The 111,881-nt window shown below is 61.0% G+C and carries 107 protein-coding genes and 1 pseudogene; 45 read left to right on the top strand and 63 right to left on the bottom strand.

The genetic code is table 11. The features are described from left to right. Positions 1 to 12 precede the first annotated feature (12 nt). The 5 genes from AC53L6_RS18360 to lgt all read right to left on the bottom strand — a co-directional run bounded on the left by AC53L6_RS18360 (position 13) and on the right by lgt (position 4,069). Complete coding sequence (locus tag AC53L6_RS18360) at positions 13 to 702, bottom strand: Hint domain-containing protein (protein ID WP_496908887.1); 690 nt, start codon at positions 700 to 702, stop codon at positions 13 to 15. 284 nt (positions 703 to 986) lie between these two features. Continuing rightward, the gene (locus tag AC53L6_RS18355; RefSeq protein WP_299604270.1) at positions 987 to 1,127 is read right to left on the bottom strand and encodes a hypothetical protein; all 141 of its coding nucleotides are present in this window, start codon (positions 1,125 to 1,127) and stop codon (positions 987 to 989) included. 235 nt (positions 1,128 to 1,362) lie between these two features. Then, positions 1,363 to 2,118, bottom strand: a complete 756-nt coding sequence (gene pgeF, locus AC53L6_RS18350; RefSeq protein ID WP_496908886.1) for a peptidoglycan editing factor PgeF — start codon at positions 2,116 to 2,118, stop codon at positions 1,363 to 1,365. Continuing rightward, entirely contained in the window at positions 2,115 to 3,176 is a 1,062-nt protein-coding gene (locus tag AC53L6_RS18345; protein ID WP_496908885.1) for a class I SAM-dependent methyltransferase, read from the bottom strand. The genes pgeF and AC53L6_RS18345 overlap by 4 nt, the downstream gene beginning before the upstream one ends. Further along, positions 3,173 to 4,069, bottom strand: a complete 897-nt coding sequence (gene lgt / locus AC53L6_RS18340) for a prolipoprotein diacylglyceryl transferase (protein ID WP_496908884.1) — start codon at positions 4,067 to 4,069, stop codon at positions 3,173 to 3,175. The genes AC53L6_RS18345 and lgt overlap by 4 nt, the downstream gene beginning before the upstream one ends. 96 nt (positions 4,070 to 4,165) lie before the next feature. On the opposite strand from lgt, the gene AC53L6_RS18335 reads away from it, so the two are divergent. Further along, positions 4,166 to 4,405 carry an accessory factor UbiK family protein gene (locus tag AC53L6_RS18335; RefSeq protein ID WP_189369483.1) on the top strand — a complete coding sequence of 80 codons (240 nt, stop codon included), beginning with the start codon at positions 4,166 to 4,168 and terminating at the stop codon, positions 4,403 to 4,405. Positions 4,406 to 4,493: 88 nt separating this feature from the next. Here the strand turns inward: AC53L6_RS18335 and AC53L6_RS18330 are convergent, their stop codons facing one another. Beyond that, positions 4,494 to 5,390 carry a hypothetical protein gene (locus AC53L6_RS18330; protein WP_496908883.1) on the bottom strand — a complete coding sequence of 299 codons (897 nt, stop codon included), beginning with the start codon at positions 5,388 to 5,390 and terminating at the stop codon, positions 4,494 to 4,496. A 430-nt stretch (positions 5,391 to 5,820) separates the two neighbouring features. On the opposite strand from AC53L6_RS18330, the gene AC53L6_RS18325 reads away from it, so the two are divergent. The 5 genes from AC53L6_RS18325 (at position 5,821) to AC53L6_RS18305 (ending at position 9,847) form a co-directional block, all read left to right on the top strand. Continuing rightward, entirely contained in the window at positions 5,821 to 6,321 is a 501-nt protein-coding gene (locus tag AC53L6_RS18325; protein WP_299210205.1) for a type III secretion system chaperone family protein, read from the top strand. Positions 6,322 to 6,350: 29 nt separating this feature from the next. Beyond that, positions 6,351 to 7,163, top strand: a complete 813-nt coding sequence (proC, locus tag AC53L6_RS18320; protein ID WP_496908882.1) for a pyrroline-5-carboxylate reductase — start codon at positions 6,351 to 6,353, stop codon at positions 7,161 to 7,163. Then, complete coding sequence (locus tag AC53L6_RS18315; protein ID WP_472727341.1) at positions 7,156 to 7,494, top strand: tRNA-binding protein; 339 nt, start codon at positions 7,156 to 7,158, stop codon at positions 7,492 to 7,494. Before proC ends, AC53L6_RS18315 begins: the two co-directional genes overlap by 8 nt. After that, entirely contained in the window at positions 7,494 to 8,444 is a 951-nt protein-coding gene (locus AC53L6_RS18310; protein WP_496908881.1) for a 2-hydroxyacid dehydrogenase, read from the top strand. Before AC53L6_RS18315 ends, AC53L6_RS18310 begins: the two co-directional genes overlap by 1 nt. A gap of 425 nt (positions 8,445 to 8,869) precedes the next feature. Then, positions 8,870 to 9,847, top strand: coding sequence for a glycerophosphodiester phosphodiesterase family protein (locus AC53L6_RS18305; protein WP_496908880.1), 978 nt, complete (start codon positions 8,870 to 8,872; stop codon positions 9,845 to 9,847). Between the two features lie 57 nt (positions 9,848 to 9,904). Here the strand turns inward: AC53L6_RS18305 and arsH are convergent, their stop codons facing one another. Then, entirely contained in the window at positions 9,905 to 10,624 is a 720-nt protein-coding gene (gene arsH / locus AC53L6_RS18300; protein ID WP_496908879.1) for an arsenical resistance protein ArsH, read from the bottom strand. Further along, the gene (locus AC53L6_RS18295) at positions 10,611 to 11,066 is read right to left on the bottom strand and encodes a hypothetical protein (protein ID WP_189369492.1); all 456 of its coding nucleotides are present in this window, start codon (positions 11,064 to 11,066) and stop codon (positions 10,611 to 10,613) included. Before AC53L6_RS18295 ends, arsH begins: the two co-directional genes overlap by 14 nt. 426 nt (positions 11,067 to 11,492) lie before the next feature. Between AC53L6_RS18295 and AC53L6_RS18290 the strand changes: the two genes are divergently transcribed. Beyond that, complete coding sequence (locus tag AC53L6_RS18290) at positions 11,493 to 12,074, top strand: thymidine kinase (RefSeq protein WP_496908878.1); 582 nt, start codon at positions 11,493 to 11,495, stop codon at positions 12,072 to 12,074. 22 nt (positions 12,075 to 12,096) lie between these two features. Here AC53L6_RS18290 and AC53L6_RS18285 read toward each other — a convergent pair whose 3' ends face one another. Then, entirely contained in the window at positions 12,097 to 12,816 is a 720-nt protein-coding gene (locus AC53L6_RS18285) for a helix-turn-helix transcriptional regulator (RefSeq protein WP_496908877.1), read from the bottom strand. An 87-nt stretch (positions 12,817 to 12,903) separates the two neighbouring features. Here AC53L6_RS18285 and AC53L6_RS18280 point away from each other — a divergent pair, with 87 nt between their 5' ends. Continuing rightward, on the top strand, positions 12,904 to 13,299 hold the full coding sequence (locus tag AC53L6_RS18280; protein ID WP_496908876.1) for a RidA family protein: 396 nt from the start codon (positions 12,904 to 12,906) through the stop codon (positions 13,297 to 13,299). A 77-nt stretch (positions 13,300 to 13,376) separates the two neighbouring features. On the opposite strand, the gene AC53L6_RS18275 is transcribed toward AC53L6_RS18280, so the two are convergent. Beyond that, complete coding sequence (locus AC53L6_RS18275) at positions 13,377 to 14,504, bottom strand: beta-ketoacyl-ACP synthase III (protein ID WP_496908875.1); 1,128 nt, start codon at positions 14,502 to 14,504, stop codon at positions 13,377 to 13,379. Positions 14,505 to 14,686: 182 nt separating this feature from the next. Here AC53L6_RS18275 and otnK point away from each other — a divergent pair, with 182 nt between their 5' ends. Together otnK and otnC are read left to right on the top strand one after the other, a co-directional pair. Further along, positions 14,687 to 15,919: a 3-oxo-tetronate kinase gene (gene otnK / locus AC53L6_RS18270; protein WP_496908874.1), complete on the top strand. Its 1,233-nt coding sequence runs from the start codon at positions 14,687 to 14,689 to the stop codon at positions 15,917 to 15,919. After that, entirely contained in the window at positions 15,916 to 16,566 is a 651-nt protein-coding gene (otnC, locus tag AC53L6_RS18265) for a 3-oxo-tetronate 4-phosphate decarboxylase (RefSeq protein WP_496908873.1), read from the top strand. Before otnK ends, otnC begins: the two co-directional genes overlap by 4 nt. A 19-nt stretch (positions 16,567 to 16,585) precedes the next feature. Here the strand turns inward: otnC and AC53L6_RS18260 are convergent, their stop codons facing one another. From AC53L6_RS18260 to AC53L6_RS18240, 5 genes are all read right to left on the bottom strand, one after another. Then, positions 16,586 to 17,638: an ABC transporter ATP-binding protein gene (locus AC53L6_RS18260; RefSeq protein WP_496908872.1), complete on the bottom strand. Its 1,053-nt coding sequence runs from the start codon at positions 17,636 to 17,638 to the stop codon at positions 16,586 to 16,588. Between the two features lie 2 nt (positions 17,639 to 17,640). Next, complete coding sequence (locus AC53L6_RS18255; RefSeq protein WP_496908871.1) at positions 17,641 to 18,894, bottom strand: MGH1-like glycoside hydrolase domain-containing protein; 1,254 nt, start codon at positions 18,892 to 18,894, stop codon at positions 17,641 to 17,643. A gap of 8 nt (positions 18,895 to 18,902) precedes the next feature. Next, on the bottom strand, positions 18,903 to 20,117 hold the full coding sequence (locus AC53L6_RS18250; protein WP_496908870.1) for a carbohydrate ABC transporter permease: 1,215 nt from the start codon (positions 20,115 to 20,117) through the stop codon (positions 18,903 to 18,905). 130 nt (positions 20,118 to 20,247) lie between these two features. Continuing rightward, on the bottom strand, positions 20,248 to 21,480 hold the full coding sequence (locus AC53L6_RS18245; RefSeq protein ID WP_496908869.1) for a carbohydrate ABC transporter permease: 1,233 nt from the start codon (positions 21,478 to 21,480) through the stop codon (positions 20,248 to 20,250). A gap of 72 nt (positions 21,481 to 21,552) precedes the next feature. Further along, entirely contained in the window at positions 21,553 to 22,911 is a 1,359-nt protein-coding gene (locus AC53L6_RS18240) for an ABC transporter substrate-binding protein (RefSeq protein ID WP_496908868.1), read from the bottom strand. Between the two features lie 275 nt (positions 22,912 to 23,186). Between AC53L6_RS18240 and AC53L6_RS18235 the strand changes: the two genes are divergently transcribed. Then, entirely contained in the window at positions 23,187 to 24,200 is a 1,014-nt protein-coding gene (locus AC53L6_RS18235) for a LacI family transcriptional regulator (RefSeq protein WP_299604218.1), read from the top strand. On the opposite strand, the gene AC53L6_RS18230 is transcribed toward AC53L6_RS18235, so the two are convergent. After that, the gene (locus tag AC53L6_RS18230) at positions 24,197 to 25,792 is read right to left on the bottom strand and encodes a GMC family oxidoreductase (protein ID WP_496908867.1); all 1,596 of its coding nucleotides are present in this window, start codon (positions 25,790 to 25,792) and stop codon (positions 24,197 to 24,199) included. The genes AC53L6_RS18235 and AC53L6_RS18230 overlap by 4 nt on opposite strands. A 109-nt stretch (positions 25,793 to 25,901) precedes the next feature. On the opposite strand from AC53L6_RS18230, the gene AC53L6_RS18225 reads away from it, so the two are divergent. The 4 genes from AC53L6_RS18225 (at position 25,902) to AC53L6_RS18210 (ending at position 30,099) form a co-directional block, all read left to right on the top strand. Next, positions 25,902 to 27,134 (top strand): TRAP transporter substrate-binding protein, encoded by a 1,233-nt coding sequence (locus tag AC53L6_RS18225; protein ID WP_299210166.1) that lies wholly within the window; start codon positions 25,902 to 25,904, stop codon positions 27,132 to 27,134. Positions 27,135 to 27,280: 146 nt separating this feature from the next. After that, positions 27,281 to 27,952 (top strand): TRAP transporter small permease, encoded by a 672-nt coding sequence (locus tag AC53L6_RS18220; RefSeq protein ID WP_299604212.1) that lies wholly within the window; start codon positions 27,281 to 27,283, stop codon positions 27,950 to 27,952. After that, positions 27,949 to 29,307, top strand: coding sequence for a TRAP transporter large permease (locus AC53L6_RS18215; RefSeq protein ID WP_299210162.1), 1,359 nt, complete (start codon positions 27,949 to 27,951; stop codon positions 29,305 to 29,307). Before AC53L6_RS18220 ends, AC53L6_RS18215 begins: the two co-directional genes overlap by 4 nt. Before the next feature lie 12 nt (positions 29,308 to 29,319). Continuing rightward, positions 29,320 to 30,099, top strand: coding sequence for an IclR family transcriptional regulator (locus AC53L6_RS18210; protein ID WP_496908866.1), 780 nt, complete (start codon positions 29,320 to 29,322; stop codon positions 30,097 to 30,099). 1 nt (position 30,100) lies between these two features. On the opposite strand, the gene AC53L6_RS18205 is transcribed toward AC53L6_RS18210, so the two are convergent. Genes AC53L6_RS18205 through AC53L6_RS18195 form a run of 3 tightly spaced genes read right to left on the bottom strand, consistent with a single transcriptional unit; the run spans position 30,101 to position 32,852 of the window. Further along, positions 30,101 to 30,763, bottom strand: a complete 663-nt coding sequence (locus AC53L6_RS18205; protein WP_299772940.1) for a GntR family transcriptional regulator — start codon at positions 30,761 to 30,763, stop codon at positions 30,101 to 30,103. Continuing rightward, a complete protein-coding gene (locus tag AC53L6_RS18200; RefSeq protein WP_496908865.1) occupies positions 30,763 to 31,779 on the bottom strand; it encodes a Gfo/Idh/MocA family protein in 1,017 nt (338 codons plus the stop codon). The genes AC53L6_RS18205 and AC53L6_RS18200 overlap by 1 nt, the downstream gene beginning before the upstream one ends. Further along, entirely contained in the window at positions 31,776 to 32,852 is a 1,077-nt protein-coding gene (locus AC53L6_RS18195) for an isocitrate/isopropylmalate dehydrogenase family protein (RefSeq protein ID WP_496908864.1), read from the bottom strand. The genes AC53L6_RS18200 and AC53L6_RS18195 overlap by 4 nt, the downstream gene beginning before the upstream one ends. A gap of 132 nt (positions 32,853 to 32,984) precedes the next feature. On the opposite strand from AC53L6_RS18195, the gene AC53L6_RS18190 reads away from it, so the two are divergent. The 6 genes from AC53L6_RS18190 (at position 32,985) to AC53L6_RS18165 (ending at position 38,394) form a co-directional block, all read left to right on the top strand. After that, positions 32,985 to 33,278, top strand: a complete 294-nt coding sequence (locus AC53L6_RS18190) for a putative quinol monooxygenase (protein WP_299772946.1) — start codon at positions 32,985 to 32,987, stop codon at positions 33,276 to 33,278. Then, complete coding sequence (locus AC53L6_RS18185; protein WP_496908863.1) at positions 33,275 to 34,069, top strand: N-acyl homoserine lactonase family protein; 795 nt, start codon at positions 33,275 to 33,277, stop codon at positions 34,067 to 34,069. The genes AC53L6_RS18190 and AC53L6_RS18185 overlap by 4 nt, the downstream gene beginning before the upstream one ends. A gap of 190 nt (positions 34,070 to 34,259) precedes the next feature. Next, positions 34,260 to 35,036 carry a 3-hydroxybutyrate dehydrogenase gene (locus tag AC53L6_RS18180; protein ID WP_496908862.1) on the top strand — a complete coding sequence of 259 codons (777 nt, stop codon included), beginning with the start codon at positions 34,260 to 34,262 and terminating at the stop codon, positions 35,034 to 35,036. Between the two features lie 11 nt (positions 35,037 to 35,047). Continuing rightward, a complete protein-coding gene (locus AC53L6_RS18175; protein ID WP_496908861.1) occupies positions 35,048 to 36,142 on the top strand; it encodes a patatin-like phospholipase family protein in 1,095 nt (364 codons plus the stop codon). A gap of 4 nt (positions 36,143 to 36,146) precedes the next feature. Further along, on the top strand, positions 36,147 to 37,022 hold the full coding sequence (locus tag AC53L6_RS18170; protein WP_496908860.1) for a cupin domain-containing protein: 876 nt from the start codon (positions 36,147 to 36,149) through the stop codon (positions 37,020 to 37,022). A 157-nt stretch (positions 37,023 to 37,179) separates the two neighbouring features. Then, positions 37,180 to 38,394 carry an MFS transporter gene (locus tag AC53L6_RS18165; protein WP_496908859.1) on the top strand — a complete coding sequence of 405 codons (1,215 nt, stop codon included), beginning with the start codon at positions 37,180 to 37,182 and terminating at the stop codon, positions 38,392 to 38,394. Positions 38,395 to 38,494: 100 nt separating this feature from the next. Here the strand turns inward: AC53L6_RS18165 and AC53L6_RS18160 are convergent, their stop codons facing one another. From AC53L6_RS18160 to AC53L6_RS18150, 3 genes are read right to left on the bottom strand one after another with little or no spacing between them, the layout of a single operon-like run. Continuing rightward, a complete protein-coding gene (locus AC53L6_RS18160) occupies positions 38,495 to 40,591 on the bottom strand; it encodes a dipeptide ABC transporter ATP-binding protein (protein WP_496908858.1) in 2,097 nt (698 codons plus the stop codon). Further along, entirely contained in the window at positions 40,591 to 41,538 is a 948-nt protein-coding gene (locus AC53L6_RS18155; protein WP_299747435.1) for an ABC transporter permease, read from the bottom strand. Before AC53L6_RS18155 ends, AC53L6_RS18160 begins: the two co-directional genes overlap by 1 nt. Before the next feature lies 1 nt (position 41,539). Further along, complete coding sequence (locus AC53L6_RS18150; protein ID WP_299705331.1) at positions 41,540 to 42,520, bottom strand: ABC transporter permease; 981 nt, start codon at positions 42,518 to 42,520, stop codon at positions 41,540 to 41,542. 218 nt (positions 42,521 to 42,738) lie between these two features. On the opposite strand from AC53L6_RS18150, the gene AC53L6_RS18145 reads away from it, so the two are divergent. Continuing rightward, positions 42,739 to 43,254, top strand: a complete 516-nt coding sequence (locus AC53L6_RS18145; protein WP_299604184.1) for a hypothetical protein — start codon at positions 42,739 to 42,741, stop codon at positions 43,252 to 43,254. A 64-nt stretch (positions 43,255 to 43,318) separates the two neighbouring features. On the opposite strand, the gene AC53L6_RS18140 is transcribed toward AC53L6_RS18145, so the two are convergent. Together AC53L6_RS18140 and AC53L6_RS18135 are read right to left on the bottom strand one after the other, a co-directional pair. Further along, positions 43,319 to 44,878, bottom strand: coding sequence for an ABC transporter substrate-binding protein (locus AC53L6_RS18140; RefSeq protein WP_496908857.1), 1,560 nt, complete (start codon positions 44,876 to 44,878; stop codon positions 43,319 to 43,321). A 115-nt stretch (positions 44,879 to 44,993) separates the two neighbouring features. Further along, the gene (locus AC53L6_RS18135) at positions 44,994 to 46,571 is read right to left on the bottom strand and encodes an ABC transporter substrate-binding protein (protein ID WP_299545996.1); all 1,578 of its coding nucleotides are present in this window, start codon (positions 46,569 to 46,571) and stop codon (positions 44,994 to 44,996) included. A gap of 300 nt (positions 46,572 to 46,871) precedes the next feature. Here AC53L6_RS18135 and AC53L6_RS18130 point away from each other — a divergent pair, with 300 nt between their 5' ends. Further along, entirely contained in the window at positions 46,872 to 47,354 is a 483-nt protein-coding gene (locus AC53L6_RS18130) for a hypothetical protein (RefSeq protein WP_496908856.1), read from the top strand. 341 nt (positions 47,355 to 47,695) lie between these two features. Here AC53L6_RS18130 and AC53L6_RS18125 read toward each other — a convergent pair whose 3' ends face one another. Beyond that, positions 47,696 to 50,839, bottom strand: coding sequence for an efflux RND transporter permease subunit (locus AC53L6_RS18125; protein WP_496908855.1), 3,144 nt, complete (start codon positions 50,837 to 50,839; stop codon positions 47,696 to 47,698). Next, positions 50,839 to 52,005 carry an efflux RND transporter periplasmic adaptor subunit gene (locus tag AC53L6_RS18120; protein ID WP_496908854.1) on the bottom strand — a complete coding sequence of 389 codons (1,167 nt, stop codon included), beginning with the start codon at positions 52,003 to 52,005 and terminating at the stop codon, positions 50,839 to 50,841. The genes AC53L6_RS18125 and AC53L6_RS18120 overlap by 1 nt, the downstream gene beginning before the upstream one ends. Before the next feature lie 96 nt (positions 52,006 to 52,101). On the opposite strand from AC53L6_RS18120, the gene AC53L6_RS18115 reads away from it, so the two are divergent. Then, positions 52,102 to 52,713 carry a TetR/AcrR family transcriptional regulator gene (locus tag AC53L6_RS18115; protein WP_299555054.1) on the top strand — a complete coding sequence of 204 codons (612 nt, stop codon included), beginning with the start codon at positions 52,102 to 52,104 and terminating at the stop codon, positions 52,711 to 52,713. Here AC53L6_RS18115 and AC53L6_RS18110 read toward each other — a convergent pair. From AC53L6_RS18110 to AC53L6_RS18090, 5 genes are all read right to left on the bottom strand, one after another. Beyond that, the gene (locus AC53L6_RS18110; protein ID WP_496909084.1) at positions 52,710 to 53,708 is read right to left on the bottom strand and encodes an AbrB family transcriptional regulator; all 999 of its coding nucleotides are present in this window, start codon (positions 53,706 to 53,708) and stop codon (positions 52,710 to 52,712) included. The genes AC53L6_RS18115 and AC53L6_RS18110 overlap by 4 nt on opposite strands. 11 nt (positions 53,709 to 53,719) lie before the next feature. Beyond that, entirely contained in the window at positions 53,720 to 54,355 is a 636-nt protein-coding gene (locus tag AC53L6_RS18105) for a GntR family transcriptional regulator (protein WP_299772964.1), read from the bottom strand. A 72-nt stretch (positions 54,356 to 54,427) separates the two neighbouring features. Then, on the bottom strand, positions 54,428 to 58,354 hold the full coding sequence (locus AC53L6_RS18100; protein ID WP_496908853.1) for a translocation/assembly module TamB domain-containing protein: 3,927 nt from the start codon (positions 58,352 to 58,354) through the stop codon (positions 54,428 to 54,430). Further along, a complete protein-coding gene (locus AC53L6_RS18095) occupies positions 58,354 to 60,138 on the bottom strand; it encodes an autotransporter assembly complex protein TamA (RefSeq protein WP_496908852.1) in 1,785 nt (594 codons plus the stop codon). The genes AC53L6_RS18100 and AC53L6_RS18095 overlap by 1 nt, the downstream gene beginning before the upstream one ends. A 91-nt stretch (positions 60,139 to 60,229) precedes the next feature. Next, positions 60,230 to 63,169: an ABC transporter transmembrane domain-containing protein gene (locus AC53L6_RS18090; protein WP_496909083.1), complete on the bottom strand. Its 2,940-nt coding sequence runs from the start codon at positions 63,167 to 63,169 to the stop codon at positions 60,230 to 60,232. 222 nt (positions 63,170 to 63,391) lie between these two features. On the opposite strand from AC53L6_RS18090, the gene AC53L6_RS18085 reads away from it, so the two are divergent. Next, the gene (locus AC53L6_RS18085) at positions 63,392 to 63,772 is read left to right on the top strand and encodes a DUF3307 domain-containing protein (protein WP_496908851.1); all 381 of its coding nucleotides are present in this window, start codon (positions 63,392 to 63,394) and stop codon (positions 63,770 to 63,772) included. A gap of 162 nt (positions 63,773 to 63,934) precedes the next feature. Here the strand turns inward: AC53L6_RS18085 and AC53L6_RS18080 are convergent, their stop codons facing one another. After that, positions 63,935 to 64,780, bottom strand: coding sequence for an ion transporter (locus AC53L6_RS18080; RefSeq protein WP_496908850.1), 846 nt, complete (start codon positions 64,778 to 64,780; stop codon positions 63,935 to 63,937). 554 nt (positions 64,781 to 65,334) lie between these two features. On the opposite strand from AC53L6_RS18080, the gene AC53L6_RS18075 reads away from it, so the two are divergent. Next, positions 65,335 to 66,117 (top strand): lysophospholipid acyltransferase family protein, encoded by a 783-nt coding sequence (locus AC53L6_RS18075; protein WP_496908849.1) that lies wholly within the window; start codon positions 65,335 to 65,337, stop codon positions 66,115 to 66,117. A gap of 112 nt (positions 66,118 to 66,229) precedes the next feature. On the opposite strand, the gene AC53L6_RS18070 is transcribed toward AC53L6_RS18075, so the two are convergent. From AC53L6_RS18070 to secG, 19 genes are all read right to left on the bottom strand, one after another. Further along, positions 66,230 to 67,135, bottom strand: coding sequence for an aminotransferase class IV (locus AC53L6_RS18070; RefSeq protein WP_496908848.1), 906 nt, complete (start codon positions 67,133 to 67,135; stop codon positions 66,230 to 66,232). Between the two features lie 98 nt (positions 67,136 to 67,233). Further along, on the bottom strand, positions 67,234 to 68,412 hold the full coding sequence (locus AC53L6_RS18065; protein ID WP_496908847.1) for a DegT/DnrJ/EryC1/StrS family aminotransferase: 1,179 nt from the start codon (positions 68,410 to 68,412) through the stop codon (positions 67,234 to 67,236). 94 nt (positions 68,413 to 68,506) lie between these two features. Continuing rightward, on the bottom strand, positions 68,507 to 69,805 hold the full coding sequence (locus tag AC53L6_RS18060; RefSeq protein WP_496908846.1) for an NAD(P)/FAD-dependent oxidoreductase: 1,299 nt from the start codon (positions 69,803 to 69,805) through the stop codon (positions 68,507 to 68,509). A 45-nt stretch (positions 69,806 to 69,850) separates the two neighbouring features. Next, complete coding sequence (locus tag AC53L6_RS18055) at positions 69,851 to 71,212, bottom strand: glutamine synthetase family protein (protein ID WP_496908845.1); 1,362 nt, start codon at positions 71,210 to 71,212, stop codon at positions 69,851 to 69,853. Continuing rightward, complete coding sequence (locus tag AC53L6_RS18050; protein ID WP_496908844.1) at positions 71,205 to 71,894, bottom strand: type 1 glutamine amidotransferase; 690 nt, start codon at positions 71,892 to 71,894, stop codon at positions 71,205 to 71,207. Before AC53L6_RS18050 ends, AC53L6_RS18055 begins: the two co-directional genes overlap by 8 nt. Before the next feature lie 39 nt (positions 71,895 to 71,933). Further along, positions 71,934 to 73,268 carry a glutamine synthetase family protein gene (locus tag AC53L6_RS18045; RefSeq protein ID WP_496908843.1) on the bottom strand — a complete coding sequence of 445 codons (1,335 nt, stop codon included), beginning with the start codon at positions 73,266 to 73,268 and terminating at the stop codon, positions 71,934 to 71,936. A 48-nt stretch (positions 73,269 to 73,316) separates the two neighbouring features. Beyond that, positions 73,317 to 74,123 (bottom strand): ABC transporter permease, encoded by an 807-nt coding sequence (locus AC53L6_RS18040; RefSeq protein WP_496908842.1) that lies wholly within the window; start codon positions 74,121 to 74,123, stop codon positions 73,317 to 73,319. A gap of 46 nt (positions 74,124 to 74,169) precedes the next feature. After that, entirely contained in the window at positions 74,170 to 75,057 is an 888-nt protein-coding gene (locus AC53L6_RS18035; RefSeq protein ID WP_299210780.1) for an ABC transporter permease, read from the bottom strand. Positions 75,058 to 75,144: 87 nt separating this feature from the next. Next, a complete protein-coding gene (locus AC53L6_RS18030) occupies positions 75,145 to 75,870 on the bottom strand; it encodes a transporter substrate-binding domain-containing protein (protein ID WP_299604109.1) in 726 nt (241 codons plus the stop codon). A gap of 25 nt (positions 75,871 to 75,895) precedes the next feature. Beyond that, positions 75,896 to 76,669, bottom strand: a complete 774-nt coding sequence (locus AC53L6_RS18025; RefSeq protein WP_299705238.1) for an ABC transporter ATP-binding protein — start codon at positions 76,667 to 76,669, stop codon at positions 75,896 to 75,898. Between the two features lie 124 nt (positions 76,670 to 76,793). After that, the gene (locus AC53L6_RS18020) at positions 76,794 to 77,531 is read right to left on the bottom strand and encodes a phosphate/phosphite/phosphonate ABC transporter substrate-binding protein (RefSeq protein WP_496908841.1); all 738 of its coding nucleotides are present in this window, start codon (positions 77,529 to 77,531) and stop codon (positions 76,794 to 76,796) included. Further along, positions 77,528 to 77,962, bottom strand: a complete 435-nt coding sequence (locus tag AC53L6_RS18015) for a tellurite resistance TerB family protein (RefSeq protein ID WP_496908840.1) — start codon at positions 77,960 to 77,962, stop codon at positions 77,528 to 77,530. Before AC53L6_RS18015 ends, AC53L6_RS18020 begins: the two co-directional genes overlap by 4 nt. A 25-nt stretch (positions 77,963 to 77,987) precedes the next feature. Beyond that, complete coding sequence (locus tag AC53L6_RS18010) at positions 77,988 to 78,422, bottom strand: tellurite resistance TerB family protein (RefSeq protein ID WP_299210727.1); 435 nt, start codon at positions 78,420 to 78,422, stop codon at positions 77,988 to 77,990. Positions 78,423 to 78,428: 6 nt separating this feature from the next. After that, the gene (gene rlmJ, locus AC53L6_RS18005; protein ID WP_496908839.1) at positions 78,429 to 79,202 is read right to left on the bottom strand and encodes a 23S rRNA (adenine(2030)-N(6))-methyltransferase RlmJ; all 774 of its coding nucleotides are present in this window, start codon (positions 79,200 to 79,202) and stop codon (positions 78,429 to 78,431) included. Between the two features lie 203 nt (positions 79,203 to 79,405). Continuing rightward, a complete protein-coding gene (locus tag AC53L6_RS18000) occupies positions 79,406 to 79,990 on the bottom strand; it encodes a ferric reductase-like transmembrane domain-containing protein (protein WP_496908838.1) in 585 nt (194 codons plus the stop codon). Between the two features lie 8 nt (positions 79,991 to 79,998). After that, positions 79,999 to 80,490, bottom strand: a complete 492-nt coding sequence (locus tag AC53L6_RS17995; RefSeq protein WP_472727400.1) for a peptidase associated/transthyretin-like domain-containing protein — start codon at positions 80,488 to 80,490, stop codon at positions 79,999 to 80,001. A 93-nt stretch (positions 80,491 to 80,583) separates the two neighbouring features. Further along, complete coding sequence (locus AC53L6_RS17990) at positions 80,584 to 81,414, bottom strand: hypothetical protein (protein ID WP_496908837.1); 831 nt, start codon at positions 81,412 to 81,414, stop codon at positions 80,584 to 80,586. Between the two features lie 96 nt (positions 81,415 to 81,510). After that, on the bottom strand, positions 81,511 to 83,154 hold the full coding sequence (gene pyrG / locus AC53L6_RS17985; protein WP_472727402.1) for a CTP synthase: 1,644 nt from the start codon (positions 83,152 to 83,154) through the stop codon (positions 81,511 to 81,513). A 159-nt stretch (positions 83,155 to 83,313) separates the two neighbouring features. Next, on the bottom strand, positions 83,314 to 83,679 hold the full coding sequence (gene secG, locus AC53L6_RS17980) for a preprotein translocase subunit SecG (protein WP_299210715.1): 366 nt from the start codon (positions 83,677 to 83,679) through the stop codon (positions 83,314 to 83,316). A gap of 116 nt (positions 83,680 to 83,795) precedes the next feature. Between secG and nthA the strand changes: the two genes are divergently transcribed. Genes nthA through AC53L6_RS17965 form a run of 3 tightly spaced genes read left to right on the top strand, consistent with a single transcriptional unit; the run spans position 83,796 to position 85,389 of the window. Next, on the top strand, positions 83,796 to 84,413 hold the full coding sequence (gene nthA / locus AC53L6_RS17975; RefSeq protein ID WP_299705216.1) for a nitrile hydratase subunit alpha: 618 nt from the start codon (positions 83,796 to 83,798) through the stop codon (positions 84,411 to 84,413). Then, entirely contained in the window at positions 84,410 to 85,084 is a 675-nt protein-coding gene (gene nthB, locus AC53L6_RS17970) for a nitrile hydratase subunit beta (RefSeq protein WP_496908836.1), read from the top strand. Before nthA ends, nthB begins: the two co-directional genes overlap by 4 nt. Further along, positions 85,081 to 85,389: a nitrile hydratase accessory protein gene (locus tag AC53L6_RS17965; RefSeq protein ID WP_496908835.1), complete on the top strand. Its 309-nt coding sequence runs from the start codon at positions 85,081 to 85,083 to the stop codon at positions 85,387 to 85,389. The genes nthB and AC53L6_RS17965 overlap by 4 nt, the downstream gene beginning before the upstream one ends. A gap of 86 nt (positions 85,390 to 85,475) precedes the next feature. Here AC53L6_RS17965 and AC53L6_RS17960 read toward each other — a convergent pair whose 3' ends face one another. Next, positions 85,476 to 85,871 (bottom strand): DUF6524 family protein, encoded by a 396-nt coding sequence (locus AC53L6_RS17960; RefSeq protein WP_496908834.1) that lies wholly within the window; start codon positions 85,869 to 85,871, stop codon positions 85,476 to 85,478. Positions 85,872 to 86,045: 174 nt separating this feature from the next. Between AC53L6_RS17960 and AC53L6_RS17955 the strand changes: the two genes are divergently transcribed. Together AC53L6_RS17955 and AC53L6_RS17950 are read left to right on the top strand one after the other, a co-directional pair. After that, positions 86,046 to 87,338: an adenylosuccinate synthase gene (locus AC53L6_RS17955; RefSeq protein ID WP_496908833.1), complete on the top strand. Its 1,293-nt coding sequence runs from the start codon at positions 86,046 to 86,048 to the stop codon at positions 87,336 to 87,338. Positions 87,339 to 87,348: 10 nt separating this feature from the next. Then, on the top strand, positions 87,349 to 87,564 hold the full coding sequence (locus AC53L6_RS17950) for a DUF2842 domain-containing protein (protein WP_299210703.1): 216 nt from the start codon (positions 87,349 to 87,351) through the stop codon (positions 87,562 to 87,564). Here AC53L6_RS17950 and AC53L6_RS17945 read toward each other — a convergent pair. After that, complete coding sequence (locus AC53L6_RS17945) at positions 87,543 to 88,091, bottom strand: GNAT family N-acetyltransferase (protein WP_496908832.1); 549 nt, start codon at positions 88,089 to 88,091, stop codon at positions 87,543 to 87,545. The genes AC53L6_RS17950 and AC53L6_RS17945 overlap by 22 nt on opposite strands. A 65-nt stretch (positions 88,092 to 88,156) precedes the next feature. Next, positions 88,157 to 90,229 (bottom strand): hypothetical protein, encoded by a 2,073-nt coding sequence (locus AC53L6_RS17940; RefSeq protein WP_496908831.1) that lies wholly within the window; start codon positions 90,227 to 90,229, stop codon positions 88,157 to 88,159. A gap of 137 nt (positions 90,230 to 90,366) precedes the next feature. Between AC53L6_RS17940 and AC53L6_RS17935 the strand changes: the two genes are divergently transcribed. Next, positions 90,367 to 91,086 (top strand): thiamine diphosphokinase, encoded by a 720-nt coding sequence (locus AC53L6_RS17935; protein WP_496908830.1) that lies wholly within the window; start codon positions 90,367 to 90,369, stop codon positions 91,084 to 91,086. Here AC53L6_RS17935 and AC53L6_RS17930 read toward each other — a convergent pair. From AC53L6_RS17930 to AC53L6_RS17920, 3 genes are all read right to left on the bottom strand, one after another. Further along, positions 91,004 to 91,921, bottom strand: a complete 918-nt coding sequence (locus AC53L6_RS17930) for a DMT family transporter (RefSeq protein WP_299751510.1) — start codon at positions 91,919 to 91,921, stop codon at positions 91,004 to 91,006. The two genes, AC53L6_RS17935 and AC53L6_RS17930, sit on opposite strands and share 83 nt — an antisense overlap. A gap of 191 nt (positions 91,922 to 92,112) precedes the next feature. After that, positions 92,113 to 93,486 (bottom strand): L-serine ammonia-lyase, encoded by a 1,374-nt coding sequence (locus tag AC53L6_RS17925; RefSeq protein WP_496908829.1) that lies wholly within the window; start codon positions 93,484 to 93,486, stop codon positions 92,113 to 92,115. A 1-nt stretch (position 93,487) separates the two neighbouring features. Then, complete coding sequence (locus AC53L6_RS17920) at positions 93,488 to 94,177, bottom strand: glutathione S-transferase family protein (RefSeq protein ID WP_496908828.1); 690 nt, start codon at positions 94,175 to 94,177, stop codon at positions 93,488 to 93,490. 124 nt (positions 94,178 to 94,301) lie between these two features. Between AC53L6_RS17920 and AC53L6_RS17915 the strand changes: the two genes are divergently transcribed. The 7 genes from AC53L6_RS17915 to AC53L6_RS17885 all read left to right on the top strand — a co-directional run bounded on the left by AC53L6_RS17915 (position 94,302) and on the right by AC53L6_RS17885 (position 101,277). After that, a complete protein-coding gene (locus AC53L6_RS17915) occupies positions 94,302 to 94,889 on the top strand; it encodes an EF-hand domain-containing protein (protein WP_496908827.1) in 588 nt (195 codons plus the stop codon). 101 nt (positions 94,890 to 94,990) lie between these two features. Further along, entirely contained in the window at positions 94,991 to 95,779 is a 789-nt protein-coding gene (gene rpiA, locus AC53L6_RS17910; RefSeq protein WP_299211879.1) for a ribose-5-phosphate isomerase RpiA, read from the top strand. Between the two features lie 11 nt (positions 95,780 to 95,790). After that, positions 95,791 to 97,272, top strand: a complete 1,482-nt coding sequence (locus tag AC53L6_RS17905) for an FAD-dependent oxidoreductase (protein WP_299773020.1) — start codon at positions 95,791 to 95,793, stop codon at positions 97,270 to 97,272. A gap of 73 nt (positions 97,273 to 97,345) precedes the next feature. Next, positions 97,346 to 98,512, top strand: coding sequence for an FtsH protease activity modulator HflK (hflK, locus tag AC53L6_RS17900; RefSeq protein ID WP_299211873.1), 1,167 nt, complete (start codon positions 97,346 to 97,348; stop codon positions 98,510 to 98,512). Then, complete coding sequence (hflC, locus tag AC53L6_RS17895; protein ID WP_299211870.1) at positions 98,512 to 99,438, top strand: protease modulator HflC; 927 nt, start codon at positions 98,512 to 98,514, stop codon at positions 99,436 to 99,438. The genes hflK and hflC overlap by 1 nt, the downstream gene beginning before the upstream one ends. Then, positions 99,438 to 99,632 carry a DUF2065 domain-containing protein gene (locus AC53L6_RS17890; protein ID WP_189369560.1) on the top strand — a complete coding sequence of 65 codons (195 nt, stop codon included), beginning with the start codon at positions 99,438 to 99,440 and terminating at the stop codon, positions 99,630 to 99,632. Before hflC ends, AC53L6_RS17890 begins: the two co-directional genes overlap by 1 nt. A gap of 172 nt (positions 99,633 to 99,804) precedes the next feature. Continuing rightward, positions 99,805 to 101,277 carry a Do family serine endopeptidase gene (locus AC53L6_RS17885; RefSeq protein WP_299211866.1) on the top strand — a complete coding sequence of 491 codons (1,473 nt, stop codon included), beginning with the start codon at positions 99,805 to 99,807 and terminating at the stop codon, positions 101,275 to 101,277. A 111-nt stretch (positions 101,278 to 101,388) separates the two neighbouring features. On the opposite strand, the gene AC53L6_RS17880 is transcribed toward AC53L6_RS17885, so the two are convergent. Together AC53L6_RS17880 and AC53L6_RS17875 are read right to left on the bottom strand one after the other, a co-directional pair. Further along, entirely contained in the window at positions 101,389 to 101,919 is a 531-nt protein-coding gene (locus tag AC53L6_RS17880; protein WP_496908826.1) for a peptidoglycan-binding domain-containing protein, read from the bottom strand. 70 nt (positions 101,920 to 101,989) lie between these two features. After that, the gene (locus AC53L6_RS17875) at positions 101,990 to 102,418 is read right to left on the bottom strand and encodes an OB-fold nucleic acid binding domain-containing protein (protein WP_496908825.1); all 429 of its coding nucleotides are present in this window, start codon (positions 102,416 to 102,418) and stop codon (positions 101,990 to 101,992) included. Positions 102,419 to 102,543: 125 nt separating this feature from the next. Here AC53L6_RS17875 and AC53L6_RS17870 point away from each other — a divergent pair, with 125 nt between their 5' ends. The 3 genes from AC53L6_RS17870 to AC53L6_RS17860 are packed head-to-tail and all read left to right on the top strand — an operon-like array spanning position 102,544 to position 104,029. Next, on the top strand, positions 102,544 to 102,867 hold the full coding sequence (locus AC53L6_RS17870) for a 2Fe-2S iron-sulfur cluster-binding protein (RefSeq protein ID WP_299211857.1): 324 nt from the start codon (positions 102,544 to 102,546) through the stop codon (positions 102,865 to 102,867). After that, complete coding sequence (locus tag AC53L6_RS17865; protein WP_496908824.1) at positions 102,867 to 103,634, top strand: FG-GAP repeat domain-containing protein; 768 nt, start codon at positions 102,867 to 102,869, stop codon at positions 103,632 to 103,634. The genes AC53L6_RS17870 and AC53L6_RS17865 overlap by 1 nt, the downstream gene beginning before the upstream one ends. Further along, positions 103,631 to 104,029, top strand: a complete 399-nt coding sequence (locus AC53L6_RS17860; protein ID WP_496908823.1) for a hypothetical protein — start codon at positions 103,631 to 103,633, stop codon at positions 104,027 to 104,029. Before AC53L6_RS17865 ends, AC53L6_RS17860 begins: the two co-directional genes overlap by 4 nt. A gap of 93 nt (positions 104,030 to 104,122) precedes the next feature. On the opposite strand, the gene purD is transcribed toward AC53L6_RS17860, so the two are convergent. Beyond that, the gene (gene purD / locus AC53L6_RS17855; protein ID WP_496908822.1) at positions 104,123 to 105,388 is read right to left on the bottom strand and encodes a phosphoribosylamine--glycine ligase; all 1,266 of its coding nucleotides are present in this window, start codon (positions 105,386 to 105,388) and stop codon (positions 104,123 to 104,125) included. Positions 105,389 to 105,455: 67 nt separating this feature from the next. Here purD and xseA point away from each other — a divergent pair, with 67 nt between their 5' ends. Further along, positions 105,456 to 107,000, top strand: coding sequence for an exodeoxyribonuclease VII large subunit (gene xseA / locus AC53L6_RS17850; protein ID WP_496908821.1), 1,545 nt, complete (start codon positions 105,456 to 105,458; stop codon positions 106,998 to 107,000). A gap of 138 nt (positions 107,001 to 107,138) precedes the next feature. Here the strand turns inward: xseA and AC53L6_RS17845 are convergent, their stop codons facing one another. Together AC53L6_RS17845 and AC53L6_RS17840 are read right to left on the bottom strand one after the other, a co-directional pair. Next, complete coding sequence (locus AC53L6_RS17845; protein ID WP_299773029.1) at positions 107,139 to 107,534, bottom strand: hypothetical protein; 396 nt, start codon at positions 107,532 to 107,534, stop codon at positions 107,139 to 107,141. A gap of 49 nt (positions 107,535 to 107,583) precedes the next feature. Continuing rightward, positions 107,584 to 108,615, bottom strand: a complete 1,032-nt coding sequence (locus AC53L6_RS17840; protein WP_496908820.1) for an alkane 1-monooxygenase — start codon at positions 108,613 to 108,615, stop codon at positions 107,584 to 107,586. A gap of 211 nt (positions 108,616 to 108,826) precedes the next feature. Between AC53L6_RS17840 and AC53L6_RS17835 the strand changes: the two genes are divergently transcribed. Further along, positions 108,827 to 110,521, top strand: coding sequence for an NAD(P)H-dependent oxidoreductase subunit E (locus AC53L6_RS17835; RefSeq protein WP_496908819.1), 1,695 nt, complete (start codon positions 108,827 to 108,829; stop codon positions 110,519 to 110,521). On the opposite strand, the gene AC53L6_RS17830 is transcribed toward AC53L6_RS17835, so the two are convergent. Next, a complete protein-coding gene (locus AC53L6_RS17830; RefSeq protein WP_496908818.1) occupies positions 110,522 to 111,424 on the bottom strand; it encodes a lytic transglycosylase domain-containing protein in 903 nt (300 codons plus the stop codon). It lies immediately after the preceding gene. Positions 111,425 to 111,473: 49 nt separating this feature from the next. Between AC53L6_RS17830 and AC53L6_RS17825 the strand changes: the two are divergent. After that, positions 111,474 to 111,881, top strand: a pseudogene (locus AC53L6_RS17825) (signal recognition particle-docking protein FtsY); the annotation flags it as partial.

Here is a 111,881-nt window from a genome sequence, read left to right as displayed (position 1 = left end):
GCACCCGCCGGGTCAGCTGCTGACGCTGTCCCGTTCTGGCGCGCGCGGATGGGCCAGCGGCCCGAAATCTGTCACGCGTGAGATGTGGGGAAACATCGACAGGAACAAATCGCGTTGTGCATGTGTCACCTGCCGCGTGGCGTTCATGCCCGGATGGAATGTTTCTGCTGCGATTCCCCCGACATCCACAGCCGCGTGGCGCGTCAAGCAGATGTGGAACAGCCGAATGGGGGTTGGTGGAACGACCTCGATGACATTGACGTTGTCCACGAATTCCGACGCGGGCGTCAGCAGCGGTTCACCACCGGTTGTGCCGCGCAGATGCGCCGGCGTTTGCAGCAGTCGTGCGCCGGGACCCACGGTCAGGAATGAGCTGGGGCGCTGCTGGCCAAAGCTGTCCGCCATGACCCGGATCAGCGGAATGCGACGCCCCATATCCGACGGCACAAAATTCGATGACCCGATCCATATGACCTGCGCCGGATCACCGGATGAAGTGTTCAGCCAATCGCCCGGCTGCAAATCCTCGATCGCAATGCCGCCGCCCGGGCTGGACAACACCACGCCACGTGCAAAGGCCGAGAAAGCGGATTCAAACAGCGGCAGGGCCGGGGCCTTGAACGTGCCGATGCTGCGCGACCCGTCGGCGCGTAGTGCCGCAACCTCGAATGTGCGGAGTGGAGGATAGTCAGGCCGAGCCATGGGCGTCGCAAATCGTTCTTCAATTGCGCGCGGTGCGCGCAGGGCAGCAGGGAACGTCATATATGAAATGTAACCTCGCAGTACCAGTCACATCCGTATCGGCCCCCACCGACGACGACAGACGGAACGCGTCCTTGTGTCAAGTTTATGAGGCTTAATTCTTAAAATTGCCGCAAATTGTCAAAGAATCGGGGCTATAAACCATGAACGGCGCACCAATGGCGCGCCGCTTAAGACATTGTTCACATGAAACGGGGCAGGTCTGCCACATTCCGATTCGCCACTCAGGCGGACTTGCGCAGCTCCAACGCGGCCTTGCGCTTTGCGACAAAAGCCGCGCGCCGTTTGCCACGTGCCCACGGCATTTGTGGTGCGTCTTGCTTGGCGGCGTCGGTCACCGATTTGATGAAGCGTGCGTTTGTCATGGTCTGTCCTCTGCTCAATGCTCTGGGTCTGTTGCCCGTTGAGAAACAGAATGGCGGTGCAATCGGGCATGTTTGGGGCCAATGGAAACAATTCTCAGAAAAATTCAAAGACCCGGATGCACAATTGTGGCGTGTCAGGATCGCCTGTGTTTGTTGCCTGATTGGCACTTGATTGGTCCCGTTCTGGAAACAATGGGACAGCAGGGTGGCAAGGCCCGCCCGATTTGTGCCCCAATCACAGAACGATGGTAGAGATCAGACGCCCGTAGTCGGGGTCCTTCTGATGCACGGACCGCCGATAGGAATAGAACCTGTCAGGATCAAAATAGGTACAATGCCGGGTCCATTCAGCCGATGCGATCCCTGCTGCCCGCAGGCGCATCAGCCCGTATCCTGCAAGGTCGAAATGCATCCGATCACCATCCCCACCTGCAAAAAAGCGGGTGTTCTCCGGGTCCTCGTCCAGGAAGATGTCAAAAAATTCCGGACCAACCTCGTAGGCGCGTTGGCTGATGGTGGGGCCGATGACCGCGTGGATGTTCTCGCGCGTGGCGCCAAGGGCGACCATGGCGTCGACTGTCGCCTCCATGATCCCGGCCTGCGCGCCTTTCCAGCCCGCATGTGCGGCACCGATGACCTGTGCATCTGCATCTGCAAACAAAACCGGCTGACAGTCTGCGGTCAGCACGGATAGCGCCAGACCGGGCGTTGCTGTGACCAGCCCATCCGCCTTGGGTTTTGGTTCAGGGGCTGTTGTGACCTGAACCGCGTCGCCGGAATGAACCTGATGCACCCCGGCAAGCTTGTCTGATCCAACGCCCATCGCTTCGGCCACGCGCCTGCGGTTGATCGCCACGATTTCAGTTTGATCAGAACTGCCCACGCCGCAATTCAGACCTGCAAAGATGCCCGAGGATGCGCCCCCCTTGCGGGTGAAAAACCCGTGCCGGACAGGTATCAGGCTCTCGGCAGTCAGAATTTCCAACGTCATCGTTCCAGTCCGGGCGGTGGTGCAGCAGTGGTTGGGAAAAGCCCCAGAACCTTGAACAGGTTTCCCATTTCATCGGGATGCGTCAACCGTCGATGTGCCGCAATGTGAGCATCCAGTGCGGAACCGTCCAGTTTTGCGGCCAATGCCTGCGCACGCGCCGTGATGCCCAGCCGTTCGAGGAACACGCCTTGAGGGGTGACCCGGGAAAAGGCGGCAGGGGCGGCGGCCTGCGTCAGCGCTTCGAAATCCACGTGGGCCGTCAGATCGGCTTGGCCGGGATTGGCCAGCGGATCGACGGCTTTGTGGTCTTGCATGGACTGTAACGTGTCACCCAGCGACCGCCAATCGCCATAGTCGATGATCAGCGCGGTCCCGCCATGGGTCTCGATCCGGGTGCCGATGGCCGACATGATCGGCGAGGCTGATGGGCAGATCTCGGCCAGCTGGCCGTCCTCGGTGTCGTCCAGCCGATGCGCCAACATGGCTTGCGGCGCGGCGGGCGACAGGCCAAAGGACAGCGTGTTGTCGCTGAGCCCCACGCACCTTTCACGCCAGCCCGTGCCATCGCGCTGAAATTGTCTTACCGGCAAAGCGTCGAAAAACTCGTTTGCGACCAGCCACAGCGGTGCGTCAGGCAGGTGGTCGGCCCCCTCAACATAGGTGAAATCAAACCCGTCAAGGGTCGTACGCTGCACCTCCTGCAATGAAGGAGACGCCTCGATCAAGGTAACCCGTGCCGCCTCATGAAATCCGGGCACCCGCGCTGTCGCGCGCAGAATATCGGCCATCAAAGTACCGCGTCCCGGTCCAAGCTCTGCCAGCGTGAATGGCGCAGGCGCCCCCTGGTCCAGCCAGCTTTGGGCCAGCGACAGGCCCACAAGCTCTCCAAACATCTGGCTGATCTCGGGTGCGGTGGTGAAATCACCTGCAGCCCCCAGCGGATCACGGGTGGTGTAGTAGCCATGCACCGGATGCAGCAACGCCTCGGCCATGTAGTCCGCGACGGTGATTGGCCCATGCGTCGCAATGCGCGCGATAAGGCCGTCCTTCAGACTCATGCCGGTGCTGCAACCCGGCGGCGGGCGCGAGTGATCAGCCACAGGCCCAGAAGGATCATCGGCAGGGACAGAATCTGGCCCATGGTCAGGCCGTAGCCACCGATGTGCCAGGCAAGGCCCAACGGATTGCCATCGGAGATGAACTGCGCGTCGGGTTGGCGTACAAATTCAACAAGGAAACGGCTGATGCCGTAGCCTGCCAGAAACACGCCCGTCAGCAGGCCCGGTCTCTTGAACCCATCACGCCGCCACGCCATCCACAGCAGGACAACAAGCAGGACAAAGCCTTCCAAGAATGCTTCATAAAGCTGCGACGGATGCCGCGCACAGGCCCCCACGATGTCAGGACAGTACTGCGCCGCCTGCCCGGGAAAGACCACACCCCAGGGCAACTCGGTCGGCCGTCCCCACAGTTCGGCATTGATGAAATTCGCCATCCGACCCAAGAGCAGACCGGGCGGCGTGCCAATCGCCACGGCATCGGCAGTGGTCAGTAGCGGCAGTTTGTGACGGCGGGTATACAGCCAGAAGGCCAGGATCACACCCAACATACCGCCATGAAAGGACATCCCGCCCTCCCAGATCGCGATAATGGACAGGGGATCGCTCAGATAGGTGCCGGGTTGATAGAAGAGCACGTAACCAATCCGCCCACCCAGCAGGACGCCCAGAATGATCCAGGTCAGCATGTCCTCGGTCTGGCCGGGGCTCAGGGGTGGTGTCTGGTTCGGCCACAGGCGCGGGGCCTTCAGCGCCATCACCACCAGCCGCCAGCCGATGATGATGCCCACGATATAGGCCAGCGCATACCAGCGCAGGGCCAGTTCCATGCCGAAAAGCGAGATCGAGAAGATCTCGGGCGAGATGTCGGGGAAGGGGAGTGCGCCTGTCATCTGCGTCTCAATGCCTCTGCTTGAGGGGCAGGTCAACCTTGCCTCGCCCCGTGTCTGTGCCCATATAGGCAACAGGCTTCAAAGGAACACGACATCATGCAAGCACGCGGCAAGATTTTCGACGACATCTCGCAATTGATGACCAACGCGATGGGCGTGGCCCAGGGCGCGAAGGACGAGGCCGAGACGGCGATGAAATCCATGATGGACCGCTGGCTGGCGGATCGTGATTTCGTCACGCGCGAAGAGTTCGACGCCGTGCGCGCGATGGCGCAGAAGGCGCGGGAAGAGAATGAAGCGCTGAAGGCCCGGATCGAGGCGCTTGAAGGGAAATAGGCGCGACCACCGTCCGAACATGAAGCCCGGTCCACGCCGGGCTTTTTTTGTTGGTGCGGCGTTGTCTGTCTGCGTACAGAGGGGTGCCTCAGACGGAGATCGGAATCCCAAACAGCTGGGCGATCCTTTCGATATTGATGATAACCACAATCAATAGCAGCACGAAGATCATCCAGACGCGGACAGGGATGCCCAAGAACTGTTTCGACCTGACCTGAACAGTCTGTCCGCCAAAGCCGTCTTCGACCAGTTCGACATCGTGACCGGCTGTACGCATGATATCGTTGATATTCGTTTCCGTCGGTTGTGGAAGGTCTTGGACAGGATGCGTCCAAAACTCGCTGCGCTCGTTCTTGCTGAACAGCTTCTTTTCCAATCGCACCAGGGCGTCAGCCGCGGCTTTGTTCGGCGGGAAAATAAAGAGTGCCCACTCCTCGTCTATTCCGGGCCGTGACAGCATTTGATGGCGTTTGTCTCCCAAAAGACGCTGCACAAGCTGTGCGACGAACTCGTAGTCTGACCATGATCGCATCGGTGCAAAACTTTGGTCTATCTCCACTCGCTTTGCGTCGTCGCCATCGGCAACCCATTCGGATCGCAGGATCGCCGACACATGCACCGGAACGATGTTTGCGAAACCCTGCTCCGCAAGCGTCCAGTCCTCGACGGCGACAACATCGTCGGCAAAGCAGCTGACAAGGTGTTGGACCAGCCCTTGGTAATAGCCTTCACCGCCTTCCGCTCCGGCCTTCTTCATGTTGAAGTGGGTACAGCACTTCCGATCAAGTGCCAGCAACCCTGCGAAGTAGTAGCTGCGCATGTCTTCGAACAGGTCGTCGATGGCTTCAAATTCTTCACCATAAAGGATGTCGGCCCTATAGGCCTTCATCACACCCTCAATTGTGTCGAATGTTGAAGCAGCAAACCAACCATGCGGTCGCAGCTCATCCACGCATTCTTGAAAAAACTCCTGGACCTTGGTCATGGCTCCCTCTGCCAGTCCCAGAGCGGAAGGCAAGCGCCCTGGCACTGCTGGCTCTACCCCGGTTTGCAACAGGCCCTCGCCTGCCGTTTGATCGTAGGTGAGGTGCAGAAGGGTGCAAAGTGCCGGACACTCCCGCCTGCCACAAAGTGGCGAAAGCCCGCCTTCTTGGTCAACGGGATACATGCCCAGCGTGTACGGCGCGTAGGATGGCTGTTTCGGTGACTGGTTCTTCGGCCCCTCGATCTTGCCTATGAAACCGACTTCTCCCCAACTTATTGGGCTTATCCCCAAATAAAGGGTTGCCAGATGGCCGCACCGTCGTCACCATATCTTGTAGAGGCACGGGGGATCGCCCCGGTTTCTAGAGCAGGCACCTAGCGCTTGGGGCGCTGCCAGCCCCACGCGCTACTAGCGAATAAGAGGTGGCACCATGGCACTTTCCGAGCAGTTCCTGGAAGACGAAATTCATCCCATCGACATCGTCGAGCATCTGGCCGAACACCACGAGTGGGATTTCGACCGTATTGCCGATGACCAGATCGCCATGGCGGTCGAGGGGCAGTGGCGCACTTATTCCATTACGCTTGCTTGGTCCGGCTATGACGAAACGCTCCGCATGGTCTGCACTTTCGAAATGGAGCCGCCGGAGGAAAAACTCGGCGGGCTTTATGAGCTTCTGAACCTCGTGAATGATCAATGCTGGGCGGGTGCGTTTACCTATTGGCAAGAGCAAAAGCTGATGGTGTACCGCTACGGTCTTGTCCTGTCGGGCGGCCAGATGGCCAGCGCTGACCAGATCGACACGATGATTGGTGCGGCGGTGATGAGTGCAGAGCGCTACTACCCCGCGCTGCAGCTTCTAGTCTGGGGCGACCGGACACCCAAAGATGCGATGCAGGTCGCTATTGCGGAGGCTTATGGCCGCGCCTAACCTGCGCCCCTGAACGAACGGGGGATTTCATGCAAGACAGTCGGATTGCAGCCCGGGGCCTCGTGCTTCTGGGCTGCGGCAAGATGGGATCGGCGATGCTCGCCGGATGGCTTGAGCGGGGCCTGCCTGCGACCTCGGTTTGGGTGCAAGACCCAGCGCCATCGCCATGGGTGCAATCAACCGGCGTCCACGTGAACACCGATTTGCCCCCTGAACCCGCCGTCATTCTTATCGCCGTAAAACCGCAGATGATGGGCAACGCCTTACCCGCCATCGCTGCCTTTGGCGGTCGGGACACGGTGTTTGTGTCTGTGGCCGCAGGAACGCCTTTGTCTGCGTTCGAAGAGGCATTTGGCACCGCCAGCCCAATCGTTCGCGCGATGCCCAACACCCCCGCCGCCGTTAGCCGAGGGATCACGGCCATCTGTGCCAACGATGCCGGGCAGGGCGCGCTGGACGAGGCGGAAATGCTGCTCTCTGCAGTCGGGGAAGTTGTGCGCCTCGACAGTGAAGAGCAGATGGATGCGGTCACCGGAGTCAGTGGCTCTGGTCCGGCCTATGTCTTTCATTTGATTGAAACTCTGGCCGCTGGCGGTGTGGCGCAGGGCTTGCCCGAGGATCTGGCGATGCAGCTGGCAAAAGCGACGGTGGCTGGGGCCGGGCATTTGGCGATGGAGGCCGATGAAGATCCCTCGCAATTGCGCGTCAACGTCACCAGCCCCAATGGAACAACGCAGGCAGCGCTAGAGGTGTTGATGGACGAAAAGGTGGGCTTTCCCAGCCTGTTACCGCGCGCTGTTGAAGCAGCCACAACACGATCAAAGGAGCTGGCCCGTGGCTGAGATTTCGTTCGATGATTTCATGAAGGTCGACATCCGCGTGGGCCGTGTGGTGCGAGCCGAACCCTTCCCGGAGGCGCGCAAGCCCGCCATCAAGATGTGGGTCGATTTCGGCGGTGATCTGGGCGAGCGCAAGACCTCGGCCCAGGTGACCGTGCACTACGAACCCGAGGCGTTGGTGGGCCGTCAGGTGATGGCCGTGGTGAACTTTCCCCCGCGCCAGATCGGGCCCTTCATGTCCGAGGTTCTGGTCCTTGGGTTTCCCGATGACAACGGAGACATTGTGCTGGCCACACCCGACAAGGACGTGCCGGTCGGCGGGCGGATGCATTGATGAAACTGTGGATCACACGGCCCTTGCCAGACAGCGTGGTTCGGGCCGCGCAGGACCGATGCGATGTGGAGATGCGGACCGAGACCCTGCCTTTGACGGCGGAAGAGTTGCGGCGCGCTTTGATGGATTTCGATATGGTTCTGCCGACCTTGGGGGACGCGTTTTCGGCCGAAGTGTTTGCCGATGTTGCTGCACCACGCTGCAAGCTGCTGGCCAATTTCGGGGTCGGTTACAACCACATCGACGCGGCCGCAGCGCAAGACAAGGGCATCGCCGTCACCAACACGCCCGGCGCTGTGACCGATGCGACCGCCGATATCGGGATGATGTTGATCCTGATGTCAGCCCGCCGCGCGGCGGAGGGCGAACGGCTGGTACGGGCGGGGGCGTGGCCCGGCTGGCATCCGACGCAGATGCTGGGCCTGCATGTGACGGGCAAGCGTGTTGGCATCGTGGGCATGGGGCGCATCGGGCAGGCCATCGCGCATCGGTGCCATTTCGGGTTTGGTATGGACGTGGCGTACTTCAACCGTTCCAAAAAAGACCTCGGTTTTCAGGCTGAGCGGGTCAAGGAGCTTTCGGACCTTGCGGCGTCTGTCGATGTGCTGGTGGTTGCTGTCCCCGGGGGGACGGACACGCGCCATTTGATTGATGCGCACGTGCTGGAGGCGATGCAGAGCCATGCGCATCTGGTCAACATCGCGCGCGGGGATGTGGTGGACGAGGCCGCCTTGATCGCAGCCCTCGAAACCGGGTCCATTGGCGGTGCCGGGTTGGATGTTTATGAACATGAACCTGCCGTTCCGGAGGCCTTGCGGGCTTTGGACAACGTGACTTTGCTGCCGCATCTGGGCACTGCCGCGCTTGAGGTGCGCGAGGCGATGGGGCTGATGGCGGTGGAGAATGTCGCGGCATTTCTGGACGAAAAACCGCTGCCAAATGCGGTTTAGGGTGATGTGTCCCTGCGGGGACAAGGCGTTCGGCGGGTTTGGCGGGAATTTACCTTTTGCAGTTCTGAGCGTGGGATCAGTGGGTTGATCGCCGCACGGTCCGGAAGGACGATTTTAACCACGCGTAACGCATCCTGCGTCTCGGCAGCGGGCAAGGTGTTGGAAAAAGCCTCGCTCGGTTCCGCATTGATCGCTGTTGTGGCAGGAAAACTGCAACTGGAAGACGTGACCGTGAGACCATAAGGCGCTCAACCACGCAGCAATCAGCGCCAGCTTTAAAACCGATTGGACCAGTGACGATTGATGGCAAGCTGCGACCCACCACTTGGGCGCGCTTGATGGGAACCCGGCGTATCCTTGCTCTTGCCGCGCGCAGGTTTGTTTTCGCCGTTTCAACACGTCTGCACGCGTTCTAGTGTCCAGCCATGCGGCGGATATTGAAACGGCTTGCCATTGTAGTTTTGTTGCTGGTCTTGGGCGTGTGGGCGGCGAACACGTCGCTTTTTGTTGCTGGGGTGGATCAACACCAGACCCGCGTGATCGCCCATCGCGGCGTTCACCACATCTACACCGGATCCGACAGGTCGAATGATGCCTGTCACGCCTCGCCGGTTGAGCCTGTCGAACATGCCTTCATCGAGAACACGCTGCCCTCAATGCGAGAGGCGTTTCGCCTTGGGGCGGACGTTGTGGAAATCGATGTTCATCTGACGCCCGACAATGTGTTTGCCGTCTTCCATGATTGGACGGTCGATTGTCGTACCGACGGAACAGGCGTCACACATCAACAGAGTTTCGCTGCGCTTCAGGCACTTGATGTGGGTTACCGGATCGATGAGGGCACTGGCACCTATCCCTTACGGGGACAAGGGATTGGGATGATGCCGTCGCTGGACCAAGTGTTCGCCGAGAACATGGCGGCCCAATTTCTTGTGAATTTCAAAAGCCGTCGTCGTGAGGAGGGCGTAGCGCTTGCCATGATGCTGCAAAAGCCAGAGGCGCGCGCGCAGGTTTATGGTGTCTATGGCGGGCGGCCACCCACGCGGGTGGCATTGGAGGCAACAACTGACCTGCGCGGATTTGACAAAGCGTCGTTGAAGGACTGCCTCGTTCGGTACTTCATGCTGGGCTGGAGTGGCTATGTGCCGGAGAGTTGTCGCAACACGATTGTCATGGTTCCGCAAAACTATGCAGGCTTTCTGTGGGGATGGCCGCATCGCTTCACCAGTCGTCTGGAGGCGGCTGGAACCGATGTCATTCTGGCCGGTCCCTACGACGGGTCAGGGTTTTCGACCGGGATCGATGACGCAGACGCCTTTGGCAAGGTCCCGGACGCTTTTGATGGCTATGTGTGGACCAACCGGATCGAGGTGATTGGTCCGCTCAATGAGGCCAGACAGTAGGAATTTGACGTTGACGACACTGATATCCCGTCGCGGTTTGCTCTGACCTTTGCAGAGTTACAGCTTTTTTAGCGACACCCGCTTGTGCACGTCCTCGACGCTTTCAGCCCGTTCGGAATAGCGATCGACCAGATAGTCCTGACGCCCCCGCACCATCCAGGTGAATTTCACCAGCTCTTCCATTACGTCAACGACTCGGCGATAGAACGGCCCCTCGGGCAGGCGTCCGTCCTCGAATTCCAGCCAGGCCTTGGCGATACTGGATTGGTTGGGGATGGTGACCATTCGCATCCAGCGGCCCAGGATGCGCATCTGGTTTACCGCATTGAAGCTTTGTGATCCGCCGGACACTTGCATGACGGCCAGCGTCTTGCCCTGCGTGGGGCGAATGCCGCCTTTCATGGAAAGGGGTAGCCAGTCGATCTGGGTCTTCATCAGGCCGGTCATGGCGCCGTGGCGTTCGGGGCTGGACCAGACCATGCCTTCGGACCATGTCGCCAATTCACGCAGTTCGACCACCTTGGGGTGATCCCCGTCGGCATCATCGACAAGGGGCAGGCCGGACGGGTCGAATAGCTGTGTTTCGCAGCCCAAATGCCTTAGAATACGGGCCGCTTCTTCGGCAGCGCGGCGGGAATAGCTGACATCGCGCAGCGAGCCGTAAAGCAGCAGCATGCGCGGTGGATGACCCGGATCATCGGGTGCGCGCAAGGCATCTGTATCAATCTGCGGCAACGCTTCGGCCACAAGGGCCGGAAGATCCTCAGGCACTTTCATCCTCAAGGTGCAGTTTCATGTCGATCAGGACCTGTTGCAGCAGGGTCGTTTCTTTCAACAACCGCTTGGCTTCGTTGACAGTGATCACGCCATCTTCGATCGATTGCTGGTATTCGGTCATCAACATGGCAAAGCGTTGGCTGAGCGCGATCACGTCGGAATTCACACCACCGGGACGGTCAGAATTGGGGCGGCGGTCATCGTGGCTGAGCGTGATGCCTTGCAGTTCGGCCAGCGCGCCGGTGACATGCGGGTAGCTTGCCGCTTCTTCCAATGCGATCACCGCGTCGACAGGCATGAAGCGATCCGAGTGCTCTTCGTTGTCGGAGTAGTATCGGCCCAGGGTCGCCTTGGACTTGCCGGTCAGTTTGCATGCCGCTTCGATCCCGACATCCTTTACCAAGGACTCGGTATGTTTTTTTAAATAACTGCCAACGGTCATGAGCCCGCCCCCTTACTGCGCAAAGCCTCAGTTCAACCACCTGTGCGGGGGAACTTGGCCGGTCTTTTCCCATTAATCATCTAGCCAGCAAATGTCATTTTTAAAAGCATCCCAGTGGTTTTCGGGATGTAACAAGTGCCCGGTGCCCCCAAGCGCCGGGTTCGGGTGGGCTTCGCCACATCCTCTGTCCCGTGGGGGCGACAGGCCGGTCTGACCGGCAGCAGGTGTGGCGGGTCCGTCGGCGGTTTTGAGTATCGGGGTGGGCATCATCCCCAAATCGGGCGCGCAAGCATCCGTTGCCCATCTCATCGTAACCCAGTGCCGAAGCGGCGCAGGGGCATGTGACGCAGGCGACAAGATCATGCGCGCGGCCCTTGCACCCACCTGGTCTTGCCCAGGCATGCCGACCGAATTATGCAGCCGCTCATGGCGAAGCTTTATTTCCACTACTCCACCATGAACGCGGGCAAGTCGACCGTGCTGTTGCAGGCCGCTCACAACTATCGTGAGCGGGGGATGGACCCCTATCTGCTGACCGCATCCTTTGATGACCGGGCCGGAGCGGGGCGCATTGCCTCGCGGATCGGGATCGGGGCAGAGGCCGACACCTTCACAACCAACGACGATCTGTTCGAAAAGCTTGTCGCGCGGCAAACAGAGGGGCCTGTCGCCTGTGTCTTCGTCGACGAAGCGCAGTTCCTGACGGAAGATCAGGTGTGGCAGCTTGCCCGCGCCGTCGATGATCTGCGAATGCCGGTGATGTGCTACGGGTTGCGGGTGGATTTTCGCGGTAAGCTTTTTCCCGGGTCTGCCACGTTGCTGGCCCTTGCCGACGAGATGCGCGAGGTGCGCACGATCTGCCATTGCGGAAAGAAGGCGACGATGGTGATCCGGCAGGATGCCGATGGCCGCGCGATCACCGATGGTGCACAGGTGCAGATCGGCGGAAACGAGACTTATGTATCGCTGTGCAGACGGCATTGGCGGGACGCTGTGGGGGATGGGTAGGGGCCACGGGCCGACCTGAACCCTAGCGCGGCAAGTCCTTGTAGGGACAAACATCGTCCTCGAACGGCACATGTCGCCAGCGAAACGGTTCATCCTCAAGGCATTCGGGCCGGCTGATGCGGTCCATTCTGAAGTGACGGAAATCGTCCCGCGTCGGATCCCACGCCACCAGGTACCACAACGGTTGCAGGATCAGCATCGCTTGCGGTTCGACCTTGCGCTGTGTCTTGTTCCCCTTGGCGTCGCGATAGTCGAACTGGATGTGCACCCGTTGCAGGAACCCGGTTTCAAAGACAGGCAGCAGATCCGCATCCATCGGCCCTAGATCGGACAGATCCTGCTGCGGTGACAGTTGACCGATATGCAGGCAATCCAGAAACCGCCGCAGATCGCGGACCTTGTCGGAGGGCAGCGACTTTTCGATCTTGGCCAGCCCTGCGTCCGCCAGATCGGAAAATGGCAGGTTCTGTGCGGCCCGCATGGCGGCTACGCTGATCAACAGGGCAAAGACCTCGGACACGGCAAGGCGCGCGGTTGTCTGCATGGATTGCGGATCAAGCTGAATGCCACCACCGCGTCCGCTTTCGGAATGGATGACAAAGCCTTCGTCGCGCAAGGCGCTGATGTCGCGCAACACGGTGCGCCGCGAGGTGCCTACGTCGCGCGCCAGATCATCAATGGTGGAACTGCCGTTGCGCCGCAGGGTGCGCACGATGCTGTCATGTCGTTGTCGAATGTTCATGTGCACAGGGTAACACATTCGGTGACAAATTTTGGCACCAATTAACTCTAAGCCTCTTTCAGACACGTCATGAAGGAGAAAATGACCATGCAACGGACCGCAGTGAACCCTTGGGACTGGTCCCTGAACCTGGGCTACAATCAGGGCGAAATCATCGAAGGCGCATCAAGGCAGCTGATCTGCGCGGGCCAAACGGCGGTGGATGGCAATGGTGCCCCGCAGCACCCAGGTGACATGCGCGCGCAGATCGCCCTGGCGCTCGACAACCTCGAAGCTGTTCTGGAAGGCGCGGGCATGAGCCTCGCCAACGTGACCCGGCTGGGCGTCTATGCGACGGATGTGGATGAGGCGCTGAAGAATTTTGATCTGTTGGGCATGCGCTTTGGCCCGATCCAATGCGCACCGCCCATGACCCTGTTGGGTGTCACCCGCCTGGCCTTGCCCGGTTTGATGTTTGAGATTGAGGCGACGGCTTCCGCCTGACGCGCAATACTCTACGTGTGCGTGCCGCGGTGAGATGTCATCGCGGCACGATGCGTTTATCGTATGGGGTTTGGTTGCTATCCGTGCCGTTCAACCAGAACAGACCCCACAGAGTACCCTGCACCGAACGAGCAGATGATCCCCTTGTCCCCGTCGCCGAGATCGCCTGAATACTTGGAAAAGGCGATGATCGATCCGGCCGAGGACGTGTTGGCATAGTCCTGCAGGATGTTGGGTTGCTCGCCCGGTTCCGGCGTGCGCCCCAGCACCTTTTTCCCGATGAAGTCGTTCATTGTCTTGTTGGCCTGGTGCAGCCAGAGACGCTTGAGGTCCGATGCCTCAACCCCTTCATCCGCCATATGGCCTGCGATGTGTTGGCTGACCATGGGCAGCACTTCCTTGAACACTTTGCGCCCGTTCTGCATGAACTGCATGTCGCGGCGGTCGGCCAGCCCGTCGGGGCGGGACCGGCGCAAATAACCGTTGTTATTGCGGATGTTGTTGGAAAACGCGGTGCCGCAGCGGGTCGATTTGATTTCGAAATAAGGGCCCTTTGCCTCTTCGGCCCGTTCGATCAGGGTGGCCGTTGCCACGTCGCCAAAGATGAAATGGCAGTCGCGGTCGCGCCATTCCAGGTGGGCCGAGCAGATTTCGGGGTTCACCACCAGCGCTGACCGGATGGAGCCCGAGCGTACCATGTCTGCCGCCGCCTGGATGCCAAACGTGGCGGACGAACAGGCGACGTTCATGTCGAAGGCAAAGCCCTGAATCCCGAGAAGTTCCTGAATTTCGATGGCGACCGCAGGATAGGCACGTTCGAGGTTCGACGCAGCGCAGATGACAGCATCCACATCCGCCGCCGTCTTGCCCGCCTGTGTCAATGCCTTGTTTGCCGCATCAACCGCCATTTCAGCCATGATCGATGGTTCGTCATCGCTGCGCTGGCGCAGCAGGGGGTGCATGACCTTGGGGTCGAGCACACCGGATTTGTCCATGACGTAGCGCCGTTCGATGCCCGAGGCCTTTATGATGAACTCTTCGGACGAGTGATCCTTGGCCTCAACCTCGCCTGCCGCGATCTCATCGGCATGTTCGGCGTTGTAGAGGTCCGCGTATGCGTTGAATGCCTCGACCAGTTCCGCGTTGGAAATGGATTGCTCTGGCGTGAAGACGCCCGTGCCGGTGATCGCAGGAGTGAAGGCCAAGGTGCGCCCCTTTCAGGCTTGTCGCGTGTCGGGCGAACCTACAGGCCCCACGCCCTTGTTCGCAAGGGGTACAGGCGGTTGCGCCGTCGCGGAAATCCCGAAATTTTCGTGTCGCATGCTGCCGGGGTTGCCAATCGTGCGGCGCCAGTGCTTTCGTGCGGCAAAACGAAGGGAGAGGCGCGTTGAAACTGGGATGTATCGGGGACGATTTCACCGGATCAAGCGATCTGGCCAACACACTGGCCAAGGAGGGGATGCGCACGACGCAATATACTGGCGTGCCTGCAGGCGACGCGGATCCATCGGTGGAGGCGGGCGTTGTGGCGTTGAAGTCCCGTTCGATTGATCCGGCCGAGGCGGTGGCGAAGTCGCTGGAGGCGTTGGCGTGGCTGCGCGCGCAGGGGTGTACGCAGTTTTTCTTCAAGTACTGTTCGACCTTCGACAGCACTCCGGAGGGTAATATCGGCCCCGTCGCGGATGCCTTGGCAGAGGCGTTGGATGCCCACCGGGTCATTGTATGTCCCGCTTTTCCGGGTACGGGGCGATCGGTCTATCAGGGGCATTTGTTTGTGAATGATGTGCTGCTGAGTGAGAGCGGGATGCAGAACCATCCGCTCACGCCGATGATCGACTCGGATTTGCGGCGGTGGTTGGCGCCGCAAACGCGCTATGAAGTGGGGCATGTGGGGGCTGCATCGGTGTTTGCCGGCGCGGAGGCGATCCACGTGGCATTGCAGGCCGAGCATGAGGCGGGCAAGCGCCACATCGTGGTTGACGCAATCCGGGATGCAGACTTGCGCGCCATTGGCGCAGCGGCGCGGGACTTGCCGCTGATCACCGGTGGGTCGGGTGTGGCGCTGGGATTGCCTGCGAATTTTGGCTGTGCGGCCGGTGCCGTTCCCTGGGTCGGGCAGGGCGGTCGCGCCGTGGCGTTGTCCGGCTCCTGTTCCGTAGCGACGCGGGCGCAGGTTGCCTATCACGCAGCGCGGCATCCGGCCTGCGAGGTTGTGGCAGCGGATGTGATCGAGGGGCGGTTGACCGCTGGCGATGCGGCGGCGTGGGCCTTGGCGCAGGAGGGCGTGCCGCTGCTGTATTCGTCTGCCGATCCGGAGGTGGTGCGACAGGTGCAGGATCAGTTTGGCCGTGAGCGGTCGGCGGAGGCCTTGGAGGGCTTTTTTGCCGACGTGGCCCGCGCGGTCCGCGACGGTGGGGCGACCCGCATCATTACTGCCGGAGGCGAGACGTCGGGCGCGGTGGTCGAAGGTTTGGGCCTTGATACGCTTGATATCGGACCGGAAATCGATCCGGGTGTGCCTGCCCTGCGCGCGGGGCCTGATCTGGTCGTGGCGTTGAAGTCGGGGAATTTCGGGGCCGAGGATTTCTTTGAAAAAGCGGATCGGGTGTTGCGGGCATGAGTGAAGAAAGCGCGTTGCGCGAACAGATATGCCTGCTTGCCAGGTCACTGTTCGACCGGGGCCTGACCCATGGGTCGACCGGCAACATCTCTGCCCGGACCGAAGATGGTGGGTTGCTGGTGTCGCCCACCGGCACCAGCTTTGGTCGGCTCGATCCCGGGCGGCTGAGCCGGTTTGATGCGTCGGGTGCCCATGTGGCGGGCGACAAACCCACGAAGGAAATGCCCCTGCACACGGCGTTTTACGACACGCGCAGCGCTGCCGGGGCCGTGGTGCATCTGCATTCCTGCCACTCGGTTGCACTTTCGATGCTGCGGGGGGCTGACCCGGACAACTTCCTGCCGCCCCTCACACCTTACGGCATCATGAAGCTGGGCAAGGTGCAGCTTCTGCCCTTCTTCCTGCCCGGTGATCCGGCAATGGGCGAGGCCGTGCGCGGCCTTGCAGGCAAGCGGTCAGCGGTGATGCTGGCCAACCATGGCCCGGTGGTGGCCGGCAAGGATGTCGAGGCCGCCTGCAATGCCATTGAGGAGTTGGAAGATACGGCGCGGCTCGCGTTGATGACCCGGGGCATGGCCGCGCACGGCCTGACCGAGGATCAGGTGCGGGCGGTTGTGACCAAGTTCGACGTTGAGTGGGATGACTAGCGGCGTATCCTAACACCGCTCACGTGTTGATCGTATTCCCGTCGGCATCAAAGAAATGCGTGCGCTCCGGATCGAAGCTGAGGCCCACAACGTCGCCGACCTTCAACTCCGCATCACCTGAAATCCGCACGTTGATCTGCCCTGCCGCCCCGCAATCCAGGAGCACAAACGTGTCGGCACCCAGATACTCTGCCACATCGACCGTGCCATCGCATTGACCAGTGCCCGCCGTGCCTACGGCAACATGTTCGGGCCGGATGCCCATCTGCGTGGCCGCACCGCTCAGGCTGTAAGGACCGCCGCGCCCGCCCGGCACGGTGTAACTGCCATTCGCTGTAGAACACCCAAACACATTCATCTTCGGGCTGCCGATGAACTGCGCCACGAACACGTTGCCCGGATGGTTATAAAGCTCGCGCGGCGTGCCGACCTGGATGATCCGGCCCGCATCCAGCACCACGATCCGGTCTGCCAGTGTCATCGCCTCGACCTGATCGTGCGTAACATAGATCATGGTCGCTGATAGCGCCTGGTGCAGCTTAGAAATCTCGTACCGCATCTCGACCCGCAAAGCCGCGTCGAGGTTCGACAGCGGCTCGTCAAAGAGGAATGCCGTGGGTTCGCGCACGATGGACCGGCCAATGGCCACACGCTGGCGCTGACCGCCCGAGAGGTCCTTGGGGCGGCGATCAAGATACTGATCAAGTTTCAGGGTCTCGGCGGCGGCATCCACCTTCTCGGCAATCTCGGCCTTTGGCGCGCCAGCTGTTTTAAGCGAGAACCCCATATTGTCCCGCACCGACATGTGCGGATAGAGGGCATAGGACTGAAACACCATCGACAGCCCGCGCTTGCTGGGTGGTTGGTCGGTGACGTCCTGCCCGTCGATGTCAAGCGAGCCGCGGCTGATGTCTTCCAACCCGCCGATCATGCGCAGCAGGGTGGACTTGCCGCAGCCCGACGGGCCGACAAAGACGATGAATTCACCATCGTTGATCTCCAGATCAACACCCTTAATGACCTGCACCTCGCCATACCATTTCTCGACGGCATTCAGAGTGATAGCGCCCATCTTTACGTTCCTTGAATGGTGGGAGAGGCCCAGGCCAGCCAGACGGCTGCGGTCCATGTAAACGTGCTGCCGCCTGCGGGGGAGCCGTCGCGCGGGTCGAAATATTCGGCAAAGCCATGTTCGGCAATCAAGTCTGCCGTGTTGGCGCGCAGCGTCGCGCCCTGGGGCAGGTCGAAGTCCATAAGGCCCTCGGCGATCATCAAATTCATGATGGCCCAAACGGGTCCACGCCAATAGCGCTTGCCGTCAAAGCGTGCGTCATCCGGCGTAAGCGATGGCACGCCGTACTTCGAAAGCGCCATCACTTCCGCCAGACGGGTGCGCATATCGAGGTGATCGATGCCTGCATACCAGCAGAGGAAGGATGCGTTGGATATCGATCCGGCCCAGCTGCCGCTCACAACATCGCGCCCGTCGAAGCAGGCCAGTTTGGGGTTCCAAAGTGTCTGCGCCCCCGCTTCAAGCGTGGTAACCCAGCTCTGCAGTTCTGTAACGTCCTCGCCCAGCATTTCGCCAATGGTGATCAGGTCGCGGGTGGCGCGCAGCAGGATGAATGTCATCGTAGGATCGGCCACACGGAAGGGTGTGCCATCCAGCATCGCCGCTTCGTCCCAGCCCATCCGCGCACCGCGCTGCACCAGCCAGATGTAGCGGTCGTAATCGTACTTCGTGGGCCGCATGGAACTGTCCACATGGGTCGTGTCACGACGGGTGTATTCCCCCACGCCATCGGGCGTAATGGCTGCCATCGCGGCATCCCAATCGGGGGCGTTGTCGCGGCCTGCCTCCCAAGGATGGGTGACGCAGACGGCCCCCTGATCCAGCCGCCAGTCCATGAACCAGCGATGCCACGCCACCATCTTGGGATAAAGGACGGCCACGCGGTCACGACCAAAACCGGCATCCTTGTTCAGCACCATCCGCGCCATGGTCGCGGCCACGGGCGGCTGGCTGATGCCCGACGACGGGATCGGCCCCGTGCCCTGCCACACATCGTGGTTCGGGAAATACCCTTCGTCCGGCACATGGAACAGGATATGGGGCACCATGCCGTTGTCCCATTGCCCGGAAAACAGCGTCTCGATCTCGGCCCAGGCGCGGTCGATGTCGAACTCGGCAAAGCCCACGGCGGCAAAGGCGCTGTCCCAATTCCACTGGTAGGGATAGAGGCCGGATGTCGGGATCGTATATCCGCCCCTGTCATTCCGCTTCAGGATTTCGCGCGCTTCCTCGTCGCGCATGTCTGTGGACGTCATGTCTCGCATCATCCCTTTACCGACCCGGCGGTCAGCCCTTTCGTCATGAACCGTTCCAGCCCCAGGAACAGGGCCATGATCGGAATGGTCGCGATCACGGCACCTGCCATCAGGTGCTGGCGTGGAATTTCAGAAGAGTTCAGCATCGCGACGCCACGCGTCAGCGTGAATTTCGACGGGTCGTCCAGCAGCATGAAGGCCAGCAGGAATTCGTTCCAGGCGATCATGAAGACATAAAGCGACACCGACACCATCGCAGGAAGCGACAGGGGCAACGTGATCTTCCAGATCACTTGCAGGCGGTTCAGCCCGTCCATAAGGCCCGCTTCCTCGACCTCGCCCGGCAGACCGCGGAAATAACCCTGCAGCATATAGAGCGCCACGGGGATCGTCGTGACGGGGTAGATCATCAAGAGGCCCGGAATGGTGTTGCGCAGGCCCGTCATGGAAAAGGCGATATAGATCGGCAGCGCCAGCACGATCATCGGCACCATGTAGATCAGCAGGATCGACCGCGAAAAGGCCGCCCGGCCCTGGAACCGCAGGCGCGCCACGGCATATGCACCGGGGACAGAGAACAGCAGCGTGATCAGCACCGTCAGGACCGAGACATAGAAGCTGGTCCAGAGGTAACTGCCGAAATTGAACTGGCCGAACAACTCGATGTAGCTGCGAAACAGGTCCCAACCGCGGCTCAGTTCGATGGAGAAATCGAGCGGGTTCCTAAGCAGGGCCTGCTGCGATTTCAGGCTGGTCATCACCATCACGTAGAAGGGGATCAGCACGGCGGCGGTAAAGACGATGTAGCCGAACCCGGTCAGGAACCGGATCACCGCATCCTCAAACGCATGTCGGGTGAGCGGACCGGGATGCGCCTCGACCAGCATGAGGGTCAGGGGCCAGATCATGAACAGACCAAAGGAGACGACGGCCATAAGCTGCCACAGAACCGGGACGTTCTCTTGAAACAGGATCGGCGACAGTGGCGTGAACATCAGCACAACGCAGAGCAGGATGAAGCCACTCATAACCAGTCGTGCATCGCGCAAGTAGATGCTTGCCATGCCGCCGCCCAACCCAAGGATCAGGCACCCCAGACTGCCGGGCCGAAACCCAAGGCCAGAAGCAAAGGACAAGGTAACAGACACCGTGACGGCGATGACAAAGGCCCAGAACAAACCGATGACGGCCCCGGTCACCGCGCCTTGACGCAGACTGCTCATGCCGATCCTCCTTCACTTTGCCAGATAAACTTCGGGATGAGGCCGCAGGCCGAAGGGCAGAGCCCTTGCGCGCGTAGCGCGCGCTCCCCGCCCGCCGCAGGCGTGCCACAAACTTGTTTTGTGGTTCCCATCACAGCCCTTCCTCCTGAGAAATGTACTTGAAGAAGAAAAAGCTGAACGCGAGGAGCGTGGCAAAGATCACCACAGCCACAGCCGCACCCGCCCCGATATTCGAGATGGCGAAGGCTTGTTCATAGACGTTCACGGTCAGCGTGCGCGTGCCCGCATTGCCGCCCGTCAGCAGGAAAATGTCGTCGAATTTGTTGAAGGTCCAGATGAAGCGCAGCAGGAACAGGACTGACAGGATACCCAAGAGCATGGGCAGCGACAGGTACCAGAACTTCTGGAAGGGTGACGCGCCATCCATGTCGGCAGCTTCGTACATATCGGTGTCGATGGATTGCATCCGCGCGAGGATGAACAGGAAGGACAGCGGGAAATAGCGCCAGATCTCGAACACCGTGACCATGATCAGGGCAAGCGGGCGCTGGCCGAAGAAGTTGATGGGGCTATCGACCACGCCCATCTGGATCAAAAGCGCGTTCAGCGAGCCGGAAAACGGATCAAGAAGCGTGACCCAGGTGAAAGCCACAGCGATGATCGGAGACACGTAGGGAAATAGGTAGAGACCGCGCAGCACGCCCTTGCCCCGGAACGATTTGTTCAGCAGCAGCGCGGCAAACAGCCCGACAACCAGCGCACCGATGGTGCCGAAGACTGTATAGAAAACCGTTGCCCACAGGACGGACCAGAACTCGTCTCCGTCAAAAATACGCGCGAAATTCTCAAGCGTGAACTCGGAGTTTGTCAGGATGTTGTCGCCGACACCATAACCTGAGGGTTCGGTCCCTTCGACAATGGCTTCGAGCGTCTCGAGATCCCCATCCAGTGTGACCGGAATGCGGATGCGCTCGTTGAATCCGCCTTCTACATCGCCAAAGTCGCAGCGCAGCGCGCCACCCTCGACCGAACACTGCTCGGGCAGTGCCCCCGGCGTCACACCGTCATGCAGCGTGTCGGTGAACCCCAGTCCCACAATCTCTTTCTGCTGGGAGGAGTTGCGGACGCGATATTCGATCACCATTTCGCCTGATCGCTCGCGCAGACTTTCGCGGATCACGGGGGCCACGGGCCGCAGGTCGGCCAGCCCCACGGGTTTGAAGCTGATCCAGAAGATCGCCAGCAGCGGCAGGATGATCACAAGGCTCACGATGGTGATCGTGGGCAGCAAGAGCGACCAGGCCAGCCGCGCCTCGCGGCGCTCAAGCGCACCACGGGTGGTCGGTGGAGTAGGGACCGTCATGGGATGTCTCGGACTGAGGGGTTCAGGGTGAGAGGGCGGGGCGATCCGCCCCCTCGCAGCCTATGGGAGGGCTTAGTTGATCGAAGACAGCTCGCTGTTCATCGCCGCAATCGCGGCAGCGGCGTCGATCTCTTCATCGATGTACTGACGCACGATGCGGTTGATCGCCTGGCTGTTGATCATCTTGGACGCCAGCGCGAGCTGCCCTTCTTCGACGCCCCAGCGCTGGGCGACTTTCAGACCACCCACGATCTCGTCCAGCATCTCGGCGGCATAGAGATCCTTCATGGGCGCCTTGCGGTCTACACCCACCGGGATTTCCGACCATGCGGCCGAAAACTTGCCAGGCTCATCCGCGGTGCCGGTGCGGACGGGGAACTTGCCCTCGGCCGCGATGGACAGCGTCTGCATGTAGCCGTCGTTCATCGAGAACTCGACAAAGGCCTGAGCGATTTCAGTATCCGCATCGTTGGTAATGCCAAAGTACCGTACATCACCCCAGGCCGCGCCATCCGGGTTCGACGGACCTGCAAAGTTGGTCACGATGCCGGTTTTGGCCGCCAGTTCCTTGGTCGTGGGGTCGTCGTTGATGGTGGGGGCGGCACTGTCGCGCAGACCGGCCAGTTCATCCAGGATGAAGGGTGACCAGATGATCATGGCTGCATCGCCCGCGAAGTAGATCTCGCGCGATTGCTTCCAGAACAGCTCTCCCGGGGGCGAGGCTTTGGCGATGGCCTTGTAGAAATCCAGCACTTCCGTTGTGGCCGCTGCATCCAGTTCCTTGAAACCATCGTCGCCGACGGGGCTGACACCGTTGGCGAGGAAGACATGCTCCAGCACTTGGGACATGAAATTCTCGTCCACCTTGGTGGCAGCGACAAACCCATACATCTCCGGCGGGTTGTGCAGCGCTTCCAGCGCGGCCTGAACGTTCGCAAATGTGTTGGGCGGCTCCAGCCCTTTTTCGGCAAACAGGTCGGCGCGGTAGACGATCATCTGCGTCCAGCCATCCACGGGCACTGATGCGATGTCGCCATCATAATCTGCCATCGCAAGCGGGCCGGATGCGAATGTGTCGCGGCCCAAGCCGTCCACCACATCAGTCGCAGCTTCCGTGTCCAGAATACCCGCTTCGGCCCACGGCAGGGCGTACTGAAGCGGGTGGTAGATGACGTCCGGCAGGTCACCGGCAGCAAAGGCGGCCGTGGTGCGCGTGCCCAGCTCGGTCTCCGAGACCGGGATCACTTCGACGCTGTTGCCCGTGGCTTCTTCGAATTGGGCCGCCATTTCCTGTTGCTTGGCAAGGCGTTCCGGTTGTTCCTCTGTGGTCCAGAAACGGATGTCTTGGGCCATCGCAGCGTTTGCGCCCAGCACAAGGCTTAACGCGGTGCCGGTGGCCAATCGGGCCATCAGACCTTTGGTTGTGTACATGTGGTGTCCTCCCATTGGTAGTCTTTTGATCCGGTCGCTTGCGCAGCATCCGAACGGAACCTGCCATAAATGGTCGCAGATAATTGCAACGATGCAACAATTATTTTTGCTGCACTGCTTTCGAAAAAATTCAATAAATATCATTATTTTGCCGCATTGCGGCGAAGGTAACGGCACAGAAATTGCAACGATGCAATCCGATTCGGTGTTGATCGACATGGCGCCTCCTGTTCTGATAATCACAGTGTTCACTGACCTAAACCGCAAAGCAGGCCATGGCCGACCCGACCCGCAAACCGCCGACGCTCAAGACAATCGCCGAGATCACGGGCCTTAGCCTGTCGACCGTGTCTTTGTCGTTGCGCGATGGGTCGCGTTTGAAAAAGGAAACACGGGACAAGATTGCCGCTGCGGCTGCCGAGGTTGGCTATGTGCCCAACCGCGCAGGCGTACGTCTGCGTACGGGGCAGACCAACGTGCTGACGCTGGTTCTGTCGCCGGCCAAGAACACGATCGACTACACACGCCAGATGATCGAAGGGATCGGGGCGCATTTGTCCGGCACCAAGTACCATTTGAATGTTATTCCCGACCTGCAAGGGGCCACACCCGAAGAATCGGTGCGCTATGTTCTGCAGAATCGGACTTCTGACGGTATCATCCTGACCCACACCAGCGCGCGCGACCCGCGGGTCCAGATGCTGATTGATGCCGATTTCCCGTTCGTGTCGCATGGGCGAACTGAATTCTACGCGGCCCATGCGTTTCACGACTTCCATGCCGAACGCTATGTCGAGATGGCGGTCGAGCGGTTGATTGAGCGCAGGCGCAAACGCTTTGTCCTGGTCGCCGAAGACGACGCGACGACCAATTTTGCCAAGATCACGGGCGGATTTCACCGGGCGCTGGCCCGGCATGGCATGACCGGAGAGGTCGCGACCGAAACGGGTATTCTGATTTCCACCGATACAGCCCGGGAGTTCGGGCAGACGCTCGCGCAGCGCAGTGACCCATTTGACGCGATCATCAGCAACAATGAACTGGCCACACTGGCGCTGATGGGCGGGATGGCCGATCAGGGGCAGGTGCTGGGCCGCGACTATGATCTGATCTGTCGTCAGACAACGCCGATTCTGCCAACGCTTTACCCGCAGATTGATACGGTAACCGAAGACCTGGTGGCCACTGGCCGCGAACTGGCGCGTCTGTTGATCGACCGGGTGTCAGGTGTGCCGGTCGATCAATTGCAGACGTTGCATGAACCAGAGCCGATGTGGCGCAGCAGTTAGGCAGTTCCGAGGATCAGATCCGATGCCTTTTCACCGATCATGATGGCGGGGGCGTTGGTGTTGCCGCTGACAATCTCAGGCATGATCGAACAATCGGCCACGCGCAGGCCTGTAATCCCGCGTACACGCAACTGTTCATCGACCACCGCCGCCTTGTCCTGACCCATTTTGCAGGTCCCGGTTGGGTGATAGATTGACGCAGTATTGCTGCGCGCCCAGTCCAGCGTGGCATCGTAATCATCCATCGGCAGGTCCGCATGTGGGCGGTATTCTTCCGAAATCTTGGATGTCAGAGGGGCATGGCGGGCAATGCGTCGCGCAATATTGACCCCTTCAACCACTGTCCGGCAGTCCGTTTCGGTGCTGAGGTAGTTCGGAATGATCTTCGGATAGGTGCGTCCGTCCTTGCTGACCAACCGAATCTCTCCCTTCGATTCGGGCCGCAGCTGGCAAACGGACATGGTGAAGGCCGAAAATGGGTCAGCACCCTTGCCGGGATTTTCTGCAGAAAGGGGCTGGACGTGGAACTGAATGTCGGGGGTCTCGAGGTCGTCCCGGGTCTTCATAAAGCCGGTGGCAAGGCTTGCTGCCATGGTCATCGGACCGGCCCGGAACATCAGGTATTTGAGGCCGATCTTGGCCTGTCCGAACAGGCTCGACACCTCGTCATTCAGGGTGGGTTCGTTGCACTTGTAGACCAGCCGCGCCTGCAGGTGATCCTGCATGTTTTTGCCGACGCCCGGCAGGTCGACAACCACGTCGATCCCGTGTTCTTGCAACTGTGCCGCTTCCCCAATTCCGGAGAGCATCAAAAGCTGCGGAGAGTTGATGGAACCGCCCGACAGGATGACCTCTTTGCGGGCTTTGACAGTCTGCCACGTACCGCTGCGGTCACGGTAGGACACACCGGTCACCTTGGTTCCGTCCAGCTCGATTTTCTCGACCTGAGCATGGGTCACGATGTTGAGGTTCTCGCGGCTGCGGACCGGGTTCAGGAACGCCACGGCAGACGAACAGCGCCGCCCGTTGCGCGCAGTTAATTGAAAGAATCCAACACCTTCCTGATCAACGCCGTTGTAGTCGGGGTTAAATTTGTAGCCCGCTGACTGGGCCGCAGCGACCCACGCATCGGTGATCGGGCGCTGGATGCGCATGTTGGAAACCGACAGGTTGCCCTGATCGCCGTGGAAGTCGTCAGCGCCGCGCTCGTTCTTCTCGGACCGCTTGAACAGGGGCAGGACATCATCCCACGCCCAGCCGCGATTGCCCATCTGTGCCCAGCGGTCATAGTCCTGCGGTTGCCCCCGGACATAGAGCAATCCGTTGAGGGACGACGACCCGCCCAGCACCTTGCCGCGGGGCCATTCGATGGAGCGACCGTTCAGGCCCGGATCGGGCTCGGTCTTGTAGCACCAGTCCACGTTTGGGTTGTGAATGGTTTTGAAATACCCGACCGGAATATGAATCCACGGGTTCCAATCCCGGCCGCCCGCTTCAAGCAGCACAACCTTGGTGTTTGGGTCCGCGCTGAGACGATTCGCGATCACGCAGCCGGCACTTCCGGCACCCACGATGACATAATCGGCTTCCAAAACGACCCCTCCCTTACTTAAAGTCAAAAAAAGACTAGGCAGATTGTTCAAGCTGCGCTAGCCTTTTCTGAGATAAAACGTCTCAATAATGTGTATCAGGGAGGATTGCATGAAACTTGGGAAAAACCTCGCGGGCATTTCGCGCCGCGATCTGTTCCGTGTGGCTGGTCGTTACGGCCTCAGCTCCACGCTGCTTGCAGCGGGTAGCTTTGGTGGTGCGATGAGTGTTGCCAATCTGGCGGCCGCCGCGGAATCAACATACGACAAACGGTTCTCGAAAGAGCCCAAGCACACGCTGAAATTCGGTGCGGCCGGCTTCAACCAGCAGAACCTGCTGATCGAGCGTGCCGGTTGTCTCGAATTCGCGCGCGATCTCGAAGAGCGCACCGATGGTGAGATTCGCGTTGAGTTCATCGGCAACAACCAGATCTGTGGCCAGCTGTCCTGCGTTGAGAAAGCGCAACAGGGCATCGTCGACATCTATGCCGCCTCGACCCAGAACTCGGCCGGTGGTGCGCCCTATCTGAACGTTCTCGACTATGCGTACATGTTCCGCAGCCGGGCCGACCAGTACCACTTCATGTACAGCCCGGACAGCCAGCGCATCCTGCGTGACCCGTTTGAAAAGCGCCACGGCCTGAAGTTCCTGTTCACGCACGCTGAACTGCGCGGCATCCAGTTGGGTCTGTCGTGGGAAGACAAGCCCACAGTCGACAACATCGACGTTCTGCGCGGCACCAAGAACCGCGTCACGGGCACACAGCTTGGCCGTATCGCGATGGACGCGCTGGGTCTGAACCCAGTGCCGGTCGCTTGGGAAGAAACCCTTGATGGTCTGAAGCAGGGCCTGATTGATGGTGCCGAAACTTGGGCATCGGCCGTGGCCTACGCCAACATGTCGCCCGTGGTCAGCCAATGTGTGGACCTGCGCTTCTTCTGCGGTACGGAACACACCGCGATGAACGCGCAAACCTTCGACGGTCTTGGCGGTGAGCTGCAGGATGCAGTTATGGAATCGTCCTACCTGACACAGGTGCACGTCCAGGCCGCAAACGAAGCCGCGCTGGTCAACACTGTTGGTTTCTCGCACCCCCACCAGGGTCCGGACACCATCTTTGCTCAGAACAACGTGCGTGTCGCCGCACTGTCCGACGCAGAGATCAAGAAAGCGGAAGAGCAGTGCTCGCCCGAGTTCCAACCGCAGCTGTGGGAGCAGTGGCGCGAGCGGATCAACGGTTGGGCCGGTGGCATCGACACATACCAGGAAATCTACGACGGTGTTCGCCAGAACCCGCATACCCTGGCCGAAAACGTCGAACCCCGCCGCTGGTGGCGCGGTTAATCCGGAAACGGATTTCTCAAAAAATCAATGGCTTGGGCGTATATCGCCCAAGCAGCTATCCATGTCGCGTAACACCGGCATGGATTTCCGTATCCTGACGCGACAAGATGCCGGAACGGATTTGCCAGGCACGAGGGAGGTGCAGCATGGACTTGATTGCGGGCATGGGAGAAATCATCTCCGCCCTGATGACAGGCGACTCATTCGAGTTGCAGACCGCGCTGCGCGGCAATGCCGGGATGTGGCCACTGGGCTTCATCGCCACCTTCGTGGGCGGCGCTTTGGTTGCGCTGCTCTACCGTGCTGTCCCATTCATCGAACGCCACTTCGAACCTGCCGTAATGGTCGTTGCCTATTTGGCGATCGGCTACATCATCTTTGCGGGCGTGGTGCAGCGGTTCTATCTGAGCGGTCAACCGGCTTGGTCGACGACCCTGCCGCCGTTCCTGTTCCTCATCATGACGTGGGTCGGATGCAGCTATAACGTTAAGCTGCGCACACACCTCGCATTTGCCGAGTTTCGCAAGGCGGCGCCACGCGGAGTACAGATGGCCCTGCTGGTTCTCGACGCCATCCTCTGGTTCGGTTTCGCCTGGATCGTGGTCGTGACAACCGCGCAGGAAACTGTGCGTGCCGCCGCCAACTTCGCCATCATGCTGGGCACGGATAACGTGATGCAGTGGTGGTTCCTTGGCACCGTGCCGATCGCATTCATCCTCTTGACTGCACGCGTGATGGAAAACCTCGCCGCTGATCTCAAGAAATACCGCGACGGCAACGAAATGATTGAAGCCGCAGTGATCGGAGGTGACGCATGAGCGATCCAACACTCATCACTCTGATTTCCATCGCGGTGACCATCTTGTTCATGATGGGCGTGCCGGTGTTCCTTGTCATCGCCTATTGGGTGATCGGCATGTCGTTCGTCCTTGAGCTGCAGCTTCTGAACATGGGTGCAGCCCTGCAGGACGTATTCACCGACGGTTTCGCCCTTCTGGCCATGCCGCTCTTTATCCTGACCGGTGACTTGATCAACCGCTCTGGCATCGCGCGGCGCCTGTCCGACTTTGCCTATGCCTGCCTCGGCTGGATCCGTGGCGGTCTTGCCATGGCGTCCCTTGGCGCGTGTGGCCTGTTTGCTGCGATCTCGGGCTCGAACTCGGCCACCACGGCCACCATCGGTTCGATGCTGCATCCGGAAATGGTCAAAGGTGGCTATGACGAACGCTTCTCGGCCGCCACGGCGGCGGCGGGCGGTACGGTGGGGATCATTATCCCGCCTTCGATCATCTTCATCGTCTACGGCTTCCTGATGAACCTGCCGATCTCGGACCTGTTTGTCGCGGGTATCATTCCTGGTGCCCTGATGGTGGGCGGCATGATGCTGGCCTGTTTCATCATCTGCTGGCGCAACGGGTGGGGCTACCTGATCGCACTCAGCCCGTTCCGGGTGTTCAAGACCGCGCTTGGCGCATGGCTTGGCTTCTTCGCCATCGGTCTTGTGCTCTGGGGCATCTATACCGGTAAGTTCTCGCCCACCGAGGCGGCGGGTGTGACCGTCGGCTTCGGGATCATTGCGGGCCTGGTCAGCTGGGTTGTGTCCAAGGTGTTCCGCATGGATCAGACCAAGGACTGGTCCGAGAAATCGGCCCTGTCGATGTTGGTCGTCGAAGGGTTCACCATCCCGCAAATCCCGAGCATCACGATGCGCTCGGCGCAGATCACCGGCATTCTTGCGCCGCTGATCGCCATCTCTGTTGTGATGCAGCAGATCCTGTCCCTTTTGGGCGCACAGCAGGTCATTGGCGACTTCGTGACGTCGATGGGTGGCTACTACCCGATTCTGTTTACGGCGATGGGCATCGTGTTCATCTGCGGCATGGTGCTGGAATCCTTGCCGGTGACGATCATTCTTGCGCCGATCCTTGCGCCGATTGCGGCGAGCGTGGGCGTCGATCCGGTCCACTTTGCTGTGATCTTCCTTGTCGGTGCATCCATCGGCTTCGTGACACCGCCCTATGGTCTGAACCTCTACGTGGCGTCAGGCGTAACAGGCGTTCCCTACTTCCGCTTGCTGCGGTATACGGTGCCCTATCTCTTCGCCCTGATTTCAGTGTGGATCATCGTGTCGTTGACACCTGAGCTCGCGCTGTTCCTACTGCCAGAAAGATAACGCCGTAGAGCCATGCCTGACGATCACCGCCCCCGCAAGGACCACCAAATCCCCACCAATCTGCGCCTGCTGATGGTGATGGAGGAGGTCGCCAAGCGTGGGGTGGCCGTCAAACCGACAGACCTGATCGATGCATTGGGTCTGCCGAAACCCACCGTGCACCGACTTCTTCAAACGGCCGAGGCCGAGGGGTTCCTGCAACGCGACCTTGATGGGCGCAGCTATGGACCGGGCCCGCGCTTGCGGGCCTTGGCCGTCAGCACCATGTCATCCGAACATCTGCGGACCGCGCGCTTGACGATTCTGCGCAGCGTTGCCGAGGAAGTGGGCGAGACCTGCAATCTTGCCACGGCAGATCGCGAGGGGATGACCTATCTCGACCGGGTCGAAACCGAATGGCCCTTGCGCATTCAGCTGCCCATCGGCACGCAGGTGCCGTTCCATTGCACGGCATCGGGCAAGATGTACCTGTCGACCTTGCGCCCCCATATCCTGCGGACAGTTCTGACGACCCGCCCGCTGGAGGCGCATACCGAAGGCACGCTGGTCGACATCGACAGCATCAAGGCCGAGTTGGAAACCACGCGCATGCGCGGCTATTCGACGGATAATGAGGAATTCATGTCCGGCATGGCCGCCGTCGCGGTCCCGATCTGGGACGGGCAGGGCAAGCTGCTGGCCACGTTGTCCGCCCACGCTCCGATCCAGCGCCGCAGCCTATGTGACCTGATCGATTTCCTGCCAGCGCTCCGCCGTGGGGCGGAAGAGCTGACCAGGCTGCACACCTCGTAACTTACAGCCCGTGAAACTGGTGCTTCTCAAGAAGCGCCACCAGCATGTCGCGCGCCGCCTGCCGGTGGGCATGGTGCGTGTCATGTGCTGTCTTCGCATCCCCACGCGCGATGGCCTGATAGACGATGCGGTGATCCTCGTTCGACTGTTTGGGTTTGGGGCGCATGAAGAGGGTGGTGGCGCGGGCCCGGCGCACCTGATCGCGCATCACGGACACAACCATGCTTAGCCGCGCATTGCGGCCCAGGCGGACAAGCTCGCGGTGGAACCTGTCATCTGCTTCGGCCCAGGCCCGCAGGTCATCCGCCGCCAGTGCGGCATCCATATCGCGGATGGCCGTGGCCAGTGTGGCAAGGTCCGACTTGGAATACTGCGTCTCTGCGGCGCGGGCGGCGGCAAGGCTCTCCAATTCCGTTAGAATGTCATAAATCTCGGCCATGTCGGTGGCGGACACCGGGCTGATGCGAATGCCCCGGCGCGGGCGCATCTCAACCAACCCCTGCGCCTGCAACATCAACGCGGCCTCGCGCACGGGCGTGCGGGACATACCCAGCTGTTCGGCCAGCTCGCTCTCAAGATGGTCCGACCCGGGCGGCAACTCTCCGGCGAAGATCATCTGGCGCAGGGCCGATACGGCCCGTTCCACATTACTCATGGCCCCCATTACTCCACCTCTTCTAAAGTGACCTTTCGACCCTCCTTGGCCGAAGCATAGATTGCATCCTTCACCGCAATGACCCGCAGGTACTCGCGGGCCGTGTTCTCAAGCGACGTGCCTTCCGTCATTGCGCGGATCACATGGGATTGCAGCGCGTGGACGCAATCCCCGCCAAACCCGTCCCATGTGTCCGGGCCGAGGATCGTTTCGACCTCTGACAAGCCAAAGGCGCGCCGCGTGACAGATCCATCACCGTGCAATGCAAGTATGCCCTGTGTCCCCTCGATCAACGCCTCGCCCATGGTCCGGCGCAGGTTGTCGGCCACGTGGTCCAGATGCCGGTTCCCATCAAACAGCGCCCGCACCGGCCCATGGTCAAAGATCACGTGGCCCGCATCTTCGCCCGCGATCACGGGATTGATGCGGCGCAGATCGGCATAGACTGCGCTTGCGGGGCCAAAGAGATAGGCAAAGGTATCCACCCAATGCACCGCTGTTTCATGGACTAAAAAACGGGGCATCTGCTGGAAGTAGGGTTGGCGATCCAGATAGGCGTCCGGCCCTTGACCGTCACCCGGGCGCAGACGAAAGGTCGCGTTCAGCACATCCCCAATCGACCCGGCTGCAAGTTCCGCCTTGATCGCCCGATACCATGGCTGAAACCGGAAGTTCTCGTGCACAACCAATCGCGCGCCTGCTGCCTCTGCCTCGGCAACGATGCACCGCGCCTCATCGATATCCATGCAGAACGGCTTTTGGCAGATGATCCACTTGATCCCTGCTGTCAGGGCCGCACGAATGGTGGCGGCATGGGCGGGTGGGGGTAGGATGATGTCCAGCAGATCGGGTGCTGCCTCGGTCAGCATCTCGCCCAGATCGTCAAAGGCAGGCGCGCCCGTAGCCTGCGCTTTTGCCTTATCCAGATCGCAGGCTCCGACCAAAGCGACACCATCCATGCGGGTCCAGCTGCCATAGTGAAACTGGCTGAAATAGCCTGCGCCGACGCAGGCCACGCGGATCATGCCAACGCTCCTTTTACAGCAGCGGCGACCTCCGCTGTCCCGGCACTTCCGCCCAGATCACGGGTCAGTACGCGGCCCTCGGACACCACCGTATCCACCGCCTCGCGCAGACTTTTGGCATCTGCCGCCATCACAGGCATGTCATGCCGACTGGCCAGCCATTCCAGCATCATCGCGCCCGACAGGATCATCGCCATCGGGTTTGCCACACCTTGGCCCGCAATGTCGGGGGCTGAGCCATGGCACGGCTGGAACACCGCGTGGTGTGCCCCGATGTCGGCGGACGGGGCCAAACCAAGACCGCCCATCAGACCAGCCCCCAGATCGGACAGGATGTCGCCAAACATGTTCTCGGTCACCATGACATCAAAGGACCACGGACGCTCGACCATCCACAAGGCGGTTGCATCGACATAGGCATGATCGGCCTCGATCTCCGGATGCTTGGCGGCCTCGGCATCGAACATCTCGCGGAAGAAGGCAAAGGCACGGAAGACGTTGGCCTTATCCACGCAGGTCACCTTGCCCGGCCCTTGCCCGGACGCCTTACGCGCGTGGGCCATATCAAAGGCAAAGCGGAACAGGGGCTCTGAAATCTCGCGCGTGATGCGCAGCGTCTCACGCGCCTCGTCGGCCTCAACCTCACCGCGGCCTTGCGTATAAAAAAGCCCCTCGGTGCTTTCACGGATCAACACGAAATCCACGGGCTTGTCTGTTGCCAAGGGGGTTGGTTGGCCGGGGCGAATGGTGACGGGGCGCACGCCCGCAAACAGGGTCAACGCCTTGCGCAGATCAATCTGCGGGGCAATCTCGGTTCCATCGGGGTAACGGATGCTGGGCAGTCCCATGGCGGACAGCAGGATTGCGTCGGCCGCTCGCGCCCCTTCCATTGAGGCGGGCGGCAGGCTCTCTCCGGTCTTGGCATAATGCGCAGCCCCCGCAGGCAGGTCGATCCAGTTCAGGCCATAGCCAGACCCCGCTGCCAAGCTTCCCAACAGCTCAACCGTAGGGGCCATGATCTCGGGGCCAATGCCATCCCCTTGAAACACGGCGATATCAAAACTTCTGTGCATGGCGCGGGCCCCTTTCGGCATAGGCTGATGAAAAGCGACTCGCTTCTCGTATGCAATTATGTATACGTTAATATATGAATTATCAAATACCCGACCGCATTCACTGCGGAGGGCACGGAAAAAGGGGCACCCATGCCATATGCAGTCACCGTCATCTTCGACCTGAAACCGGGAACGCAGGACACGTTCTTGTCTCATATCATCCGCAACGCGCGCCGCTCGCGCTACGACGAACCCGGGTGCCAGCACTTTGACGTGTGCACAGACCCCAGCCAGCCTGACACAGTATTTCTCTATGAACTCTACGATGACCTTGCGGCGTTCGAGGCGCATCAACAGACGCCGCACTACCTCGAAACCGGTCCCAAGATCGCGGATATGGTTGCGAAAAAGACCCTGAACACCTTTGAGTTGGTCCACAGATGACCTACGAAGTCTACGCCATCAAATACGCTGAACAGACGGCGCGTATGCGTGGCGACAATTACATGTTCGACGACAATCACGACGCCCCCGATCCCATCGACTTCTACATTTGGCTGATCCGAGGGGAGGGGCGGGTGATCCTTGTGGACACCGGCTTTGACGCTGCCGAGGGGCAGGCGCGGGGGCGGCCCATCCGCCTTGATCCGGGTGAGGCGTTGAAGCCGTTCGGCCTGAACCCCGAGGACGTGACAGAGATCATCGTGACCCACCTGCATTTCGATCACGCGGGCGGTCTGCACCTATTTCCCAATGCCAAACTGCACCTGCAAGCGGCCGAGATGGCCTATGCCACCGGCCCGTGTATGTGTCACGACGCGCTCCGCGCACCCTTCACAGTCGGACATGTCGTCGCTGCGGTGCAGCGGCTCTATTCCGGCAAGGTGACGTTCCACGATGGTGACAGCGAGATTGCCGAGGGCATTACCGTGCACCGCATTGGCGGCCATACGAAGGGGATGCAGGCTGTGCGGGTGCGCACCCAGGCAGGGTGGTTGGTGCTGGCCTCGGATGCCGCGCATTTCTACGGCAACTTCCTGACTGGAACACCCTTTCCCATCGTGGTGGATATGCAGGACATGTTGGACGGATTTGCCACGATACAAAGGCTTGCAAGTGCGCGGAAGCTTGTCGTGCCCGGTCATGATCCCTTGGTGCGGCAGTATTTTCCAAACGCCATGGCTGACCACATCACGCGGCTTGATGTCGGACCTACGCAGGACCCGACACTGTAACAAAGCGCCATCGCCTGCGCTCAAATATGAGGCAAAACGGCGAAAGCAGCCGGTTCCGGCAGTAACACTTAGCGGCATTTCTCACGTGGTAGAGAGGTGAGCGCCAAAAAGTTGCTGCACATGCAAAGCGGCCCTACCTCTTGGGCAATCACGGCTTTCCGCGCCGCAGCATTGTCCAGAGAGGTCACCCATGACACGCACCGCCATCATCACCGGATCAACCAGCGGCATCGGGCTCGGCATTGCCGAGGCTTTCGCCGCCCAAGGCTTCAACATCATGCTGAACGGGTTCGGCGACGCGACCGAGATTGAGGCGACGCGTGCGGACCTTGACGCCAAATCCGCGGGGACGGTCGCCTATCACGGTGCCGACATGACCAAACCGGACCAGATCGCCGATCTGGTGGCGACAACCGAAGCGCAGTTCGGTGCTGTCGATATCCTCGTGAACAACGCGGGGATCCAACACGTCGCCCCGGTCGAAGAGTTCCCGTTGGAAAAATGGGACGCAATCATCGCCATCAACATGTCCTCGGCCTTCCACACCATTCGTGCCGCTCTGCCGGGGATGAAAGAGCGTGGGTTCGGGCGGGTCATCAACGTGGCTTCGGCCCACGGCCTTGTCGCGTCGCCCTACAAGTCAGCCTATGTCACGGCCAAGCATGGGATTGTCGGTTTGACCAAGACCGTCGCCCTTGAGGCCGCGCAGCACGGTGTCACCGTCAACGCGGTCTGCCCGGGCTATGTGCTGACCCCGCTGGTCGAGGGGCAGATCCCCGACACTGCCAAGGCACGTGGGATCACCGAGGAAGAGGTGAAGCGCGACGTGTTGCTGGCGGCCCAACCCACCAAGGAATTCGTGACCGTCGAACAACTGGGTGCCGTCTGCACCTTCCTCGCCTCCGAGGCCGCAGCCTCTGTCACCGGCATTGCGATGCCGGTCGATGGCGGTTGGGTCGCGCAGTAGGGGGCCGGGTCATGTCAGTCACCAACGGACGGGCAAAGCGTCACGAGAAATCCATCAACCTCGCCCTTCAGGGCGGGGGATCGCACGGGGCCTTCACCTGGGGCGTCCTTGACCGGATGTTCGAAGAGGACCGTCTGTGGATCGAGGCGGTCAGCGGCACCTCTGCCGGGGCCATGAATGCAGTGGTTGCGACGCAAGGAATGTACGACGCGGGCGCAGCCGGGGCGCGGCAAGCGCTCGAAGACTTCTGGCGCGCTGTCAGCCGCGCGGGGCAGGGCAGCCCGATCAAGCGCACGCCGCTCGACATGATGCTGGGGTCCTGGTCGCTCGATGCCTCGCCCGGTTACGTGATGATGGACATGATGAGCCGGATGGCGTCGCCGTATGACCTGAACCCTTTGGGACTGAACCCATTGCGAGACGTGGTTGAGGATTTCATCGACTTCGACAAGGTCGCCAAATGCGATGACATGGGGCTGTATATCTCTGCGACCAATGTCGAAACGGGACGGGCGCGTGTCTTTCACCGGCACGAGGTGACGTTGGACGTGGTGATGGCCTCGGCCTGCCTGCCCAACATGTTCAAAGCGGTCGAGATTGATGGCGTGCCCTATTGGGATGGCGGTTACATGGGGAACCCGGTGCTGTTTCCGTTCATCGACCACTCGCCGTCTTCGGACATCGTGATCGTGCAGATCAACCCGCTGAAACGTCCTGGCACCCCGCGCCGCGCGCGGGACATCCAGAACCGCATGAACGAGATCACGTTCAACGCCTCGCTTCTGCGTGACCTGCGCACGATTGATCTGGTGCACCGGCTGATTGAGGATGGCGCCCTGTCTGACAACGAATACCGCGTGATGAACATGCATATGATCGACGGTTGCGACGACATGCTGGCACTTGATGCATCATCCAAGCTGAATTCCGAATGGGCGTTTTTGATCCATTTGCGGGACCTGGGACGCGAACATGCGGACCGCTGGCTGACCGGGAACTTCGACAAGATCGAGAAGGAAAGCACGCTGGATCTGCGTGCGATGTTTGATGACTTTGGGGCACCCCACGGGGGCAACATGGTCGAATTGAACTCCAGAAAAGGATGAACCTATGACATTTCGAACTGCTACACTCGGGCTCGCGATTGCGGCGCTCGGCACGACCGCCTTTGCCCTTGACCTGGACAGCGTGAAGACCCGCGTCCTGAATGGGTTGGAGGGGCCGTCCGGGCCCAACAATATCTCGAACGAACCCATTGCGAACGCGCCGCTGGCTGAGGAGGGCCTGGGTCAGATTGCCGGGTACAACCTGCGCACGCGGTCCTGGAATATCTCGGGCGACACGGGCATCGTGCCGATCCACAGCCACGCCGACCGCCCGGCCATTGTGTTCACCCTGACCGGCGAGATTTTCGAGTATCGCAGCGATGCGGCCGAGCGGATCAGGCACAGCGCCGGAGGCCTGAGCCTGGAAGAGGGCGATGTCACCCACTGGTGGCTGAACGAAGGGCCCGAGGATGTGCGCTTGATCGCCTTTGATGTGTTCAATGCACCGGGTGAGGCGGTGGTTGCGGACACACCCGCGCAACAGGACTTTGACCTGCCGGATCAATCCGGGGCTGTGTTGGAGTTGCTAGGCTTGGTCGATATCGAAGGGCACTACGATGGTGAGAAGGGGGATGGTCTGGCCCTGTCCGCCTACCGCGCCGTGATCGAGCCGGGCGGGGTACTGCCCAGTTTTGTGGCCGCAGGTGAGCCGTTGCAGGTTTGGGTGTGGGACGGGGTGGTGACCGAGCACCGGTCCGACAGCGACGCGCCCGTGACTGTGGCGGCTGAAGAGGGCACACATCTGGGCGGCGGCGCGCAGGCCTATTGGCAGAACGTGGGTGATGCCCCGGCGGTGCTGTTCTTTGGTGTGGTGGAGCCCATCGCGGAAACCGAAGGTGTGCCGCAGGTCGGTGTCCAAGCGCATCACGCGGGACAGTAAATATGGGGGTTGGGGCGCGGTCCGGTGGTTTGTCCCCGCGGGGACAAACACATCAAATGACTACTTATCAATGGCTTGCAGGGCGCGCTAACCACTTTTTAACCCTTGTTTTCGGGGCGTTGTCGCGCCCGGACATGTGCCACGGGAGACATATGTCATGGCTGTGACGGCCCAGATGACCGGGATGGCCGAAGAGCTGGCCAAGAAGACGCCGGAGGATCGCCGTATGGTGATCCGCCGCTCGACTATGATTGCGCTGATCGCCTTTTTGACGCTGATTGACCTTTTTGGCTCGCAGGCTTTGCTGCCCACGCTGGTTGAGACCTATGGCGTGTCGCCAGCGGCGATGGGCTTTGCCGTCAATGCGTCGACCATCGGGATGGCGTTTGCCTCGCTGGTGGTGGCCATCTTTGCCCGGCGGATCGATCGCAAGCGGGGGATCTGGATATGTCTGGCGCTGCTGAGCATCCCGACCATGCTGCTGGCGACAACCGACGATTTGACCACCTTTACCTTGCTGCGGGTGGCGCAGGGCGTGTTCATGTCTGCCGCCTTTACCCTGACGCTGACCTATCTGAGCGAGGAGTGTTCGCTGACCGCCGTTGGTGGGGCGATGGCCGCCTATATTACGGGGAATGTCGCGTCGAACCTTTTGGGGCGACTTATGGCGTCCGAGATTGCAGGGAATTTCGGCCTTGCCGAAAGCTTTTATGGTTTTGCGGCGCTGAACCTGACAGGGGCTGTGGTTGCATATTTCTATATCGGGGGGCGGGACAGCCGTGGCCATGATACTGCCGACGGATCCTCGGTCATCGAGGCGTGGTTGGATCATCTGAAGAACGCCAAGCTGGTGGCAATGGTGGGGATCGGGTTCATCCTGTTGTTCGTGTTTGTGGCGACCTTCACCTATGCCAATTTCATTCTCGCTCAGGCCCCGTTTGATCTGCCGCAGACGATGATCGGGGTGGTGTATTTCGTCTTTGCTCCGGCGATCCTGACGACACCCTTGGCGGCCGCATCCGTCGCGCGGTATGGCGCGCGGGCGAGCTTTCACGGCGCGATTGCCGTGTCGTTGGTGGGGCTGGTGTTGTTGCTGACGCCTGTTCTGGCGATGTTTCTGTTGGGCCTTGCGCTGGTTGGGGCGGGGTTGTTCTTTGCCCAGTCTGTTGCCACCGGATATGTCGGGCGCACTGCCACGCATGATCAGGCGGCGGCCAACGGGTTGTATTTGGCCAGCTATTATCTGGGTGGGATTGCCGGGGCCTTTGTCATTGGGCAGGTGTTTGCGGCGTTGGGCTGGAGTGTTGCTGTGGGTGTGCTGCTTGCGCTGACCGCGCTGGCCTGGGCCTTGTCGCTCAGGATAGGGCATTGATCCAAAGGCGCGCTGGCGCGCACGCGATTCATTTTTGCTGACGAGGGGGCTGTCTGCCCCCTCGAACTCCCCCGATCGTATTTTTTGTCAGAAGAAGGTGTCAGGCGTTTTCGAGGCCTTCGGTTGAGAGGCCTTCGAGTTTGGGCATCAGGCGCAGGAGTTCTTTGGTGTATTCTGCTTGTGGGGCAGCGAAGAGCTGTTCGGTGTCCGCCACTTCGACCATCTTGCCCTGCCGCATGACACCCACGCGGTCGCACATTTGCCGGACAACGGGTAGGTCGTGGCTGATGAATAGCATGGTGAGGCCCAGATGTTCCTGCAGATCCTTGAGGATGTTGAGCACCTGCGCCTGGATCGACACGTCGAGCGCAGAGGTGGGTTCGTCGCAGATCAGGAAGCGTGGTTGTGTGGCGAGCGCCCGGGCGATGGAGATACGCTGGCGTTGACCGCCCGAGAATTCGTGCGGGTATTTCCGGCCTGCGTCTGCACCGAGGCCCACGCGGTCCAACAGTTCGTCGACGCGGTCCTGCACGGCGCGCCCTTCGAGCAGTTTGTGGTGGAGTACCGGTTCGGCCACGATGGCGTCCACACGCATACGCGGGTTGAGGCTGGAAAACGGGTCCTGGAAGATCATCTGGATTTGGCGGCGGTAGGCGTCGCGTTCTTCGCGCGAGGCCAGTTGTGTGACGTCGGTGCCGTCGAAATAGATATGGCCGCCGTTCGTTTCGTAGAGCGTGGCGATCATGCGGGCGACGGTGGATTTGCCCGAACCGCTTTCGCCCACAAGGCCGAACACTTCGCCCTCGCGGATGTCGAAGCTGACCTTGTCCACGGCTGTGAACATTTTGCGCCAGGCAGGGATGATGGAGTCGCGCTGAACGAAGGTTTTGGTGATCCCGTCCACCTGCACCAGTGTGCCGGTTTTGGATTTGGGTGGGGTGGGCCAGTTGCGGGCGAGGTCCTCGATGGCGAACTTCGTGCTGCGGCCGCCATAGGACAGTTGCGGGAAGCGGTGGACCTTGAGCGTGGCGCGGGGCACGGCGGCGATGAGCGACTTGGTGTACTCATGTTCGGGGGCGCCCATGACTTGGGTTGTGGTGCCGCTTTCGACCACTGCGCCCTGGTACATCACCGTCACGCGGTCGGTGGTGTCGGCGATCACGCCCATGTCGTGGGTTATGAGAATGACGCCCACTTGCCGTTCGCGGGCGAGTTCCTTGATCAGGTCGAGGATTTGCGCCTGGATCGAGACGTCGAGTGCGGTCGTGGGTTCATCTGCGATGATGACATCCGGCTCAGAGCAGAGGGCGAGCGCTATGACCACGCGCTGGCGCATTCCGCCCGAGAACTGGTGGGGGTATTGCTTGACCCGTTCCGCAGGGTCGGGGATGCCGACGCGGTCGAGCAGTTCCACGGCGCGGGCCTTGGCCGCTTTGTCGCCGAGTTTAAGGTGGGCTTCGATGGTTTCGGTCAGCTGGTCTTCGACCGTAAGGAGCGGGTTGAGGGACGTGAGCGGGTCCTGGAAGATCATGGAGATCTTGGCCCCGCGCAGAGCGCGCATGCCTGCCGCGTCGCGGCCGCTGATCGCCTCGCCCCGGAAGCTGACGGTGCCGTCGGCGATGTGCCCCGGCGGGTCGATCAGGCCCATGACGGCGGCGCCAATGGTGGATTTGCCCGCGCCGGATTCCCCCACGAGCCCGTGGATTTCACCGGGGGCGACGGTCAGGTCGGCACCGTTGACGGCGACGAAGGTGCCTTTGCGGGTGGGGTAATGGACCGAGAGGTTGGAGATGTTGAGGAGGCTGTCCAAGGCGCGGTCGGCTTTCTCTATTTGCTGGTTGATATCGCTCCAAAGTTCTTCGACAGTCTCAAATCTTTGATGAACATAGTCGCCGTCTGCTGGGTACCAGACACCTGCCGAATGATCCTTGGTTGAAAAGAACAGAGACCCGCCGCAGCCGTCATCACCAAAGAAAACTGCATCCTTTGGCCTTAGGTCAAAATGCTCCGGATCGTTCATGAACGCGTTGTATGAAACGATCCCCTCTGGGCCTTCTTGGAATGGATATAGCGCTTGGTATTCGCCATCGACCTTCTTGCCGTTTGAGCTTTTGTAAGCGTTTTTGATCTGCTCAGGCAAAGTTGTGCCGAGTTCTGTTTCCAGACGTTTGATGTCGTCGTCAGGCAGACCGCTCATCACCGCAGCCTCGGGTTCAGCGCGTCGCGCAGCCAGTCGCCCAGCAAGTTGACGCTGAGCGCCAGAGCGAGAAGCGTGCAGGCGGGGAAGAAGAGGATCCACCATTCGCCGGAGAAGAGGAAGCCTTGGCCGATGCGGATCAGGGTGCCGAGGGAGGGCTGTGTGGGTGGAGCGCCGACGCCGAGGAAGCTGAGCGTGGCTTCGGCGATGATGGCGAGGGCCAGTGAGATTGTGGCGATCACCAAGACGGGCGACAGGACGTTGGGCAGGATGTGTTTGACCATAATCGCGGGGCTGCTGCGGCCGATGAGGCGGGCGGCTTGCACGTATTCCTTGCTCTTTTCCACCAGTGTGGCGCCGCGCACGACGCGGGCGAATTGGACCCAGTCTGACAGGCCGATGGCGATGATCAGGACCCAGATGGCCATCTGATCTCGGTATTCGATCGGGGTCACACCCTTGGCGATCCCGAAGATCAGCATGGCGACAAGGATGCTGGGGAAGGTCAGCTGTACGTCTGCGATGCGCATGATGATCGTTTCGGTCCAGCCGCCGACATAGCCCGCGATGAGGCCTAGCGAGATGCCAAGCACCATCGCAAACAACACGGCGGCGACGCCGACGAACAGGGAGATACGCATGCCGTAGAGGATGGTCGAGAAGACGTCGCGGCCCTGATCATCGGTGCCCAGCCAGAAGCTGTCACCGGTGAAGGCGTTGGGCGTCATAGGGCGGGAAAAGCCGTTCATCAGGTTGAGCGAGGCGGGATCAAACGGATTGTAAGGCGCGATGAGCGGGGCGAAGACCGCGCTCAGGACCAAAATCAGGGCCACGGCGAAACTGACAATAGCGACGGGGGAGCGTTTGAACAGGTAGAAGAAATCCGAATCCGCCCAGCGTTGTAGGCGGGTGGGCGCTTTGGTCGGGGTTTGGGCCGTATCGGTCATCTTAGTGTCCTCCCGCCCGGTCCACGCGCAGGCGTGGGTCGATGGCAAAGTATAGCAGGTCCACGATCAGGTTGATGCCCACGAACATGACGGAAATCAGCATCAGGTAGGCGGCCATGACCGGGATATCGACGAATTGGATCGCGTTGATGAACAGGAGGCCCACGCCCGGCCATTGGAACACCGTCTCGGTGATGATGGCGAAGGCAATGATGGAGCCCAATTGTAGGCCCGTGACCGTGATCACCGGCACAAGCGTGTTCTTGAGCGCGTGACGGAAGTTGATGGCCCGTTCCTTGAGCCCACGGGCGCGGGCGAAGCGGATGTAGTCTTGCCGCAGCACTTCCAACATCTCGGATCGGACAAGGCGCATGATCAATGTCATTTGGTATAGGCCGAGGGTGATCGAGGGTAGAATGAGGGCTTTGAGCCCGCTGGCTGTCAGGAATCCGGTGGTCCAATTGCCGATCTTGACCGTCTCGCCGCGTCCGAAACTGGGCAGCCAGCCCAGTTCGACCGAGAACAGGTAAATCAGCAGAATACCTATGAGGAAGGTGGGCAGGGACACGCCAATCAGGGATGCCGACATGATCACATTGGCCCAGAGCCCGTTTCGTCGGATGGCGGTAAAGACGCCAAGCGCGATGCCGAGGGAGATGGCCAGAAAGCCACTGACGGCGGCCAGTTCCAATGTTGCGGGCGCCCGCTCCAACAGGATGTCAGACACAGGTCTGCCCTGCCGGTAACTGACGCCGAAATTGCCCTGCACTGCCCCTTCCAGGAAGCGATAGTACTGCACGGCAAAGGGTTGATCCAAACCAAGCTGTGCGCGCAGGCGCTCGACATCCTCTATGGTCCGTTCCTGTCCCAGCATATTGTCGATGGGATCACCGACAAAGCGGAACATGGAAAAGGCGACAAGGCCCACGACCAACAGAACGAGGGCGGATTGGGCGACACGCTGGAGAATGAAGGAAAGCATTTCCCCGTCTCGCAAGATGCGCGGGCCTGGTCAAGGGACCGCAGACATGCGCACCGCGCGGGCAGGATTGTTTTTTGAAGGAACTTCACGTTCTGCACGCAGGTGAAGCAGCCAGCCAACGGTTGATGCCGCGAGCGCATCTTTTCTTGCTTTTGCCCTTTCTTCGCCCGTTTTGCATTCCACTCTCGCGGGAACGGCCCTTTGAATGGAGATATCCCGTGAACCCCCGGATCATTGTTGCTGCACTATGCGTTGTTTCAGCTTGCGGGGCCCCCGCGCCCCAGCAGAAGGGCGTTGGGTTTTCAACGCCGGGCGCGTCCCAAACAATCACCGCCGCGCAACGGACTCCTGCAGCCGAAGTGCCTGCGTCGCAAACCTCGAACCTGCCATTTTATCAAGAGCAAACAAGATCCTACGCCAAGCGTGGGCGTTCGACCAGTGAGCGTTCGGCGGCGATGGATGCCTTCCGTGCGCGCACGTCTTTCTGGGAGAAAGGCGACAGTGAACTTGTCACTTTAGGCAAGTACCGGCTGAAGTTTCGTCAGGTTCGGGTTGATACCCATAACTTCATTGTCGCGCACAATGCCTCGCACACTGTCGGGGCGCAGCGCTTCAACCTGACGGCAAAGGCACGGCAGGTGGCCCAATCCAAGACGACATGCCAGCTCAAGGACGGTACCTATCACGTGCGCGATGGGTACGAGCGGGGCATGGTCTTTGCACTGAGTTGTTGACCGGTAAAAAGAAAAGGCCCACCCCGGATTGCGGGATGGGCCATTCTTTTCCGGGGTTGCCGGATCAGTTCACCGTCACCCAGCGCAGGATAAAGAAGTTATCCGGACGTTGTGTCAGATCGATGCTGGACTTGGCCCCCCAGACGAGCGGTTGAACGTACATGGGCACATAAGCGACCTCGTCCTGCAGGATCTTGGTGGTTTCATCCAACATGGCCTGACGTTTGGTATCGTCGATTTCCGACTGGATCATCGGCAACAGTTCATCCACCCGCGCGTTTGAAAAGCCGCCAAAGTTCCAGCTGCCCAGCTTCTTTTCTTCATTTGGGGTCGCGGCCAGGAAACGGATCGGGTGTTCGGCATCGAACGTGCCCGGGGACCAGCCCAGCAGGTACATGTCGTAATTGTCTTCGCGCAGTTCGGGCCAGTAGTTCTGGACCGGCATCGCGTCGAGGACGGCTGTGATCCCGACTTGCGCCAGCATGCCCGTGACGGCCTGACAGACCGCTTCGTCATTCAGGTAGCGATCATTCGGGCACTTGAGGCCGAAGGAGAAGCCATCTGGGTAACCGGCCTCCGCCAGCAGGGCCTTGGCCTGATCCGGGTTGTACTCCGGCCGGTCCGCCAGCGATGCGGAATAGCCGCGCATGGCCGGGCTGACCAGCTGGCTGGCGGGTTCGGCATTGCCACGCATGATTGTTTGCAGAATGGCGGGTACATTGACGGCATGGGCCACCGCCTGACGCACCCGTGCGTCTGCAAATGGGTTGGCATCGGTTGTTTCGCTGGAATATTTCAGCGCGTCGGCTTCGTGTGGGAAGCCCAGCATGATGATCCGCGCTTCGATCCCTTGGATCACCTTGACCGCGTCATTGGCGGCAAGGCGTTCGGCGTCCTGAATGGGCACCGGGTTGATCAGGTCCACATCACCGGACAGCAGCGCTGCAACGGCGGTGGCGGGGTTCTGGATCGGGGTCAGTTCGGCGCGGGTGATGTTGTGTTCGGCTGTGTCCCACCAGTCGGCATTGGGTTCCAGCACCGTGCGCAGGCCCGGCTCGCGCGCCGTCACTTTGAATGCGCCAGTGCCATTGGTGTTCAGCGTGGCGTAGTTGCCGCTTTCTTTGTCGGGCAGGGTGGTATTGTTCGCCTCGGCCCAGCCGCTGTCCATCATCATCCAGTTGGCGATGCTGTCGGGAAAGATCGGGTTGGGGGCGGTGGTCATGATATCGATAGTGTAGTCATCGACCTTGACGACCTCGGAAACAGGGGCGAACCAGCTGCGCGTGTCCGATGCCTCGTCGCTGGCGCGCTGGTAGGAAAAGATCACGTCATCCGCGTTGAATGCGGCCCCGTCGTGGAACGTGACGCCCTGCCGAAGTGTAAATCGCCACCCTTCACCTGCGCCAATCGGTTCCCACGATGTGGCGAGGGCAGGTTCGATCGTCATGTCCTTGCCACGGCGAACAAGGCCTTCGTACACGTTGTTGAGAAAGCCCAGCACGGCGGCCGAGTTCACGGCGTGCGGGTCCATGGTTTGCGGGTCGGTGGTTTCGGCCCACTTGAATTCTTCGGCGATGGCCGGTGCGGCCAGAACGGTGCTGGCGAGAAGGAAAGCGCGGATCATGTATCTTGGTCCTTGATGCGGTTTCAATGAAATCGGTGAAAAACAGGCAACACCCCGGCGCGCATTCGGGGGCAAAACGAAAAGGGGGCCGCGCAACCGCAGCCCCCAAATATGATCAGTTCATGGTGATGTATTTGACCTTGGGCTGGTCTTCGGGGTCAACTTCGATCCCGACACCTTCGCCCATGCCCCAGTTCAGGACCTGGTGGTGCAGCGGGATGTAAAGCTGCTCGTCCTGCACCACGCGCCAGATGTCGGCGATGTCGGCGTTGCGGGCTTCCAGATCGGTGTTTGAGGCCAGCGACTTGATCTTGGCATCGATCTCGTCGTTGTCGAACCCGGTGCCGTTCCAGGTGCCGATATCGCTTTCACGACCGTGGACAAGGAAGTTGAAGATGTATTCCGAGTCGTATGTCGGCACACCCCAGCCCAGCATGTAGAAATCGGTCTGCCCATCTGTGATCAGCGGGAAGTGCTGTGCCTTGGGCTTGGCATCCAGGTTCACGGTCACGCCGATCTGACCCAACATGCCCACGGCCGCCTGGCAGATCGCTTCATCGTTGATGTAGCGGTCGTTCGGGCAGTCCAGACGGATCGAGAACCCGCTGTCATAGCCTGCTTCGGCCAGCAGGGCCTTGGCCCCGTCGATGTCGGTCGAGGACTCGCCGTCCATCGCCTCGGTCCAGCCGTTGACGAAGGGCGGGGCGATCATGCCCGCAGGCTGCGATTGGCCGCGCATCACGACCTGACGGATCGCATCACGGTTCATCGCCATCGACATCGCCTTGCGCACGCGCACATCGGCCAGCGGGTTGGCGCCATCGACATTGTCCGCTTCGATGTCATCCGCGCCCTGGTTCATGCCAAAGAAGATCACGCGGTTCTGCGGGGCTTGCTTGACCACCAGGCCGTCAGCGGCATTCACGCGCTCAAGGTCCTGCACCGGCATGTCCTGCAGGAAGTTGATCTCACCCGACAGCATGGCCGCCACGCGCGTTGCGGCGTTCTGGATGGGGGTGTAGACGATCTCGGTCACTTCCATTGGGAACTGGTCGATGCCCCAGTAGTTGTCGTTGCGGGTCATGACGGTTTTCACGTCCGGCTCGCGGCTTTGCAGAACGTAAGGCCCGGTGCCATTGGCGTTGGTCGTGGCGTATGTGATCTCGCCCCCTTCAAAGTCCTGCACGTTCACGGTGTTGTTCGCCTCGGTCCAGTCCTTGTCCATGATGAACAGGTTGGTCAGGTTCGAGGGCAGGATCGGGTTCGGGCCATCCGTGACCATCTCGATGGTGTAGTCATCAACAGCGCGTACTTCGGTGATCGAGCCGATCAATTCCTTCATGTCGGAATTGGGCTGCATTGCACGCTCAAAACTGAACACAACGTCCTCGGCGTTGAAGGCCGCACCGTCATGGAATGTGACGCCTTCGCGCAGTTTGAAGACCCAGACATTGGGATCGTCGGCCTTCGGCGCCCATTCAGTGGCTAGTGCGGGTTCAAACGCGCCGGTCGTGTCGCGGATGATCAGCGGCTCGTACATCTGGTGGCGGATAGTGTGTGACGGCCCTTCGTTCTGTGAGTGCGGATCAAGGGTGAGCGCGTCACCCGCGCGGGCCCATTTCAGCGTTTCGGCGCTGACCAGTGCTGTGCTTGACAGCAGCAGCGCGGCGGATAGGAATGACGTGACTTTCATGGAAATCTCCCCATTTGCTTTTCTGCCTATGAGTGTTGGTTACTCCGGCGGGATTGGCAAGCAGGTAGAGGGGTGAGGGGCCTGGCAAATGTTGGGTGGCGTGTAAAACGTAGGACAGCATTGGCAGTTGCGTTATCCCCGTGTACGAAATCTAAGTTGGGGCGTACGGAGTAGGTCGGAGCTGCAGCTCAAAACGAACGCCATACTCCACGTTTGTTTCATGAGATTTCTGGCCTGTATGAGGTTGCCAAGCACCAGCCAAGCAAGCATCTTTGGAATTTACTGAGGCGAGTACGAAATGTGGGCAATTTTATCAACTTAGGTCAAATCCTGTGGGGTCCACGCCCCGATGGATGGCGATGTAGTTTGCTTTCACCGTTTGGAAAAGCGATTTCTCAAGAAGAATGGGAAGACGAAGGCTGGACAGACAATGACTTGAGCTTCGAGCAACAGCCTTTGTCCAGGCAGAACGCCATCAGGGAAGATTTTGAGAAGTACTTCAAAGAGTTTGGTGATTTTTTTCTCGTCATGGAGATGTGTGAACCGCATCCACCTTTGGACGACAACACTTACTTCGAACCACTTGTGGAACCGGTCTTTAGAAAAGAAGATCTGACTTGTTTCATCGAGGAATTTTTAACGGGAAAATCGCAGGCATTCGTATTCCATCTTGGTAGAGAATGCTTCGTCTCATTTGGTTTTGATATGAGTGTCTGGATTTGCCACAATACCAGATTGCCTGAAGTCGAAGGGCTTGAAATTTTGAAGTTGGTGGAAGTTTGAAAAACAACAAGTAGATTTCAGGTCGACGGGTCTTATGCAGTAAGCCGCCCTCGAGCCGCTCCAGCGCAAGCCCGTGGGGTGGTGTCGCACCGAAGCTTCGGTCGCGCTTTATGCTGGCCAAACACATTCTACAGAATTTCTGTTCGGTGCGGCATCCAAAACACCAGCCCGCCGGGACGGGCTTGTGTTGGACCGGCGCCTTCGGCTTGATTCCGGTCTGTTAAGTGATCCGAAAGAACGGCATCTCATCCCGCATAGGCGATACTAGGCCAGAAGTGCCCGTCGGTTGGATGCGCCAAACGGGCGGCACCTTACAGAAAGTACGTCTTGGGCCTGACCACCTATTCCGCGGCTTGGCTGAACGGCGGATGCAGGATAAAAGGTGCGTCCTTGCCGTCGGCCTGCTCCGCGGATGCCGCAGGCGCCCGTCGAACCCGGTGGATCAGGGCAAAGACCGGCGGGGTGAAATAGAAACTCACCACGGTGGACAGCAGCACACCCCCGGCCACCGACATCGCGAAGGGGGGCCAGAAGCCACCACCGGCCAGGATCAGGGGCAGGAAGCCGCCAAAGGTCGTGATGGTGGTCGAGACGATGTGGCGGCTGGATCCCATGACCACATCGACCATGGCGTCCTTGTCCCCTGAAGCGGCCAGGTCATCTTCTTGCAACCCTGTCAGGATGATGATCGCGGCATTGATCGACACACCGATCGATCCAATCACGCCGATGATCGCGTTGATCCCGAACGGGTACTGGAAAATCGCGAGCGCAAGCAGGCTTAGGCCCGCAGACAGACCCGATACCACGAGCACCACCGCCGTCAGACGGAAACTGTTGAAGGTCAGCGCGATGGCGGCAATGGACAGGGTCACGATCAGACCAAGGGAAGCCAGCAAATCGCTGAGCGTGTCAGCCCGTGCATCGCTGTCACCGCCCAGTTCAAGACGCATGCTGGCGGGCACCGCGAACCCGTTGGCCTCAAGTGCGGCCTGCACCTCAACCAGCGCTTCTTCGGGCAGTACATCGCGCAGGATAAACGCCTGCACCGTGTTGACCCGTTCGCCGTTGCGGCGGGTGATGCTGCTGGCGGCGGGTTCCAGGTCGATGGTCGACACGGCGGACAGGGGCAGGGCGGGCCAGCGGCCTTGGGCTGATAGCTGTGCCGCATCCGGGCGCAGGATCGGCAGATCACGGATGGCCTGAACCGAGCCGCGCGTGGCGTCGCCCAGACGGACACGGATGGGCAACTCTTCGTCCCCTTCGACCATGGAGCCACCCGTGACCCCCTCAAGCCCGGCTTGCAACTGCCCGGCAATCTGGCGCAGGTCGAGGCCAAGAACCTGAGCCTGCGCCTCGTTCACCGTGATGACGGCCTTTGGCGCACCGCCACCGATGGTGCCGCGGGTCACAAGCACGGAGTCGACGCCGGACATGATGCGCCGTACCTCGTCCCCTGTTTCGCGCAGCGCCTCGAGGTCCTTGCCAACAAGCCGGATCTCGACGGGGGCATTGACCGGCGGGCCCTGCACCAGACCACGAACAAGGATTTCGGCCTCGGGCGCGGTCAGGGCCAGATCGCCTTGCAGGTCGCGCAGGACAGCCTCGGTCGCCTCTGCCGATTGGGTGGTGAGCAGCGCGTGCGCATGGCCGGGCGCGTTTTCGCGCGCACCGACGATGTTGTAGTAGAAGGCAGGCGCCGAACGCCCGACCGTCCACATCACCTGTTCGATCCTGTCATCCCCGAGCAGCCGGTCATTCAGCCGCGCCACAACGTCCTGCGTGTCGGCAATGCCCGCGCCGGGGGCCAAATCCACCTCGATATAAAACTGGTCGCGGTCCACGCCGGGAAAGAATTGTGCCGTGAGTGTTGGCATGGACAGGAATCCAGTGACGGGCAGGATCAGCGCCAGCGCGATAGACCGGACAGGGTTTTTCACGGACCAGCGCAGCGACGCGGCAAAGACACGGCCCAATGCACCACTGTTCATGCCGCCGCGTGTCCCATCCGCGGGCAGCAGGTGACCTGCGATGGCCGGTGTCAGCGTGATCGCCACGACAAAGGACCAGCCCAGCATGATCACCACAGCGATGGCGATGGAGCCCACAAAATCACCTGCGGGACCGGGCAGCAGGATCAAGGGTGTAAAGGACAGGGCCGTGGTCACGGTTGATGCCAGCAAAGGCGCAAAGAGCCGTTTGACCGACTGTCCCGCCGCCTTGATGCGGCTCACGCCCTTTTCCAGCCGTTGGCCCACCTCATCCGTCATCACGATGCCCGCGTCAACCAGCAGGCCAAGGGCCACGATCAGGCCTGTGACACTCATCTGATGGATGGCAAGGCCGATGAAATTCATGGTGAACAGCGTGGCAAGGGTCACGACCGGCAGGATCAGCGCCACGATCATGGCGGATCGCAGACCAAGGGTCAGCAGCAGCACACCGACCACAAGGCCAACGCCGATGGCCATGTTCAGGCCGACCTCCTGCAGGCGGTCTGCGGTGTAGCCGGATTGGTCAAAGGTCAGGTCCAGCGAGACGCCCAAGGGGACGTTGGACCGGTATTCGGCGATCTCTTCACGGACAAAGGCCGCCCATTTGTCGACTTGCAACCCGCTTTCCAACTTTGCTCCCACAAGGATCGCGGGGTTGCCATTGTAGATCGCCAACTCGGCTTCTGGCAGGCGCGGGCCGCGCGTGATCTCGGCCACCTGTGACAGGTAGGTGACGGCCCCGGTGTCCGAGCGGCGCACCACGATCTCACCCAAACGGTCCAGCGCCTCGACCTCGCCCGCGACAGTGATCAGCAGGTCAGACCCCGCCGGGCGTACACGTCCGGCAGGGCCCTTGGCGTCGGCCTGGGCAATGGCGCGGGAGACGTCACTTGCCGTCAGGCCAAGCGCGGCGGTGGCCACCGGGTCTAAGGTGACCAGCACCTCATCCTCGGGCGCACCGAACAACTCGACAAGTTCGGTGCCGGGGATGTTGCGCAGATCCTGGGCCAGGTCGCGGGCATAGCGGCCCAGGATCGTGGTTGAAATGCCCGGCTCGGCCGAAAGGGCCGCGATGGCGGCAAAGGCGCTGCCGCCCTCGGTGTCGAATTCCGGCTCGAATGCATCGGCGGGCAGGCTGGGGGACAGCTCGGCCAGATCATCGCGGATCTCGGCCCAGACCTGTTCAATGCGGTTGTCCGGCACCATCACGCCCAACTCGACCGAGACGATGGAAATACCGGTCGAGGACGTGCTTTCGATCACGTCGACCTCGGACACCTCACGCAGAATGTCCTCAATGGGTTGGGTGACCAGCGCCTCGACCCGGGCGGGGTCTGCACCCGGCACCACAGTGGTGACAGTGCCAAAGAGGTTGGTGATGGTGGGGTCTTCCTGCCGTCCGATGGCCAGCAGCGAGGACAAGCCCGCCGCGATGATGACCAGAAGGGCAAGGGCAACAAGGCGGGGTTGGCGGAAGGTGAGGGTTTCCATCACTCCGCTCCGACCACGCGCACCCGGTCGCCCGAGACAAGGCGGTGGGTGCCATCGGGCACGATCATGGCGTCACCCTGTAGCGTGCCACGGACAAAGGCCGTGCCGTCTTCGACCTGCAGCACTTCGACGGCGGCGGCCTGGGCGGTGTAAAGGTCATCGTCACCCGGGCTCAGCACCATCACGGTCCAAAGCCCGCGTACCCCGTCCTGCAAGGCGCGCAGCGGAACGGAATATCCGTTCTGGTCAATCTGGCTGCGCAGTTTCAGTGTGCCGGAGGCAAGGTAGACCGGATCATCCGTCTCAATCTCGAACAGCGCTGTGCGGGTGCGGGTTTGCGCATCCAGGTCGGGCCGGAAGCCGACGAAACGCGCGTCGTAGTCCACACCGTCCAGCGTCACGACGGCTGCGGTGTCCCGCACGTTCTGTGCCAGTCTTGGATCAATCCCAACACGGAAGATCGGGGCGGTTTCTTCGCGAACATCAAGCACGGGCGCCCCCACAGCCATGATTGCGCCGGGGTCAACATTCCGCGCGCCCACGACACCGTCAAACGGGGCCAGCAATTCGGTCTGGCTCAGTTGCACCTCAACCTGCGTGATGGCTGCGTCCATTTCGGCGATCTGTGCCTGAAGCGCAGCAAGGTTCAGTGCCGTGTTGTCCACTGCCTGATCCGAGGCAAAGCCGCGATTGCGCAGCTCTTTCTGACGATCGGTCGTACGGCGGGACAGTTCCGCCTGCGCCTCAAGCGCTTCGCGCGAGGCAACAAGGCGGCTGCGTTCGGCCATCAGGATACGGGTGTCGAGCTTGGCAAGTATCTGGCCCGCCTCGACGCGGTCGCCTTCGTCCACGTCCAGGACGTTTAGGCGACCGCCCTGCTCGAAACTCAGGGCAACAGTCTGTGCCGCCTCGACCTGTCCGTGGAAGGCGCGGGTGACGGTCATGGTGTCAGCCGGTGTCACGCGGATTGCCGAAACGGTGCTGATCGGGGCGGGGGGTGGTGCATCCACGGCGGCGGCACGCGTGGCCAATGTGGCGCTGCCAATCCAGACCGCGCCCGCGGCGATGGCAATGACGGACGCGGTGCCGGTCAGCGTGACAATCCCGCGCACAGTGCGCTTCCAAAGGGGTGGTTTCGGTGTATCCTTGGCGCGATCTTTAGGCATGGTGCCACTCCTTGACAGGAAGTAAGGGGTGCTTACTTATGGTAACAGACATATGTAATAGCCACTTACTTTGGCAAGGGAGAGAGGCAAAAAAACTTGGAGCAGACCACGGATAAGGCCCCCCGGACGCAGTATCACCACGGTGATCTGCGCGCGCATCTTATTGAAACTGTGCGCATTTTGGTCGAGGAGAAGGGCGCTGACGGGTTTTCGATTTCCGAGGCCGCACGCCGCGCTGGCGTCAGTTCAGCCGCGCCCTACAAGCATTTCAACGACCGTGCTGAGATCGTGCGCGAGGTCGCCTTGGCGGGAATCGAGCGGATGCGCCAGCAGATGGATGACGCTGCAAAGGGGGCGTCAGGCGACGCTCTGGCACCCATAACTGCGCTGGGCCTCTGCTATGCAAATTTTGCCCGGGCTGAACCGGGTGTGTTCCGCTTGATGTTTGGCCTGACCAAAGGGCATGAACGCGATTCCGAGATGCGAGAGCGAGGCGACGGATGCCTTGCCATCGTCAAGCGCGAGGTGCGCGCAGCAATGCCTGACGACACCCCCGAGGCCGAGATCGAGCGCCGCAGCCTGATGCTGCACATGTTCGTGCACGGCCATGCCTTTCTGGAAATCGACGGCAAGCACGAGCTGGACCTGACGGACGAACAGGAAGCCATGATCGTGGCTGACATCTCGCGTCGGATCATCCGCGACTAGCGGAAAATCCGTGCAAAGAGCGGCGCGCCGAGGATCACCACAAACATACGCAAGACATGGTGCGCAATGACAAAGGCGACGTCGGCCCCGACGATCAGCGCCAGCACCGTTAACTCCGCCTGCCCGCCGGGGGCAAAGGCCAGCAGGGCCTCCATCCCCGGCGCAAGACCGGCGGCATAGACCCCTTCGACAAAGATGATCGTCAGCACGATCAGGATGCCGCAGAAGCCCAGCCCAGCCGTCAGGTCGCGCCGAATTTCCGTCATGGTGATGCCGGTGTATTTCACGCCCACGGTTGTCCCGATGAAGAATTGGGCAGCCCAGATCGCTTCGGCCGGGGGGCGGTGTTGCAAGAGGCCCGTCAGGGCCATGGCCGCCGCCACGATCAGCGGCCCGAGGATCGACGCGCCGAACATGCCAAGCGCCTTGGCCCCGCGCCACCCCACAAGTGCAGCCAGCACCATCAGCGCCAACTGCGTGGGTGCCAGCGTCGCCGCAGGCACACCCGGCGGGTTGCTCAGGTCCGCGTCCCAGACCCCCCGCAGGATAAAGGGCAGGGCGACAACAATCACCAGAACCCGTGTGGCGTGGATCAGCGACAGGGTCCGTGGGTTGCCACCCGCCTCTTCGCCAAACACCAGCATGTCCTGAATGCCGCCGGGCATCGCGCTGTAATAGCTGGTGACAAAATCGAACCCCCAAAGCCTGCGGAAATAGGGGACACCAATCGCCCCGATGACCAAGACCATCACCGGGATCAGCAGCAATGTGGGCCACATGCCCAGCATCGATGCCAGTACAACAGGGGTGATCGTTGCCCCGACGGCGACGCCCAATACGGTGCGCATGCCTTCGTTAATCAAGGGCGTGCCCGTCATGCGCACGCCCGCAAGGGCGCTTATCAGGCAGGCAAAGATTGGTCCCAACAGCCACGGCAGGGGCAGGGACAGCCCATGAAACAGCGCGACGCCCAGCCCTGCAATCGCAAAGGTCATGCCGATCCGGATCACCGGGCAAGCACCTTCAGCCGATACCGCAGCGAGGTTTGCAAATGCGCCTCGGCCGCTTCGCCTGCCGCTGCGCTGTCGCCGGCTGCGATGGCTGTGAGGATGTCGTCATGCTGTGCCGTGACCACCTCGATGCGCTGCTTGTCAGCCAGCGTCGTTGGTCCCATCAGCATCAGGGCATTGTTCAATGCGCGGGCTGCGTCCAGCAGGAACCGGTTGCGCGTGGCAAGGTAGATGCCCCGGTGAAAATCCTGGTTCAGCGCCGCGGCTTCCGCCGGGCTGCCCTTGGACATGGCGCTGTTCAGATCGCGCAGGGCGTCAATTTCGGCGGCAGCCGCGTGTTTGGCCGCCATCTCGGCAGCGGTGCGTTCCAGCACGATCCGCATCTCGTAAAGCTCGACCAGTTCGGCGTGGCTGAGTTGTCGGATGACCGCGCCCAGCCGTGGGCGATGTTCCACGATGCCATCCGCTTCCAGGCGCCGCAGCGCCTCGCGGACAGGGGTGCGGGACAGGTTCAGCCGGTCGGCCACATCGGTTTCGCGCAACCGGTCGCCCGGTGCAAACTCTCCCGTGCGGATCGCCGCCAGCAATTGGGCATAGGCCGTTTCGCCCTGTGACATATCTCGATCGGTCATCGCACGCCTCCAAAATGTATCCAGCTGGATACAATGTGGGGGCCTGCGATACCAGTGCCAATCAAAGCCGGGTCAATAATCCCGTTCGATGAAGATACCGATGCCGGTATTGGCATCTGCACCCAAGGTGCCACGTGCTGTGATGTTGGGCGTCAGGTCGATGTTCAGAGACACCTCCGGCCCGTCGGCCCCACCCACCGTGACGTCTGTATAGACGTTTTCCGAGAGGTATCTGCCCGCTCTGACAGCCGTGTTTCCATCTTCATCCGAGGTAACATCAAGATCATCCAACCCAAACGAGCCGCGCAGGCGCGACACGATCCCTTCGCCGCCTTGCCCTGCAAGGGCTGCCACGGCGCTGGCGAGCTGCAATGCCTGAAAGGCCGACAGCTGCGTGATGTCACGACCGAAAAAGATCTGGGCAAGGACCTGATCCTGTGGGGCGTCCGGGGTGGATTCGAATGTCACTTCCGGATCGTCTGCGGGCCCCTCAACAACGATGCGTGCAGAGCCCGTTGAGGTCGGTGTTTCAGCCACCAGGCGCAGCAGCGGCTCAAACCGGCCTTGCAGGGCAACGCGGCCCTCGGTCAGCTCGAACCGTTTGGTCAGAACGTCGATGCGCCCTCTGATCAAGTTGAACTGCCCGGTCGAGATCATGTCGGCCGTGGTGCCGCTCACCCGCAACTGCCCACCCATCTCTGCATCAATGCCGCGACCGCGGACAAAGATGCGGCTGGGGGCGTTGATCTGGATGTCGAGCGGATAGGCGGACCCGGTCGTGGTTTCGCTGCTTGTTTGCACCAGACCGGCCCGTTCGCGGGTGCGCATGACGGGGCGCGTGGCCCCGATATGGGTGATGTCAGGCACCGCTCCGAACGTGGAAATACCGCTCGACGGCACGCGCACGTCGGTTTCGCCCAGATTGATCTGGCCAGAAATCGCGGCACCTCCGGTCAGCGGCCCGCGCAGTGCGACCTGCCCATCAACAGTCGTGTTGTAAAGCCGCGGGTCGCGCAATGTCACCGCGTTCAGCGACACGTCCAACTGCGCCGGATAGCTACCGCTCAACGTGATGGGGCCGGAAATGCCAATGCTGCCCCCTTCGGAAATGGCGCCGGTGAAATCCAGCACCGCCTGTCCGCCAGACAGGCGCGCCGCGCCGGACAAGTCCGAAACGGACACGGGCAGGCTGGGTGTGGCAAGCTGCGCGCCTTGGGTCGTGATCTGGCCGGAAACGGACCCAAGGGCAGGGGGGCCATTCACGGCGAGGTCAAAATCAGCGGTCCCGATGATTGTGCGTGGGGCGATGAAGGCGTTGGCAAGGCCCAACTGCACCTGACCGCGTGCGCCGAGGTTCAGCGTCCCATCCCCCAGCACCCGTCCCGATGCCGTTGCCGTTGCACCGGATGGCCCTGCAATGCGGGCAATGATGTCATAGTCCGCGCCGTCCTGTTGGGCCGTGCCGTTCACCGTCATGCTGCCCGCCAGCCCGGGCACAAGCGGGCCCACGTTCGGCAGGGTCAGCGCATAACCCGCGCCCAGTACACCGTCCCGTAGGCTGGCACTTACGCGGCCCGAACTGCTGTAGGGGCCAGCGACATCTGTGACGACTTCCCACCCGTCAGGGGTTTGCGACACCGTGCCGTCCAGCGCCAAAGGCCCGTTCACGCCCGGTGCCACGGCTGCAACATTGGGCAGGCGCAGGTCGAAATTCGAGGTCAAGATGTCCGCATATGTGCCCGAGATTGTCCCCGCGCTTTCATAAGGCCCGGTCACGTCCGCGTCGAATGCCCACCCCTCTGTGCTCTGAGCCACATCACCGGTCAGCGTCGCACCACCCGGCACACCGGGGGCAAAGGCGTCGATCGTGGGCACATTCACGTCATAGCGGGCGGTCACGTTCGTTCCGTCAAACTGCCCCGTCACGTCGGCCCGAGTCTGCGCGGGACCATCGATATTGCTGTCGAACTGCCATATGCCGTCGGCCTGCCGGGCCGTCGCCGTCAGTTCTGCACCACCCCCGATCTGTGGAACGAGGGGCGACAGGTCTCCAACCGCCGCCTCAAGTGCAATTTCGGTGCCATTAGGCGCAACGCGGGCCGTACCGGTTGCCGTGCTGTCCAAGGGCCCGGTCAGGTCTGTCGAGATATCCCAAACCTCGCCCGTCTGGGTCGCCGTTCCATCCATGGTCAGCGGACCATCCACCGCCTCGGTCACTTGTCCCACATCCGCCAAGGTCGCGTTGAACCGCGCGACCGATCCGCCGGTGCGCAGGTCTGCCGATGCTGTCAGGTCAAGGGCAGGGTTCTCCAATGTCAGCCGGTCGACGAATGTGCCGCTGGTGTCACGACGAGCAGCAAGGATCAGGTCCGTCTGCCCAGCCAGCAACGTATCTGCCTGTGGCACGCCAATCGCCAACTCCCGCGTCTGCCCCCGCACCTCAATATCGAAAAAGCCACCCAGGGCCGCCGTCCCGGACAGCGCCAGATCCCCGGCCCCCGACAGGTCCAGCCCGGCCAGGTCCGCAAAGGCGGACAGGTCCTGTGTCACAAGGGCCGTATCGAACGTGGTCTCGAACCCCTCATCAAACCCGCTCACCTGCGCCTGACCCTTCAGCGCCCAGGCTGCACTGGCAAGCGTTAGATCGGTCACATCCAGCGGAGCATCATCGGCATAGGCAATGTCAAATCCGCCGGACAGGGCAGAGCCTACGGCTCGCGCCAGCCCCGGATCGCTCAACGCCACACCGGTTGCGTCGACGTTCAACCGCCCCGTCAGCGCGCCAATCGTGCCCACTGCACCGCTCAGCGTACCGTCAAAATTCAGTGCAACCTGATCCACAGTGGCATCCGGCTGTTCAACACCTATTGCATCGATACGCGCGACCAGCGCATCGCTCTGCTCTGCATCGAAATCGACGGCAATCGACGCACCGGCAAGGCGCGTGTCACCCGGCAGGCGCAATGGTGCCCCATCCGGGTCGGCAAGGGTGCCCTCGATGTCCAGCAAGGTTGGCCACGCATCGCTGTTCAACTCGGCGCGTCCCGCCAGCTGCAGCGCACGGGTGTCCAAGGCAAAGGCGTCCAAAGACAAAGCGCCATCCGCATCACTGCTGCCGCGCGCGGTCAGCGCGACATCTGTCCCGAAGAAGGCGCGGTATTCCTGCAGGAACAGGGCGGACACATCCCCGTCCAGCGCAGCATCAAAGGCCATTGGCCCGTCCGCTTCGCTTTGCAACTCAAGGGTCCCGGTCAAGCGTTGCGTGTCATCGGTGCGCAAATCCAGCGTCGCGCCAAAATCGCTCAACACACCCGCACCCGCTACGGTCAGATCAACGCTGGGGCGATCCGGGATGTTCAACAGGCCCGAGATCAGGCCACCCGCGCCCTCGCGCAATTGCAGATCAAGGGACAGGTCGCGGGTGTCATTGGCATAGGCCGCCGCGACATCGAACACCCCGAGGTCCACATCGGTGCGGGTCGCAGTGATACGCGTGTTGCCTGCGCCATCGGCCAACGTTGCCGAACCGGCAATGGACAGCACGGCCGCTTCTCCCAGCACCGGCGCGCCCAACACAACCTCGGCCAGATCAAGCTGTGCAATGCTGATCGATGCGGGCAGGTCGGGCAGGGCAAAGGGGGTCGCCTCGGGCGCGGGCAGGTCGCCGCCCGGGGCGGCAACGGGCAGGCGCGGCAATTCAATGCGCCCCGCGCGCAACTCCTGAATGTCGATGGCCGCACGGAACAGGGCGCCGCGGTTCCACTGCATCGCCACGTCTTCCAGCGTCAGCCAGATGCCCTCATTGTCGGCAATCGTGATGCGCTCGATCGTGGCTCGACTGCTCAGCGCCCCGGCAAAGCCGTCGATACGCACAACACGCCCTTCGCCGCCCAAGCTGCTCTCCAGCAGACCCACCAGAAAACCGCGGTCCTCATTGTCGTCTTGTGCAAGCGCCGCTGCAGGCCAGATCAGGATCAAGAAAATCGCCACATACCGCATCAGAAGGCCTGCCCAATACCGATGTACAGTTCCACCCCGGAACTGTCGCCCGGACCTGAACCGGGGACAGCCACATCCAGCCGAATGGGTCCGATCCCGGTGTCATAACGGATGCCAGCGCCAAACCCGGTGTGCCATTCGCCTGACCCGTCGATAAAGCTCTCCGGCCCGACATAGCCCGCGTCATAGAACCCCACGACTGAAAACTTGTCGCCCGTCTTGACGCGCAATTCGCCAGATATCCCTGCAAAGGACCGGCCACCAATGGTCACGCCCGGGCTCAGGTCCACGCCAAGGGATTGGTAGTCCTGTCCGCGTACGGTGCCGCTGCCGCCGGAAAAGAACAGGAAGTCGGCAGGCGCTTCTTCGATTGATGGACCGGCCACTGATCCCAACAGCCCCCGCACGGCAAAAACGACCCGGTCACCCAGCTTGCGATAGGCGCGCACGTCGATGGTGGACAGCACGCCCTCGCTGGTGCCTTCGATGTTCACGAAAGGCTGCACCGAGGCTTCTGCATAATAGCCGCGCGTCGGGTTCAGGGGATCGTCACGCCGATCGAACTTGGCGGTGAAGGGCAAGGTGAGGATCGTATAGTCGCGCTCGCCCAGGTCATCGCGTGTTTCGGCCCTTCGCAGACCTAGGCCATAGCTGTATTCGCGGTCCTCGCTGGCAAAATAGACGGTGCTGAACTCGAGCCGCCCGGTGCGGGAAAACAGGTTTGGATCATCGCGCTGCTCAAACTCGGCCAGCAAAACGGCCTCCAGATCGGTGCGCCACGTGGCGGGGCGGGACAGTTGCGCGCCCAAACGGAAATCAATGCCGTCGGTGTCGCCGCCCACACCACTGATTTCACCGTCGATCTGCAGGCGTTCAGCCCCGCCAAAGATGTTGCGATGCAACCAAAGCGCACTGACACTGACGCCATCGGTGGTGCCATACTCCGCGCCAAAGCTGTAGCGGCGCGGCAACCGGTCGGTGATCTGGGCGGTGACATCCAGCGTGCCGTCCGGGTTGGCCGTCTCCGCTTCGGTCAGGGTGGCCGAGGCAAAGGTGCCCGTGCGCCGCAGCCGGGTTTCGACCTTGTCGAGCGTGTCGGGATCAAATACCTCGCCGCTGGGCCAACCCGCAATCTCGCGAATGCGCTTTTCACGCACGGCGCTGTCGCCCTCCAGGTCCAGTCGCCCCAGACGCAGGCGCGGGCCGGGGTTCAGCCGGACATCTGCGTTCAGCTGCCCTGCCGGGTGGTTGGCCGTGATCTGCTGGCCGCCGACGCTTGCCTTGGCGTGCCCCTCCTGCCGCCATCCTTCGATGCCTGCACTGGTCGCGTCCCGCAGGGCGGATACGCGCGCGGTCTCTCCGCTTTGCACTTGCGGGGACGGGGTGGCACCGGGGGCCAGAGGGCGCACGGTGACGGTGCCAAAGCTGAACACCTTGCCTGGCTCCACGGTCACGATCACGGTGCCAACACTTTGCGGAGCCGAGATGGGCGACAGGCCCGCCGCCTCTTGCCCGTCCACGGTGATCGAAATGACGGGACCGAAATACCCTCGGTCATAGAGAAGGGCGATCAGGCGGGCATAGTCGGCCTGTGCGGCACTGATCACGTCGATGGAACGGACTGCGCCCTCTTCCTCCAGCAGTCCGGCGGTCAGAGACGCTGCGCGCAACTCCTCGGTCAGCGCCTCAGGCGCACGTACAACCACGTCCAAAGCCCAGGAAGGGGCCGATAGGCCAAGGCTTACACCGCAGACCGCCAAAAACCGGCAGGTATTCCGATACATCGCAGTACTCCGCCGCGCGCAGCGCGCGGCCTTACACTACGTGCATGCCAAATCTGGGACAAAGGTTCCAGCGCCTTGATGGCGCGGGTGGTCAAGTTTTGACGTAACCGGCAACAACTTGCAGCAAACGGAAGGCAGTGGCGGCGTCGTTTTCGACTACGGCCATGAATTCTTCCTCGCCGATGCGCAGGCAGGTCAGCTCACTCTTGGCGCGCATATCCAGCGCACGGGGTTCGCTGCGGATCAATCCCAACTCGCCCACAAGTGCGCCAGCACCCACGGTGGCGATCAATGTGTCATCGGCCCCCTCTTGCGGCAGCAGCAGATCGGCCTCGCCGTCGATGACCATATACGCACCGTCGGTGGGGTCGTCATTCTTGTGGAACACGTATTCGCCGGGATGCGCCGTGTACCACCGCGCCCCGAAGGCCAGCAGGCGCAACTGCTTGCGCTTGAGGCTCGAAAACATCGGGGCCTGACGTAACGCATCGACCTTGCGTGCAAGGTCTGCACTGGCATCGGTGCCGGCTTCGACTCGCTCACCTTCCGTGCCGTGCAACCGGCCTTGCACGATCTCGACATGCGCGTCTAACGCGTCTTCTTCCTCGAATGACGTGCCCAGAAAGATCAGCGCCGCGTCGGGCAAGAGGGTACGCAGGTTGCGGAACAGCGCGGCGCGCGTTTCCTCTCCATAGCTGGCCATTGGCTCATCCAGGATCAGGATATCGGGCCGCTTGATCGTGGCGCGGCTGATCGACAACGGCTCGGCAAAGAGGGCAGGCAGGTTGGCACCACCCAGGGCAATCGGCACGTCAAAGACCAGTTCCAGCACCAGCTGGTTCACACCCGCCTCGGTCAGCGCCTCGACCACAATGCGGCGCAAGTCATCGGCCCGTGCACCGGCACTGTCGGACACCTTGCCATAAAGCGCATTTTCCAGAACCGACAACCCGTGCACATGGGCATCGGGCTGGATCGGGACAAAGATTTCATGCATCTGCTTGCGCAAGGTCGCGCCATGTTCGGTCCGCATGTTCAGGACCCGTGCGCGCACATCGTCGGGAAAGGCCGCGGCAACCTGTTCGGCCGTGATGTTGGTGGGGATACTCAACAGCAGCGCCAATTCCTTGTCCGTGATATCGGACCCGGCGGGCTTGCGATCAACCAGTTCAAGGGCGGCCTCATAGATATCGACCTCTAGGCCCAGCTTGCGGAACAGCGGGTGGTCCGTGCCGTTGGGACCAAACGTCTGGCGCAGGATCTCAAGGATATTACGGGCCATCATTTCAAGGTTCGAGGCCAGCGACAGATCATGCAGCAACTGCAGGAATTCAACCTCTGCCTCGATCATCTCGGGGCCGATGACCTCACGCGGGGTGGCAAACAGCACGTTCTCGGCAACGGGCAGGGCCGGGTTGTACGCGTCGGGATCGAAGGCGTGAACATAGCGATCAAGCCCCGCCTCGGCCACGGCGGCAGCCACTTTGGGGCGCAGGTCGATTAGGGCCTGCGCAAGTTGCGGGTGTGCCTTTTCGTCAAAGGTCTGATCCATCGTCCGGCGGGTCAGCGCATCTCCTGACCCGCTGCTGTCAATGACGGTGTACCACCACGCCCGCAGCGCGTCCTTGTCCGGAACGCCTGCAATAGTGGGGTCCAGCCATTGGCCATCCACCATGTCCGGCGTGTTGCCCGCCCGGACAGCCTCGCGCTTGAATTCGGTCTCTTCGGCTGCGGTTGTGGGGCAAAGGCGCATCGGCATCATCACGTTCTGGCCATAGCTGCCCTGGAACATGATGGGGCGCGAATTGGCATGGCCGACGCGTTTGGCAATCACGGTCTGATGCAGCGACCGAATGTCATGGCCGGACACTGTCACCGTCCCACTGGTTGGCAGCGTTTCACGCGTCAGCACCTCGGCCAAGGCGCGCCGATCCTCATCATTGGGGGCGGTGATGGCAAGGCTGCTGCCTGCTGGGACAGCCAGTGAGATGTCTTCCAGCACCGCATTGCCGTCGCCATCGCTGACGGTGACCTGATCCAGAACGATGTCCCCAGTCAGCCGGGGTGTTTCGGGCGCGGGGCCATAGAACAGATTGTCGTCGATCATGCCCGCAGGCGCAAAGCGTTCGGTGATCGTCTCCCACCGCAGGGACATGTCGGCAACCTGGTTGTAATAGGCCAGCAGCTCTTTCCAAGGGCTGGACAGGTCCTTGTAGGCAGCAAGGGCCGCCACCAGCGCGCCGATGGTCACGTCGCCCTGGATCACCAGATAGCCACCAATGGAAAAGAAGAAGAACGGGGTCAGCTGTGTGATGAAGTTGTTGAGGAACTTCATAAAGAATTTCTTCTGGTAGATCTCGAACCGGATAGCAAAAAGATTGCCCAGCCGGTTCCCGATCATCGCCATGCGAAAACGCCAGCCGCCATTGACGCGCAACGTGCCTGCGCCTGCTGCACCTTCACCGATCTCGGCGGCCAGTGCGCGCACTTGAATGACCCGTTTCTTGTTCAAAAGGTTGATCTGGCGCTGCAGCTTGGGGATCAGCCAGGCCTGCAGCGGAATCAATGCAATGGCGGCAAAGCCGAACGCGATGGACTGGAAGAACAGAAAACCAAGGATTGTCAGCATCTGCCCGGCCTGCAGCACCGGCTGCGCAATGGCGTCGCCCATCAACCCGCCCATGGGTTCGCTTTCGGCCGTGACCATGCTGACCAACTCGCCCTGGCTGGTGCGCTCGAAATACGGCTGCGGGAAGCGCAGGATGCGGGCGATCAGCGTATAGCGCAGGCGCCGCAAAAGCCGTTCGGCCAGCACACCTTTCATCGTGTTGATGCGCATCTTCAGCAGGCCATGACATAGGACGGCCACCAGAAAGCCGCCGCACAACATCATCAGATAGGTGATCTGATCGAACTCGTAGCCATAGGCCGAAATGGTCGGAGAACCCGAGCCGATCGCATCGTTGATGATCTGCTTTGGCAGCTCCAGCGTCAGGTACAGAAGCGGAAACAGTGTCAGTGTCACCACCAGCAGGATCAACTGATCGCGTTTCGAGTACTTCCAGATAAATCCAAAGAGGGAGCGTTCTATGATGCCTGTCCACGTCCTGAAGGGGCGGGAATTGCGCCCGCCGTCAGCCTAACAACGGGGATCACGGGAAATCAATGGCACGTCAGCATACGGTACGGCATGGATTGCGACAAAACACATGGCGGCCTAGGGTAAAGGCAGAGAAAACGCGAAAGGCACCCTTTGACCGACCCTGTTATCTTTGCTTTGGTTCTGTTGTTCTTGCTGCAGGCAAAGCACCTGTTTGCCGACTTCTACATGCAAACGCCAAGGATGCTGGCAAACCGCGGGCGCTACCTGCATGTGGGGCGGCTGCAACATGCCGGGTTGCATGGGGTGGGGTCTCTGGTGGCGATGGTGCTGGTCGGCGTGCCCGTGGCCATGGCGCTGATCGTGGCGCTGGTCGAATGGGTCGTGCATTTCCACATCGACTGGGGCAAGGGGCGCTGGTCCGAACATACGGGCCACGGACCCGACCAAGGCGGGTTCTGGCGCGCCTTCGGGCTGGATCAAGCGTTGCACCAGTGGACCTACCTGGTCATGGTCTGGGCCGTGCTGCCTTAAATATCGACAATGCGGGACAGATCCGACCGTCATTTTGTACAGTTAAGGTTGGGATCGCAGGACAAAGTGGCCGTTGCCGTTCAACTCACCCCAACCCGCAGAAAACCCCATCTGGATCATGCAATTCACGCCCAAAGTGTAATGCAATCCTTGCCCTTGCGCTCATTCCCGCACCTGGAGCGTCTTCTCGATCTTCTCCAGCCGGGCAATCATCTCTTCGCGGTACCGGTCCGTCGCTGCAATTTCTTCCTCGGAATAAGCGGTCTGCATCGAGTTTACGATCAGACCTACCAGCAGGTTCACCACTGCGAAGGACGTCACGAGAATGAACGGCACGAAGAACATCCATGCATATGGGTAGACCTCCATCACGGGGCGGACAATGCCCATGGACCAGCTTTCCAGGGTCATGATTTGGAATAGGGTGTATCCAGACCGCCCAAGATCACCGAACCATTCGGGGAATGCGTCTCCAAAAAGCGTCGTCGCCATGACAGAGCCGATGTAGAACATCATCGCCATCAGCACGAACACCGAGGCCATACCGGGCAGAGCGCTGAACAAGCCCTCGACCACACGACGTAAGCTGGGGGCCACGGACAGCACTCGAAAGAGCCGCAGAATGCGGAGCGCTCGCAGCACCGATAGCCCACTCGATCCCGGGATCAGCGAGGTTCCGATGATGATGAAGTCGAAGATGTTCCAGCTCTTCCGAAAAAAGTCGCGGCCTCTGGCAAACAGCTTCGCCGTGATTTCAACCACAAAAATCGAGAGACAAAGAGTGTCGAGCTTGGGGAACAGTGGCCCCGCCACTGTCACCACCGGTGCAATGGTCTGCAGGCCAGCAACCACCGCGTTGAACAGGATCACCCCGAGGATGAAGTTGTCAATCAGGGTGCTGTCAAGGATCGCTTGGGTACGTGCGCGTATGGACGCGATGGTGCCGGTTTGGTTCCAGTCAGCTTTTGCAACAATGAATCCGAATTTGCTTCTGATATCGTGTTTCATTTTTTATGCCTTTGTGGACCCGTAAATCTGGCCACGACTAGATGTGCATTACCGAGCACACTTGATCGCTGTCTGATCAATAGGTGCCTGTGTTCAGCGATTGGGTTCAAATATCCGGGAAAGTTTCACGGATTAGGCCTTGCGAGGCGCGTATGCCGAGCGGTTCCCCCGTTCGGACAAATTGGGTCTTGCAAGAATGCAGAAATCCAACATGCACGTTTATTGGACGAGGTCAGAAATCAGCGGCAGGCAACAGGTTCATGCGCAAACAAAAGGGGCAAACCCGCGCTGTGGCCCTTTGGGCCGTGAGCGACGACACAATCGATAGGCTATTTATGGATGCTGCGCCGCATCCGAAGCCCGCTTAGAGCCCAACCCCGCCATTGAGGCCAATCACCGGTATCCGACTTTCTGTTGATGCGCCGCGCCCATTGCCGCATAGAGGCGGGGCGCAGGGTGCTTGTCGGGCCACGCGCCCAGAGGGCAGGCAACAAAAGCGCCACGAAGAATCCTCGTGAAGATCCCCCGGCAGACAGCACATGCGACGGGGACCCATGTCACTTCAACCTCCGAACGGACGGGCCGTACCAGCGGCCACGGACCCGGCTGGCCTGCGCGTCATAAAGCGCGCCGTGTTGTTTCTGCTGGGTCCCTTCTACTTCCTCTATATCGCCTTTGTGCCCCTGCTTTGTGGCAAACGGCAGGGTTTTCGCGGCTGGTACTGGCCACTGGTCAAACGTGCCTGTTCGCGGCTTTTGTGGCTGCTGAGTATTCGGACAGAGATGACAGAGGCCGACAGGGCCGCGCTGACTGCCGACACAGGCAGCATCATTGTGATCAACCACCGCAGCCACCTCGATGGTTTCGCTCTGATGGACGTGATGCCCGACGCCAAGTGGATCACCTTCGCCGCCAAGAAGGAGCTGTGCGACGCGGCCCTCCTGCGCCGCGGGTTCAAGGGCGCGGGACTGGTGGAGATTGACCGCAGTAGCGGTACGGTTGCGCTTGAGACGCTCACCGCTGCCGTCCACGCCATGCCCGCGCGCCGCTCTGTCGTGCTTTTCCCCGAGGGCACGCGCACCGGGTCCGAAAGTCTTGGCGCGTTCAAGGCAGGTGCGGTCCTTGTCGCCCGCGCCACCGGCAGGACAATACGGCCCATCGTCATTCATGCCTCCGACCGCCTGTTGCCGCGCGGCAAACACCTGCCCAGAAGCGGAACGATCCGCATCGAGGTACTGCCGTCATTCGAATGCGATCTGTCCGCATCAGTTGACGACGATGTTGCGCGCCTGAGAGGCGCCATGATGGCCGTTTTCGATGATGCGGCGGATCGGTAGTTCTCCAAGACACATATTGCGCCACGCGAGGAGATGGGCTGGAGCGATACCCCTCATTGCCTGCTTGGTCTGCACGGCGGGTACTGACCGTTGATCCAATGATGCTTTTGCATCAACCGATGTAATCCACAGCGATCCTGTGCTGCGGGCGCGTGATCCAGTCAAAGTACCGGGTGCGCAGGTCTGATGCGATCGCGCCTGCCGTGCCGTTTGAAAACACCCGGTCATCCACTCGTGCAACAGGAATGACACCCCCACCCGAGGAAGACAGGAACACCTCGTCCGCCTCCAGAAACTCTTCAAGCGGTAGGGGGCGGGTTTCGGTTCGCAATCCTGCTTCAACGCACATCTCCAGCACTGTGCGCCGGGTGATGCCGTGCAGTACGCCGTGGTCTGAGGTCACCACGCGATCCCCGAAGACGGCAAAGACATTGAAGCCGGGTCCTTCGGTCACGTTTCCATCGTGGTCAAGCAGGAGCGTCGTTTCAAATCCTTGTTCCTTGGCCTCGAACAGGCCCGAGGTGAAGTCACCCCAGTGGTAGTTCTTGACGCGTGGGTTCAGGCTGTCTGCCGGAATGCGGCGGACGGATTTGGCGATCCAGACTGATGTGCCTTGCTCTGCCGCCTCTGGCTTGACGATGTGCACATAGGGTACGCACCAGGCATAGAAATGGTTTGTGCAGTCGCGTGGATCACGGCTGCCGGGCACTGGGTTGCATCCGCGTGCAGCGACCATGGCGACATAGGCGTCTTGCAGGCCGCTAGCGGCGACCATCTGGTGGAGTGCGTCGCAAATCGCCGCGTGGTCCATGCTGATGTGATACCGGCCTGCCGTCAGCGATGCGATGAAACGGTCGACATAGTCGTTCAGGCGGAAGAACGCGCCGCGCCAGAGCGGCACCACATCATAGGCGATGTCGGAATGGGTGAGCCCCCAGTCGGTGACGGGAATAGCCGCGTCTGAGATAGGGATGATGTGGCCAGCCATCCATGCGGCACCCTGCGAGAGATCTGTCATGCCATCACGCTACTGCACCATGTGTCTGTTGCAAGTCCGGCACGCATCGCCCATTTCCCAATGCGTGTTCCGAAACGCATTGGGGCCGGAGAAAGGTCTTAGGCCGCTTGCTGTTCTGTTGCGGTTGCCACGGCGGACAGCAAAGCCTCTGCCACAGCGTCGAGCGTGTCCTTGGGCAGATGCACGGGCAGGCGCACATCACAGGCACGCATCAGCATGGCACGGGTTTTTGGCAATTCTGGCAAGTTGGGGATGAATTGCCAGTTCCAGAAGGCGCGGGCGTTGTCCGTGCTGGCGCCAAACACCTGAACTTTTACCCCGGTCTGCGCCGCTGCAGCAACAAAACTATCGACCTGCGTATCGCTCATGTCGATCAGGTTGAACTGGATCGAATCCGGGGCGCGCACCTCGCCATGCAGCGGGGCAGGGACGTGTATATGCGGGCTTTGATCCAGCAAGGCGGCGACATGGTCATGGTTGCGCCGCCCGTCCTCGACCCTGTGGGCGAGGTGGGGCAGCTGCGGCCGAATGACGGCGGCACTCAGGTTCGACATGCGCAGGTTGTAGAGCGGCCATTTGTTCTGGTGCTTGGCAAAGGCGTCCTGCAGGACCGGGTGTTTCTTCCAGTTATGTTCGTATGCGCCCGACATGATGATGGCGCGCGCGACCAGATCGGCGTCGTCGGTGATCATGATCCCGCCTTCGCCTGCATTGATCATCTTGTAGGACTGGAATGAGAAGCAGCCGATTGTGCCGATGGTCCCGATCTTGCGCCCGTTCCAGAGGGTGCCGAGCGAGTGGGCCGCATCCTCGATCACCGGGATGCCGGCGGCGGTGCACAGTGTCATGATCGCGTCCATGTCGGACGTGTGGCCGCGCATGTGGCTGATGATAACGGCCTGTACGCTTGGCAGTTTGTCCACGAAATCGTCGATGTTGACGCGGTAATTGTCATCGACCTCGCACAGGACCGGCAGGCAGTCGGCGTGCAGAACTGATGAGGGCACGGCGGCAAAGGTGAAGCCGGGGATCAGGACGCGGGCGTCGCGTGGCAGATTGAGCGCCTTGAGCGACAGGAAAAGCGCGGCAGAGCAGGACGAGACGGCGAGGGCAAACTTGCTGCCCATCAGTTCTGCAAATTCGGCTTCGAGAAGCGAGACGGGTGCGCCTTCGGGGGCTGTGTAGCGGAAGAGGTCACCGGAGGTCAGCAGGCGGTCGATCTCTTGTCTTGCGGCGGCGGGGATGGGTTCGGCACTGTGCATGTCGGGGAGAGACATATTCAGAATCCTTATGATCGATTTTCGTTTTTGTAAATCCGATAGATGCAAAAGGAAACGGTTTTGTGACGTTTGGGCTGAATTAAGCTTGCCGTTACAGGCCGAGGCGGTCGCGCAGAGCGTACCAGGTCATGGCGAGGACGAGGAGCGGGCTGCGCAGTTTGGCCCCTCCCGGGAAAGGTGTTGTGGGGATGGCAGCCATAGTGTCGAAGCCATCTGTGTGCCCTTGGACCGCTTGTGCCATCAGCATACCTGCGTGGGTCGCTGTACCCACACCATGCCCGGAATAGCCCGAAGCGCTGAGCATGTTGGGCGCCAGCCGGGCCACGTAAGGCAAACGCTTCATCGTGATCGCAAGCGTTCCGCCCCACGCATAGTCGATCTGTACATCAGCGAGATGCGGAAAGATTTGCGTCATCGGTTTGCGCACCTTCGCCGCGATGTCACGGGGAAAGCGGTAGCCATAGCTTTCACCCCCACCGAACAGCAGGCGGTTGTCATGGCTCAGCCGGAAGTAGTTCACTACAAAGCGGCTGTCTGACACGGCGATGTCTTGTGTCAGTACGCTGGCGGGGTTGTCCAGCGGCGCGGTGGCGGCGACGAAATTGTTGATGGGCATGACACGGGTAGCGACGGGGGCGTTCAACCCACCCAGGTAGCCGTTGCAGGCGAGGATTGCGTGATCTGCCGTGACAGAGCTACTGTCGGTCTTGAGCGTGATCTGTGCACCGTTTGTGATGCTGGTGACAGTGCTGCCTTCATGGATCGTTGCCCCGGCCCTTTCCGCGGCGGTCGCCAGCCCGAGGGCAAAGCGCAGCGGGTGCAGGTGGCCGGATTTGTGATCAATGACACCGCCGCGATAGGCAGGTGAGGGGCAGATGGCGTGGAACGCATCCCGGTCCAGTACGTCAACGCGGTGGTCATAGTGCCGGTCCATGTGATCTGCATAGGCGTGCAGGTCCGCCACATCGCTTTCGTCTTCCGCAGTCCAGGCGATGCCGGGGCGGTAGAAGCAATCGATCCGGTGCGTGTCGATCAGGTGCCGGACAAGGTCGGTCGCCTCCAGCCCCAAGTCCCAAAGACGCCGTGCAGTCTCGGGTCCGACGATCTTCTCAAGGTATGGCTGCTCAACCCTTTGGCCGGTGCCCAATTGCCCGCCATTGCGGCCGGAGGCGCCAAAGCCTGCGCGATGCGCCTCCAACACAACAACGCGCCGTCCGGCCTGTGCCAGATGCAGTGCAGCGGACAGCCCTGTATATCCCGCTCCGACAATACACACATCTGCCCGCACATCCCCTTGCAACAGCGCGCGGGGCGCCGGACTATCGGCTGTCGCGGCATACCAGCTATCGGGATAGGCCCCCGGTTGATCGTTGGCGGTCAGAAGGTCCATCTTCCCTGTTTCCGAAAAATCCTCCCCGAAGGGCCGGGTTGCCAGTTAGACGTTCAGTAGCAAATGCTCGCGCTCCCATGGGGAAATCACTTGCAGGAACTCGTCATATTCGGCACGTTTGACAATCGAATAGACGCGGGCGAACTCTTCGCCCAGCACCGCGTGCAGGTCAGTGGCTTGATCAAACAAGTCCAGTGCCGATCCCAGCACGCGCGGGATGTCTCCGTCGCCTTCATAGGCGTCGCCCCGGAATTGGGCCGAGGGGCGCTGTTCCTGAATAAGACCCAGATAGCCGCAGGCCAGTGATGCGGCGATGCCAAGGTACGGGTTGCAGTCCATGCCTGCGATCCGGTTTTCAACGCGCCGCGCCTGTGGCTCGGACAGGGGAATACGGATGCCTGTTGTGCGGTTGTCACGGCCCCAAGCGAGGTTGATGGGAGCAGCGTGATCTTTCACGTAGCGGCGATAACTGTTGACGAACGGTGCCATGACCGCAAGCGCTGCGGGCAGATGGTTCTGCAGACCTGCGATGAAATGGAAGAACGCATCGGTGTCGCCGTCTTGTGGGCCGACAAACAGGTTCTGACCGGTTTCCATATCAATGATCGAATGGTGGATGTGCATGGCACTTCCCGGTTCATTCGCGATGGGTTTGGCCATGAAGGTGGCAAAGCAATCGTGACGCAGTGCCGCCTCGCGGATCAGGCGTTTGAAATAGAACACTTCGTCCGCGAGCTTGACTGGGTCGCCATGGCGCAGATTGATCTCAAGCTGGCCTGCGCCGCCTTCCTGCGTGATACCGTCGATCTCGAAACCTTGCGCCTCGGCAAAGTCATAGATGTCGTCGATCACGGGGCCAAATTCGTCCACGGCCGTCATGGAATAGGCTTGTCGTGCAGCCGCTGGGCGGCCGGAGCGGCCTGTCATGGGTTTGATTTCCTGCGCGGGGTCCAGGTTGCGCGCGATCAGGAAGAATTCCATTTCTGGCGCCACAACAGGTTTCCACCCCTTGTCATTGTAGAGTTGCACAACCCGTTTCAGCACGTTGCGCGGGCTGAAGGGCACGGGCTGATCCTTGCGATCGTAGGCGTCATGGATCACCTGAAGGGTCCAGTCACCTGTCCATGGCGCCGCTGTTGCAGTCGACATGTCGGGCTTGAGGATCATGTCTTTTTCGATGAACCCGTCTTCGCCTGCGGCCTCACCCCAATCGCCGGTGATGGTCTGGTAGAAGATGCTGTCGGGCAGGTGGAAGTAATCCTGTCGTACGAATTTCGAGGCCGGCACCGCCTTGCCCCGCGCGATCCCCGGCAGGTCGGCAATGATGCATTCGACCTCGTCCAGCCGTTTGCCTTCGAGGTAGATACGCGCCGCTTCGGGCAGCTTGGATGTCCAGTCGTCAGACATGTGTCAGCGCCCCCTGCTTGAGAAAGGCAGCCATTTCATCGGCCACCTTTTGGCTTTGTATGGGGGCGTCCAGTTGCGCCCGGGCATTGTCGAGCAGCGGATCGGGCACAACTCCGGGGCCGCGATGCGTGGCGAGTGCATCCACCATGTCGGCGCCAAATTCGGGATGGGGCTGTATGGTCCAGATGCTGTCGCCATAGACAAGTGCCGCGTTTTCGCAGAAATCGTTTGAGCCGATGACCTCGGCCCCCTCTGGCAGCTCGACGACCTGATCCTGGTGCCATGCGTTCACGGCAAGGGTTTCGCCCTTGTAGTCGTATTCGCGTCGCCCGACCGACCAGCCGCCGTCGAATTTCACGACCTTGCCGCCCATGGCCTGCGCGATGATCTGGTGGCCGAAACAGATGCCAACCATCGGGCGGCTTGCCGCATGGATGCCGCGGATCAGGTCCTCAAGCGGGGGGATGAACGGAAGGTCGTCATATGCGCCGTGTTTCGAGCCCGTGATCAACCAGCCGTCGCACACGTCCGGGCCGTCCGGGAAGTCCATGTCCACCACGTTGAAGGTTGCGAACTCAAAGCCGTGCCCATCCAGCAGGCGGGCGAACATGGTGTCATAGTCACCAAGCGTTCCCAACACTTCGTCGGGCGCGTGACCGGTTTGCAAAATGCCGATTTTCATGGATCACCTGAGGGTTACGGGCCGAAGATAGTGCGCGGTTCAGACAGAGTCGAGGTAGATTTCCGTCTGCTCGTCTGGCGTGAGTTCGGCCATGTAGCGCGCTTCCTGTCGCTTCGTCATGTCCATGTTGCGGATCAGCTCAGCGTCGAAGATGCGTGCGATATGCGGGCTGTCGGCAAAGGCTGCCATGGCGTCTTCCCATGTGCTGGGAACCTGCTCCAGATCCTGCGCGTAGGCGTTGCCGGTGATTGGGGCGGGCGGGTCCTGTGCGTCCTCCATTCCGTTCAGCGCAGCGCCCAGGACAGCAGCGATGGAAAGATACGGATTCACATCGCCTCCGGCCACCCGGTGTTCGATGCGGCGGGCGGCCGCGGGGCCAGAGGGGATGCGGATGGCGGCCGTACGGTTTTCGTAGGCCCATGCGATGCCTGTCGGTGCGTGGGCGTCCGGCACCAGCCGCGCATAAGAATTGGCATGGGGCGCAAAGATCAGCATTGACCCGGGCATTGCGGCAAGACATCCCTGCACGGCGTGTCTCAAGGCATCTGTGCCCGCCTCGGTCCCGTCGTCAAAGATGTTCTGGCCATTCTTATCCAGTACCGAGAAGTGCATGTGCAGCCCGTTGCCTGCGTAGTCAGGATACGGTTTTGCCATGAAGGACGCGGCAAAGCCGTGTTTGCGCGCCAGCCCCTTGACCAGCATCTTGAACAGCCAAGCGTCATCTGCCGCTTTCAGCGCGTCGGCCTGATGCATCAGGTTGATTTCGAATTGGCCCAGGCCGCTTTCGGAAATGGCCGTGTCGGCGGGGATGTCCATCGCCTCGCAGGCGTCATAGAGCTCGGTAAAGAAGTCGTCGAAGGCGTCGAGCGTGCGCATGGACAGGATCTCTCCGGCGACGCGGCGCTTGCCGGATCGCGGCGACGGAGGCACGCGCAGGCGACTGCCTGTGTCATCGATCAGAAAAAACTCAAGCTCGATGGCAACAACTGGCGTCAGTCCTTTTGCAGCGAACCGGTTCTGGACTGCTGCAAGCGCGTGACGGGGATCGCCCATGAAGGGCCGCCCATCTTCATGGAACATCCAGATCGGCAGGAGACCCGTTGGTGTATTCAGCCAAGGCATCGGGACAAAGCCACGCTCGGTCGGGCGCAATACGCCGTCCCGGTCACCGGTCTCCATCACAAGGGGGCTGTCCTCGATGTCCTCACCCCAGATATCGAGATTGAGGACAGACATGGGAAAGCGCGTTCCGCTTTCCGTGACCTTGTTGGCAAAGCGCACCGGCATCCGCTTGCCGCGCGCCACACCGTTCAGATCGGCGGCGGCGACACGGATGGCGCGGATTTCCGGGTTATCGACAAGCCAATCGTGCATCACGTTCTTCTTCTGACTAAAAATACGACCGCCGGAGGCATTCTATCTTCACCGGATCAGGTTCATGCGCAGCTTTATCTTCTGGCGCGTGTTGGCGGGCAGGTGCCGGTTCAGGCGGCGGTTGATCAGACCAAAAAAGCTAATGATCACCAGTGTCAGCAAGATGAAATACGCGGCCAAGATCGGGTACGGAATGAACGGGTTGAAGGTTTTGTCCGCGAAATAGCTTGCGTAGTACAGCGCATCGCCCTGCTGTCCTCGTACCGGAAAGGCCGAGAAAAACACGAGTGTGGTGGCGTGAAACAGGAAGATCGCTTCATTCGTATAAGCGGGCCACGCCAACCGCAGCATCGTGGGCCATACGACCCGGCGGAAGCGGGACCATCCCGTCAGGCCGTAGGCATCCGCGGCCTCGACCTCGCCTTTGGGGATGGACTGCAGGGCCCCGAAAAAGATTTCCGCAGAGTAGGCAGCCGTGTTGAAGAACAGAACGATCAGCGCCCCGAGCCACGCTGCCGCGAATGGGTCAAAGAACGGGTGCACGTTCTTGAGGCTGAGGAAAACAAAGTAAGCAAAAAAGAACTGTATGAACAGCGGCGAGCCGCGGAAGACGAAGATGAACCACTCGGACGGCTTGCGCAGCCTCGGCGTGGTTGATGCCTTGCCCAGGGCCAGTACCGTGGCCAGCACAAAACCGGCCAGCATCGCCAGCACGCCGAAATAGATGTTCCAGATCATGCCCGAACCGATCAGCGTGACCTGTTCGCACAAGGTAAAGTCATCTCGGGGCAGGCGGCGCTCCCCGATACCGATGGACCGCAGGGCATAGGCCTGAATCGTTTCAAGGCAGGTCATGTGATACCGCCCTTGCTCGATTGAGCTTCTGTAGACGTATAGCCCTTCACGCCTGCGTCCTCTTGCGCTGCGCATCGCCAGCGGTCGTGGCCTGTCCGTGGCTCAGCCGGGTCATCAGTCGCGCCAGCACGATCTCGGACACACGGGTGAAAAGCAGATAGAAAATCAGAAGGGCGAGGAAGTACCACATGCGCCAGTCGCCATGGGGGTAATCTGTGAAACGGGGGGTCTTGATGCCGCCCAGCTCGCGCGCCCAATAGACGAGGTCCTCGACCCCAAGCAGGAACAGCAGCGGCGTGGCCTTCATCAGCACCATCCACAGGTTCGACAGGCCGGGCAGGGCATAGACCCACATCTGCGGCACAAGGACCCGCCAGAAGGTCTGGCGCGGCGTCATGCCGTAGCTTTCAGCGGTTTCGAGCTGACCACGTGGCACGGCCTGCATCGCGCCGTACAAAACGTTGGCCGAAAAGGCGCCAAACACGATGGCAAAGGTCAGGACGGCAATGGCGAAGCCATAGGTTTCGTGCACCCATTGCGGCGCGTTGCCCAGCGGCATCTTGGCCGCCTGGCACACGACAAAGTCGTTGCCCTGGCGGATCGGCTCTGACCAATCGGGGCACAGCGTCTTGTGGCGGAGGTATTCGATCCCCTGGTCCAGGGCGATCACGAAGAATAGGAAGAATGCGACGTCAGGCACGCCGCGCACAACTGCGATATACCCCCTGCCGATCCAGGACACCGGCGCAGTACGCGACCGTGCGGCAGAGGCACCAGCAAATCCGAAGGCCAAGGCGGCAGGCGCCGTAATCGCCAGCAGCAACAGAACGGTCAGGACCGACCAATAGAGCGAAATGTGTTTCGTCGTGGTCAGGTAACAGGCCATCCACTGCCAATCCGGCAGGGTGCTCGGGTCTGTGCAGAAGCTGAAGATGAGAGGCCTCAATATTTCAGGGCGCGCAGCGTCGTGAAGCGAGTGAAGGGGAGGGCTGCGACCTTCCCCTTCACGTCCTGTGCGGGCTTAGAAGAGTTCTGCTTCGTCGCCGAACCACTTTGTGATCATCGTGTTCAGTGTGCCATCTTCTTTCATCGAAGTGATGGCCGCGTCGAACTTGGCTTTCATCTCACCGTCGGTCTCGCGCACGCCCATGCCGACGCCGCCGCCGAGGGGTACAGGCTCACCGACCCAAACGATTTCCGGATCTTCGGCCACGATGGGCTCAAGGAAGGAGCCCTGGAAGAAAACGGCGTCCGCTTCACCGCTCTTGACGGCGGCGATCAACTCTTCTGCCGTTGCGAATTCCAGAAGTGTCGCGTCGCTGTCTGCCACGTAGCCGGCCTGGATCGTATTGACCTGGCTGGCAACCATGCCGTTGATGTCTGCGTCTTCGGACAGGCCCACGTAGCGGGAGGCCTCTGGCGGCAGATAGTTCTGGGTAAAGTCGATGACCTCATCCCGTTCGTCGGTGATGCTCATGCCCGCGATGATCGTGTCGTAGTTGCCGGACACGAGGTTGGGGATGATGCTGTCCCATTCGTTGGTGACCCATTCACAGGTCAGTTCGGCGCGCGCGCACAGTTCGTCGCCAACTTCGCGTTCGAACCCGTCAACTTCGCCAGCATCATTGATGAAGTTGTAGGGAGGGTAGGCGCCCTCGGTGCCCATGCGCACGACGCTGTGGCCATCGGCCATGGCAAAGGTGGCGGTCATCGCAACGGCCACTGTCGAAAGAAGGATGGATTTCATGTGAGTTTCTCCCGTTGATTATTGGTTACGCGGCGTGGGTTGCAGATAGAAACCCACGCAGTCGTTCTGATTTGGGCGCGCCAAACAACTCATCTGGCGGCCCTTGTTCTTCGATCAGGCCCTTGTGTAGAAACACGACGTGGTCGCTGACATCATGGGCCAGTTTCATGTCATGGGTGACGATCAGCATGGTCCGCCCTTCGGCGGCCAAGTCCTTGATCACCCTGACAACTTCCTGTTCCAGTTCTGGGTCCAGGGCACTTGTCGGTTCGTCAAACAGCAGCGCTTCGGGTTCCATGCACAGCGCGCGGGCAATTGCGGCGCGTTGTTGTTGGCCCCCCGATAGCTGGGCGGGATAAGCGTCGCATTTGTCGCCGATGCCCACTTTGTCGAGGTACTTTCGTGCCGCCTGTTCCACCTCGGCCGGATCGCGGCGCAGGACGGTCACGGGCGCTTCCATCACGTTCTGCAGGATGGTCATGTGGGCCCACAGATTGAACTGCTGAAACACCATGGACAGGTTCGTACGGATACGCAGCACTTGCTTGGGATCTGCCGGGCGGCGGCCATGGTCGCTGCCTTTCCACGTCACCTGCTCACCCTTGAACACCACATCGCCTTGCTGACTGTCTTCAAGCAGGTTGCAGCAGCGCAGAAGCGTGGATTTTCCTGACCCGGATGACCCGATGAGGGATACGACATCCCCCCGTTTTGCCTGAATATCCACGCCTTTCAACACTTCCAGCGGACCGTACGCCTTGTGCAGGTTTCGGATTTCAATAACGGAAGTGTCTGACACGTGGGTTGGCTGCGCTTGTTTCGATCAGCCGGTATAAGGGAGGAAAACATGTGCCTTGTCCACGGGCAAAAGGGACGTTTTGCCTGCCATTTGCGCAAATTGACGTAGGGAGAACCCGCTTTGATCAAGGTGCGGGCGGAATCGGGAAGGCGAGATACGCGGATGGCGGGAGATTGACGATGCCCTTTAGGCGAAGGGCGCAGCGATCTTCGTGCGTCAGGTTTGAAACAGCGGTTGCGATAGAATCGAATATTGGTTTCGGATCGCGTTCCAGCGCCGTGATATAGGGCAGTGCAGGGGTGGGCACCGTGCGGTCGAAGGCGTCCAGATATGCGGCGGCGTCACCGTCCTCCGCAGCCCAAAGAAGGAGAGTCAGCGCATCGACGGCGGCAAAATCCGCCTGTCCGTTCAGAACCGTTCGGATGCTTTCGATATGCGCTTGTGTTTGCAGAGTCTTTCTTGGCCTAAGGTTACGTTCTTCAAGGTGTGCCAAGGGGGCAGCCCAGCCCGATTGCGACAATGGATCGTTGAATGCCATCACACCCAGTTTGGACAGTTCCGCAAGAGAGCGCGGATCATCGTCGCGTCGGATCAGGTAGCTGAAATAGTGGCCCGATGGGCAGTTGGGCAGGTCATAGTCCGGTGTTCCGACGAGGGTCACCTTTTCATGGAGTCGTGCCCTGAATGGCAGCCCGCATGTCTGTGCAAGGAGCAGGTCCGGTGATTGCCATTCAGTCCAAGGATCTCCACCGCGGTTCAGCTGATCCGGTCCATAGCCAAGGGCGGTGCGTATCCCCGCCCAGTATCTGTCATGGGCGTTGCGCAGATGCGGCATGTCGTACATGCCAAGCGATGCGATCACCCTGTAATCCTTTGGCGCGCCTTGGCGCTGTCCTGATCGGTGATGCCCAGCAGGTTGGTGACAAGGCGCAAGAGCGCATCCTCTTCCTGCGCGCGCTGTCCGTCTGCAAGCACCACTTTCCAGAGCGCTTCGACAACGGCCAGACGGTCTTCGTAGGCGACGGCGTCTTTTATCGCACGGGTGAAGCGGACGGTGTCTGGGGCGTCGGCTTCCATTGCCTCGGCTTCAGCTCGTAAGGCATTGGCTTCCTTATGTGAAAGTCCGTATCGGTCCTGTGTAATCTGATCGATCAATACACGTTCGTCGCCGGAGTAATCGTAGTCGGAGCGGGCCACGCGCACCAGCAATGCGGTTAGGGCCAGCCGCGCATCTGCGTCGGCAATCGGGGCGGGCTCGGGCTGGATCAGCCGTTTGAGGAGGTCTTGGAACATGGGTGCGGATATATGGCGGTTGTGCCTATTCGCCAAGCGCACGGGTGCGAATGTCGGCGCTGTCGTCGGGCGTGATGCCAAGTGCGGCCTCGATCTGGTGCAGCACGTCCTCTTCAATCCCGGCATGTTCACCGTCGGCGAGCAACACCTGCCACATGGCCATGGCAAGGCCAAGTCGGTCGGCATAAGGCACTGTTTCCCTGAGGATATCCGCGAATTCGGGCGTGCCGGGTGCGTGCCGCTCCAGCGCCTCGCAGGTGGCGCGCAACTTTGCGGCCTCCAACGGTTTCAGGTCGAAGGTCGCTGACAGGATCTTGTCTATCGCGGCCACTTCCGGTGCCTGGTATTCGCGGTCGGCCATCGCGACCCGCACCAGCAGCGCGCCAAGGGCGAGTTGCGGCGTGGGTTCGGGCAAAGGTTTGGTTTCCTTGGGTCTTTTGGGGAAAAGGCGTTCGAACATGGCGTGTCACTTCAATTGGTCAAAGCGAGTTTTCAGATTTGCGGCCTGTTCGGCAAGACCGAAGGGCGGATTGATCACAAATAGGCCAGACCCAACCATGCCGTGACCGGGGCGTGCGGGGGGAAACCGGACCTCGAACCGCAGGGCGTCTGGGTGATCTTTTTCAAGTGTCTTCAGCATGTTGTTGTGCGCATCTGATGTGAGGATCGGATACCAGAGAACGATGATGCCCACATTCCACGCACGTGCGTATTTTTTGATGTGACCGGGGATCGTTGCGTAATCTTCTTTCACCTCAAAGCTGGGGTCGATCAGCATCAGGCCGCGCCGTGGCGTCGGAGGCAGGATTGAATGGGCCATGGCAAAGCCGTCGGCGCGGTGGATCTTGGCCGTTGGTAGCGCCAGTTCCAGAGCGTTGTGTTCTGCGGGGTGCAGTTCTGCCACCGTCAGCGCGTCATCGTCCCGGAGCGTTTGCGCCGCAATCATGGGAGAGCCAGGATAAGCGCTTTCACCATGTATTTCATGGGTTTGCTGAAGGCATCTCATGTAGGGGTGATCACTTAGAAACCAGTCTTGCACCCGCGCAATACCCTGTGCCGCTTCGCCGGTCTTGAGCGCTTCGTCGGCCGAAAGGTCATAGAGTGCCCGACCGCCATGTGTTTCGATGTAGCTGACGGATTTGTCCTTGCGGGTGAGGTAGTCCAGCATCCAGGCCAGAAGGCTGTGTTTGTGGACATCGGCGAGGTTTCCGGCGTGGTATATGTGCTGGTAGCTGAGCATGGGGGCTTATGGCCCGGAGGGCACCGAACGCGCAACGGTTAACGGCGTGATCGGTGCATCGACGCGGATATGCGCGTTAACGCCTGCAAAACAAGGGGAATCGGCCTGTCACCCCGCGTGCACCCCCTGTGCACCCCCCGTAAACCGGTTGCGCTGCTCTTGCCGGGTTAACGGGCCGTGCGGCGTCAAAGCTTGCCAATCCGTTAACGTCGTCGGGGGCTTAGGCGCGGGGCGATCCGCAGGGCGGCCAGGAGGACCAATACACTCAGGCCGTACTTGGTCACGGTCTCCATCGTGCCTTCGATCAGCAGGACATGGATCACCGTGCCGATGGCAATTGTCAGGGCCAGCGCCACATGCGCCCGTCGCCATGTCATCGGGCGGACGGTGATGCGTTTGCGAAGGGCGGCCATGAGGGCGGCGGCGAACACGGCCCACATGGCGATGACCCCCCAGACTGAAAACGGCGTGGGCGAGGTGAAGGTCAGCGCGTCGATCACATCCGGTGGGCTTGTGATCCAGAGACCTATGACGTGACCAACAACAGCCCCCAACAGAAGCACACCGGTCAGGCGGTGCAGGCGGCGCGCGCGGGTCTGGGGCAGGTTGGGCAGATCACCGGCGGCGAGAAGCGGTTGCACCAGCAAAAGCGTCATACCGAAGATGCCCGCAAAGCCCGATGCGATGTAGATACCGTCCCGCCATTGCAAGAGCGGGCTGAACCCTGCGGCTACCAATGGTGCAGCAATTGCGGCAGCCAGCGCGGTCCACGGAATGATGCCGCGCATAAAGGCTGTCAGCCCTGTAGCAGGACGAACTGCACGTCGAGCGTTGTATCAGAGGCGCTGGACATGATCGGGCGCAGGAACACGGTTTGGAAGCCGTTGTCGTCGAATTCGGCATCATAGGCGAGATGCCCGTGCGGTTGGCCAAAGGCCGGAACGATTTGCGGCATGTCCATCTGGAACCGGCCCTGAGCATCCGTGAGCGTCGCCCCGTGGCTGCGTTCGTCCCGTTCGTGCCCTTCGGTCGTGTGGGCCCACATCTGGATACGGGCGTTGGGGATAGGCGCGCCGTCACCTGCGTTGAGGACGGTGCCTGTCATCAGAAACCCGCCGCCGCCGATACGGTCAACGATGGGCGCGCCGGGGCGGTAGTTGTTGGCGCCGCCGCGCATGGTCGGGGTCGGGGCAAGGCCCGCCGCGCGGGCGGGGACGGTCAGACCGGACGTCAGCAGGGCGGCTGTACCGGTGGCCAGAACGGTGCGTCGGTGGAATGAGGTGGTCATGGGCATGTCTCCTCGGGTGGCGGTTGCCTATGAGGTAAGAGAGTATCACGTTGGATAAACCGGAGTCACGGGGTCGTGATGTGCCGGGCTTGCTCAGGTTTCGTCCTCGAGCCACGTTATGAACCGGCCTTTGACAAGCCAGGAGATACCGAAAGCAATCAACGCGGCGGCCTCGCACCAGAAGGTCCAGTTGCCGGCATCCCACCACGGCCAGGGTACGCCGGTCAGCCATGGGATCAACGCGGCACTGCCCATGGCAAGGATCGCCAGCACGATGACAGTGCCCGCAGCATAGTAAAAGGTGTTGCGGATGACCTTGACCTGCGTCGGCTTTCCGAGTGCATCGCGTTGGTTGTCATCCACGGCTGTGAACACAAAAAAGCAAAACCAGGCGAGGAAGAAGAACACGAAGGCGGCAGACGCATAGTGGATGACGCTTGCGTATTCAAAAAGTCGAAACGCGGTTGTCGGATCAAAGGTGCCGTCCAGCGTCGGCGCGCCTTCGACGAGGCGCATGGTCAGTTTAGGCCGCGCCGCGAATATTTCGGTGTCGCACCCCCAGCCACTGGTTGGAAAGAGGGCGATACCGAAGGCTCCGATCCCGGCATATGTTGCCAGCCGGTTTTCGGCTCCGAGCCTGTCTTCACCACGGTAGACTACGAGGTAGGCGCCGATGAAGCATAGTGCACCGGTAAACACCGTGCCCCAGAGCGGTGCGTAGTAGAAGTGGCTGATCGAGTAGCGGAAGCAGGTGTCGATATATGGATTGTCCGAGGGCAGGTGAGACGCGATCCACAGGATGACGGGCAATCCAACCGCGACACTGCCGACCACCCGCGCAAGTGCGCGCTGATCAATGGCTGAGTATTTGTCGCCGTGTCCCGCTGCGGCGTAGCGATCGTGCCCCACTTGAAATAACGACATGGGCCCCCTCCGAAATTGAGTGTGTTCAATGCGGAGGATACTACTCGTTTTGCGAGAATTGTGCGAGTGATTTACAGCGCGCGCGCCGTTTGGCGGTCACACCAGCCGTGACATATCCTTGGCCGCACGCACGAAATCCTGGAACAACGGGTGGGGATCGAAGGGCTTGGATTTCAGTTCCGGGTGGAACTGCACGCCGATGAACCACGGGTGATCTGACCATTCCACGATCTCTGGCAGGCGGCCATCCGGCGACATGCCCGAGAAGCTGAGCCCCGCTTTTTCCAACTGCTCGCGGTACTTGATGTCGACCTCGTAGCGGTGGCGGTGGCGTTCGTCGATCGTGGTGGTGCCGTAGGCTTCGGCCACGCGGCTGCCTGCCGTCAATGTGGCGTCGTAGGCCCCCAGTCGCATGGTGCCGCCCTTGTCGTCGCCCACCTTGCGTTCGACCTTGTGGTTGCCCTGCACCCATTCCTTGAGGTGGTAGACCACCGGTTCAAACCGTTTCTTGCCCGCCTCGTGGTCAAATTCCTCGGACCCTGCGGTTTTCAGGCCAGCCACGTTACGCGCCGCTTCGATCACTGCCATTTGCATGCCAAGGCAGATGCCGAGGTATGGGACCTTGCGGGTGCGGGCGAACTCGGCCGCCTTGATCTTGCCTTCGGTGCCGCGTTCGCCAAATCCGCCGGGGACGAGGATGGCATTGAAGCCTTCCAGATGGGGGGCGGGGTCTTCGTTGTCGAACAGTTCGGCATCGACCCACTCGACCTTGACCCTGACCCGGTTGGCCATGCCGCCATGGGTGAGCGCTTCGGCAATCGACTTATAGGCGTCTTCAAGCTGGGTGTACTTGCCGACGATGGCGACCTTCACTTCGCCTTCCGCGTTGTGGATGCGGTCGCTCACATCTTCCCACTTTGCGAGGTCCGGCTTGGGCGCCGGGCTGATCTGGAAGGCGTCGAGGACGGCCTGGTCCAGCCCTTCGGCGTGGTAGGCGAGAGGGGCGTCATAGATGGTGCCAAGGTCCTGTGCCGCGATCACGCTGTCGGGGCGGACATTGCAGAAGAGGGCAAGCTTCTCGCGCTCCTTTTCCGGGATTAGCCCCTCTGACCGGCAGACCAGAATGTCGGGGGCAATGCCGATGGACCGCAGTTCCTTGACGCTGTGCTGGGTCGGCTTGGTTTTCAATTCGCCGGACGCCTTGATCCATGGCAGCAGCGTCAGGTGCATGAAGATGCACTGGCCGCGCGGCTTGTCCTGGCTGAACTGGCGGATGGCTTCGAAGAAGGGCAGACCTTCGATGTCACCGACGGTGCCGCCAATCTCGCACAGCATGAAATCGACCTCGTCATCGCCGATCTCGATGAAATCCTTGATCTCGTTCGTGACGTGGGGGATGACCTGGATCGTTTTGCCGAGGTAGTCGCCGCGCCGCTCTTTCTCGAGCACGTTGGAATAGATGCGACCGGAGGACACGGAATCGGTCTTGCGCGCGGCCACGCCGGTAAAGCGTTCGTAGTGGCCAAGATCGAGGTCGGTCTCTGCCCCGTCGTCGGTGACGAACACTTCGCCGTGTTCGAACGGAGACATCGTACCCGGATCGACGTTCAGATAGGGGTCCAGCTTGCGCAGCCGTACGGAAAAGCCACGGGCTTGCAAAAGCGCGCCAAGGGCAGCCGATGCCAACCCTTTGCCCAGCGATGACACAACGCCGCCAGTGATGAAAATGTAGCGTGCCATGTGGTGCAGTCCCCCGTGGTTCATTCAGGCCTCAAGGCCACTGTGAGCAGACGCGTGAAAGCGTTCCCCACGGGGCCTCAGTATAACAGGATTCGGTTCAACGGGGCAAGGAGGCCGCAACATGATGTTGCAGCTTTTCGCGCCCCCGCAAGGTTTTGTTTAGTCGGCGCTGGGAACCAGCGGCGCGTCGTCGTCACCGGTCGGCGGCAACAGGTCGCCACCTGGCGGCACCAGATCGTCGGCGGGCGCATTCTGCGCAGGCGGTGTGATGCCCAACTGGTCAATGACGGACGTGCCGGATGCGTTCTGTGCCGCGATGATCGTCAACGTGATCGACGTGATGGTGAACCCGATCCCGAGGATCCAGGTCACTTTGCCCAGTGCGGTCGCTGCTGGTCGGCCCGTGGCCGCACCACCTCCGCCGCCGCCCATACCAAGCCCACCCCCTTCGGAGCGCTGCATCAGCACCACGGCGATCAGGCCGAGGGCAAGGATCAGGTGGATGATCAGGACGACATTTTCCATGAAGCGTTCAAGGCTCTTTGCTGCGCGATGGGCGGTATCTATGCAAGTTTGCGAAGCGGGGCAAGGGCGGTTTCGGCCTCTGGACATTTGTGTACGTGGGGTTCCATGATCAGGCCATGCCCCATGACCATTCCGACCATGATCACCCGCATTCATTGTTGCCCTCGGACCCCGCGTTGCGGGTCAAGGCGCTGGAAACCATCCTGACCCAGAAGGGGCTGATTGATCCCGCCGCCCTGGACGAGATCATTGACACCTATGAAAACAAGATCGGCCCCAAGAACGGCGCCCATGTCGTGGCACGGGCGTGGTCCGATCCCGCGTTCAAGGCCGCATTGCTGGGCAATGCCGATCCGGTGCTGGCCGAGCTGGGCTATTATGGGCGGCAGGGTGAGCATGTGGTGGTGGTTGAAAATACGGATGACGTTCATAACATGGTCGTCTGTACCTTATGCTCTTGCTACCCTTGGCCGCTGCTGGGCATTCCGCCGGGCTGGTACAAATCCGATGCATACCGGTCCCGTGCCGTACGCGAGCCGAGGAAGGTCTTGGCTGACTTTGGTGTGACCTTGCCCGAAGAGCAGGCCGTACGTGTGTGGGATTCGACGGCAGAGGTGCGGTACCTTGTTCTGCCGCAACGGCCCGACGGCACGGAAGGCATGGATGAGGGCGCGCTGATGGCACTGGTCACCCGTGACAGCATGATTGGGTGCGGTCTGGCGGTGTCGCCATGACGCGGATGCACGATATGGGTGGTCGCTTCGGGGATGGTCCCGTCGTGCCAGAGCCGGAGGACGTGATGTTTCATGCCGACTGGCATCCGCGCGCGCTGGCCATCACGCTGGCCTGCGGGTCGTTGGGGCTGTGGAATATTGATGTGTCGCGTCACGCGCGGGAGTGTCTGTCTCCCAAGGATTATGCGCGCTTTTCCTACTACGAAAAATGGATGGCAGCGCTGGCTGATCTTTTGGTCGATACGGGGGCGGTGACCCGCGAAGAGCTGGCGGAAGGGGCTGCGCTGGGGCCAAGCGATTTGGCGGACAAGCGATTGCCAGCGGCTGCCGTTGCCGGGGTCCTGGCCAAGGGTGGTCCCGCAAATCGACCCAGCAAAATCGCATCTCTCTTTGTTGCAGGAGATACTGTGCGCATTCGATCAATGCCGGAGAATATGCAGGTGCCCGGCGGGCACACCCGGCTGCCTGCCTATGCGACAGGTGCACAGGGCACGATCGTGCGACAGCATGGCACGCATGTTTTGCCAGACAGCAATGCGCACCGAATGGGCGAAGCGCCCGAACCGCTCTACGCGGTGGCCGTCAAGGCCCGTGACATCTGGGCGCATCCGGAACATCCTGAGGACGAGGTGATCCTTGACCTGTGGCAAAGCTACCTGTCAGCCACATGACGCCCGAGCCGAGTTTTGAAGCCCCATGGCACGCGCAGCTCTTTGCTTTGACCGTGCATTTGAACGAGGCAGGGCATTTTGCCTGGCCCGACTGGGCTGCGCGCTTTGGCGCAACGTTAAAGCGGCACGGCCTGGCGAAAGAGTTGAATGGCGGGGACGATTACTTCGTCGCGTGGCTCGAAACACTCGAGGCGCTGTTGACCGAAACAGGGGCCGCCGAAGCGGCTGCGCTTTCGGATATGCGCGCGGAGTGGGAAGCCGCCTATCTGCGCACGCCACATGGGCAGCCCGTGACATTGGGCTGATCCTTCATCTTGCCAGTTAAACTTCGGGGGTTTGGGGACTGGCCCCCAAGAATGACTTTTTTCGCCAAAAAATCTTGGTGCGGTCGTTACTCGTCCACGTCGTCCATATCCGCCTGCCCCGACAGGCGCCGCCGCACATGGCTCCAGTTGAGGCCGACCCCCAGCACAAGCGACAGGGCGAACACGCCCAGCCATGTGTTGAGGTTGCCGTTGTCCAATGTGAGCAAGCCAAGGTCATGGAGCACCCACAGCACCGCGCCGACAACGGCCAGCACCAGTGCCATGCCGAACCCACCAATGGATCGCAGCGTGGCGCGCAGGTAGATGATGTAGCCGATCAGCAAGAGCAGCCCGGCGAGAACCGCGATTGAGAGATTGGTTGGCCCATGCTGCGCGGCCCATGCGACGTAGTTGTATTCGGTCGGATTATAGGTGATGGCCAGAAGGCCAAAGGCGAAAAGCCAGCGTGCGAAAAAGCCCATGGGGGTTGGTCCTTGGATCGTGCTGATGCGTTGATGGCCTGAAACCTGCGTGGGTAGCAAGCCGCTGGTGCCTCCGGCGGTGGTATTTTTCGTCAGAAGAAACACAGATACCGGTTTGCCTTGCCCGTGCGTATCGCTATACGGACGCGGGTTTGCTTTCTGAAAGGGCATCAAATGGCCAATGTGGTGGTTGTCGGCGCACAATGGGGCGACGAGGGCAAGGGCAAGATTGTCGACTGGTTGAGCGAGCGGGCCGATGTGATCGCCCGCTTTCAGGGTGGTCACAATGCCGGGCACACGCTGGTCATTGATGGTGAGGTCTACAAACTGCATGCGTTGCCTTCGGGCGTGGTGCGCGGCGGCAAGCTGTCTGTCATTGGCAACGGCGTGGTGTTGGACCCGTGGCACCTTGTGTCCGAGATCGAAACACTGCGTGCCCAAGGTGTGGAGATCACGCCCGAGACGCTGATGATTGCCGAGAACACGCCGCTGATCCTGCCGATTCACGGGGAATTAGACCGGGCGCGCGAAGCTCAGAATTCCGTGGCCAAGATTGGCACAACCGGGCGCGGCATCGGTCCCGCCTATGAAGACAAGGTGGGGCGCCGCGTTGTGCGTGTGGCTGATCTGGCCGACCCCGCGACGTTGGAGCTGCGCGTTGATCGCGCCCTTGTGCATCACGATGCACTGCGCCGTGGTCTTGGTCTTGATTCGGTGGATCGGGATGCGCTGATCGCCAAGCTGGCCGAGGTGGCACCCGCCATCCTCGAATACGCCGCCCCTGTCTGGAAGGTGATGAACGAGGCGCGCAAAGCGGGCAAGCGCATCCTGTTCGAAGGCGCGCAAGGTGCGCTTCTGGATATTGATTTCGGCACCTATCCCTTTGTCACCTCGTCCAACGTGATTGCAGGACAGGCGGCCACAGGTGTGGGTATGGGCCCTGGGAGCATCGATTTCGTGCTGGGCATCGTCAAAGCCTACACCACCCGTGTGGGCGAAGGGCCGTTTCCGACCGAGTTGGAAGATGCCGATGGTCAGCGCTTGGGCGAGCGGGGGCATGAGTTTGGCACCACGACAGGTCGCAAGCGCCGTTGCGGATGGTTCGATGCCTGCCTTGTGCGCCAGACTTGTGCGACCTCTGGCGTGAACGGGATTTCGCTGACCAAGTTGGATGTGCTGGATGGGTTCGAGACGTTGAAAATCTGCGTGGGTTATGAGTTGGATGGCGAAACGCTGGATTATCTGCCCACAGCCGCAGACCAACAGGCGCGCTGTACGCCGGTTTACGAAGAGATGCCGGGTTGGTCGGAATCGACCGAAGGCGCGCGTAGCTGGGCCGATCTGCCGGCCAATGCCATCAAATATGTGCGCCGGGTCGAAGAGTTGATCGACTGCCCTGTCGCGCTACTTTCCACTTCGCCCGAGCGTGAGGATACGATCCTGGTGCGGGACCCTTTTGCCGACTAAGGAGCCTCGCATGGCGCTGCGCTACAAGACCCGGAAATGGCTCGCCCTGTTGATCCTGATCGTGGCGCTGCCGCTCTATATCGTGGCGGCTGTGTCCATCGTAGGGCTGTTCGACCGGCCCCCGATCCTTGTTGAGCTGCTGATCTATGTCGGATTGGGTGTCATCTGGGCTTTTCCTTTGAAGTTTGTCTTCAAGGGGATCGGTCAGCCAGACCCGGACGCCTGACGCGCCTGCCATGTGGCTTTGCTGAGCCGGTAACATTCATAAATGGCTGTTCCACTGCTGAGCGTCCGCGTTTCGGTTGCGACGTGATCGACGCCGAGTTTCGCAGTGGCTTTTTGTGAGCGGACATTATCGGTACCGATGTGGAACCAGACGGCCTCCATGTACTGGAAGGCATGATCCAGCATCAGAGATTTCATTTCCCAATTCGCGGCACCGCCCCAATAGGCGCGCGTCAGGAAGGTAAAGCCGATTCCATATTCGCCAGGGCTTTCCGGGGCCGGGTAGTAGCGTGAGCAGCCGATGATGTCATTGCTGGCCCGGTCCGTGGCGACAAGCGTGCCGCCTTCGCGCAGAAGCATCTGGAAATAGGGCGCGAACACCTCTGGCTTGTAGCGGTCAGGCGACGGGTGCACCGCCCAGATGGCAGGATCGGACGCCGCGCGCACAAGTGCGCCTTCATCTTCGGCCTGCAAGGGGCGCAGATGAAGGGTTGGACCGGTCAGTGTGGGTTGGTCTGGAAAGCTCATATGCGCATCAGCCATGAAAAAAGGCGCCTGTTCAAGGGCGCCTTTCAAGAGTTCATTTGCTGGACTTAGCCTGCTTCGCGTTGGTCCGGGCGGTAACCGATGTCGCCTGTCACGGCAAAGCGGCCCCCTCTGATCTTTTCGATCTTGCCCGCGCGCAGCAGCTGGCCGAAAGAGCGCAACCCGTCTTCCCGGCTGAAGTCGCCTTGTTCGACCTGACGCACCTTGGTCATCAGTTGCGGGCGCGAGAATTGATCGCGACCTTCCACGAAGCTCAGGTAGCTTGCGGCGGCTTCCAACAGGGACGGCAGGTCATGCGCGCCCATTTCAGATGCGTAGTCAGCGAAATTGCCCGCATCTTCGTTGTTTGTGCCGTCATCCATCGCGGCCACACGGCGCGGCGTGACCGGACCCTTGGGCGCCGCGTCAACGTCAACCCGTTGTTCCGCAACCAGCTTGAGCGGTGCAGGTCGGTCGCTGCTCGGGCGCTTCGCACCCTCGTTGCGGGCTTCGGGACGGCGGGGTTTGACGACGGATGCGAGATCCGAGCGGAACGCGCCTTCCTCTTCTTCGTCCTTCTTGCCGATGTCGGCATCCGCCTTTTTGGCCATGACCGCAGCCTTGAGATGCTGGAAGGCGTTGCGGCGGCGCGACCCTTCCGGTTCATCCATCTGGTTTTCGGCCTCGGCCATCAGGCGTTGCACGTCATCATCTTTGACGGCTTCGGGTTCTTCGGACGTGTCTGCCTCAGCTTCGACTTCATCAATGTCGGCGTCGCCGTCAATGTCTGTGTCGACGTCCTCTGATATCGGCAACTCCGCCTCGACCTCGGCCAGTTCAGCCAGCAGCTCGGCTTCATCTTCTGCCGACAGGGTGCTTTCGGCGGTCGAGTCCTCGACCTCTTCAAGCGCACCGCTGGCAATGGCCGCGTCGATGTCCGCGCGCTTGACCTTGATCACGCGTGCGCGGGGGTGGGCGGGTGCCTCCTCCGCTTCGGGCGCATTGGCCTCTGCGCTGTCGTCAAAGAGGTTGTCGGCGACGTCCTCTTCCGATGCAGGTGCATCGTCATCGGCTGCCATCAGTGCCGCCAGAGTGTCGAGACCAAGATCATCGTCATCATCCGCTTGCGAATCGGACGCGGCCGCGATCACCTCTTCTGCTTCTGCTTCTGCTTCTGCTTCTGCTTCTGCTTCTGCTTCTGCTTCTGCTTCTGCTTCTGCTTCTGCTTCTGCTTCTACCGGTGCATCAGATTTATCGGCTTCAAGGCGGGCCAGGATGTCACCGATGTCGTCTTCGTCATCATCGGCTTGGTCAGCCAGCGCGTCATGGGCCGCTTCAAAGTCTTCGGCGGCAGAGATGCGGATATCTTCAGCCGTAACATCTTCGTCTACAGCTTCGGTGATATCTTCGAAATCAACTGCCGGGGCAAAGGCCTCGGCATGTTCGTCTTCGAACATCTCATCGTCTTCTGCCTCGTCCTGGCTTTGCGAGACCACAGCGCGGATGCGCTGCAGCTTTGCCGCAATGCTGTCAGGTGCCGCATCGGCCATGTCCGCAGCGGTCGCGTCATCGACCAGTTCGGCTTCGACAGGGGTTGTATCGACTGTCGATTGGGCAAAGAATTCTTCGGCTTCGGCTTCGGCTTCGGCTTCGGTCGCAACGTCAGCTTCTGCAGGATCGACCGGCAGGTCGACAGCGTCGTCTTCCGTTGTCTCGTCTGCAGCCACGTCGATTGCCGCTTCGCTCGCCGCGTCTGCAATCTGTGCGTCGGTGTCCGTCGCGTCAGGTGTCGGCGCTGGCGTTTCGGTCTTGGGCGCGGGCGCGACAATCGGGGCTGCTGCCGCGGCAAGGGCAACCGGCGAGGCCATGCTGGCCTCGGGTTGCTGCGTTTCCGCGCTCAGAACAATTCGGCCTTCCTGCTCGCGCGCTTCCACGCGGCGCGAAATCTCGCGCTCGGCGATGCGGGCCAACATCTCGGCATCGGGTTGCGGGGGCTCTGCCCCGAAATATCTGTCATCGGACGCCAGATCGCGGAAGTACTCCGCAATTGCCTTCATGGTGCCGAAGCTGTCATCGAATCCCTCCAACGTGCACGAGAATGTGCCGTAGGAGACTGTCAGTATCTTATTGTTATTCATCATCGGATGCTCGTCCTCTGCTGATACGCAAAGGTCGTCCTAGGTGGCGCGCCGGGCTAAAGCTGCCCGAATCTGTGCCGTTGAGGGTATCATTTCAAGGCGACATTGTGATCTGTTTCCAAAAATTGCATTAATCCCGCATGACTTCCCCTATTGTTTACAGTTCTGACCCCGTTGCGTTGTTTGGCGGTGGTGAGGCCACTTTGGCCGATGTGGCCGAGGTTCAAGCCCTTGCAGGTCCATGCGTTGCAGCGGATGGAGGCGCGCAGATTGCGCTTGAGGCGGGCATTGATCTGGCTGCCGTAATCGGTGATTTCGACTCGGTTACGCCGGACATATTGCGCCAGGTGCCTGCTGATCGTCAGTATCATATCGCAGAGCAGAACAGCACCGACTTCGACAAGGCGCTGCGCCATATTTCCACCCCCGTGGTTCTGGCCGCAGGCTTTTTGGGGGGACGGGTGGATCATCAACTGGCCTGTTTCAGTGTCCTGGTGCGCTATGCAGACCGGCCCTGTATTCTTATTGGGCGAGAAGAGATCGTCTTTCTGTGTCCGCCGCGCCTGGCCTTGGCTACACGGCCCGGCGATGTTGTATCGCTTTACCCGCTGGCGGCGGTCGAAGGGACGTCGACGGGGTTGCGCTGGCCGATTGACGGCCTGGCATTTCACCCGATGTCGGCCATTGGTACATCGAATGCGGCGGAAGGGGCTGTCACCCTCACCATGTCAGACCCTGCGATGATCGTGATTGCGCCGCGCCGCTGCCTGCCAACGCTCACGCAGGCGCTGGTTCAGGCGTCTCAAGACGCGCGATGGCCCGCTCGCGCAGCACAATATACAGCCCCGCCGCAATCGTGATCGAGATCCCGACGGAGGCAAGCCCGTTGGGCAGGTCGCGGAAGACGAGGAAACCGATGATCGTGGCAAAAGGGATTTCCAGATATTGCATAGGGGCCAGTGTGGCCGAGGGCGCGTAGCGCAGCGACCATGTCATCAGCAGGTGCGCCATTGTGCCAAGACCACCGATGGCCAGTAGGAGGGTCCATTCAAAGCTGTTCGGAGTGATCAGCTCGATGCCCGGCAGGTTCTTACCCTGCAGGAAATAGACCAGCGGCCCCATGATCACGACAGCCATGACCCCACTCACGGCTTGCAGGCCGATTGGATCGGTTTCCTTGGCGATTTGGCGTGTCACGAGCATGAAAACAGAGAAGTTCACGGCCACGAAAAGGGGCAGCAGAGCGGGCCAGCCCACTTCGACAAAGCTGGGTTGTACCACAAGGAGCGTGCCGCAGAACCCGACGACACAGGCCCAGACGCGGCGGCTGCCGACTTCCTCGCCCAGAACGTATTTGCCCAGCAGCATCATGATGAACGGCATGACAAAGGCGATGGCTACGGCATCCGCCAAGGGGAGGTATTGCAAGGCTGTGAACATGGCACCGATCCCGAGGATGTGCAGCACCGTCCGAAATAGTGTTAACCACAAAACCCGTCCGTGCATGCGCCACAACCGTCGACCGAACCAGACAATAGGGATCAGGATCACTGCCTGCACGGCGAAGCGGACCAGAACGAGTTGGGCAAGAGGAACCGATTGCCCCAACACCTTGGCCACCGCGTCCCCGACAGGAGCGACAATGCAAAAGCCCAGCATCAAAAGGATGCCGAGAAGAGGGCGATCATGGGTCATGGCGCCACGCTACCCAGTGACGGGCGGAGTGCAACAAAAGGATTGAGGCTTGGGTGACGCTATTTGGCGTCAACTCGCTTGATTGGCCGTACTGTTGGTCTGCGGATGCACTCTTTGCTGCGCAAATTCGCCCACCCGCCGACCCAAAAACATGGCCCTCCGATTGTCTGTGTGTCGGAACGGTGAAGGCATCAACAGTTCGGCACGTTGACCGCAAGCCCGCCCAGCGAAGTTTCTTTGTACTTCTCGCTCATGTCGGCACCGGTTTGTCGCATGGTTTCGATGCAGGCGTCGAGCGGCACAAGGTGCGTGCCATCGCCCCGCAAGGCGAGGCTGGCCGCACTGACCGCCTTGATCGCGCCAAGGCCGTTGCGTTCGATGCAGGGCACCTGCACCAACCCGCGCACGGGGTCGCAGGTCATGCCCAGATGATGCTCGAGCGCAATCTCTGCCGCGTTTTCGATCTGCTGTGGTGTGCCGCCCATGACGGCGCACAGGCCCGCCGCAGCCATGGCCGCGGCGCTGCCCACCTCGGCCTGGCAGCCCGCTTCGGCCCCCGATATGGAGGCGTTGTACTTCACCAGCCCTCCAATGGCGGCAGCGGTCAGCAGGAAATCCTCGATATGCGCTTCGGTAGCGCCGGGAACATGGTCGAGATAGTAGCGCAAGGTGGCAGGCAACACGCCCGCCGCGCCGTTGGTGGGGGCCGTGACGACTTGCCCGCCTGCTGCGTTTTCTTCGTTTACGGCCATGGCATAGACGCTCATCCAGTCGTTGATGGTATGCGGAGCCGTCAGGTTCATCCCACGCTCTTCCATCAACTTGTCATGGATGCCCTTGGCCCGCCGCTTGACGTTCAGACCGCCGGGCAGCGTGCCGTCGGTTGTCAGGCCGCGCGTGATGCAATCGTTCATCACCTGCCACAGCCGTTTTGTGCCCGACCGCAGGTGTGGGTCTCCGTTGCGGGACACTTCGTTGGCGCGCTTCATGGCTGAAATGGTCTTGCCAGAGCTGTCTGCCATCTCAAGCATTTCGGCAGCTGTTTTGAAGGGGTAGGGGACGGGCGCCCCTTCATCCGTTGCTTTGCCAGCGGCCAGTTCCTCTTCGGTCATGACGAAGCCGCCGCCGATAGAATAGAAGACCTGTTGCAGGGTGATGTCGCCCTGTGCATCGGTCGCCATCAGGATCATGCCGTTGGCGTGGCCGGTCAGGGGCGTGTCGTAGTCAAACACAAGGTCTGTCTTGGGGTTGAAACGCAATGCAGGCAGGTCGTCGGGATGCAATCTGTGCGTATCGGCCAATGCCACCAGCGTCGCTTCGGCTTTGTAGTGGTCGTAGGTGTCGGGCACAAACCCGGCAAGGCCAAGGATCATGGCTCGGTCCGTTGCATGGCCTACTCCGGTAAAGGCCAGTGATCCATGCAGCGACGCGCGCACCCCGGCGAACTGGAAGGGCGAGGCGCGCATCATGTCGAGGAACCGCGCAGCCGCCACCATGGGGCCCATGGTGTGTGACGAGGACGGGCCGATGCCGACCTTGAACATTTCGAATACGGACAAGAACATTTTAGAGTGCGGATCCTTCGGGCGGGTTGGGGCGCTGCGGCGCTGTAAAAGGTGCGGGGCCCAATCCCTCGGCCCGTTTGGCGATCTCGGTGGCGGGCCATGCGTCCGCCCGTTTGCAGATGTGGGACAGGTGCGGGCTGTCGGCAAGGGTGAACCAGTCACGATTGTCCGGGCCATAGACTGCACACCAGCGCAGCATGCAGACCACATAAATATCAATGGCGGTTGCTGTACCGTCGCCGAAGGCTTGGTTTGCCGCTTGTTCGAGGATCGCAAAGTCCCGCATCAGGGCGCGTTGCGCGCCCTCTGTCACGGCCTGTTGCAGTCCGGGATCGTTACCCATCAACTTGTCCGGGTAGAACAGCAATTGCATGTGCGGGTGCACCGTGTTGGCGCAAAAGAAAAGCCATTTCAGAAAGTCTGTGCGCGTCGCTTCGCCGGGTTTTGGCCCAATGACGCCGTGCTCATCGACAAGCCAGAGCAGGATCGCACCTGTTTCAAACAGGATACCATTGGGTGTTTCGAGCGTTGGGATCAGCCCGTTCGGGTTCAGTTTGCGATAGGCCGCGCTGCGTTGTTCCATTCTTGAACGGTCGACGAGGACCGTGGAGTAGGGCACGCCAATCGTATCAAGCGCCAATCGGATGATCAGCGACGCGTTGTCGGGCGCATAGTGCAGAACGTAGCTCATGCATGCCATGTACCTTCGACCACGGCGCAAACGATGTCTCAAAACGACCAATTCGTTGGAGAAAAGGCCACGATTAACGACACGTTTACCTTGGTGCGCTTCCTTGAAGCACGGAGGATGCCGAATGCGCTGGATTCTATTGCTGATGTCCCTGGCTGTCTGTGCGTTGCCATGGCGGGCCACATTTGCTCAGGAACTGTCCGGGCAGGATCTGGTCGATGTGCTGGTTGCACGAACGCCGGGGGCGACACTGGACCGAATGCGTGCGCGCCCCGATGCCTTTGTTCAAGAGGCGGCGGGGTTGATCCTTGGCTATGGTGGGACGCGAGGATTAACCGCGGCCGACATCGAGACAGCAATCGCGGCGGAACAGGCGCGCCTGCGGGCGCGAGAAATTCGTCGCCTGCTCGAAGCCGACCTGAATGACGACCTGACAGTCACCCGCGACGAGTTGAACGTTCTGCTGCGCGCGGCATCCGCGACGATGCGGGGGCGCCTTCTGGTCTGGCATCGAAGCGCGGACACGGACGGCGATGGCACCGTCCGATGGGCGGAGCTGCGGGGCCATGCCGCGAAAAAGGCGGAAGCCGGGATGTCGGAAACGGCCATGGCCGCCATGCGCGCGATGATGACCTTTGATTTGAACGGCGATGACCATGTGGTCATCGACGAGGTGCTAGAGGCGATGGAACTACTGGGTGCACCTGCCTGACCGTCTGTTTCCGCCGCGCAGTGCAGCAAATTGCATCCTTTGGGGTCGCAACAACCCGCCCGCGTGCGTATAAGCCCAGCAGCATTTGGGGAGTCGCATACATGTCCGGAGAACTGTCGCCCATCGACAAGGCCAAATTCGTCGCCGCGAAACGCGCCGCCGACTATGTCGAGGATGGAATGCGCGTAGGTCTGGGGACCGGGTCAACCGCCGCCTGGCTGGTGCGTTGTCTTGGCGAACAGGTGCGCGAGGGCGGTTTGAGCTTCAAGGGTGTGCCCACATCGACCCGCACGGCGGATCTGGCCCGCGAGGTCGGGATCGAAGTGATCAGCCTGGACGAGGCCAAATGGCTCGACCTCACCATTGACGGCGCGGATGAGTTCGATGGCGACCTGAACCTGATCAAAGGTGGCGGCGGCGCGTTGCTGCAGGAAAAGATCGTGGCAACGGCCTCTGATCAAATGGTGGTGATCGCGGATATCGGCAAAGAGGTCGAACATCTGGGCGCGTTCCCGCTGCCGATCGAGGTCATTCCATTCGGCTGGCAGACCACGCAGGCGCTGGTCGAGGAAACCCTTGTCTCAATGGATGTTCTGGGCCGTCAGTCCAGCTTGCGCATGAACGGCGAGCGCCCCTTTATGACGGACGAGGGGAACTACATCCTCGACCTGCATCTGCAGCGCATTGGCAACCCCCGTCAGCTGAGCCTGGTGATCAACCAGATGCCGGGTGTGGTTGAAAATGGTTTGTTCATCGATATTTGTGACGCCGTTGTCATCGGCTACGGCGATGGTCGGGTCGAGGTGCGAGATATCAATGAAGGCACAGTGGAACAGGATCGGCTCGATTTCTTGGAAAGCGACAACCTGTTCTCCGACCTTGCAGACTAAGGACACGAAACATGGCGGACTATGACTACGACCTCTTTGTAATCGGGGGCGGCTCTGGTGGTGTGCGCGCAGCACGCGTCGCCGCGGGTGAGGCCGGGGCGCGCGTCGCACTGGCCGAGGAAGACCGCTATGGTGGGACCTGCGTGATCCGGGGCTGCGTCCCCAAGAAACTAATGGTGTTCGCCAGCGAATTCGGAGAACTGGCCGAGGTCGGCAGCGCCTACGGTTGGAACATGACGGCGGGGTCCTTTGACTGGCCGGGGTTCCGCAGCCATCTGAACACTGAACTGGACCGGCTGGAAGGTGTCTACCGCAGCCTCCTGAAAAATTCTGGCGTCGAGACATTCGATGCGCGCGCCAAGCTGAAAGACAAGCATACGGTCGAATTGTCGACGGGTGAGACGAAGACGGCCAAGACCATCCTGGTCGCCACCGGCGGGCGCCCGGTGCGTCCAAGCATCCCCAATGCAGATCTGGGCATCGTCAGCGATGATATCTTTCATCTCGAAAAACTGCCCAAATCCATTCTGATTATCGGTGGCGGATACATCGCCTGCGAATTTGCCTGCATCCTGCACGGACTGGGTGTCGAGGTGACGCAATACTACCGCGGGGCTCAAATCCTGCGTGGCTTTGATGACGAGGCGCGTGGCCTGATCGCTGAATCGATGCGCGACCGGGGGATCAATCTGCACACCGGGACAAACATCGTGCAGATGGGACCGGCCTCCGAAGATCATTCCGACGCTATTCCAACGGCTTCTGATGCCGCAATGGGCGCAAGCGCGCAGCAGGAGAACGTCATGGCCTATGGTGGGGTCGCGACCAAGCCGAACCCCAAGGATCGCGGTGGCCCGATCTGGGTCAAGTCCACGACCGGGCGGGAGTGTGTTTTCGACATGGTTCTGTTTGCGACTGGGCGTGACCCGAACAGCACCGACATGGGACTTGAGGATATTGGTATCCAAGTCGGTCGCCGCGGTGAGATTGTTGTGGACGAATACTCCAAAACCGCGATCGACAGCGTCTATGCCATTGGCGATGTGACCAATCGTGTGAACCTGACTCCCGTCGCCATTCGCGAAGGTATGGCATTCGTCGAGACAGTGTTCAAAGACAACCCGACAGCGGTTGATCATGACCTGATCCCATCGGCGGTGTTCACCCAACCCGAGATGGGAACGGTCGGTTTGAGCGAAGAAGATGCCCGCGATCAGGAGGAAGTCGAAGTGTACTGCACGTCGTTCCGCCCGATGAAGACGGCTTTTGCCGGACGAAGCGATCGCGTATTGATGAAACTGGTTGTGTCGGTGGCAACGCGCAAGGTGCTGGGTTGCCACATCGTCGCACCGGATGCGGGCGAGATGATCCAACTGGCGGGTGTCGCTGTTAAGATGGGAGCAACCAAGGAAGATTTCGACAGGACGGTTGCGGTGCACCCGACCATGTCGGAAGAGATCGTGACCATGCGGACGCCAATGCGGACTGCTTGAATTTTCTGGTAAAAATCACAGGTAATGCACAAGGTGCGGCACTGGCTGCACGGCAAGAGGAGAATAATACCACATGGCTGGCAATACAGGCGGCCCCTGGGGGGGTGGCGGCAAATCGGGCGGCGGCGACGATGATCGTGGCAATGGCTCTCGCGGTCCCGGCCGCGGCAATGGCGGGCGTGGGCCCGGTGATGATGGTCCGCAGATCCCCGAAATCGACGAATTGGTCAAAAAAGGCCAGGAACAACTGCGTGTCCTCATGGGTGGTCGTGGTGGCGGCAGCAACGGCAGCGGTCGCGGTTCAGGCGGCGGCGGTGGTCCGTTCTTGACGCGCGGCACGTTGGGCCTTGGGGCCCTTGCAGCACTTGTACTCTGGGGGATGGCGAGCTTCTACACCGTCCGGCCCGAAGAACAGTCTGTCGAGTTGTTCCTGGGCGAGTTTTCGTCCATCGGCAGCCCCGGCCTGAACTTTGCGCCTTGGCCCGTCGTGACAGCCGAAGTGATCCCCGTGACCCGCGAACAAACCGAAGAAATTGGTGTGGGCGGTCGTGGCGGTGATGCCGGCCTGATGCTGACCGGCGACGAGAACATCGTCGACATCGATTTCCAGGTTGTCTGGAACATCAATGATCCGGCCAACTTCCTGTTCAACCTGCGTGACCCGCGCCCGACCATTCGGGCCGTGTCGGAATCGGCGATGCGTGAGATTATCGCGCAATCCGATCTGGCGCCGATCCTGAACCGGGATCGTGGGGCAATCGCCGGTCGCTTGCAGGACCTGATCCAAAGCACGCTCGACAGCTATCAAAGCGGCGTGACGGTGATCCGTGTCAACTTTGACAAGGCGGACCCGCCTGCATCCGTGATCGACGCGTTCCGTGACGTGCAAGCGGCGGAACAAGAGCGGGACCGGCTGCAGAACGTGGCGGACGCTTATGCCAACCGTGTGCTTGCGGAAGCACGTGGTCAGGCGGCCCAGCTTCTGGAAGAGGCCGAAGGTTACCGTGCTCAGCAGGTCAACCAGGCAGAGGGTGAAGCCAGCCGTTTCTCCGCTGTTCTGAGCGAGTACGCCAAAGCACCCGAAGTGACGCGCAAGCGTTTGTATCTTGAAACCATGGAGCAGGTGCTTGGCCGTGTGGACAAGATCATTCTTGATGAAAACGAAGGTGCCGGAGGGCAGGGGGTTGTGCCCTATCTGCCGCTGAACGAGCTGCGCCGTAACCCAGCGGAGTCGAACTGATGCGGAGATCAACTTTCCTGCTGCCCATCATCGTTGTAATCGCAGCCATCGGTCTGTCGTCCCTGTTCATCGTAGATGAACGCGAAAAGGCACTTGTCCTGCAGTTTGGCCGTGTTGTCGCCATCAAGGAAGACCCCGGGCTTGCGTTCAAGATCCCGCTCATTCAGGAAGTCGTGCGCTATGACGACCGTATCCTGAGCCGTGATGTCGAACCGCTTGAGGTCACACCGCTTGATGATCGCCGTCTCGTTGTCGACGCCTTTGCCCGTTACCGGATCACCGATGTGAACCAGTTCCGGCAAGCCGTTGGTACGGGTGGCGAAGAGTCGGCGGATCGTCGGATCGACGGTATTCTGCGGAACGAGTTGCGCGAAGTGCTGGGTTCGGTGTCGTCGAACGACATCCTCAGCTCGGACCGGGCGGCCTTGATGCTGCGCATTCGCAACGGTGCCATCGCCGAAGCGCGCGCGCTGGGCATCGAAGTGGTGGACGTGCGTCTGAAACGGACCGACCTGCCAACCGAAAACCTTGACGCCACCTTTGAGCGGATGCGTGCAGAACGCGAGCGGGAAGCGACCGATGAACGCGCCCGTGGTAACGAGGCGGCGCAGCGTGTGCGTGCGCAGGCGGACCGGACAGTGGTTGAACTGACGTCGGACGCAGAACGTCAGGCCGAGATCATTCGTGGTGAAGCCGATGCGCGCCGGAACTCGATCTTTGCCGACGCCTTTGGCGCGGACCCGGAATTCTTTGAATTCTATCGGTCGCTTACCGCGTACCAGCGGTCGTTGCAGGGGTCGAACTCGACCATGGTGCTGTCACCTGACTCTGACTTCTTCAACTACCTGAAGTCACCGACCGGTGCGACGGCGGACGCCGCTGCCGCTGCCGCGGACGCAGCAGCCGCAGCCGTCGCGGGACAGTAATGGCTTGGGTCCTTCTGGCCCTGGGACTTGTGATGTTGGTGGAGGGGCTGGCCTATGTGCTGGCCCCTTCGCTCATTGAACGCGTGCTTGAGGTGCTGCGCACCATGCCCGAAAGCGCCCGACGTCTGTTTGGTGCGCTCGTTCTCGTAACCGGACTGATCTTTATCTGGCTGGCTTTTTTTATTGGTTTGTAAGGCAATGCATTTCAGAATGTTCACGTGCACATCACGCTCTGTTGAAACCACGAGACGCTGATCCATCTTTAATGTTGCAAGGATGCAACCCTACATGCACGGTGTGCGCAGGTGCGCGCGTCCGTGTGCAAAATGACCGAAACGGTCAACAAGACTATGCAGGAGTAACCTGATGCAGCGACAGGCAATCGCCGTCTCCGGACGGCTTTCCCCAATGCCCCTCTTTCGTGCCCTGTGGTTGGGCGCTTTGGCGCTGGCCTTTGTTATGGTGCAGGCGCTCATGGCGCAGGCGCGCCCTGAAAGCCTGGCCCCTCTGGCAGAACAGATCAGCCCGTCGGTGGTCAACATCACGACATCCACGGTGATCGAAGGGCGGACCGGCCCCCAAGGCATCGTGCCCGAAGGCTCGCCCTTCGAAGACTTTTTCCGCGAGTTCCAAGATCGCAATGGCCAGGGTGACCGGCCGCGCCGTTCGTCGGCGCTTGGGTCCGGCTTTGTGATTTCCGAAGATGGGTTCATCGTCACGAACAACCACGTCATCGAAGGCGCAGACGAGATCACGATCGAATTCTTCAGCGGAGAAAAGTTGGTTGCGGAACTGGTCGGCACCGATCCGAACACGGACATCGCGCTGCTGAAGGTCGAAGCAGATGAGGCTCTGCCGCACGTGCCATTCGGCGACAGTGACACTGCGCGTGTCGGTGATTGGGTGGTTGCGATGGGCAACCCGCTTGGTCAGGGCTTTTCAGTCTCTGCCGGTATCGTGTCGGCGCGCAACCGCGCATTGAGCGGCAGCTATGATGACTACATCCAGACGGACGCGGCCATCAACCGCGGCAACTCCGGTGGTCCACTGTTCAACATGGATGGTGAAGTGATTGGCGTGAATACAGCGATCCTGTCGCCCAATGGCGGTTCGATCGGTATCGGCTTCTCGATGGCCTCCAACGTCGTGATCCGCGTGGTCGACCAGCTGCAGGAATTCGGCGAAACCCGCCGCGGCTGGCTTGGTGTACGCATTCAGGACGTGACGGATGACATTGCAGAAGCGATTGGCCTCGAAAGCACAACTGGTGCTCTTGTCACATCCGTCCCGGACGGCCCGGCCAAGGATGGCGGCATGCAGGATGGCGACGTGATCCTGAGCTTTGCCGGCGTTGATGTTGCCGACACGCGCGGCCTGGTGCGCCAGGTGGGCAATAGCCCTGTTGGTGAAACGGTGCGCGTGGTCGTGTTCCGCAATGGTGAAACAGTCACTCTGCGCGTGACACTTGGACGGCGCGAGGAAGCCGAAGGCGCCGTGCCCGCCGTTGCGGCGCCCGAAGAGGGCCCTGCCGAAGCCGAAACCAAGGATGTGCTTGGCCTGACGCTCAGCACTCTGACGGATGAGCTGCGTGAACAGCTGGGGGCTGACGCGGATCAGGAAGGTCTGGCCGTTGTCGAGGTGGACGAGACCAGCGAAGCCTTCGAAAAGGGCCTGCGTGCAGGTGACATCATCACCGAAGCAGGGCAGCAAAAGGTCAACAGCATTGGCGAGTTCGAGACGCGGCTGGATGACGTGAAAGAAGCAGGGCGCAAATCGCTTCTGCTGCTGGTGCGTCGGGCGGGTGATCCACGTTTCGTGGCGCTCAGTTTGGCCGAGTAAGTACCGTCATCGATATGAAATAGGTAAGGTGCCCCTCGGGGCGCCTTTCTTGTTCAGGGTTTGCAGCGATGTGCCCGCCTGTAAGGCGCACCTGCTGGTGCGCCCCGCCCGTTAGGTTGCGGCAGGATTGGCGACAGTGATCAGTCCCAGCTTGCGGGCGGCGGCGATGGAAAGGGTCTTGCTGTCCAGGCCCTCTGCGGCCTGATACTTCCCGATTGCGGCCCGGGTGCGGGCGTCCATCTCGCCCGTGATCTGTCCGCTGTAGAACCCCCGCGCCTCCAGCGCACGCTGGACCGATGCAACGAAGTCGGGCGTGACATCAGCGTCACAAAGAATTTCGTACCAGGTTTCCCGACGCGGCTGGACAACCTGCTGGCTTGTCTCGGTTTTGTAAATCGGAGGCGATTGAACCCGCCCATCGCTGCTGATCTGTGCGGGTTGCAGCTGGATTTTGCGGGTCACGGTCTCGACCACGGCAGGGCTCACCGTCTTGTCCCAACATGTGCCCGGTGCCGCCCCGGGCGGGGCGGTTGCCAGCGAAATGGGATCGACATTTGCGGTTGATGTGACTGCGCCATCTTCGGCGCAGGCTGCGACAATGCATGCGGCGGCAAGAACCGGGAAGAGGGGTCTGAATGTCATGCTCGGGCCTCTGGCTGGGCTTTTCAGGGCAACATAGCTGCGGGCCCTGCCTCTGCCTAGCCCCGCTGCGTCAGCCGCCCTTGCGGCTTTCCCAGGTATCCGTGCGTGTCTCGTGTCCCATATGCCGCCCGGTGCCTTCCGCCAGAAGCTGGTCGAGCAGGGGCGAGATATCCTTGATCTCTTCGGCCAGCACATGGGTGACGTTGTGGGCCCGCTGCATCCGGCCCGTCACCTTCAACATGCGCCCGGCCACCACGGCACGGCGAAAGCGTTCGTAGACGTGACGCCAAACGATGACGTTCACCACGCCCGTCTCATCTTCAAGCGTGAGAAAGATCACGCCCTTGGCCGTACCAGGGCGTTGCCGCAGGATCACCAGCCCTGCCACCGCCACCCGCGCATTCACCGGTGGCGCATCCAGCTCGCCCGCGCGCAGACACGCCGGGGGACGGGGCCATGTGGGCGCATGCCCGGACGGGGAGGAGGGGTAAATTTGCATGAGAACAAAAATAGAACAAATGTACCATGTCGCAAGTGGAAAAGTCGGGGGTCGCAAAAGGGGCTGGCAGCCTTATCTCCTGCCCGGTAGAGATATGCGGAATGCGGATTGAAGGGGGCACGAGAATGGCCAAGATCACCTATATCGAACATGGCGGAACCGAGCATGTTGTGGACGTGGCCAATGGCCTGACGGTCATGGAAGGCGCACGTGACAACAACATTCCGGGCATCGAAGCGGATTGCGGTGGGGCCTGTGCCTGTTCTACCTGCCATGTCTATGTGCATCCCGATTGGGTCGAGAAATTGCCGACGAAGGACGACATGGAAACCGATATGCTCGACTTCGCCTACGAACCGGATGTGACCCGTTCGCGCCTGACCTGCCAGCTGAAGGTGACGGATGCGCTGGACGGGCTTGTCGTGCAGATGCCTGAAAAGCAGATCTGATGCCCATCAGGGCGCCGCGTCTGCTGTTGCGCCTTTTGCGTCCGCCCGCCCGCGGCGCGTTGCAACCGCTGCGCGTGTTGCTGGCCGCGCTGGCGCTCGTGGCACCCTCAGCGCCTGCCCTGGCCGACGTTATCGTGGCGGCCCGTTACACCGATCCGACCGACAGGTATGCCCATGGCATCCTTGGCGATGCGATCGAATGGGGTGCTCTCGAGCTTGAGATGCAGGACGGAGAGCAACGCCGCTTTGTCCTGCCCGGCGATCACGTCTTCGAAGACGTGGCCCCCCGCCTTGCCGATCTGGATGGCGATGGCGCACCCGAGGTCCTGGTGGTCGAAGCCGATGTCACCGCCGGGGCTGCCTTTGCGATTTATGGCGCGCAGGGCAAGATCACCGAGACGCCACATATCGGAACCCGCAACCGTTGGCTTGCCCCGCTGGGTGCTGCTGATCTGGACGGCGACGGCGTGACCGAGATCGCTTATATTGACCGTCCGCATCTGGCCAAGACATTGCGCATCTGGCGGTTTGCAGATGGCACCCTGACCGCTGCCGCAGACCTGCGGGGCCTCACCAACCACAGGATCGGCGAGGTGGACATCGCCGGCGGCATCCGCACCTGCGCGGGAGTGCCCGAGATGATCCTGGCTACCGCGAACTGGTCGGACCTTGTGGCCATCCGCTGGGATGGATCACAGTTTCAGCGCATGTACCTGGGCACCGACACGACACGCCCGGCCTTTGCCCGCGCCATGGACTGCCAATGATCCGACTGGCTGTTGCCCTGCTGTTTGCCGCGGCGCCCGCTGTTGCGCAGGACCGCCTGACGCCCGAGCAGTTTCTGGACCTTGTCGCCAACCGGACCGCGTCTTTCGCGACCTTTCCAAATCGTCAGCCTGTTGGGATCGAACAGTTCTTGTCCCGCAATCGTACTGTCTGGGCGCGCGCAAATGGGACCTGCGCCTTTGGCATGGTGACGGCGGACAATGGTCAGGTCTGCTTTGATTACGATGATGACCCGCCCGGTGTGCAGCATTGCTGGGTCCCGTTTCTCCGTGACGCACGCCTGTTTGTCGCCTCAACCGATGATCTGGGAGAGGTGCAGGAGGTTGTGGACATCAGCGACGATCCGGTGGCCTGCACGCAAGCGCCAATGTCGTAAGCTGTCGCAGCTCCTCTGCCCGGTTGCATCCGAACGGTGCCTCCGGCGGGGATTTTCTGAAACAGGGAAGCAAGGGGCTGGGGCGCGCTTGTCCTAGTCGAGCGCCCGCCAACCAATGTCACGGCGGCAAAAGCCTCCGGGGAAGTCGATGGCATCAATCATCGCGTAGGCACTGTCGGCGGCCTCGTGCAAGGATGCGCCCCGGGCCGTGACATTCAGAACGCGCCCACCAGATGCGGTGATCTTGCCATCCCGTGCTGACGTTCCAGCGTGAAATACCATCTGGCTGCCGGTAGCGGGCAGCGTGTTGAGCCCGTTGATCACAGCCCCCTTTGCATAGTCCCCTGGGTATCCCTCTGCCGCCATCACGACGGTGATCGCGTGATCCTCCGCCCAATTGACCTGTGCTTTGTTCAACCGGCCTTCGGCCGCTGCATGCATCAGGTCTAACGCCTGCGCGCCTAGGCGCATCATCAACACCTGGCACTCCGGATCCCCAAAACGCACGTTGTATTCAACAAGGCGCGGCGCGCCGTTTTCGATCATCAGGCCGGCATAGAGTACACCCTGATACGGCATGCCCCGCACCGCCATCTCCGCCATTGTCGGGCGGATGATCTCCTCAAGGGCGCGTTCGGCAATGTCATCGGTCAGCACGGGGGCCGGGGAATAGGCTCCCATACCGCCGGTGTTAGGACCCGTGTCGCCTTCGCCCACGCGCTTGTGGTCTTGCGCAGTGCCGATGGGCAATACGTCGGTCCCGTCGCACAAGACAAAGAAAGACGCCTCTTCGCCCTGCATGAATTCCTCGATCACCACCTCGGCCCCGGCACCGCCAAAAGCGCCGCCAAACATGTCATCAATTGCGGCATATGCCTGTGCGACGGTTTCGGCGATGATGACACCTTTGCCTGCGGCCAGCCCGTCTGCCTTGACGACAATCGGGGCGCCCTGTTCGGTGACATACGCCTTGGCTGCAGCGGCATCTGTGAAATGACCATACGCAGCCGTTGGTGCGTTGGCCGCATCGCAGATGGCCTTGGTGAAAGCCTTGGACGCTTCGAGCTGCGCCGCGGCCCGGCTCGGGCCAAAAACCAGCACGCCTGCATCCCGCAAACGGTCGGCCACCCCGGCGGCAAGCGGAGCTTCGGGACCGACAATCACGAAATCGATGCACTCTTCTTCCACGAATGTCGCGACAACGCCGCCATCATTGATGTCCAGGTTCGCGCACTCGGCAATAGCCGCAATCCCCGCATTGCCGGGGGCCACGACCAGCCGGTCACATTTGGGATTCTGTAACACCGCCCAGGCCAAGCTGTGCTCGCGGCCACCGCCGCCCAGAATGAGAATGTTCATCACTTGCTCCTTGGCCTTCACTTGGCCGCGTTCTAAGCTGGCCGGACCCGCAGCACAAGGATGGCCCATGGACCTGCTTGACGATCCCGTTCCCGGTTCGAACACACCCGAGTTTTCGGTGTCCGAGATTGCGGGCAAGGTGCGCAAGCTGATCGAGGGCGAACTGGGCTGGGTCCGGATCAAGGGCGAGGTCGGGCGCGTTGTGCTGGCACGCTCCGGCCACCTCTATTTCGACCTCAAGGATGATCGCAACGTCCTGTCCTGCATGACGTGGAAGGGACAGGTCAGCGGTCTGGGCACCATGCCCGAGGAGGGGATGGAGGTCGTGGCCGAAGGCCGCATGACGGCCTCGGGTTTCCAATCCAAATTCTCACTCAATGCCGAGCGCATCGCGATTGCGGGGCAGGGCGCGCTGATGGCGCTCCTGGAAAAACGTAAAAAGGCGCTCGCCGCCGAGGGGTTGTTTGACGACGCCCGCAAGCGGCCCTTGCCCTACCTGCCCGAGGTGATCGGGGTTGTGACGTCTCTGCAGGGGGCCGTGATCCGCGACATCCTGCATCGGTTGCGGGATCGGTTCCCACGCAAGGTGCTGATCTGGCCGGTGGCAGTGCAGGGGGCCAATTGTGCGCCGGAAGTTGCGCGCGCCATCGCAGGCTTCAACGCATTGACGCCCGGGGGCGGCATGCCCCGACCCGATCTGCTGATCGTGGCGCGCGGCGGTGGCTCCGTCGAGGATCTCTGGGGCTTCAACGAAGAAGCGGTCGCGCGCGCCGCTGCTACCTCGGACATCCCGCTGATTTCAGCGGTGGGGCACGAAACCGACACCACGCTGATCGACTTCGTGTCGGATCGGCGCGCGCCCACGCCGACGGCCGCCGCCGAAATGGCCGTGCCGGTGCGCCACGAGCTGCTGGCCTGGGTCGAACAGGCAGGCGCACGGATGACGGGCGCGGTGAGTGGCGGGATGCAGCGACGGCAACAGCGGTTGCGCGATCTGGCCCGCGCCTTGCCGCGCGCGGATGCGCTGGTCGAAGGGCCGCGCCAACGGCTTGACGTGACGGGCGGCCAACTTGGACCCGCGCTGATCGCGGGTGTGCAACGGCGCAAGGTGCGGCTGTCCGAGGTGTCGGGCAGCCTACGTCCGGCCACCTTACGACGCAGCCTCGAGGCAGAAAGACGTCGTCTTGATGCCTTGTCTATGCGACTTGAACCGGCGTTGGCCCGTGTCGCTGCTGCGAAACGCGAACGGTTGGAGGCGCGCACGGCCCGCCTGACCCCGACGCGGATTGGGCAGGATGCAGCGCGCAAGTCGGAACGGCTGCGGGATGCAACGGCCCGCATGCAAGCCGCTGGTCAGAGGCAATTGGAGGGGCTGCACCGCAAGCTTGCAGCCATGGATCGGCTGCGTGAAACACTCAGCTACAAGGCGACGCTGGCACGCGGGTATGCCGTTGTGCGGGGCGAGGGGCAGATCCTGACCAGCCGGGCCGCGGCGGAACAGGCCAGTGGCCTTGAGATCGAATTCGCTGACGGGCGCATGAAACTGGGTGGCGGAAAGAGCGCTGCGCAGAAAGCCGCATCCAAACCGCCAGAACAGGGATCGCTGTTCTAGGGCGCATCAAGACGCGCCTTACGGGCAAAGCTCCATAGCATAGCTCGCGCCGGATAAGGCGGAGGTGACCTCCGCCTTACACCCTGTCTGTGGCGCGGTGATGCAGGATCTGTAAGGCGGACGTGTCGTCCGCCCGGCTCACACGCCGATCTTTGGGCCAAGGCAGATCATTTCTTCGCCAACATCCTGCGCTTCGTACAGCTCGGTGCTGGCAGGATCATTCTCGAAGGTTGCGATCAATCCGCCGGCTCTCTTCTCAAACGTCCAGCATTGCGGATCCGGGCGGTCTTCGTAGACAAAGCAGATCAGGGGGCCGTCATTGTACCACGTCCCATCCCTGCATTCGCCATCCAGAAAGGACCATGTAACGCGTCGGTTTTCGTGATAGATTTCAGCGCCGTAGGCTTCGCCCGACCGGCCATAATACAGGGTCTTGCCTGTCACATAGGCTTCGAACTCGGCCGCCGTCATTGGCTCTGCCATGGCGGCGGCGCCTATGAAGGCCAGCGGGATCAGCAAGAGGCGAATGATCATGCGCCCACTGTGGCAGAGCTGTGCGAAACCTGCCAGAGGACGTGTCGTTTCATGCGGGTGCTGGCGTTATCCTGCCTTGCACCGCGGCACCCGTCCATCGTTCCGCCCGCCTGTCCATGATGCGCCGCCAAAGGGGTGGCACAAGCGCCAAAACGGCCATCACTGGCAGGGAGTGGGGCAATATGGGCATGGTCTCTGCGTCCAGTTCCAGACGTGGAAATGCTGTCGCCGGGCGAGCATGGTGGGCCGAGTGATGCGGCGCGTTGAGCATCATCGCCGCCGAGTACCAGTGTGGTGCGTTCCATGAATGGGCCGGACCCATCGGCTCCAACTGACCCCCGGGCATGCTGCGCCGCATCAGCCCGTAATGCTGGACGTAATCCGACAGCATCAGTTGGATCTGCGCATACGCGCTGACAAGGATCAGACCGAAGATGCCCGCACCACCAGCCAACGCATAAGCAACCGCAACGCTCAGCACAGACGCCAAACCATAAAAAAGGTAAGGGCGCGGCAGCCGCGCACCGCCATGGCGCCTTCGTTCGGCGTATAGGCCATCGCGACACCCACCAATCCAAGCACGCGCAAGATAGGCCCAGAACCCTTCCCCCAGACGGGCTGTGGCGGGGTCGGCCATCGTGGCCGCGTGAACATGGTGCACCAGACGATGTGCACTGGTGTGGTGGCCAAAGAGGTTAGAGGCATAGCAGGCCGCGCCAAGACGAAACGCCCAGCGGTCCGCACGGTGGATCAATTCATGCGCATTGGAGTTGGACACCTGCCCGAAATACAGCCCGGCCGCCACGACGATCAGCCCTTTGTCGAGCATCGCAAGATCCGTGCCCATGGCCCAAACCGTCAGGCCCAACAGGATGAAATGGGCAACACCCAGGGCCTCGGACAGCCGGTGGCCGGATTGGTCCGAGGGCGCTGGACGCACGGGCAGCTTGTCGAGGAAAAAGACAACAACCGTGATGACCAGCACAGCGGCAATCGGCCAGGGCCCGCCCAACAAACAGGCGAGCGCCAGGCACGCGCCGGGCAAAAAGCTTGCAACGACAAAAGGCAGCAGTGGCGGCATCTATGCAGAATCACTCCGGTTTTCGCGGTTGGACGGTATCATAGCCTGACAGAGGATGCGTTTAGCTTCAATTTGCTGCCAAAGCGTGACCCATTGGCGGCGACATGGTGACGATACGCGCGTGATTTGTGTGCCGGGGCGTCGCTTTTGGGCTGATCGCGCGTTGGCCGCGCTGATATTCTTCGGCCAAATCAGGGCAGGAGTGCGTGTGATGGCGCTGGATGAGTCAGCAAAAGGCAAAGGTGTCTGGAAATCGGGCAAGGGCAAGGGGCGTGTCCGCCCCAAGGGCCGCGCGCTTGAGGATCAGGCCTGGGAAGAGGTGCAGGCGCTGCTCGGCGACCAACCGCGCCGCCGCGATCTGCTCATCGAATTCCTGCATCTGATCCAGGACACCTATGGCCACCTCTCTGCCGCCCACCTGCGTGCGCTGGCCGAGGAAATGCGCCTCAGCATGGCCGAGGTCTACGAGGTTGCCACCTTCTATGCCCATTTCGACGTGGTGAAAGAGGGCGAGGTCCCGCCCCCCGCACTCACCATCCGCGTTTGCGACTCGCTCAGCTGCGAGTTGGCGGGGGCCCAAGCGCTCAAATCCGCCCTCGAAGATGGCCTTGACCCGACCCAAGTTCGCGTCCTCCGCGCGCCCTGCATGGGCCGGTGCGACACGGCGCCGGTGCTTGAACTGGGCCACAACCACATCGACAACGCCACACCGGAGAAGGTGCAGGCAGCCATCGCGGCAAACGACACGCACGCGCATATCCCGGACTACGAAACGCTGGACACCTACGCCGCTGCAGGGGGCTACACGGCCCTCAAGCAACTGCGCGGCAGCGGCAATTGGGAAGACGTGCAGGCCAAGATCAAGGAAAGCGGCTTGCGGGGCCTGGGCGGTGCTGGCTTCCCGTCCGGCACCAAATGGGGCTTTGTCCGTGCCAACGCGGGTCCGCGCTATCTGGCCGTGAACGGGGACGAGGGCGAACCGGGCACGTTCAAGGACCGGTACTACCTCGAACGCACTCCGCACCTGTTCCTTGAGGGCATGCTGATCGCCGCCTGGGCGGTCGAGGCGGACACGTGCTTCATCTACATGCGCGACGAATACCCCGCCGTGCTCGACATCCTCGCCCGCGAAATCAAGGCGCTGGAAGACGCAGGCATCGCGAAACCCGGCTATATCGACCTGCGGCGCGGCGCGGGCGCCTATATCTGCGGTGAAGAATCTGCGATGATCGAAAGCATCGAAGGCAAGCGCGGCCTGCCGCGTCACCGGCCCCCTTACGTGGCGCAAGTTGGCATCTTCAACCAGCCCACGCTGGTGCACAACGTCGAAACCCTGCACTGGATCGCGCGCATCTGCCGCGAAGGGCCCGAAGTGCTGAACAGCACCGAAAAGAACGGGCGCACCGGCCTGCGCAGCTACTCCGTCTCGGGTCGTGTCGCGCAGCCGGGGGTGTACCTGCTGCCTGCGGGCTCCACGATCACCGACATCATCGACGCAGCGGGCGGTATGGCCGACGGCCACGTGTTCAAAGCCTACCAACCGGGCGGCCCGTCCTCGGGCCTGCTCCCGGCCTCAATGAACGACATCCCGCTCGACTTCGACACGCTGCAACCGCACGGCACCTTTATCGGCTCGGCGGCGGTGGTGGTCCTGTCGGACCAGGACCGCGCCCGCGACGCAGCACTCAACATGCTCAAGTTCTTCGAGGATGAAAGCTGCGGCCAATGCACACCCTGCCGGGTGGGCTGCGAAAAAGCGGTCAAGCTGATGCAGGCCGACACATGGGATCAGGGGCTGCTCGATGAACTCTGCACCGCCATGACAGATGCCTCCATCTGTGGTCTGGGGCAGGCGGCCCCGAACCCGATCAAGCTGACGATGAAGCATTTCGGGGATGAAATCTGATCACCAGTTCTTGTAGACGGCGCAGGGGCACCCCTGCGCCCGCACATTCTGGCAGATTTTCGACACGGCCCCACGGTCATTTCCAGACACCCGCGCCATGTGATAGCCGGGTCGCCCCCGCACGCGATTTTTGACAAACACTATATCCACGCGCGCGTCCACGAGGGCGGAACAAAATCGCGCCGCGTCCTTGGCCTTGCTCTGGGCTGCGTCCTTGGTCTTGCCAAATCCGATCTGCGCCCCCCATTTCGGAAGGGTCGGCTTGCCCGGTATCCCTTTGATCGCACTGACCTTTCGGTTGCGCGCCATGGCGAGGCACGCGGGCATGAACGGCTTGCTCGGATCAAGGCGAAAGTCGTGCTGCTCGGGCGGTGCATCGCGCCAATCTTCGGCAGTCAGGCCCGTGATGATTTGCACGTAGTCAATGGTTTCACCGGCCAGACCATCCCCCACGATGAACCCGTCGGCCCGCCGTTCGCCCCCATTATAGGCAACAGCAGCCAGCCCCGCATTCCCGTATCGGCGCAGCAACTCCGCCAGATACTGCGCGGATCGCTCCATCGCCTCAGCCGGGTTGTAACTGTCCGACAGCCCGCGCAACGCAGCTGTACCGGGCATGAATTGTGCAATCCCCTGCGCGCCCGCCGGGCTGAGCGCATTGGCATCAAACCGGCTTTCCTGCCACAGCAGCCGGGCAAAGAAACCGGGGTCAAGCAAATGCCTGCGGCTTGCCTCCTCGATATGCTGACAGATATCGAACGCTGCGTGTTCGGGTCGGATACACGCCACGGGCCCAAGCGCGCCAGTCGAACATAAGGTGCCCGGAGACCGCGCCAAGACAGCAAACGGGGACCAAATCCCAAGGACCAACACGGCGATGGCCCAGAACTCATACCTTTTCATGCCCGTGCGCTCGTATTAGGTCAGGGATCAGATCAAGTATCGGGGCATCATGGCGTTTTTCAAGAAACTCAAGGATCGGCTGTTCAAGTCTTCGTCCAAGATTGACGAAGGGCTGGAAGCGATTGTCGAAGACGGCGGTGTCGAAGAGGCTGCGGCACCTGACCCCGAGATCGTGCCTACACCCGATCCAACGCCGGCCCCTACACCGGTCGAAATGCCGCCGGTGTCCGATCCGATACCTGAACCTGCGCCGGTCGAAGCGCCGGTGATTTCGGACCCGGAACCTGTGTCTGAACCCATCGAAACACCTGTTGCACCCGACCCGGAACCGATAATCGTTCCTGAGCCTGAGCCTGAGCCTGAGCCTGAGCCTGAGCCTGAGCCTGAGCCTGAGCCTGAGCCTGAGCCTGAGCCTGAGCCTGAGCCTGAGCCTGAGCCTGAGCCTGAGCCTGAGCCT

It is taken from the genome of Tateyamaria sp. LSS28, assembly GCF_059611725.1.
The sequence above is the reverse complement of the archived record's forward strand: the minus strand, read 5'-3'. Positions and strand labels throughout refer to the sequence as shown.

Excerpts from the sequence above, each read along its gene's own strand:
- hflC (WP_299211870.1), top strand. The coding sequence starts at position 98,512 with ATGCGGAGATCAACTTTCCTGCTGCCCATCATCGTTGTAATCGCAGCC.
- AC53L6_RS18095 (WP_496908852.1), bottom strand. The coding sequence starts at position 60,138 with ATGTATCGGAATACCTGCCGGTTTTTGGCGGTCTGCGGTGTAAGCCTT.
- AC53L6_RS18000 (WP_496908838.1), bottom strand. The coding sequence starts at position 79,990 with ATGCGCGGCATCATTCCGTGGACCGCGCTGGCTGCCGCAATTGCTGCA.
- AC53L6_RS18060 (WP_496908846.1), bottom strand. The coding sequence starts at position 69,805 with ATGGACCTTCTGACCGCCAACGATCAACCGGGGGCCTATCCCGATAGC.
- AC53L6_RS18055 (WP_496908845.1), bottom strand. The coding sequence starts at position 71,212 with ATGTCTGACGACTGGACATCCAAGCTGCCCGAAGCGGCGCGTATCTAC.
- AC53L6_RS18040 (WP_496908842.1), bottom strand. The coding sequence starts at position 74,123 with ATGACCTGCCTTGAAACGATTCAGGCCTATGCCCTGCGGTCCATCGGT.
- AC53L6_RS17990 (WP_496908837.1), bottom strand. The coding sequence starts at position 81,414 with ATGTCGTTATTTCAAGTGGGGCACGATCGCTACGCCGCAGCGGGACAC.
- AC53L6_RS18135 (WP_299545996.1), bottom strand. The coding sequence starts at position 46,571 with ATGAAAGTCACGTCATTCCTATCCGCCGCGCTGCTGCTGTCAAGCACA.
- AC53L6_RS18225 (WP_299210166.1), top strand. The coding sequence starts at position 25,902 with ATGAAACTTGGGAAAAACCTCGCGGGCATTTCGCGCCGCGATCTGTTC.
- AC53L6_RS18325 (WP_299210205.1), top strand. The coding sequence starts at position 5,821 with ATGGCACTTTCCGAGCAGTTCCTGGAAGACGAAATTCATCCCATCGAC.
- AC53L6_RS18150 (WP_299705331.1), bottom strand. The coding sequence starts at position 42,520 with ATGCTTTCCTTCATTCTCCAGCGTGTCGCCCAATCCGCCCTCGTTCTG.
- AC53L6_RS18010 (WP_299210727.1), bottom strand. The coding sequence starts at position 78,422 with ATGTTCGAACGCCTTTTCCCCAAAAGACCCAAGGAAACCAAACCTTTG.
- proC (WP_496908882.1), top strand. The coding sequence starts at position 6,351 with ATGCAAGACAGTCGGATTGCAGCCCGGGGCCTCGTGCTTCTGGGCTGC.
- AC53L6_RS17885 (WP_299211866.1), top strand. The coding sequence starts at position 99,805 with ATGCAGCGACAGGCAATCGCCGTCTCCGGACGGCTTTCCCCAATGCCC.
- rlmJ (WP_496908839.1), bottom strand. The coding sequence starts at position 79,202 with ATGCTCAGCTACCAGCACATATACCACGCCGGAAACCTCGCCGATGTC.
- AC53L6_RS17945 (WP_496908832.1), bottom strand. The coding sequence starts at position 88,091 with ATGAGCTTTCCAGACCAACCCACACTGACCGGTCCAACCCTTCATCTG.
- AC53L6_RS18295 (WP_189369492.1), bottom strand. The coding sequence starts at position 11,066 with ATGACCGTTGGCAGTTATTTAAAAAAACATACCGAGTCCTTGGTAAAG.
- AC53L6_RS18260 (WP_496908872.1), bottom strand. The coding sequence starts at position 17,638 with ATGGGCGCTATCACTCTGAATGCCGTCGAGAAATGGTATGGCGAGGTG.
- AC53L6_RS18285 (WP_496908877.1), bottom strand. The coding sequence starts at position 12,816 with ATGAACATTCGACAACGACATGACAGCATCGTGCGCACCCTGCGGCGC.
- AC53L6_RS18215 (WP_299210162.1), top strand. The coding sequence starts at position 27,949 with ATGAGCGATCCAACACTCATCACTCTGATTTCCATCGCGGTGACCATC.
- AC53L6_RS18335 (WP_189369483.1), top strand. The coding sequence starts at position 4,166 with ATGCAAGCACGCGGCAAGATTTTCGACGACATCTCGCAATTGATGACC.
- AC53L6_RS18290 (WP_496908878.1), top strand. The coding sequence starts at position 11,493 with ATGGCGAAGCTTTATTTCCACTACTCCACCATGAACGCGGGCAAGTCG.
- AC53L6_RS17870 (WP_299211857.1), top strand. The coding sequence starts at position 102,544 with ATGGCCAAGATCACCTATATCGAACATGGCGGAACCGAGCATGTTGTG.
- AC53L6_RS18235 (WP_299604218.1), top strand. The coding sequence starts at position 23,187 with ATGGCCGACCCGACCCGCAAACCGCCGACGCTCAAGACAATCGCCGAG.
- AC53L6_RS18195 (WP_496908864.1), bottom strand. The coding sequence starts at position 32,852 with ATGCACAGAAGTTTTGATATCGCCGTGTTTCAAGGGGATGGCATTGGC.
- AC53L6_RS18360 (WP_496908887.1), bottom strand. The coding sequence starts at position 702 with ATGGCTCGGCCTGACTATCCTCCACTCCGCACATTCGAGGTTGCGGCA.
- AC53L6_RS18165 (WP_496908859.1), top strand. The coding sequence starts at position 37,180 with ATGGCTGTGACGGCCCAGATGACCGGGATGGCCGAAGAGCTGGCCAAG.
- AC53L6_RS17935 (WP_496908830.1), top strand. The coding sequence starts at position 90,367 with ATGACTTCCCCTATTGTTTACAGTTCTGACCCCGTTGCGTTGTTTGGC.
- AC53L6_RS18015 (WP_496908840.1), bottom strand. The coding sequence starts at position 77,962 with ATGTTCCAAGACCTCCTCAAACGGCTGATCCAGCCCGAGCCCGCCCCG.
- AC53L6_RS18280 (WP_496908876.1), top strand. The coding sequence starts at position 12,904 with ATGCAACGGACCGCAGTGAACCCTTGGGACTGGTCCCTGAACCTGGGC.
- AC53L6_RS18170 (WP_496908860.1), top strand. The coding sequence starts at position 36,147 with ATGACATTTCGAACTGCTACACTCGGGCTCGCGATTGCGGCGCTCGGC.
- AC53L6_RS17930 (WP_299751510.1), bottom strand. The coding sequence starts at position 91,921 with ATGACCCATGATCGCCCTCTTCTCGGCATCCTTTTGATGCTGGGCTTT.
- secG (WP_299210715.1), bottom strand. The coding sequence starts at position 83,679 with ATGGAAAATGTCGTCCTGATCATCCACCTGATCCTTGCCCTCGGCCTG.
- purD (WP_496908822.1), bottom strand. The coding sequence starts at position 105,388 with ATGAACATTCTCATTCTGGGCGGCGGTGGCCGCGAGCACAGCTTGGCC.
- AC53L6_RS18185 (WP_496908863.1), top strand. The coding sequence starts at position 33,275 with ATGACCTACGAAGTCTACGCCATCAAATACGCTGAACAGACGGCGCGT.
- AC53L6_RS18240 (WP_496908868.1), bottom strand. The coding sequence starts at position 22,911 with ATGTACACAACCAAAGGTCTGATGGCCCGATTGGCCACCGGCACCGCG.
- rpiA (WP_299211879.1), top strand. The coding sequence starts at position 94,991 with ATGTCCGGAGAACTGTCGCCCATCGACAAGGCCAAATTCGTCGCCGCG.
- AC53L6_RS18155 (WP_299747435.1), bottom strand. The coding sequence starts at position 41,538 with ATGACCGATACGGCCCAAACCCCGACCAAAGCGCCCACCCGCCTACAA.
- AC53L6_RS17940 (WP_496908831.1), bottom strand. The coding sequence starts at position 90,229 with ATGATGAATAACAATAAGATACTGACAGTCTCCTACGGCACATTCTCG.
- AC53L6_RS17835 (WP_496908819.1), top strand. The coding sequence starts at position 108,827 with ATGGCGCTGGATGAGTCAGCAAAAGGCAAAGGTGTCTGGAAATCGGGC.
- AC53L6_RS17955 (WP_496908833.1), top strand. The coding sequence starts at position 86,046 with ATGGCCAATGTGGTGGTTGTCGGCGCACAATGGGGCGACGAGGGCAAG.
- AC53L6_RS18120 (WP_496908854.1), bottom strand. The coding sequence starts at position 52,005 with ATGCCTAAAGATCGCGCCAAGGATACACCGAAACCACCCCTTTGGAAG.
- AC53L6_RS18075 (WP_496908849.1), top strand. The coding sequence starts at position 65,335 with ATGTCACTTCAACCTCCGAACGGACGGGCCGTACCAGCGGCCACGGAC.
- AC53L6_RS17875 (WP_496908825.1), bottom strand. The coding sequence starts at position 102,418 with ATGCAAATTTACCCCTCCTCCCCGTCCGGGCATGCGCCCACATGGCCC.
- AC53L6_RS17905 (WP_299773020.1), top strand. The coding sequence starts at position 95,791 with ATGGCGGACTATGACTACGACCTCTTTGTAATCGGGGGCGGCTCTGGT.
- AC53L6_RS18070 (WP_496908848.1), bottom strand. The coding sequence starts at position 67,135 with ATGACAGATCTCTCGCAGGGTGCCGCATGGATGGCTGGCCACATCATC.
- AC53L6_RS18180 (WP_496908862.1), top strand. The coding sequence starts at position 34,260 with ATGACACGCACCGCCATCATCACCGGATCAACCAGCGGCATCGGGCTC.
- AC53L6_RS17995 (WP_472727400.1), bottom strand. The coding sequence starts at position 80,490 with ATGACCACCTCATTCCACCGACGCACCGTTCTGGCCACCGGTACAGCC.
- AC53L6_RS18110 (WP_496909084.1), bottom strand. The coding sequence starts at position 53,708 with ATGACCTTTGCGATTGCAGGGCTGGGCGTCGCGCTGTTTCATGGGCTG.
- AC53L6_RS17865 (WP_496908824.1), top strand. The coding sequence starts at position 102,867 with ATGCCCATCAGGGCGCCGCGTCTGCTGTTGCGCCTTTTGCGTCCGCCC.
- lgt (WP_496908884.1), bottom strand. The coding sequence starts at position 4,069 with ATGACAGGCGCACTCCCCTTCCCCGACATCTCGCCCGAGATCTTCTCG.
- AC53L6_RS18050 (WP_496908844.1), bottom strand. The coding sequence starts at position 71,894 with ATGAAAATCGGCATTTTGCAAACCGGTCACGCGCCCGACGAAGTGTTG.
- otnC (WP_496908873.1), top strand. The coding sequence starts at position 15,916 with ATGAGTGAAGAAAGCGCGTTGCGCGAACAGATATGCCTGCTTGCCAGG.
- hflK (WP_299211873.1), top strand. The coding sequence starts at position 97,346 with ATGGCTGGCAATACAGGCGGCCCCTGGGGGGGTGGCGGCAAATCGGGC.
- AC53L6_RS18175 (WP_496908861.1), top strand. The coding sequence starts at position 35,048 with ATGTCAGTCACCAACGGACGGGCAAAGCGTCACGAGAAATCCATCAAC.
- AC53L6_RS17845 (WP_299773029.1), bottom strand. The coding sequence starts at position 107,534 with ATGATCATTCGCCTCTTGCTGATCCCGCTGGCCTTCATAGGCGCCGCC.
- AC53L6_RS18065 (WP_496908847.1), bottom strand. The coding sequence starts at position 68,412 with ATGTCTCTCCCCGACATGCACAGTGCCGAACCCATCCCCGCCGCCGCA.
- AC53L6_RS17925 (WP_496908829.1), bottom strand. The coding sequence starts at position 93,486 with ATGTTCTTGTCCGTATTCGAAATGTTCAAGGTCGGCATCGGCCCGTCC.
- AC53L6_RS18030 (WP_299604109.1), bottom strand. The coding sequence starts at position 75,870 with ATGAAATCCATCCTTCTTTCGACAGTGGCCGTTGCGATGACCGCCACC.
- arsH (WP_496908879.1), bottom strand. The coding sequence starts at position 10,624 with ATGAAAGTGCCTGAGGATCTTCCGGCCCTTGTGGCCGAAGCGTTGCCG.
- AC53L6_RS18200 (WP_496908865.1), bottom strand. The coding sequence starts at position 31,779 with ATGATCCGCGTGGCCTGCGTCGGCGCAGGCTATTTCAGCCAGTTTCAC.
- xseA (WP_496908821.1), top strand. The coding sequence starts at position 105,456 with ATGGACCTGCTTGACGATCCCGTTCCCGGTTCGAACACACCCGAGTTT.
- AC53L6_RS17860 (WP_496908823.1), top strand. The coding sequence starts at position 103,631 with ATGATCCGACTGGCTGTTGCCCTGCTGTTTGCCGCGGCGCCCGCTGTT.
- AC53L6_RS18160 (WP_496908858.1), bottom strand. The coding sequence starts at position 40,591 with ATGAGCGGTCTGCCTGACGACGACATCAAACGTCTGGAAACAGAACTC.
- AC53L6_RS18190 (WP_299772946.1), top strand. The coding sequence starts at position 32,985 with ATGCCATATGCAGTCACCGTCATCTTCGACCTGAAACCGGGAACGCAG.
- AC53L6_RS18205 (WP_299772940.1), bottom strand. The coding sequence starts at position 30,763 with ATGGGGGCCATGAGTAATGTGGAACGGGCCGTATCGGCCCTGCGCCAG.
- AC53L6_RS18125 (WP_496908855.1), bottom strand. The coding sequence starts at position 50,839 with ATGGAAACCCTCACCTTCCGCCAACCCCGCCTTGTTGCCCTTGCCCTT.
- AC53L6_RS17880 (WP_496908826.1), bottom strand. The coding sequence starts at position 101,919 with ATGACATTCAGACCCCTCTTCCCGGTTCTTGCCGCCGCATGCATTGTC.
- AC53L6_RS17840 (WP_496908820.1), bottom strand. The coding sequence starts at position 108,615 with ATGCCGCCACTGCTGCCTTTTGTCGTTGCAAGCTTTTTGCCCGGCGCG.
- AC53L6_RS17920 (WP_496908828.1), bottom strand. The coding sequence starts at position 94,177 with ATGAGCTACGTTCTGCACTATGCGCCCGACAACGCGTCGCTGATCATC.
- pyrG (WP_472727402.1), bottom strand. The coding sequence starts at position 83,154 with ATGGCACGCTACATTTTCATCACTGGCGGCGTTGTGTCATCGCTGGGC.
- AC53L6_RS18330 (WP_496908883.1), bottom strand. The coding sequence starts at position 5,390 with ATGACCAAGGTCCAGGAGTTTTTTCAAGAATGCGTGGATGAGCTGCGA.
- AC53L6_RS18255 (WP_496908871.1), bottom strand. The coding sequence starts at position 18,894 with ATGACGTCCACAGACATGCGCGACGAGGAAGCGCGCGAAATCCTGAAG.
- AC53L6_RS18045 (WP_496908843.1), bottom strand. The coding sequence starts at position 73,268 with ATGCACGATTGGCTTGTCGATAACCCGGAAATCCGCGCCATCCGTGTC.
- AC53L6_RS18250 (WP_496908870.1), bottom strand. The coding sequence starts at position 20,117 with ATGAGCAGTCTGCGTCAAGGCGCGGTGACCGGGGCCGTCATCGGTTTG.
- AC53L6_RS17960 (WP_496908834.1), bottom strand. The coding sequence starts at position 85,871 with ATGGGCTTTTTCGCACGCTGGCTTTTCGCCTTTGGCCTTCTGGCCATC.
- AC53L6_RS18345 (WP_496908885.1), bottom strand. The coding sequence starts at position 3,176 with ATGAGTCTGAAGGACGGCCTTATCGCGCGCATTGCGACGCATGGGCCA.
- AC53L6_RS18100 (WP_496908853.1), bottom strand. The coding sequence starts at position 58,354 with ATGCGGTATGTGGCGATTTTCTTGATCCTGATCTGGCCTGCAGCGGCG.
- pgeF (WP_496908886.1), bottom strand. The coding sequence starts at position 2,118 with ATGACGTTGGAAATTCTGACTGCCGAGAGCCTGATACCTGTCCGGCAC.
- AC53L6_RS18310 (WP_496908881.1), top strand. The coding sequence starts at position 7,494 with ATGAAACTGTGGATCACACGGCCCTTGCCAGACAGCGTGGTTCGGGCC.
- AC53L6_RS18105 (WP_299772964.1), bottom strand. The coding sequence starts at position 54,355 with ATGACCGATCGAGATATGTCACAGGGCGAAACGGCCTATGCCCAATTG.
- AC53L6_RS18080 (WP_496908850.1), bottom strand. The coding sequence starts at position 64,780 with ATGAAACACGATATCAGAAGCAAATTCGGATTCATTGTTGCAAAAGCT.
- nthB (WP_496908836.1), top strand. The coding sequence starts at position 84,410 with ATGACGCGGATGCACGATATGGGTGGTCGCTTCGGGGATGGTCCCGTC.
- AC53L6_RS17950 (WP_299210703.1), top strand. The coding sequence starts at position 87,349 with ATGGCGCTGCGCTACAAGACCCGGAAATGGCTCGCCCTGTTGATCCTG.
- AC53L6_RS17830 (WP_496908818.1), bottom strand. The coding sequence starts at position 111,424 with ATGAAAAGGTATGAGTTCTGGGCCATCGCCGTGTTGGTCCTTGGGATT.
- AC53L6_RS18245 (WP_496908869.1), bottom strand. The coding sequence starts at position 21,480 with ATGACGGTCCCTACTCCACCGACCACCCGTGGTGCGCTTGAGCGCCGC.
- AC53L6_RS17915 (WP_496908827.1), top strand. The coding sequence starts at position 94,302 with ATGCGCTGGATTCTATTGCTGATGTCCCTGGCTGTCTGTGCGTTGCCA.
- AC53L6_RS18305 (WP_496908880.1), top strand. The coding sequence starts at position 8,870 with ATGCGGCGGATATTGAAACGGCTTGCCATTGTAGTTTTGTTGCTGGTC.
- AC53L6_RS18355 (WP_299604270.1), bottom strand. The coding sequence starts at position 1,127 with ATGACAAACGCACGCTTCATCAAATCGGTGACCGACGCCGCCAAGCAA.
- AC53L6_RS17890 (WP_189369560.1), top strand. The coding sequence starts at position 99,438 with ATGGCTTGGGTCCTTCTGGCCCTGGGACTTGTGATGTTGGTGGAGGGG.
- AC53L6_RS18210 (WP_496908866.1), top strand. The coding sequence starts at position 29,320 with ATGCCTGACGATCACCGCCCCCGCAAGGACCACCAAATCCCCACCAAT.
- AC53L6_RS17965 (WP_496908835.1), top strand. The coding sequence starts at position 85,081 with ATGACGCCCGAGCCGAGTTTTGAAGCCCCATGGCACGCGCAGCTCTTT.
- AC53L6_RS18140 (WP_496908857.1), bottom strand. The coding sequence starts at position 44,878 with ATGATCCGCGCTTTCCTTCTCGCCAGCACCGTTCTGGCCGCACCGGCC.
- nthA (WP_299705216.1), top strand. The coding sequence starts at position 83,796 with ATGCCCCATGACCATTCCGACCATGATCACCCGCATTCATTGTTGCCC.
- AC53L6_RS18220 (WP_299604212.1), top strand. The coding sequence starts at position 27,281 with ATGGACTTGATTGCGGGCATGGGAGAAATCATCTCCGCCCTGATGACA.